This is a genomic window from Gluconobacter sp. Dm-62, from assembly GCF_018256155.1.
GTDB lineage: Bacteria > Pseudomonadota > Alphaproteobacteria > Acetobacterales > Acetobacteraceae > Gluconobacter.
In genome coordinates this window covers 402,443-517,785 of the sequence record NZ_JAERLY010000002.1, presented here as the reverse complement: position 1 = coordinate 517,785, position 115,343 = coordinate 402,443, and the positions used below count along the sequence as shown (strand labels likewise).

107 protein-coding genes and 2 tRNA genes (2 of these 109 running past the window's edge) are annotated in these 115,343 nt (G+C 58.1%); 41 read left to right on the top strand and 68 right to left on the bottom strand.

Annotated features, from left to right (window positions below):
- From rpoB to JK202_RS04115, 14 genes are all read right to left on the bottom strand, one after another.
- Positions 1–1,629, bottom strand: the start of a protein-coding gene (gene rpoB / locus JK202_RS04180) for a DNA-directed RNA polymerase subunit beta (RefSeq protein WP_211558510.1). 2,544 nt of this gene lie to the left of the window's left edge; the window shows 1,629 of its 4,173 coding nt (coding positions 1–1,629); the start codon lies at positions 1,627–1,629; its stop codon lies off the left edge, out of view.
- A gap of 240 nt (positions 1,630–1,869) precedes the next feature.
- Positions 1,870–2,241: a 50S ribosomal protein L7/L12 gene (gene rplL / locus JK202_RS04175; RefSeq protein WP_211558508.1), complete on the bottom strand. Its 372-nt coding sequence runs from the start codon at positions 2,239–2,241 to the stop codon at positions 1,870–1,872.
- Between the two features lie 67 nt (positions 2,242–2,308).
- Positions 2,309–2,833 carry a 50S ribosomal protein L10 gene (gene rplJ, locus JK202_RS04170; protein WP_211558506.1) on the bottom strand — a complete coding sequence of 175 codons (525 nt, stop codon included), beginning with the start codon at positions 2,831–2,833 and terminating at the stop codon, positions 2,309–2,311.
- A gap of 305 nt (positions 2,834–3,138) precedes the next feature.
- A complete protein-coding gene (rplA, locus tag JK202_RS04165) occupies positions 3,139–3,831 on the bottom strand; it encodes a 50S ribosomal protein L1 (RefSeq protein WP_211558504.1) in 693 nt (230 codons plus the stop codon).
- A 4-nt stretch (positions 3,832–3,835) separates the two neighbouring features.
- A complete protein-coding gene (rplK, locus tag JK202_RS04160; protein ID WP_211558502.1) occupies positions 3,836–4,270 on the bottom strand; it encodes a 50S ribosomal protein L11 in 435 nt (144 codons plus the stop codon).
- Between the two features lie 100 nt (positions 4,271–4,370).
- Positions 4,371–5,990 carry an efflux transporter outer membrane subunit gene (locus JK202_RS04155; RefSeq protein WP_211558500.1) on the bottom strand — a complete coding sequence of 540 codons (1,620 nt, stop codon included), beginning with the start codon at positions 5,988–5,990 and terminating at the stop codon, positions 4,371–4,373.
- A gap of 50 nt (positions 5,991–6,040) precedes the next feature.
- A complete protein-coding gene (locus JK202_RS04150; protein ID WP_408872139.1) occupies positions 6,041–7,222 on the bottom strand; it encodes an efflux RND transporter periplasmic adaptor subunit in 1,182 nt (393 codons plus the stop codon).
- 77 nt (positions 7,223–7,299) lie between these two features.
- Positions 7,300–10,467: an efflux RND transporter permease subunit gene (locus JK202_RS04145; RefSeq protein WP_211558496.1), complete on the bottom strand. Its 3,168-nt coding sequence runs from the start codon at positions 10,465–10,467 to the stop codon at positions 7,300–7,302.
- A 170-nt stretch (positions 10,468–10,637) separates the two neighbouring features.
- Positions 10,638–12,038: a HAMP domain-containing sensor histidine kinase gene (locus JK202_RS04140; protein WP_211558727.1), complete on the bottom strand. Its 1,401-nt coding sequence runs from the start codon at positions 12,036–12,038 to the stop codon at positions 10,638–10,640.
- Between the two features lie 16 nt (positions 12,039–12,054).
- On the bottom strand, positions 12,055–12,780 hold the full coding sequence (locus JK202_RS04135; protein WP_211558494.1) for a response regulator transcription factor: 726 nt from the start codon (positions 12,778–12,780) through the stop codon (positions 12,055–12,057).
- Between the two features lie 65 nt (positions 12,781–12,845).
- A complete protein-coding gene (locus tag JK202_RS04130; protein ID WP_211558492.1) occupies positions 12,846–14,078 on the bottom strand; it encodes a DNA recombination protein RmuC in 1,233 nt (410 codons plus the stop codon).
- 46 nt (positions 14,079–14,124) lie between these two features.
- Positions 14,125–14,370, bottom strand: a complete 246-nt coding sequence (locus JK202_RS04125; RefSeq protein ID WP_211558490.1) for a hypothetical protein — start codon at positions 14,368–14,370, stop codon at positions 14,125–14,127.
- Between the two features lie 148 nt (positions 14,371–14,518).
- Complete coding sequence (locus JK202_RS04120) at positions 14,519–15,694, bottom strand: aminoacetone oxidase family FAD-binding enzyme (RefSeq protein WP_211558725.1); 1,176 nt, start codon at positions 15,692–15,694, stop codon at positions 14,519–14,521.
- Positions 15,695–15,705: 11 nt separating this feature from the next.
- Positions 15,706–16,374 carry a glutathione S-transferase family protein gene (locus JK202_RS04115; protein WP_194254972.1) on the bottom strand — a complete coding sequence of 223 codons (669 nt, stop codon included), beginning with the start codon at positions 16,372–16,374 and terminating at the stop codon, positions 15,706–15,708.
- Between the two features lie 77 nt (positions 16,375–16,451).
- Here JK202_RS04115 and minC point away from each other — a divergent pair, with 77 nt between their 5' ends.
- The 4 genes from minC (at position 16,452) to JK202_RS04095 (ending at position 18,849) form a co-directional block, all read left to right on the top strand.
- Complete coding sequence (gene minC, locus JK202_RS04110; RefSeq protein WP_211558488.1) at positions 16,452–17,180, top strand: septum site-determining protein MinC; 729 nt, start codon at positions 16,452–16,454, stop codon at positions 17,178–17,180.
- A 148-nt stretch (positions 17,181–17,328) separates the two neighbouring features.
- Complete coding sequence (minD, locus tag JK202_RS04105) at positions 17,329–18,141, top strand: septum site-determining protein MinD (protein WP_211558486.1); 813 nt, start codon at positions 17,329–17,331, stop codon at positions 18,139–18,141.
- A gap of 4 nt (positions 18,142–18,145) precedes the next feature.
- Positions 18,146–18,427: a cell division topological specificity factor MinE gene (gene minE, locus JK202_RS04100; RefSeq protein WP_211558484.1), complete on the top strand. Its 282-nt coding sequence runs from the start codon at positions 18,146–18,148 to the stop codon at positions 18,425–18,427.
- Between the two features lie 62 nt (positions 18,428–18,489).
- Positions 18,490–18,849 (top strand): YidB family protein, encoded by a 360-nt coding sequence (locus tag JK202_RS04095; protein WP_211558482.1) that lies wholly within the window; start codon positions 18,490–18,492, stop codon positions 18,847–18,849.
- 73 nt (positions 18,850–18,922) lie between these two features.
- Here JK202_RS04095 and JK202_RS04090 read toward each other — a convergent pair whose 3' ends face one another.
- Positions 18,923–20,119 (bottom strand): SMP-30/gluconolactonase/LRE family protein, encoded by a 1,197-nt coding sequence (locus JK202_RS04090; protein ID WP_211558480.1) that lies wholly within the window; start codon positions 20,117–20,119, stop codon positions 18,923–18,925.
- Between the two features lie 258 nt (positions 20,120–20,377).
- On the opposite strand from JK202_RS04090, the gene JK202_RS04085 reads away from it, so the two are divergent.
- Complete coding sequence (locus JK202_RS04085) at positions 20,378–22,801, top strand: TonB-dependent receptor plug domain-containing protein (RefSeq protein ID WP_408872138.1); 2,424 nt, start codon at positions 20,378–20,380, stop codon at positions 22,799–22,801.
- Between the two features lie 58 nt (positions 22,802–22,859).
- Here the strand turns inward: JK202_RS04085 and JK202_RS04080 are convergent, their stop codons facing one another.
- The 6 genes from JK202_RS04080 to JK202_RS04055 all read right to left on the bottom strand — a co-directional run bounded on the left by JK202_RS04080 (position 22,860) and on the right by JK202_RS04055 (position 31,082).
- Positions 22,860–23,876 (bottom strand): SDR family oxidoreductase, encoded by a 1,017-nt coding sequence (locus JK202_RS04080; RefSeq protein WP_283091771.1) that lies wholly within the window; start codon positions 23,874–23,876, stop codon positions 22,860–22,862.
- A 153-nt stretch (positions 23,877–24,029) separates the two neighbouring features.
- Positions 24,030–25,031: a DNA polymerase III subunit delta gene (gene holA / locus JK202_RS04075; protein WP_211558478.1), complete on the bottom strand. Its 1,002-nt coding sequence runs from the start codon at positions 25,029–25,031 to the stop codon at positions 24,030–24,032.
- Positions 25,032–25,034: 3 nt separating this feature from the next.
- The gene (locus JK202_RS04070; RefSeq protein ID WP_211558476.1) at positions 25,035–25,706 is read right to left on the bottom strand and encodes a hypothetical protein; all 672 of its coding nucleotides are present in this window, start codon (positions 25,704–25,706) and stop codon (positions 25,035–25,037) included.
- Positions 25,706–28,303, bottom strand: coding sequence for a leucine--tRNA ligase (gene leuS, locus JK202_RS04065; RefSeq protein ID WP_211558474.1), 2,598 nt, complete (start codon positions 28,301–28,303; stop codon positions 25,706–25,708). Before leuS ends, JK202_RS04070 begins: the two co-directional genes overlap by 1 nt.
- Before the next feature lie 7 nt (positions 28,304–28,310).
- A complete protein-coding gene (locus tag JK202_RS04060) occupies positions 28,311–28,766 on the bottom strand; it encodes a DUF3576 domain-containing protein (protein ID WP_249199650.1) in 456 nt (151 codons plus the stop codon).
- Positions 28,767–28,964: 198 nt separating this feature from the next.
- The gene (locus tag JK202_RS04055) at positions 28,965–31,082 is read right to left on the bottom strand and encodes a hypothetical protein (RefSeq protein WP_349291818.1); all 2,118 of its coding nucleotides are present in this window, start codon (positions 31,080–31,082) and stop codon (positions 28,965–28,967) included.
- An 884-nt stretch (positions 31,083–31,966) separates the two neighbouring features.
- Here JK202_RS04055 and acs point away from each other — a divergent pair.
- Entirely contained in the window at positions 31,967–33,874 is a 1,908-nt protein-coding gene (gene acs / locus JK202_RS04050; RefSeq protein ID WP_211558469.1) for an acetate--CoA ligase, read from the top strand.
- A gap of 20 nt (positions 33,875–33,894) precedes the next feature.
- On the opposite strand, the gene JK202_RS04045 is transcribed toward acs, so the two are convergent.
- Positions 33,895–34,206: a hypothetical protein gene (locus tag JK202_RS04045; RefSeq protein WP_211558718.1), complete on the bottom strand. Its 312-nt coding sequence runs from the start codon at positions 34,204–34,206 to the stop codon at positions 33,895–33,897.
- A 162-nt stretch (positions 34,207–34,368) separates the two neighbouring features.
- Here JK202_RS04045 and JK202_RS04040 point away from each other — a divergent pair, with 162 nt between their 5' ends.
- The 3 genes from JK202_RS04040 to JK202_RS04030 are packed head-to-tail and all read left to right on the top strand — an operon-like array spanning position 34,369 to position 36,781.
- Positions 34,369–35,349, top strand: a complete 981-nt coding sequence (locus JK202_RS04040; protein WP_211558467.1) for an AEC family transporter — start codon at positions 34,369–34,371, stop codon at positions 35,347–35,349.
- Positions 35,346–35,819 carry a low molecular weight protein-tyrosine-phosphatase gene (locus JK202_RS04035; protein ID WP_211558459.1) on the top strand — a complete coding sequence of 158 codons (474 nt, stop codon included), beginning with the start codon at positions 35,346–35,348 and terminating at the stop codon, positions 35,817–35,819. The genes JK202_RS04040 and JK202_RS04035 overlap by 4 nt, the downstream gene beginning before the upstream one ends.
- Positions 35,820–35,848: 29 nt before the next feature.
- On the top strand, positions 35,849–36,781 hold the full coding sequence (locus tag JK202_RS04030; RefSeq protein WP_211558457.1) for a 2-hydroxyacid dehydrogenase: 933 nt from the start codon (positions 35,849–35,851) through the stop codon (positions 36,779–36,781).
- Positions 36,782–36,784: 3 nt separating this feature from the next.
- Here JK202_RS04030 and JK202_RS04025 read toward each other — a convergent pair whose 3' ends face one another.
- From JK202_RS04025 to edd, 12 genes are all read right to left on the bottom strand, one after another.
- On the bottom strand, positions 36,785–37,543 hold the full coding sequence (locus tag JK202_RS04025; protein WP_211558455.1) for an NAD kinase: 759 nt from the start codon (positions 37,541–37,543) through the stop codon (positions 36,785–36,787).
- Positions 37,544–38,077: 534 nt separating this feature from the next.
- Positions 38,078–40,177, bottom strand: a complete 2,100-nt coding sequence (gene flhA / locus JK202_RS04020; protein WP_408872137.1) for a flagellar biosynthesis protein FlhA — start codon at positions 40,175–40,177, stop codon at positions 38,078–38,080.
- A gap of 61 nt (positions 40,178–40,238) precedes the next feature.
- Positions 40,239–40,553, bottom strand: a complete 315-nt coding sequence (fliN, locus tag JK202_RS04015) for a flagellar motor switch protein FliN (protein WP_211558451.1) — start codon at positions 40,551–40,553, stop codon at positions 40,239–40,241.
- Positions 40,554–40,570: 17 nt separating this feature from the next.
- A complete protein-coding gene (locus JK202_RS04010) occupies positions 40,571–41,203 on the bottom strand; it encodes a hypothetical protein (protein ID WP_211558449.1) in 633 nt (210 codons plus the stop codon).
- Complete coding sequence (locus tag JK202_RS04005) at positions 41,203–42,207, bottom strand: flagellar motor switch protein FliG (protein ID WP_211558447.1); 1,005 nt, start codon at positions 42,205–42,207, stop codon at positions 41,203–41,205. Before JK202_RS04005 ends, JK202_RS04010 begins: the two co-directional genes overlap by 1 nt.
- A complete protein-coding gene (gene fliF / locus JK202_RS04000) occupies positions 42,207–43,886 on the bottom strand; it encodes a flagellar basal-body MS-ring/collar protein FliF (RefSeq protein ID WP_211558445.1) in 1,680 nt (559 codons plus the stop codon). Before fliF ends, JK202_RS04005 begins: the two co-directional genes overlap by 1 nt.
- A 176-nt stretch (positions 43,887–44,062) precedes the next feature.
- A complete protein-coding gene (locus tag JK202_RS03995; protein WP_211558443.1) occupies positions 44,063–44,803 on the bottom strand; it encodes a flagellar hook assembly protein FlgD in 741 nt (246 codons plus the stop codon).
- Positions 44,804–44,819: 16 nt separating this feature from the next.
- Positions 44,820–46,112: a flagellar hook-length control protein FliK gene (locus JK202_RS03990; protein WP_211558441.1), complete on the bottom strand. Its 1,293-nt coding sequence runs from the start codon at positions 46,110–46,112 to the stop codon at positions 44,820–44,822.
- 503 nt (positions 46,113–46,615) lie between these two features.
- Positions 46,616–48,193, bottom strand: a complete 1,578-nt coding sequence (gene purH, locus JK202_RS03985) for a bifunctional phosphoribosylaminoimidazolecarboxamide formyltransferase/IMP cyclohydrolase (protein ID WP_211558439.1) — start codon at positions 48,191–48,193, stop codon at positions 46,616–46,618.
- Positions 48,190–48,753 carry a metal-dependent hydrolase gene (locus tag JK202_RS03980; RefSeq protein WP_211558437.1) on the bottom strand — a complete coding sequence of 188 codons (564 nt, stop codon included), beginning with the start codon at positions 48,751–48,753 and terminating at the stop codon, positions 48,190–48,192. Before JK202_RS03980 ends, purH begins: the two co-directional genes overlap by 4 nt.
- Before the next feature lie 107 nt (positions 48,754–48,860).
- Complete coding sequence (gene eda / locus JK202_RS03975) at positions 48,861–49,484, bottom strand: bifunctional 4-hydroxy-2-oxoglutarate aldolase/2-dehydro-3-deoxy-phosphogluconate aldolase (RefSeq protein WP_211558435.1); 624 nt, start codon at positions 49,482–49,484, stop codon at positions 48,861–48,863.
- Between the two features lie 12 nt (positions 49,485–49,496).
- Entirely contained in the window at positions 49,497–51,344 is a 1,848-nt protein-coding gene (edd, locus tag JK202_RS03970; RefSeq protein ID WP_211558433.1) for a phosphogluconate dehydratase, read from the bottom strand.
- Between the two features lie 411 nt (positions 51,345–51,755).
- On the opposite strand from edd, the gene JK202_RS03965 reads away from it, so the two are divergent.
- A complete protein-coding gene (locus JK202_RS03965) occupies positions 51,756–52,451 on the top strand; it encodes a YfdX family protein (protein WP_211558431.1) in 696 nt (231 codons plus the stop codon).
- Between the two features lie 84 nt (positions 52,452–52,535).
- Here JK202_RS03965 and JK202_RS03960 read toward each other — a convergent pair whose 3' ends face one another.
- Genes JK202_RS03960 through aroQ form a run of 4 tightly spaced genes read right to left on the bottom strand, consistent with a single transcriptional unit; the run spans position 52,536 to position 55,373 of the window.
- Complete coding sequence (locus tag JK202_RS03960; RefSeq protein ID WP_211558429.1) at positions 52,536–53,105, bottom strand: NIPSNAP family protein; 570 nt, start codon at positions 53,103–53,105, stop codon at positions 52,536–52,538.
- Positions 53,106–53,119: 14 nt separating this feature from the next.
- A complete protein-coding gene (gene accC, locus JK202_RS03955; RefSeq protein WP_211558426.1) occupies positions 53,120–54,472 on the bottom strand; it encodes an acetyl-CoA carboxylase biotin carboxylase subunit in 1,353 nt (450 codons plus the stop codon).
- The gene (locus tag JK202_RS03950; protein WP_211558424.1) at positions 54,472–54,927 is read right to left on the bottom strand and encodes an acetyl-CoA carboxylase biotin carboxyl carrier protein subunit; all 456 of its coding nucleotides are present in this window, start codon (positions 54,925–54,927) and stop codon (positions 54,472–54,474) included. Before JK202_RS03950 ends, accC begins: the two co-directional genes overlap by 1 nt.
- Positions 54,924–55,373, bottom strand: coding sequence for a type II 3-dehydroquinate dehydratase (aroQ, locus tag JK202_RS03945; RefSeq protein ID WP_041112562.1), 450 nt, complete (start codon positions 55,371–55,373; stop codon positions 54,924–54,926). The genes JK202_RS03950 and aroQ overlap by 4 nt, the downstream gene beginning before the upstream one ends.
- A 210-nt stretch (positions 55,374–55,583) precedes the next feature.
- On the opposite strand from aroQ, the gene JK202_RS03940 reads away from it, so the two are divergent.
- A complete protein-coding gene (locus JK202_RS03940) occupies positions 55,584–56,168 on the top strand; it encodes a septal ring lytic transglycosylase RlpA family protein (protein WP_249199586.1) in 585 nt (194 codons plus the stop codon).
- Between the two features lie 22 nt (positions 56,169–56,190).
- Here JK202_RS03940 and JK202_RS03935 read toward each other — a convergent pair whose 3' ends face one another.
- Positions 56,191–57,192, bottom strand: a complete 1,002-nt coding sequence (locus JK202_RS03935; RefSeq protein WP_408872136.1) for a YihY/virulence factor BrkB family protein — start codon at positions 57,190–57,192, stop codon at positions 56,191–56,193.
- 457 nt (positions 57,193–57,649) lie between these two features.
- Here JK202_RS03935 and JK202_RS03930 point away from each other — a divergent pair, with 457 nt between their 5' ends.
- Together JK202_RS03930 and JK202_RS03925 are read left to right on the top strand one after the other, a co-directional pair.
- Entirely contained in the window at positions 57,650–58,789 is a 1,140-nt protein-coding gene (locus JK202_RS03930; protein ID WP_283091770.1) for a type III PLP-dependent enzyme, read from the top strand.
- Between the two features lie 131 nt (positions 58,790–58,920).
- Positions 58,921–59,127 carry a molybdopterin-binding protein gene (locus JK202_RS03925; protein WP_041112564.1) on the top strand — a complete coding sequence of 69 codons (207 nt, stop codon included), beginning with the start codon at positions 58,921–58,923 and terminating at the stop codon, positions 59,125–59,127.
- 30 nt (positions 59,128–59,157) lie between these two features.
- Here the strand turns inward: JK202_RS03925 and JK202_RS03920 are convergent, their stop codons facing one another.
- The 7 genes from JK202_RS03920 to JK202_RS03890 form a co-directional block, all read right to left on the bottom strand.
- Positions 59,158–59,373, bottom strand: a complete 216-nt coding sequence (locus JK202_RS03920; protein WP_211558417.1) for a hypothetical protein — start codon at positions 59,371–59,373, stop codon at positions 59,158–59,160.
- Positions 59,373–59,948, bottom strand: coding sequence for a hypothetical protein (locus tag JK202_RS03915; RefSeq protein ID WP_249199581.1), 576 nt, complete (start codon positions 59,946–59,948; stop codon positions 59,373–59,375). The genes JK202_RS03920 and JK202_RS03915 overlap by 1 nt, the downstream gene beginning before the upstream one ends.
- 112 nt (positions 59,949–60,060) lie before the next feature.
- Positions 60,061–60,567 (bottom strand): molybdenum cofactor biosynthesis protein MoaE, encoded by a 507-nt coding sequence (locus JK202_RS03910; RefSeq protein ID WP_211558407.1) that lies wholly within the window; start codon positions 60,565–60,567, stop codon positions 60,061–60,063.
- Positions 60,564–61,403, bottom strand: a complete 840-nt coding sequence (locus JK202_RS03905) for an NTP transferase domain-containing protein (protein WP_211558405.1) — start codon at positions 61,401–61,403, stop codon at positions 60,564–60,566. The genes JK202_RS03910 and JK202_RS03905 overlap by 4 nt, the downstream gene beginning before the upstream one ends.
- Complete coding sequence (moaC, locus tag JK202_RS03900; protein WP_211558398.1) at positions 61,400–61,882, bottom strand: cyclic pyranopterin monophosphate synthase MoaC; 483 nt, start codon at positions 61,880–61,882, stop codon at positions 61,400–61,402. Before moaC ends, JK202_RS03905 begins: the two co-directional genes overlap by 4 nt.
- An 18-nt stretch (positions 61,883–61,900) precedes the next feature.
- A complete protein-coding gene (moaA, locus tag JK202_RS03895) occupies positions 61,901–62,935 on the bottom strand; it encodes a GTP 3',8-cyclase MoaA (RefSeq protein ID WP_211558396.1) in 1,035 nt (344 codons plus the stop codon).
- Positions 62,925–64,121, bottom strand: a complete 1,197-nt coding sequence (locus tag JK202_RS03890; RefSeq protein WP_211558394.1) for a molybdopterin molybdotransferase MoeA — start codon at positions 64,119–64,121, stop codon at positions 62,925–62,927. The genes moaA and JK202_RS03890 overlap by 11 nt, the downstream gene beginning before the upstream one ends.
- A gap of 169 nt (positions 64,122–64,290) precedes the next feature.
- On the opposite strand from JK202_RS03890, the gene JK202_RS03885 reads away from it, so the two are divergent.
- Both JK202_RS03885 and JK202_RS03880 read left to right on the top strand, forming a co-directional pair.
- The gene (locus tag JK202_RS03885) at positions 64,291–65,262 is read left to right on the top strand and encodes an XdhC family protein (RefSeq protein ID WP_211558392.1); all 972 of its coding nucleotides are present in this window, start codon (positions 64,291–64,293) and stop codon (positions 65,260–65,262) included.
- On the top strand, positions 65,259–65,855 hold the full coding sequence (locus JK202_RS03880; protein WP_211558390.1) for an NTP transferase domain-containing protein: 597 nt from the start codon (positions 65,259–65,261) through the stop codon (positions 65,853–65,855). The genes JK202_RS03885 and JK202_RS03880 overlap by 4 nt, the downstream gene beginning before the upstream one ends.
- Positions 65,856–65,890: 35 nt before the next feature.
- Here the strand turns inward: JK202_RS03880 and JK202_RS03875 are convergent, their stop codons facing one another.
- From JK202_RS03875 to rplM, 3 genes are all read right to left on the bottom strand, one after another.
- The gene (locus tag JK202_RS03875) at positions 65,891–66,970 is read right to left on the bottom strand and encodes a branched-chain amino acid aminotransferase (RefSeq protein ID WP_211558388.1); all 1,080 of its coding nucleotides are present in this window, start codon (positions 66,968–66,970) and stop codon (positions 65,891–65,893) included.
- A gap of 245 nt (positions 66,971–67,215) precedes the next feature.
- Complete coding sequence (gene rpsI, locus JK202_RS03870; protein ID WP_062028979.1) at positions 67,216–67,707, bottom strand: 30S ribosomal protein S9; 492 nt, start codon at positions 67,705–67,707, stop codon at positions 67,216–67,218.
- 10 nt (positions 67,708–67,717) lie between these two features.
- Entirely contained in the window at positions 67,718–68,191 is a 474-nt protein-coding gene (gene rplM / locus JK202_RS03865; RefSeq protein WP_211558385.1) for a 50S ribosomal protein L13, read from the bottom strand.
- A gap of 327 nt (positions 68,192–68,518) precedes the next feature.
- On the opposite strand from rplM, the gene JK202_RS03860 reads away from it, so the two are divergent.
- Together JK202_RS03860 and JK202_RS03855 are read left to right on the top strand one after the other, a co-directional pair.
- A complete protein-coding gene (locus tag JK202_RS03860; protein WP_211558372.1) occupies positions 68,519–69,925 on the top strand; it encodes a hypothetical protein in 1,407 nt (468 codons plus the stop codon).
- Entirely contained in the window at positions 69,922–70,845 is a 924-nt protein-coding gene (locus JK202_RS03855) for an SDR family oxidoreductase (RefSeq protein ID WP_211558371.1), read from the top strand. Before JK202_RS03860 ends, JK202_RS03855 begins: the two co-directional genes overlap by 4 nt.
- A 30-nt stretch (positions 70,846–70,875) precedes the next feature.
- Here the strand turns inward: JK202_RS03855 and JK202_RS03850 are convergent, their stop codons facing one another.
- Positions 70,876–72,297: a mannose-1-phosphate guanylyltransferase/mannose-6-phosphate isomerase gene (locus JK202_RS03850; protein ID WP_211558369.1), complete on the bottom strand. Its 1,422-nt coding sequence runs from the start codon at positions 72,295–72,297 to the stop codon at positions 70,876–70,878.
- A gap of 238 nt (positions 72,298–72,535) precedes the next feature.
- Between JK202_RS03850 and JK202_RS03845 the strand changes: the two genes are divergently transcribed.
- Positions 72,536–73,468: a DMT family transporter gene (locus tag JK202_RS03845; protein ID WP_211558367.1), complete on the top strand. Its 933-nt coding sequence runs from the start codon at positions 72,536–72,538 to the stop codon at positions 73,466–73,468.
- Between the two features lie 27 nt (positions 73,469–73,495).
- Here the strand turns inward: JK202_RS03845 and JK202_RS03840 are convergent.
- Both JK202_RS03840 and JK202_RS03835 read right to left on the bottom strand, forming a co-directional pair.
- Positions 73,496–73,571: transfer RNA gene (locus JK202_RS03840), tRNA-His, on the bottom strand.
- 100 nt (positions 73,572–73,671) lie between these two features.
- Positions 73,672–74,535, bottom strand: coding sequence for an SDR family oxidoreductase (locus JK202_RS03835; protein WP_211558365.1), 864 nt, complete (start codon positions 74,533–74,535; stop codon positions 73,672–73,674).
- Between the two features lie 231 nt (positions 74,536–74,766).
- Between JK202_RS03835 and JK202_RS03830 the strand changes: the two genes are divergently transcribed.
- From JK202_RS03830 to JK202_RS03820, 3 genes are all read left to right on the top strand, one after another.
- A complete protein-coding gene (locus JK202_RS03830; RefSeq protein ID WP_211558363.1) occupies positions 74,767–76,221 on the top strand; it encodes a SulP family inorganic anion transporter in 1,455 nt (484 codons plus the stop codon).
- Between the two features lie 91 nt (positions 76,222–76,312).
- Positions 76,313–76,948, top strand: coding sequence for a hypothetical protein (locus JK202_RS03825; RefSeq protein WP_211558716.1), 636 nt, complete (start codon positions 76,313–76,315; stop codon positions 76,946–76,948).
- A gap of 74 nt (positions 76,949–77,022) precedes the next feature.
- Positions 77,023–78,180 carry an OpgC family protein gene (locus JK202_RS03820; protein WP_211558361.1) on the top strand — a complete coding sequence of 386 codons (1,158 nt, stop codon included), beginning with the start codon at positions 77,023–77,025 and terminating at the stop codon, positions 78,178–78,180.
- A 10-nt stretch (positions 78,181–78,190) separates the two neighbouring features.
- Here the strand turns inward: JK202_RS03820 and hflX are convergent, their stop codons facing one another.
- Genes hflX through dusB form a run of 6 tightly spaced genes read right to left on the bottom strand, consistent with a single transcriptional unit; the run spans position 78,191 to position 85,485 of the window.
- Entirely contained in the window at positions 78,191–79,504 is a 1,314-nt protein-coding gene (hflX, locus tag JK202_RS03815) for a GTPase HflX (protein ID WP_211558354.1), read from the bottom strand.
- Complete coding sequence (hfq, locus tag JK202_RS03810) at positions 79,501–79,755, bottom strand: RNA chaperone Hfq (RefSeq protein ID WP_211558346.1); 255 nt, start codon at positions 79,753–79,755, stop codon at positions 79,501–79,503. Before hfq ends, hflX begins: the two co-directional genes overlap by 4 nt.
- Positions 79,756–79,803: 48 nt before the next feature.
- Positions 79,804–81,210, bottom strand: coding sequence for a sigma-54 dependent transcriptional regulator (locus JK202_RS03805; RefSeq protein ID WP_211558344.1), 1,407 nt, complete (start codon positions 81,208–81,210; stop codon positions 79,804–79,806).
- Positions 81,200–83,587: a PAS domain-containing sensor histidine kinase gene (locus tag JK202_RS03800; protein WP_211558342.1), complete on the bottom strand. Its 2,388-nt coding sequence runs from the start codon at positions 83,585–83,587 to the stop codon at positions 81,200–81,202. Before JK202_RS03800 ends, JK202_RS03805 begins: the two co-directional genes overlap by 11 nt.
- The gene (locus JK202_RS03795; protein ID WP_211558340.1) at positions 83,584–84,315 is read right to left on the bottom strand and encodes a helix-turn-helix domain-containing protein; all 732 of its coding nucleotides are present in this window, start codon (positions 84,313–84,315) and stop codon (positions 83,584–83,586) included. The genes JK202_RS03800 and JK202_RS03795 overlap by 4 nt, the downstream gene beginning before the upstream one ends.
- A 54-nt stretch (positions 84,316–84,369) precedes the next feature.
- Positions 84,370–85,485: a tRNA dihydrouridine synthase DusB gene (gene dusB, locus JK202_RS03790; RefSeq protein WP_211558331.1), complete on the bottom strand. Its 1,116-nt coding sequence runs from the start codon at positions 85,483–85,485 to the stop codon at positions 84,370–84,372.
- A gap of 130 nt (positions 85,486–85,615) precedes the next feature.
- On the opposite strand from dusB, the gene JK202_RS03785 reads away from it, so the two are divergent.
- Together JK202_RS03785 and JK202_RS03780 are read left to right on the top strand one after the other, a co-directional pair.
- A complete protein-coding gene (locus tag JK202_RS03785; protein ID WP_211558323.1) occupies positions 85,616–86,425 on the top strand; it encodes an alpha/beta fold hydrolase in 810 nt (269 codons plus the stop codon).
- 4 nt (positions 86,426–86,429) lie between these two features.
- Positions 86,430–87,281: a sugar phosphate isomerase/epimerase gene (locus tag JK202_RS03780; protein ID WP_211558321.1), complete on the top strand. Its 852-nt coding sequence runs from the start codon at positions 86,430–86,432 to the stop codon at positions 87,279–87,281.
- 3 nt (positions 87,282–87,284) lie between these two features.
- On the opposite strand, the gene JK202_RS03775 is transcribed toward JK202_RS03780, so the two are convergent.
- The gene (locus JK202_RS03775; RefSeq protein ID WP_211558319.1) at positions 87,285–87,524 is read right to left on the bottom strand and encodes a hypothetical protein; all 240 of its coding nucleotides are present in this window, start codon (positions 87,522–87,524) and stop codon (positions 87,285–87,287) included.
- 127 nt (positions 87,525–87,651) lie between these two features.
- On the opposite strand from JK202_RS03775, the gene JK202_RS03770 reads away from it, so the two are divergent.
- The 3 genes from JK202_RS03770 to JK202_RS03760 all read left to right on the top strand — a co-directional run bounded on the left by JK202_RS03770 (position 87,652) and on the right by JK202_RS03760 (position 91,884).
- The gene (locus JK202_RS03770) at positions 87,652–88,725 is read left to right on the top strand and encodes a quinone-dependent dihydroorotate dehydrogenase (RefSeq protein WP_211558317.1); all 1,074 of its coding nucleotides are present in this window, start codon (positions 87,652–87,654) and stop codon (positions 88,723–88,725) included.
- A 153-nt stretch (positions 88,726–88,878) separates the two neighbouring features.
- The gene (locus JK202_RS03765) at positions 88,879–91,305 is read left to right on the top strand and encodes a DUF3772 domain-containing protein (protein WP_211558315.1); all 2,427 of its coding nucleotides are present in this window, start codon (positions 88,879–88,881) and stop codon (positions 91,303–91,305) included.
- A gap of 93 nt (positions 91,306–91,398) precedes the next feature.
- A complete protein-coding gene (locus tag JK202_RS03760; protein WP_211558308.1) occupies positions 91,399–91,884 on the top strand; it encodes a hypothetical protein in 486 nt (161 codons plus the stop codon).
- Positions 91,885–91,918: 34 nt separating this feature from the next.
- On the opposite strand, the gene JK202_RS03755 is transcribed toward JK202_RS03760, so the two are convergent.
- Genes JK202_RS03755 through JK202_RS03745 form a run of 3 tightly spaced genes read right to left on the bottom strand, consistent with a single transcriptional unit; the run spans position 91,919 to position 94,764 of the window.
- Positions 91,919–92,932, bottom strand: a complete 1,014-nt coding sequence (locus JK202_RS03755) for a zinc-binding alcohol dehydrogenase family protein (RefSeq protein ID WP_211558306.1) — start codon at positions 92,930–92,932, stop codon at positions 91,919–91,921.
- A 40-nt stretch (positions 92,933–92,972) separates the two neighbouring features.
- Positions 92,973–94,157: a 5-demethoxyubiquinol-8 5-hydroxylase UbiM gene (gene ubiM / locus JK202_RS03750; RefSeq protein WP_211558305.1), complete on the bottom strand. Its 1,185-nt coding sequence runs from the start codon at positions 94,155–94,157 to the stop codon at positions 92,973–92,975.
- A gap of 4 nt (positions 94,158–94,161) precedes the next feature.
- Positions 94,162–94,764: a nitroreductase gene (locus tag JK202_RS03745; protein WP_211558297.1), complete on the bottom strand. Its 603-nt coding sequence runs from the start codon at positions 94,762–94,764 to the stop codon at positions 94,162–94,164.
- 211 nt (positions 94,765–94,975) lie between these two features.
- On the opposite strand from JK202_RS03745, the gene hisB reads away from it, so the two are divergent.
- The 11 genes from hisB to JK202_RS03690 all read left to right on the top strand — a co-directional run bounded on the left by hisB (position 94,976) and on the right by JK202_RS03690 (position 103,215).
- On the top strand, positions 94,976–95,572 hold the full coding sequence (gene hisB / locus JK202_RS03740) for an imidazoleglycerol-phosphate dehydratase HisB (protein WP_211558295.1): 597 nt from the start codon (positions 94,976–94,978) through the stop codon (positions 95,570–95,572).
- Complete coding sequence (locus JK202_RS03735; protein ID WP_211558293.1) at positions 95,569–95,973, top strand: hypothetical protein; 405 nt, start codon at positions 95,569–95,571, stop codon at positions 95,971–95,973. The genes hisB and JK202_RS03735 overlap by 4 nt, the downstream gene beginning before the upstream one ends.
- Complete coding sequence (hisH, locus tag JK202_RS03730; RefSeq protein WP_211558291.1) at positions 95,958–96,596, top strand: imidazole glycerol phosphate synthase subunit HisH; 639 nt, start codon at positions 95,958–95,960, stop codon at positions 96,594–96,596. The genes JK202_RS03735 and hisH overlap by 16 nt, the downstream gene beginning before the upstream one ends.
- Entirely contained in the window at positions 96,593–97,951 is a 1,359-nt protein-coding gene (gene hisA / locus JK202_RS03725; RefSeq protein WP_211558290.1) for a 1-(5-phosphoribosyl)-5-[(5-phosphoribosylamino)methylideneamino]imidazole-4-carboxamide isomerase, read from the top strand. Before hisH ends, hisA begins: the two co-directional genes overlap by 4 nt.
- Positions 97,945–98,706 (top strand): imidazole glycerol phosphate synthase subunit HisF, encoded by a 762-nt coding sequence (gene hisF / locus JK202_RS03720; RefSeq protein ID WP_211558288.1) that lies wholly within the window; start codon positions 97,945–97,947, stop codon positions 98,704–98,706. Before hisA ends, hisF begins: the two co-directional genes overlap by 7 nt.
- 4 nt (positions 98,707–98,710) lie before the next feature.
- A complete protein-coding gene (locus tag JK202_RS03715) occupies positions 98,711–99,112 on the top strand; it encodes a phosphoribosyl-ATP diphosphatase (RefSeq protein WP_211558279.1) in 402 nt (133 codons plus the stop codon).
- 14 nt (positions 99,113–99,126) lie between these two features.
- The gene (locus JK202_RS03710; RefSeq protein WP_211558277.1) at positions 99,127–99,495 is read left to right on the top strand and encodes a histidine triad nucleotide-binding protein; all 369 of its coding nucleotides are present in this window, start codon (positions 99,127–99,129) and stop codon (positions 99,493–99,495) included.
- Between the two features lie 48 nt (positions 99,496–99,543).
- Positions 99,544–99,619 (top strand) — tRNA-Glu (locus JK202_RS03705).
- Positions 99,620–99,699: 80 nt separating this feature from the next.
- Positions 99,700–100,917 carry a site-specific integrase gene (locus JK202_RS03700; RefSeq protein ID WP_211558271.1) on the top strand — a complete coding sequence of 406 codons (1,218 nt, stop codon included), beginning with the start codon at positions 99,700–99,702 and terminating at the stop codon, positions 100,915–100,917.
- Positions 100,918–101,140: 223 nt separating this feature from the next.
- Positions 101,141–101,539: a helix-turn-helix domain-containing protein gene (locus tag JK202_RS03695; protein WP_349291816.1), complete on the top strand. Its 399-nt coding sequence runs from the start codon at positions 101,141–101,143 to the stop codon at positions 101,537–101,539.
- Between the two features lie 38 nt (positions 101,540–101,577).
- The gene (locus JK202_RS03690; RefSeq protein WP_211558269.1) at positions 101,578–103,215 is read left to right on the top strand and encodes a hypothetical protein; all 1,638 of its coding nucleotides are present in this window, start codon (positions 101,578–101,580) and stop codon (positions 103,213–103,215) included.
- Positions 103,216–103,473: 258 nt separating this feature from the next.
- Here the strand turns inward: JK202_RS03690 and JK202_RS03685 are convergent, their stop codons facing one another.
- From JK202_RS03685 to JK202_RS03670, 4 genes are all read right to left on the bottom strand, one after another.
- Positions 103,474–106,650, bottom strand: a complete 3,177-nt coding sequence (locus JK202_RS03685) for an error-prone DNA polymerase (RefSeq protein WP_211558267.1) — start codon at positions 106,648–106,650, stop codon at positions 103,474–103,476.
- Positions 106,647–108,200 (bottom strand): DNA polymerase Y family protein, encoded by a 1,554-nt coding sequence (locus tag JK202_RS03680; protein ID WP_249199578.1) that lies wholly within the window; start codon positions 108,198–108,200, stop codon positions 106,647–106,649. Before JK202_RS03680 ends, JK202_RS03685 begins: the two co-directional genes overlap by 4 nt.
- On the bottom strand, positions 108,085–108,879 hold the full coding sequence (locus JK202_RS03675) for an ImuA family protein (protein ID WP_211558265.1): 795 nt from the start codon (positions 108,877–108,879) through the stop codon (positions 108,085–108,087). Before JK202_RS03675 ends, JK202_RS03680 begins: the two co-directional genes overlap by 116 nt.
- Before the next feature lie 440 nt (positions 108,880–109,319).
- Positions 109,320–110,216: a LysR family transcriptional regulator gene (locus JK202_RS03670; RefSeq protein ID WP_211558263.1), complete on the bottom strand. Its 897-nt coding sequence runs from the start codon at positions 110,214–110,216 to the stop codon at positions 109,320–109,322.
- A 275-nt stretch (positions 110,217–110,491) separates the two neighbouring features.
- Between JK202_RS03670 and JK202_RS03665 the strand changes: the two genes are divergently transcribed.
- Complete coding sequence (locus JK202_RS03665; RefSeq protein WP_211558261.1) at positions 110,492–111,226, top strand: SDR family NAD(P)-dependent oxidoreductase; 735 nt, start codon at positions 110,492–110,494, stop codon at positions 111,224–111,226.
- Between the two features lie 88 nt (positions 111,227–111,314).
- The gene (locus tag JK202_RS03660; protein WP_211558259.1) at positions 111,315–111,914 is read left to right on the top strand and encodes an NADPH-dependent F420 reductase; all 600 of its coding nucleotides are present in this window, start codon (positions 111,315–111,317) and stop codon (positions 111,912–111,914) included.
- 235 nt (positions 111,915–112,149) lie between these two features.
- Here JK202_RS03660 and JK202_RS03655 read toward each other — a convergent pair whose 3' ends face one another.
- On the bottom strand, positions 112,150–113,082 hold the full coding sequence (locus JK202_RS03655) for an SDR family oxidoreductase (protein WP_211558257.1): 933 nt from the start codon (positions 113,080–113,082) through the stop codon (positions 112,150–112,152).
- Between the two features lie 146 nt (positions 113,083–113,228).
- Between JK202_RS03655 and JK202_RS03650 the strand changes: the two genes are divergently transcribed.
- Complete coding sequence (locus tag JK202_RS03650; RefSeq protein WP_211558255.1) at positions 113,229–113,921, top strand: type 1 glutamine amidotransferase domain-containing protein; 693 nt, start codon at positions 113,229–113,231, stop codon at positions 113,919–113,921.
- Here the strand turns inward: JK202_RS03650 and JK202_RS03645 are convergent.
- Positions 113,918–114,427, bottom strand: a complete 510-nt coding sequence (locus tag JK202_RS03645; RefSeq protein WP_211558253.1) for a MerR family transcriptional regulator — start codon at positions 114,425–114,427, stop codon at positions 113,918–113,920. The two genes, JK202_RS03650 and JK202_RS03645, sit on opposite strands and share 4 nt — an antisense overlap.
- 95 nt (positions 114,428–114,522) lie before the next feature.
- Here JK202_RS03645 and JK202_RS03640 point away from each other — a divergent pair, with 95 nt between their 5' ends.
- Positions 114,523–115,343: the 5' portion of an alpha/beta fold hydrolase gene (locus JK202_RS03640; protein WP_211558251.1), read on the top strand. Its footprint extends 16 nt past the window's final position; only the first 821 of its 837 coding nucleotides appear in the window; it begins with the start codon at positions 114,523–114,525; its stop codon lies beyond the right edge, outside the window.

Genomic DNA, 115,343 nt, shown 5'->3' with positions numbered 1-115,343 from the left:
CGAGGAGCCGAAGAACTCACGCACCGCAGCAGCAGCAGGCTTCGCATTGATCAGGTCATGCGGCATGACCGTATCGATGTCGACAGACCCCATACGCTCGCGGATGGCGCGCTCCATACGGAGGAGGCCAACGCGATACTGGTTTTCCATCAGTTCGCCGACGGAGCGGACACGACGGTTACCGAGGTTATCGATATCGTCGATCTGGCCGCGGCCGTCTTTCAGCTCGCACATGATCTTGATGGTGCGCAGGATATCTTCCTTGCGCAGAACGCGCAGGGTATCCGGCGCATCGACATCAAGACGCATGTTCATCTTCACACGGCCAACCGCGGAAAGATCATAGCGGCCCTGGTCAAAGAACAGACCATGGAACATGGCTTCTGCCGTTTCCTTGGTCGGCGGCTCGCCGGGACGCATAATGCGATAGATGTCGATCAGGGCCTCATCACGGCAACTGTTCTTGTCGGCAGCCAGCGTGTTGCGGATCCAGGGACCATGCGAGCCGTCCACGGACAGCAGCGGAAGCTCCGTGATGCCCATTTCTTCAAGCGCAGCCAGACGGTCTTCGGTCAGCTCTTCGCCTGCTTCACCGTAGATCTCGCCGGTGTTCTCGTTCACGAGATCATAGGCAAGGAAGCGGCCAAGGATATCGAGACGACCGACCTGCACGACGCGGGTCTTTTCCGCGATCTTGCGAACCATACGGGCGGTCAGCTTGGCATCAGCCTCAGCAACCACTTCGCCGGTGTCGGCATCAACCAGTGGGCTGAGCAGCTTCAGGCCACGGAATGCGTCGGGATCGAACGGACGGGCCCACTCGCCACCCAGACGGGTGAATGGCACAGTCTGGTAGAAGTAGGATAGGATTTCATCCTGATCCATTCCACGAACATCGAGACCCTCAACGTCGCCACCATCAATGATCTTCTGATCACGCTGCGCGAGGTAGCTCGAACCTTCAAGCGCATACAGAAGTGTCGTGACAGGAAGCTTGCGCTTGCGATCGATACGGACATAAATCAGATCCTTGGCATCGAACTCGAAATCGAGCCAGGAACCGCGATACGGAATGACGCGGGCAGCGAAAAGATACTTACCCGAAGAATGCGTCTTGCCCTTGTCGTGATCGAAGAACACGCCCGGACTACGATGCATCTGCGAGACAATGACACGCTCGGTGCCATTGATGATGAAGGTGCCGTTATCGGTCATGAGCGGCATGTCGCCCATGTAAACCGGCTGTTCCTTCATATCGTGGATCGAGCGCGAGCCCGTATCCTCGTCGATATCCCATGTCGTCAGACGAAGAATGACCTTCAGCGGCGCTGCATAGGTCAGACCACGCTGAATGCATTCTTCGACGTCATATTTCGGATCTTCGAATTCGTAGGACATGAAGTCCAGACGGCCGCGACCCGCAAAATCGTTGATCGGAAAAACCGAACGGAAAACTTCCTGAAGGCCGGCATCCTGCCGGCTGTCAGGGCTTACGTTCATCTGCAGGAATGCCTCATAGGAGGCGCGCTGCACGTCGATCAAATTGGGCATCGGCGCAATTTCGGGAATGCGCCCGAAACTTTTGCGGATCCTTTTGCGTCCCGTGAACGATTTGGTGATCGCGTTCATCTATTCTGCCCTCTGCACCAGACCTTCGAGTCGCCCGTAAACTGTGCCGGAGAACTGGCCCCTGCATGGCGGACGACCGGAACGACCGGCCATTATGAAATTTTCCGTACGTGGCGAGCCGCGCACTATACGCCCATTCTGCTCCAACGGCAAATCGGGCGGGAACCGCATGCGATCCCCGCCCTCTCTGTCTGCCAGGCAGAGGCTGCCCCGCGAACGGGACAGCCTGAAGTCAGTGAATTACTTGACTTCGACCTTGGCGCCTGCGTCTTCCAGGGACTTCTTGATCTTGGCAGCTTCGTCCTTGGACGCGCCTTCCTTGACGGTCTTCGGTGCGCCTTCGACCAGGTCCTTGGCTTCCTTCAGGCCCAGACCCGTGATCGCACGGACTTCCTTAATCACGTTGATCTTCTTGTCGCCGGCGTCAGCCAGAACAACCGTGAATTCGGTCTGCTCTTCAGCAGGAGCAGCAGCAGCACCAGCAGCAGCAGCAACTGCAACCGGAGCAGCAGCGGAAACGCCCCACTTCTCTTCGAGCATCTTGGAAAGTTCTGCAGCTTCCAGAACGGTCAGAGCGGACAGCTCTTCAACAATCTTTGCCAGATCGGCCATGGTCTTATCCTAAATTGATGTACTGTTGATCAGGTTCAGGCCTACGCCGCAGCGCGGGCCATCATTCTCAGGCGGCTTCTGCTTCGCCGGCCTTGGCATAGGCACCAAAGACGCGAGCAAGCTGGCCAGCCGGCGCCTGGACAACACCTGCGATACGCGTTGCGGGGGTATTGATCATACCCACCAGCTTTGCGCGCAGCTCGTCCAGCGACGGCAGCTCGGCAAGGGCCTTGATTCCGTCGACGCCAAGCGTCTGGGAACCCAGGGCGCCACCAAGCACCACCAGTTTGTCATTCGTCTTGGCGAACTCGACGATCACTTTTGCTACTGATGCAGGATCCTCAGACCACGCAAGCGCGGTCGGTCCCTTGAGCAGCGGCGCGATGCCGTCGAATTGGGTCCCATCCAGAGCACGGCTGGCCAGCCGGTTCTTCGCAACCTTGTATGTCGCTCCTGCCGCACGAATGCGTCGACGCAGTTCCGTCACATCGGCAACCGTCAGACCCTTGTTCTGGGTGACGACAACCATGGACGTGCTGCCAAACACATCGGCGAGGAACTCAACAAAGGCCCGTTTATCCGTACGGTCCAAAACCTGTCTCCTCGTCAGCCCGACTTGCGCCGGACCAGGTTACCCATGGAACCTTCTCTTTCGAGACGGTTCCGCTCGCCTGTCCACAGAAGTGAGCGAACCCAGCACATCGCAGCAGAGCCACTGAATACTGTCGCCCCGTCTGACGCCCGCGATCCCGAAAGATCCTTAAGGCCCCGAAGGTCCACGTGCGGTCTTGGACAGGTTTGGAAGCAGCCTGCAAGCAGGCTACCCCTTAGCCATCACGCCCGAAGGCGCAACGTCATTTCGTGGAGGTCTTTCCCAGAAGGAAGACCTCCTGTCAATCAGGCTTCGAAGCTCGAAACGTCAACGCGAACGCCCGGACCCATCGTGGAAGACAGGGCTGCCTTCTTCAGATACGTACCCTTGGCACCCGTCGGACGAGCCTTCTGAACGGCATCGACCAGAGCGTTGATGTTCTCAACCAGCTTGTCTTCACCGAAGGAAGCCTTGCCGACGCCTGCATGGATGATACCGGCCTTCTCGGCGCGATATTCAACCTGACCGGACTTGGCTGCCGTAATGGCACCCTTGACGTCCATGGTCACCGTGCCGAGACGCGGGTTCGGCATCAGACCACGCGGGCCGAGGATCTTACCCAGACGACCAACGAGAGCCATCATGTCCGGCGTCGCGATGCAGCGGTCGAAATTGATTTCGCCAGCCTGGATCTTTTCAGCCAGATCTTCCGCACCGACAACTTCCGCACCAGCGGCCAGGGCCTCTTCAGCCTTGGGGCCACGGGCGAAAACGCCAACGCGAAGGGTCTTGCCCGTTCCGTTCGGCAGGGAGATCAGACCACGGACCATCTGGTCAGCATGACGCGGGTCAATGCCGAGGTTCAGCGAGATTTCGATCGTCTCGTCGAACTTTGCCTTGGCGTTGCTCTTTACGAGAGCAACAGCCTCGGTCAGGCCGTACGGCTTGTTACGCTCGACAGTTGCCTGTGCGGCGTTCAGACGCTTGTTCTTGGCCATGATATCAGCCCTCCACCACGTTCAGGCCCATCGACTTGGCGGAACCGGCGAGCATGCGCACGGCGCCATCAAGATCGTTGGCGTTCATGTCCTTGAACTTCGTCTCAGCAATCTCGCGAAGCTGAGCCGTCGTCACGGAACCAACCGCAGCGGACTTGCCGACCGTCTGGCTACCCTTGGAAATCTTGGCAGCCTTCAGCAGGAAGTACGTGTTCGGCGGCGTCTTCGTGATGAAGGAGAACGTGCGATCCGCATAGGCGGTGATGACCACCGGGATCGGCATGCCGGGCTCGAGCTGCTGGGTCTTGGCGTTGAACTCCTTGCAGAACTGCATGATGTTCAGGCCGCGCTGACCCAGAGCCGGACCAACCGGCGGAGAAGGATTGGCTTTACCAGCCGGGATCTGAAGCTTGATGTAGCCAACAACTTTTTTGGCCATATCCGGGACTCCCCTGTTTTGTCGTTCCCGAACCGCGGTTCAACGGAGTCGGCCAAGCCGGCTCCTCCCGCGTTCGAATTGAGGCGGACCCCTAGACCAGTTAAGGCTGCCCCGTCAAGCCTTGCGGGACATTCGCCGACAGATGATCTCCGCGCAGATCATTGTCCAGCGGGGACGCATGATTGTCGATGCCATTCACAGACTTCGGAGTACGCAGGCCATTGTACTGCAGCGGTCCAAACGGATCGATCTGCTTGACACCCGGCAGGTCACTGGCACTCCAGCCCCCGCCCAGAGCACGCACCAGACGTACAGAGGACTGAACCTGCGCCGTCTGGACCTCGACCTCCGCCAGACGTGCCTGAAGCGCATCCTGCTGAGCTACAAGCGCATCAAGATAATTCGACAGCCCGCCGGTATAGAGCGCCATGGTCATGCTCTGAGTCCGCAGCGCGGCCTCCACGGCCTTCTGCTGCTGATCCTGGGAAATCTTGAACTGGCGTGTCTGCGTCAGGCCGTCCTCGACGTCCTGAAACGCAGACAGGACGACAGAACGGTAGTTGTCCACCATTCCCCGATACTGCGACCAGGAACGCTGCAGCGCCGCGCGCCGCAAACCACCGGTGAACGCTGGCTCGACCGCCTGAACCGCGATCTTCCAGAAGGCCCGCGAAATACTGGCAAGATCGAACCCCCCGTCTTCGAAACCACCCTCTGCACTGAAGGTGATGTGCGGATAAAACGCAGCGCGCGAGACACCGATCGCACGGGCCGAAGCCGCCATCTGTCGCTCGGCAATTGCGATGTCAGGACGGCGCTCCAGCAGGGACGCGGGCAGGCCGGCATTGATCTTCACGACCCCGAAATGCATTTTCACGTCCTGAACGGGCGCAATATGAAAACCGGCCGGAGCAGTATTCAGCAGAACCGCGATGGCATGTTCCATGACATTACGCCGGGCAATCAGATTGCTCTTGGCCGCCTGCGCCGAATAAAGCTGCGTTTCTGCACGTGAGACATCCAGTCCGGCGCCAATCGAACCTGCCTGACGCAGCTCCGTGATTTCAACTGCTGCATGGAAGTAGCGAATTGAATCATCATACACCGCATTCTGGGCATCAAGTCCGCGCAGGGCGATGTAGTCGGACGCGAGCTCGGCTTCCAGGCTCAGCCGCGCCAGCGCATACTGACCTGCTGACGCCTGCGCGAGGTTCTTCTGCATCCGCGTGGTGTTACGGATGGAATCCCAGAAATCCGGCTCCCAGGTCGCAGCACCGCTATAGGCCTGATTGGACTCATAGACGAGACTGCTGCTCGTGGCCGGGTTGTTATACAACCGGCCAAGAGATCCCTTGTTGTCGCTCATGTGAGCCGCACCAGTGACCTGGGGATAAAGACGGCTTTCCGTCTCACGGGCCACATCACGCGCCTGCGTAAAGGCTTCCGCCTGCGCCTGCAGATCAGGATTAACCGCCAGCATGCGCTTTTCGAGCCCATCAAGAATGGGATCGTTGAACATGGTCCACCAATCGCTGCGGACAGCCCCATCCGAGGGCTGCGCGTTGACCATCAGCCCCTTCCCTTCCCATCCTTCGGGATAGAGAAATTTCTGGGGATGATATTCGGGCGCCAGATCACATGAGGTCAGCCCAATCGAAAGCACGCCAGCCAGGGCCGTTGTGATTCGCCATCCTGAGCAGTTACGTCTGGAAGAAGCCATGGCGGATGGAGATGACGGGCGCGGGGATGACTGGGAACATTCCGGTTTCATCAGCGAGATCCGGCCTCCTCAGGGTTTGCATCATGCTGCGCCTTGCTCGGCGTATTGTATCCCGGTGTCGTCGGGACGATCTTGACTTCATCCCCTTCCAGCAGATCAGCCGTAGGGTTGGCAACCACACGGTCGTCTTTTGTAATACCGCTAAGGATCTGGACTGTCGTCCCGAAGTTGATGCCAACGGTCACATTGACCAGATGGGCATGGTTATTGATGACCTTGGCGACCTGCGACCCTTCAGCCCGAAAAATGATCGAGCCTTCCGGCAGAATCAGGATGTTCGGATTGCCCGGAGCCGAAATATGAGCCGTCGCATAGGAATTCGGCCACAGCAGATTGTCTGAGTTATCCAGCGTCAACTCGGTTGTAACCGTGCGGGTCGCAGCATTGAATGCATTTGCCGTCGCGAGGAACGTCGCCCGGAAGCGGCTTCCAGGATACTGCGGCACCGTCAACTCAGCTTCGATCTTTGGTGAAATAACGCTGGCGAAATCCTGTGGCACGGAGACAAACACACGCATCCGGTGAACATCAGCGACGGAGAAGAGCTCGGAAGCCGTACCCCGTGAATTGACGTTGCCACCGCCTGCATTCACGTAATCGCCTACGTTCACCAGTCGCGATGTCACGATCCCGTCGAAAGGCGCTACAATCTTCTTGAAGTCTTCAAGAGCCTGGAAGCGGTCCACATCGTGACGCGCTGCCTCAAGTTCGGCTTTCTGCGCTGCAGCGTTGGCAGCCTGCACGTCCACTTCCTGACGGGACACGGCCTGCGTTCCCTTCAACGCCGTCCAGCGCTGGGTCGTGATCACGGCCAGATTGTAACGCGCCAGAATGACATTGTAATGCGCTTTGGCAGCTTCGAACTGGGCATCAATGCTTGGCGTACTGATTTCCGCAAGAACATCGCCACGTTTCACATGCGCGCCGTAATCCTTGTACCACATCTTCACATAGCCCGAGACCTGCGCGTAGATCGGCGCCTCATACCAGGCAGCAAGATTGGCCGGCAGATCGACCTGCCGGGTCTTGGGACCCGGCTGCGGCGCAATAAGCGTCACAGGCGGAATGGCGGCTTCGTCAGTAGCGCCCGTCAGGGAATGATAATGCGCTCCCCGTTGCACAATCCCCCAGGCCGCCAACGCGATCGCCAGCAGGATCACCACCAGCAGGATGAGCTTGCCACGCGTTCCTGAACCCGTGCGTGCCGGATGGTTTGTCGGAGGCACCTGCCCCTGATCCGTAGAATGGCTCACGCGCGGTCTCCTTCAGGCCCAGCAGGCCGCTTGTAATGAATAAGGGCAAAAACGCAGGGAACAAACAGCAGGGTGGCAATCGTCGCCACCAGAAGTCCACCAATCACAGCTTTGCCCAGCGGGGCATTGTCAGAATTGCTGATGGACATCGGAATCATACCGATCATCATCGCAAGCGCCGTCATGAGGACCGGACGGATACGTTCGTAACCGGCCTCAAGCGCTGCAAGGATGGCATCGCCATGATGATCCATCCGTTCACGGGCAAAGGACACCACAAGGATGGCATTTGCCGTCGCCGTTCCCATGCACATGATCGCGCCCGTCAGTGCGGGGACGGACATGGAGGTGTGCGTCAGGAACAGGCTCCACGAGATGCCACCCAAAGCTCCCGGGAGCGCCGTGATAATGACGAACGGATCAAGCCAGGATTGAAAGTTCACAACGATAATCAGGTAGACCAGCACGATCGAGAGCGCGAGGCCGCCAATCAGCTGGATATACGCATCATTCATCGTCACGGCCTGTCCACGGACGACCATAGACGAACCGTGCGGCAGCAGTTTGCGCTCCCCATCCACAATCCGGTTTACAGCTCGCGAAACCGTTCCCAGATCCATGTCTTCCGGCGCGGCGTAGATGTCGAAGACCGGCATGATGTTGTAATGCGCGACTTCAGCCGGTGTCCCGGTTTGAACCAGTGCACTCAAGCCACCCAGAAGCTGCGGTGTCTGGTTGGTCGGATTGCCATCTCCCTTGTCGATCGGAAGGATTTCCAGATCATTCATGGTCTGGAGATAGTTTGCGGGCGTCTGCACATCGATCAGCTGTGACGTTCCCTGCGCATTCAGGTAATAGGTCTGACCGACCTGTCCACTACCAGACAGCGTGACAAGGGCGTTCAGCGCCACGTCCCGCTCCGTAATGCCCGTTCCTAGCGCAAAGCTGCGACGGTTATTAACCATGATGGTCGGCTGCGTCATCGGCTCCTGAATTGAGACATCAGAAATACCCGGGATATGACGCAGCTTCTTGGCAAGCCGCGTCGCGAACTTGAAATTCTCACTCAGATCACGACCGACAACCTGCACATCAATCGGCGATGGCAGACCGAAATTCAGGATCTTGGCCGTCAGATCGCCCGGCTGGAACGTGAAGATGGTGCCAGGAAAATCATTCGTCAGTCCCTTGCGCAGGGTCCGGCGATATTCGGGGATCGGACTTTCAGAGTCACGGAGCTGAATGGTGATGTCGCAGTCCTGCGATCCGACAGTCGGAGACGGTATCATCGCCTGATTCAACTGACTGAAGGGCAGGCCGCAGTTGTTGACGACGTTGGTCACCTGCCCCGGCAACAGGCTCCGGATCCGACGCTCAGCCAGTCCGGCAATCTTGCCTGTCTCTTCAAGACGACTACCGATCGGAGCGCGCATATGCATCTGCAGCGTTCCGGATTTGATTTCCGGGAAGAAATCCTGACCGATGAACAGCAGCAGCGCCATAGAAGAAACGGCTGCCAGCAGGAACAATGTCACGAAGCGACCGCGGATCGAGATCAGGGTCTCGAGGATCGTCTTGTAGTGCTCACGAAAACTGGTAAAGCGCGCCTCGAAGCCTTCCTGGAAACGGCCGAAAATGCCGCGCTTGCGATTGTGCCATTCAGGATCGCGATGCATCCGCACCTGAGCTGCGAGCATCCAGTTCGCCATTGTCGGCACCAGCGTCCGCGACAGGATGAAGGATGCGATCATGGCGAAAATAATCGCCTCGGCCATCGGCATGAACAGCCAGCCGGAAATCCCCGTCAGCTCAAACAGCGGCAGCCACACGATACAGATACAGGTCGTCGACACGAAAGTCGGAATAACGATCTGGTTTGCCGCATCAATGATGGCGTTTTCCAGATCCTTTCCAGTCTCCAGATGCGTGTCGATGTTCTCGATCATGACGGTCGCATCATCGACGAGAATACCAACAGCCAGCGCCAGGCCACCCAGCGTCATCACATTAATGGACTGCCCGGCAATACTCAGCCCGATGATCGAACACAGCATCGCCAGCGGAATGGAGGTCGCCACGATAATGGTCGACCGCCAGGACCCAAGGAAAAGCAGGACTGTCAGACTGGTCAGGATCGCGGCCGTGATCATCTCACGCACCACGTCCACCACCGATTCCTTCACGAAACTCGACGCGTCCGTCAGGACATTCATCGTCGTCCCTGCCGGCAGAGTGGCTTCGACCTGCGGCAGAAGCTTCTTGATTCCGCTTACGACAGACAACGTCGAGGCATCGCCGCTTTTTAGGATGACGATCAGGACTGCCTGCTGCCCTTTTACAAGGACGGCATTGATCTGCGGCGGCCCTCCTCGATGAACCCAGGCGACATCACGCAGGTAGATCACAGAATTGCCGACCTGTTTGACCGGCATTTTGTTAAACACATCCAGATCAAGGGGCGTGGAATTCGTCTTCACCATCCAGTCCAGCTGACCGATACGCTGGTCACCCGCCGGAAGAACGATGTTCTGCAGGTTGAGCGCTGTGGCCACGTCTTCAGGTGACAACCTGTGCGCCAGCAGCTTGATCGGATCAATATCCACCATGATGTCCGGAGCCAGACCACCATACGGATTGGGAATGGCGGCCCCGGGCACGGAAATCAGTTCCGGCCGGATCAGGTTGGACGCCATGTTGTAGATTTCCGACCCGGACATGGTCGGATTGTTGACCTGCAGCGTCAGGACAGGAACGGACGAAGCGTCCATTGCCAGAATGAGAGGTGGGGTCGAACCGTTTGGTAGCTGCTTGATGACGGTCTGGGACACGGACGTAATCTGCGTCTGCGCAACAGCCGTATTGGTCCCCGGCTGGAAGAACACCTTCACGATGCCACGCCCGTAATAGGACGAGCTCTCGATATGCTCGATGTTACTGACCGTGGCTGTCAAAGAACGTTCGTAATAGTAAACGATACGCCCCGACATGTCCTCAGGCATCAGTCCCGTATAGGACCAGATAACCGCTACGATCGGAATTTTGATCGACGGGAAAACGTCCGTTGGCGTGGACACAATGGCCCTGACCCCGAAGATCAGGATCATGATCGACAGAACCACGAAGGTATAAGGCCGCTTCAGCGCGGTAACGACAATGGCATTCATGCGGTCAGACAACCCCTAGGGGCTCTTCCTGGTCCGGTCATTCTCAACGGGTGTCCCCTTGCAAATTGATCCGAGTCATATCCATCGGGACTCAGACGACAAGGAAAATTCTGTTTAAATATCAAGACACCCGGTAAATATTGACACACTAAGACACATTTCGATGCATCTCAGGCAGATGTCGGGTGGGCAAAATGCACGGTGAAAACCGCGCCGGGCAGCGCCTCTCCTGGCTGGGCAGAAACGATATCAACCGACGCGCCGTGCAGTCGGAGAATTGCCGACACCAGGCTAAGCCCCAGCCCACTCCCCGGAACATGACGGCTTTTATCCGAACGATAGAAACGCCCCATGACTGCCTTGCGTTCGTCCTCGGCAATACCAATTCCAGTATCGGCAACGCGCAGCCACCCTCCCCCATTCGGGTCCAGCCCTGCACTCAACCGAACCGTTCCCGACGCAGGAGTAAATTTGATCGCATTGTCTACAAGGTTGGCAAGAACCTCATTCAACAGGTCCCTGTCCCCGAAAAGTGGTACCGGCTCGTTCGAGTCCATCACTTCAAGCACAACGCCCTCGGTCTCGGCGATGGGTTCATACAGATCCACCACCCCCGCGAGCAGTTCGCGCAGATCCATCGCGACAAACCCGGCCCGGCGTCGGCCGTTTTCAATCTCGCCAATCCGCAGAAGAGCGGTGATGACAGAGAAGCACTGTTCCAGATCCAAGGCGGCACGTTCAATCGCGCCCTGAAGAGCCACTGGATCATTTGTAATGGCCGAAACACGCTCCAGCCGTGCCTTGACACGGGCCAAGGGCGTCCGAAGGTCGTGAGCAATGTCGTTACCCACATCCCGGATCTCGTCGAGCAGATGCTCCAGCCGGTCCAGCATCCGGTTAACAGAAACTGCCAAACGCTCGATATCATCGCGTTCGCGGCCGGTCGGCAATCGCTCGTGCAGATCGCCGTCCATAATGCGGTCGATCGCCTCATGCATGTCCTTGATCCGGCCCAGCGCACGATGACTCAGGAAAATCCCCGCCATCAGCGCAAATGCCACAACCGGCACAACAGACATCAGTGCAGCGCGCTTGGTGATATAGCGCAACTCGTTCGCCATATGCAGCGAGCGGGCCAGGACAAGGATGCGGTCCCGGTTTCCCTGCGTCCCCTCCACTTCAACAGCAAGATAACGCATTTCATACGGCGTATCACCCGGAGGCGCGTCCCACAGGCGCTGGGTCCGGGGGGAAACTTCAAGTCCGACAGGCCATTTCTTGATGTCACCAGCAATCCGGTTGCGGCTCATGTCAAACAGCGCCGCCCCATTGAGGATGACACGCAGATCGGTCTTGCTGCGCTCACGAACTTCATATTCGAGCTCTGCTGGAGTCTCGTGCACCAGCAGAGCGGCCTCGCGTTGCAGCAGATCCGTAGACCGCTGCTGTTCGTATCCGCTCATCTGCCCGTAAACGAGCCCGAACTGAAGCGCCATCCCGGCAATAATGGCCACGACAAACGCCAGTGTCAGCCGGAAAGTAGCCGTGCGGAAAAGATCAGCCCGGAACAGTTCGGAAAAGCGCAGTTCAGCCCGGGACACGCAGACTGAACCCGGCACCGCGAATGCTGTGAATAAGCGGGGGCTCGCCAGGCAGATCGATCTTGCGACGTAGCTTTCCGATATGGACGTCAACCAGATTTGTCTGTGGAACGAAACGGTAGTTCCAGACGTCCTCAAGCAACATGGTACGCGTCAGCACAGTATCTGGGCGACGCATCATGTATTCCAGCAGTCGGAATTCCCGTGGCAGCAGTTCGATCTCCTGTCCATTACGGAAAATCCTGCGTTCGATCAGATCCATTTCAAGCGGGCCAACCCGAAGCATCGTCACGCGACTGTCCGTCGGACGGCGCAGCAGTGCTTCCAGACGGGCGGCCAGTTCTTCCATGGCGAAGGGCTTGGTCAAATAGTCGTCGCCTCCTGCCTTGAGGCCACTCACCCGGTCATCCACCGCCGACAGTGCGGACAGCACCAGAACCGGTATGTTGATTCTCTGGGCACGGACGCTTTCGATAACTGTCAGTCCGTCCAGTTCCGGCAGCATGCGATCCACGATCATCAGATCGAACTGCCCGGTACAGGCGTGATCCAGCCCTTCAACGCCCGTTGCGGCCCTCGTCACTTCATAGCCGCGGGTCGTCAGTTCCTCTGCGACCTCAGCCGCAATGCTGTCGTCATCCTCGATCAGCAGAAGCCGGGGAGAGGGTTCGGGAAGGCGCTCAGGCGCCCCGGATTCATGTGCGGACGTCATGGTCATGATCTTCACATGGGGCAGCCTCCCATGTCATCCAATTAAAATCGCTCTTAGTAGGACGCTCAGGGCACAGTCGGCTCGTCCAGCGCCTCTTCCATTTCGTCCGCCGTCCCGTCGAGCGCCCGCAGACGTCGGCCGAGAACACGGGTCCGACGCCGGGCTTCCTCGATCGTGTTGCCCATGGTCCCGGCATTGCGATGCAGCCTTTCCAGAACCTGGTCCATCCGCAGCATTTCCTGCCGCGTGGCTCCCAGCAATCCGGCAATCGCCTCTGTCCGCTCCTCGAGCGTCAGCGTGACATACCCCAGATGCACGGTCCGCAGCATTGCCGGCAGAAGCGAGGGCCCCATCACCATCACCCGATGCAGGCGGCCAATCTCATCAATCACGCCGGGCATCCGGGCGATTTCGGCATAGAGCCCGTCCGTCGGCAGATAGAGCACGGCAAATTCGACTGTCACGGGAGGAAGAATATATTTCGAGGCAATCTTCTTGGCTTCGAACCGGATCACATTTTCCAGTTCCCGCCGAGCCTGACGCTCGGCCAGTGCATCCCCTGCTTCCGCCGCATTCAGCAACCGCTCATAGGCCTCGGTCGGAAACTTGCTGTCGATCGCAAGGCGCGGCGGCGTCTCCGTCCCCCGCACCGGCATTTTCACCGCGAATTCGACATTCTCCCCCGCCGTACCCAGCCGGAAGTTCATGTCGTAGCTGCCTGCGGGGAGAATATCGTCCAGAATGGCCCGGCACTGCGCCTCGCCCCAGCCCCCGCGCGTCTTCACATTCGAGAACAGCCGTTTCAGATCCCCGATCTGCGCCGTGACACTCGTCACCTCGCCCAGCGCCTTCTGCATGGCGCTGAACTGCTCCACCACGCGCTGAAAACTGGTCTGCATCTGCTTTTCAACCGCGCCGTGGAGCTGTTCATTCACAGTGGCGCGGATCCGCTCGATCTGTTCGTTCTGGCTCTGCGACATCTCGCGCAGTGCATCCGACAGCAGAAGCCGCCCTTCTGCCTGATCCTGCCCAAGATTTCGAGCCAACGTACTCAACCGCTCGCTGGTCTCCAGCCGGAACTGGTCCAACCGCCCGGACAGCACACGCTCGACTTCCGACAGATGCGCCCGATGATATTCGACGTCCTGTGAGCGTTCCTGCGCCTCACGTTCGAGCAGACGCTCGAACCGGCCACCGCCGTTACTCCCCCGCAGAACGGCTAGAAGCGCGACCAGCAGCGCTACGGCCACCACGATCCAGGGAAGAAACTGCGCCATTCCGGAAATATTCTCCTGCATGGCGCAGTCCTACCCGCTCATCGCAATACGGCCAATGCCGTAAGGCTTACGGCTGATGGATATTGCCGTAAGATGCAGCCCCGAGGCCCGGGCAGGAGCAGGGCGCACCAAGCGGAACCTGCGTCGGCATCTTGCAGGTGTAGATCCCGGCCTTGCAGGTATAGCCATAACCCGCGATCGGCGTTCCCGGTGCGACAGGACCAGAAGCCGCGGTGCCAACACAGGCGCCAAGTCCCAGAAAGGACAGACCGGCAGCAGCACTCAGAACATGACGGAAAACGGAACGAGACATGGTGGATGTGTCCTTGATCGGCCAGTTTCAGAAAACCGGAATTGGAAAAGCGAAAAACGGATCGCCGCCCCATCGGTTGCCGCGTGATCGGATGTCAGCATGGCAATCCTGTGGCAAGGGGCGGCTGACGCCCCAGACTGGTGAGCGACTAACGGTGCCCGGCAGCGGCCTGCCCTGCCGCAACACCACTCGCCCAGGCCCACTGGAAATTGTGACCACCCAGCCAGCCTGTCACGTCCACGGCCTCACCAATCGCGTAAAGCCCCGGAACATCCCGGGATTCGAGTGTCTGGGACGACAGGTCCCGCGTATCGATCCCACCGCGCATGACTTCCGCCTTGGCGTAGCCCTCCGTCCCGGCAGGACGAAGCTGCCAGTTCGAAACCCGCTCCGCCAGCGCCTTGATCGCACGATCCGGCTGGTTCGCCAGCATCGTATCCCCCAGCCCGACAGCCATCGCGCGCGCCAGCCGCAGCGGCAGCGCTTCCAGCAAGCTGGGCGGCAGGGCTTTCGGACGGTCTTTCTTGACCTTCAGCAGCACGTTCAGCGCATTCTGCCCCGGCAGCAGATCGATCTGCGCCGCATCGCCGGTCTCAAGATAGGACGAAATCTGCAGGATCGCCGGGCCTGAAACGCCTCGATGCGTGAAGACCATTCCGTCCTCGAACCGCGGCCCTTTCTTACCCACGCGCGCCACGATCGGTAGCGACACGCCTGCAAGCTCCGGATCGGCATCCGCAAGAACCAGCGGCACGAGTGCAGGCGCCGTCGGCACAACCCGCAAACCGAATTTCCGCGCCAGCCGCAGTGACAGATCCGACGCCCCAAGCTTGGGGATGGACAGACCACCTGTGGCAAGGATCACCGACCCAGTCCGGATTTCGCCGCCGTCTGTTGAGACAATGAAGCCGTGCTCTGCCTGCCGCACATCGAGAATGCGCGTTTGCATCCGAAGCTCACACCCGGCGGTGCGGCACTCCGAGATCAGCATGTCCACGATCTGCCCGGCCGAGCCATCACAGAACAGTTGCCCTCGCGCCTTCTCATGCCAGGCGATGCCGTAGCGGTTCACCAGCTTGACGAAATCCTGCGGCGTGTATCGGGCCAGAGCAGAACGCGCGAAATGACGGTTTTGCGAAATGAAGCAGTTGGGACCGGTCTCAAGATGCGTGAAATTACACCGGCCACCGCCCGAGATCAGGATCTTGCGTCCCGGCTCCGGCCCGTGATCCAGAATCAGGACACGCGCCCCATTCTGTCCGGCCGTCGCCGCAGCCATCAGCCCCGCTGCGCCGGCTCCGAGCACAATCACATCGGGGTTCATCATGGGCAGCCTCAGAAATCCAGATTGGCGTAATGCGCCGGCGGCGTGATGCCACTGACCTTGTCGGACAGAAGACCCCGGAAGCAGGGCCGGGATTTCACCCGGGCATACCAGTCTTTCGCGGCAGGCGCCTTGGACCAGTTCACGTCCCCGATGAAATCCAGCGCGGACAGATGCGCCGCAGCCGCGAAATCGGCGAGCGACAGAGCAGGCCCCGCCAGCCAGGACCGCGTCTCTGCCAGCCAGCCGATATAATCGAGATGAAAGCGCATGTTCGCATAACCGGCCCGCAGCGCATTGCCGTCCGGGTGACCGCGTCCGAACTGGCGCTTGTCCACCTTTTCGCCCAGCAGGTTCCGGGTGACTTCCTGTGCGAAGCGGGTGTCGAACCAGTCCACCAAACGCCGCGTCTCGACGCGCTCGGCGAATGTACGCCCCAGAAGCGGCGTATCGGGATAGGCATCTTCCAGATATTCGCAGATGACTCGCCCGCCCGGTACGGCCAGACCATTTTCCTCAACCAGCACAGGAACTTCGCCCGCGGGATTGAGATGCAGGAATTCCTCGCGCTGCTCCCAGACCCGTTCAATGACAGGTTCGAACGGGAGTCGCTTCTCTGTGAGGGCGAGCCTCACGAGACGGCATTGCGGAGAAAGTGGAAGGTGATGCAGGATACGCATTGCCACTTTCTAAGTCAGCCGATACCCGCTCACAAGAGCCTCACCGACTGCCCGACACAGGTCCGACGATTTTCACGATGCCCGATCCCGTTTCTGCACCCTCTTCGAACGCCCCCATGCGCATCCGTGCACGCGGCCGCTCCTTCCTTGCACTCGTGCTGTCTCCCGAAGGTCCCCTTTCCTCGTGGCTGGAAGGTCTCGACTACCAGATCGCCCGCTCGGGTGGCCTCTTCACCGGAAAGCCGGTCATTCTGGACCTCGGCCTCCTCAACGAAACCACGCCGGGCCTGTCGACATTGCTGGGCGATATCCGAAGCCGCGGCGTTCGGATCATCGGTATCGAGGGGGGAAGCCGCCACTGGCCCGCGGTTGCGCACTGGGACTGGCCCGAAACCCTTGATGGTGGCCGTCCAGCCGGTGAAGTCGAGATTCCGGAAGATCCCTCCGCAAGTGCGGCAGGCCCGGTTTCCGGCGGTGGGACGCTGATCATCGACCAGACCGTACGCTCAGGTCAGAGTATCCAGCACATGCAGGGGGACGTGATCATTCTCGGGTCCGTATCATCAGGCGCTGAAATCGTGGCCGCGGGCTCCATCCATGTTTACGGAACCCTGCGCGGGCGGGCGATTGCCGGCGTGGGTGGACAGTCGCAGAGCCGTATTTTCGCAAGCCGCATGCTGGCCGAACTTCTGGCTCTCGACGGCTATTATGCCGTCACGGAAGACATTGATCCCTCCATTCTGGGTCAGGCCGCGCAGGCCGCCCTGGACGAAGACCGGGTCCGGGTCCTGCCGCTACCTGCATAAGCCGAACTGTGAATTGATTGGGCCTGCCTTGAAAGCACCCCTATTCGCAGGTTGCCGCAGGGCGTAAAACTTTCATAGAATGCGAAACCGGTTGCGGTACCCCGTCACAGGCAACCGCATACCGCAAAGACGTTTTTTTGGAGTATTCATGGCCAAGGTTCTGGTTGTCACTTCCGGCAAGGGTGGCGTCGGCAAGACGACATCGACCGCCGCGCTCGGCGCCGCTCTCGCTCAGAGCGGGCAGAATGTCGTGGTGGTTGATTTCGATGTCGGGCTGCGGAACCTTGACCTGGTCATGGGCGCAGAGCGTCGGGTCGTTTTCGATCTCATCAATGTCGTACAGGGTGACGCGCGCCTGTCGCAGGCTCTGATCCGTGACAAGCGCTGCGAAACACTGTCCATCCTTCCCGCGTCCCAGACCCGTGATAAAGACGCGCTGACGTCAGAGGGCGTTGCCCGCGTGATGGATGAACTTCGCGAGAAGTTTGACTGGGTCATCTGCGACAGCCCGGCCGGGATCGAGCGTGGCGCCCAGCTTGCCATGTATCACGCCGACACGGCCGTGATCGTCACGAATCCGGAAGTCAGCTCCGTCCGTGACTCCGACCGGATCATCGGCCTGCTCGACAGCAAGACCAAGAAGGCCGAACAGGGCGAGAAGGTCGACAAGCACCTGCTTCTGACCCGCTACGACCCGGCCCGCGCCGCGCGCAAGGAAATGCTGAGCGTCGAAGACGTGCTCGAAATCCTGTCCATCCCGCTGCTCGGCATTGTTCCGGAAAGTGAAGATGTGCTGAAGTCGTCCAACGTCGGTGCTCCCGTTACGCTGGCGGCACCCACGAGCCTTCCTGCCCGCGCCTATTTCGAAGCTGCCCGTCGCCTGAACGGCGAGAAGCTCGAAGTCTCGGTTCCAGTCGAGAAGCGCGGTTTCCTTGACTGGCTTTTCAAGAGGGACGCATGAGTTCATGAGTTTTCTCGCAAATATTTTCGCCCGGCGTCAGCAATCCAGCAGCGTCGCCAAGGACCGCCTGCAGATCCTGCTTGCCCATGAACGTGGTGCAGGTGGTGAAACGGGCGAGTCCGATCTGATCCGGCAACTCCACAAGGAGATCATGGAAGTCATCGCGCGCCATGTCGCCGTTGATCAGGACAAGGTCCAGATCAAGGTGGACCGCGGAAGCGGCTGCTCCATGCTCGAAATTGACGTCGAAGTTCCTCAGGAACTCAGCGGCAAACGGGCCTCCTAAACCTCACCTCAGGACCCCCACTGCGGCCGAAGCGCCGCGTCTGAAAGAACGGAACATTACGGATGAGCGGCTTTCTCGGAAATCTCATGAACCAGGCAGCAGGCGCAATCGGCGGCCAGCTTGGCGATAAATTTGGCGGCAGCATCGGTGACTTCCTCAAGGGAGACGGCCTGAACATGCTCATCAGTCAGGCGCAGAGCGCTGGACTGACCGACAAGATCCACTCCTGGATCGGAAACGGCGAGAACCTGCCCATCACCACGGACGAGCTGCGTAACCTTCTAACGGACCAGCAGATTCAGACGATCGTGTCCAAGACGGGTCTGCCCGCCGGAACGATCCTGCCGGCTCTGGCACAACTGCTTCCCGCCGCGGTGGACAAGCACACGTCGGAAGATCAGACACCGTCCACGACGGCCTGAATTAAAGCTTCGACGCACAAGCGGTCAAACGCCCCGGTGGAGATGATCCACCGGGGCGTTTTCATATCCGCAGTCAAGTCTTCTGACCTTGCGGCAGGGCATTGTAGGGCTGCGTCTGTTCAATCGGAAAGCGGATCAGAAGATAGGGCGTGACTCTGCGGTCAGTCCCCTCGTTGAACGAAGCAAGACGGTTCCACTGCCCGAACGTGCAATAGACATAATCCGCGGTCGCAAAGATTCCGTCCGGGGAAAGGGCGCGGGGATCACGGAGCATCATCTTGAACGTTCCATCCGGATCGCGCCGCAGAATACAATCATGCTCGTAGTTGGTTGTATAAAGCCGATCCTGGGCATCCAGTGCCAGACCGTCCGCCACCCCCTTCTCGCCCTCATCGCGGATCGCAGGAGCCAGAACCGCATCGTCCGAAGCAGGATCGGCCAGAAGATCCACCGGCAGGCTGTAGAGCCGCCGACTGGTCAGGGGAGAGAAATAGAGGCGCTTCTCGTCCTTCGTCAGGGCAATACCATCAACGCCACCGGATACAAGTTGTGGATGACCGGGGATGTAGCGTCGGGGCTCCCCTTCCACAATCGCCAGAAATCCCGTCTCGGGCAAAATAGCTGGATGCGTCGTCAGAACCCGGCGAGCCTGCTGTGTCGCAACATCGACAATCACAAGCCCGGGCTTTGTCCCGAAGGATGAATCCGTCACGAAAACCGTTCCCTGCGCGCCGCGGGAGAGCGATACACGCAGGTCATTCATATGACTGTCCGGCAGGAGAACAGGCGCTTTCAGAATGATCTTGTGGGCCACACGGTTCGTTGCCGGATCAATGCAGACGATCTTCGCTGCGCCCGGCTGCAGGGGATGTCCGGCACGCTTGCCGTCATCAATCACCCAGAGGCGACCCTGACGATCCATCGTCATACCATGAACGGACACAAGGCATTCTGCCGGAACATTTCCGGGAAGGCTCATTGCCGCACTGGGATAAGGCATGACCTTCCCATCCACCAGTTCGCCAAGCGTTGCGCCCTTGTGATCCACGGCGTGACGGGGAAAGCCTACAAAGGTCCTGCCGTTTGGAAGAACCACGATCCCCGACGGACCAGGGCCATCAAATTCGGCAACAATATCGAGCTCCCCGTAAGGACCTGTACCGTTATCCTCGTTTCCAGCGGCACGCGCCTGAGAGCCTGGCAGAGCCGCCGAAACCGCAAGTGACGCTGGGGCTGCCGAAGCGGCCCGCAGAAAATGACGTCGCTTCATGCACATCCTCCCGAAATCCATTTACAAGACAAACCGTTTCCATAACGCCCGATCCGTGGGAAGAACGCCACAGGTCCTACAAAATGTGATCAGAATATTTTCGGAAGCGGAAAATTATGTTGACCTTCCGCAAATACGAAACGATTTTGTATTTCGTATATATTACTAACAAATTGCGTGGTAAAAGTGCTGACCCAGCTTTCCCTTCGTCATATGACCCTTCTGGGGACTTCCCTTCTCGGCTCTGCGTTCGTTCTCATGATGGACGAAAGCCGGGCTGCAACAACGCAGTCCGTCCCGGTTCAGCACAAACAGGCCCATACGACCCCGGCGGCTCAGAAAGCCAAACCCCGACAGATACCGAAACCCGCTCCGGAGGTTTCAGGGGGAAGCGAAGCCATCGTCGTGACGGGGACGCGTGAAGTCGGCAAAAAGGCTCGGGATTCCATAGCTCCCGTTGATATCGTCACAAATCGTCAGCTGACGGGAACCGGCCAGCCGACCCTGCGCGACTCTCTGGCGCTTCTGCTCCCGTCCCTCACCGTACCGACAGGCGGTTTCGATGCCGGCGCGCTGACCGATACGATTGCGCTTCGCGGCCTCAACCCCAACGAAACGCTCATTCTGGTCGATGGCAAGCGGCGACACACCACGGCCAATATGTATGCCGACGGTGGCCCCGCACAGGGCTCCACACCGGTCGATATCGACATGATCCCCATGTCCATGATCGATCATATCGAAGTCCTGCGTGACGGTGCGTCCGCCCAGTATGGTTCGGACGCCATTGCAGGTGTGGTCAACATCATCCTCAAGAAGCAGAACCATGGTCTGACCATGCGCTCGAACACGGGAATTACGAGCGAAGGCGATGGCTTTCAGCAAGGTGTGTTCATCGATGGCGGGTTAAATCTGAACAATCGCGGTTTTGTTCATATCGGCGGCGATTTTGTGCATCAGGACCACACAGTCCGGTCCGGTGCCGACAATCGGACCAATACCTATGTCAATCAGCTCCTTGGCCAGCCCGAGCAGACCCGTGAGAGCGTTGCCCTCAATGCGGGCTACGACATTACTGACAACGTACAGGCCTATGCCAGCGCAACCTATGCGCATCGGCACGCGGAATCGTACCAGAACTACCGGCTACCCTCCACGCTCGCTAAATACCCTGGCTATGCCGCGATTTACCCTTATGGCTATGCGCCCGTCGAAGCCCTGAACGAAGATGACTACGAACTGACGGCAGGCTTCAAGGGGACGCTGGCAGGCTGGCACTGGGACGTATCCTCGGTTTTCGGACGGGACTACGACGCTTTCGACACCCAGAGCTCGACCAATGTGGGTCTCTATACCGCCACGGGCCAGACCCCGACATCCTTCGCCGCACAGTCCTATAATGACACCCAGTGGACGAACAGCGTCGATCTCAGCCGCAAATTCCACACATCTCTCTGGCCGTACGCCATCAACGTGGCTGGCGGCGCATCATACCGCTATGAAGCGTATGCAATCGGCACCGGCTCTCCGGCCAGTTACAGCTATTCCAGCTCGGATGGTTTTCCTGGCACCAATCCGGCCAATGCCGGCAAGTGGTCCCGTGACGTTGCCGCAGGCTATCTCGACATTTCCACCAACCTCATGAAGCACTGGCAGGTCGATCTGGCGGGGCGTGTCGAGCACTACACGGATGTCGGCAACACCAAGACCGGCAAGATCTCGACCCGGTACGACTTCAGCCCGCGCTTTGCGATCCGCGGCACCTTCAGCAATGGCTTCCATGCCCCGACACTGGCGCAGGAGCATTACTCCGCACTGTCCGTTTCTCCCACTGCCGCCAGCGGCATTATCGCTGCGAACTCTGCTGGCGCCCTTTCCAACGGGGCATCGGCGCTGAAGCCTGAGTCCTCCACGAGTGCCGAAGGTGGCATCATCGTCGAGCCGATCAAAAAGCTGCACGTCACCGTTGACGTGTATCAGATCGACCTGCGGGACCGCATCATGCCGGGTGGAACAATCTATGGATCAGATGCTTACAATGCACTTAAGGCTGATAATTTCAATCTGCCACCAGGATCCGAAACCTGGACGGGCAGTCAGCTCGCCACACACTGGTTCGCCAACGTCGCTAATACCCGGACGCAGGGCCTCGACCTGACAGCGACCTACCCCACCGATTTTGGACGATATGGTCATGCGGACTGGGATGTCGCGATCAACCTGAACCGGACGCGCCTGCGCCATCAGGCCACCAGCACGACCGGGGCAGCGCTTCTGAACGCCCAGTATATCGCCTATCTCACCACGGCGTACCCGCGCAGCAAGATCATCTTCGGTGGCACCTGGCGTTCCGCCCAGAACAAATGGGCTGTCTCCGTTCATGAGATCCGTTACGGCGAAACGACGTCCCAGCTCACGTACTACACGGGGCCCTATACCTACTCCACGAGCCACTTCCTGGAGTTCCCGAATGTGCCAAAATGGACGACAAATGCCTCTGTCACATACAATATCACTCCCAAATGGAGTGCTACGATCGGTGGGAACAATATTTTCGCCAAGTTCCCGTCTGTTGTGCCTGAGGGAAATCGCTATCTGGGGGTGCCCAAATATTACATGAGCACGTCCCAGCTTGGCATGAATGGTGGTTATTACTATCTGGATGTCTCGGCACGCTTCTGAGCAGCCACAAAAAAAGCGGAAGGTACTCCCTTCCGCTTTTTCCTCACCTGTCCGGTTTTTAGCCGGGAACGCCGGTTCCGCCCGTGGCGCCAAAGATCTGGCCGGTCAGATAACTGCCATCCGTACTGGCAAGCTGAACATAGAGCGGAGCAATTTCCGCAGGCTGTCCGGGCCGTTTGAGCGGAACGGTGGACCCGAACTTTTCAACTGCAGACATCGGCTGCCCTCCACTGACCTGCAACGCGGTCCAGAACGGTCCGGGTGCGACCGCATTGACGCGGATCCCTTTTGGTACAAGCTGTTTGGCAAGGCTCTTTGTCAGATCGGCAATCCCGGCTTTCGTGATGCTATAATCCACCAGAATTTCTGAAGGGTCATAGGCATTGGTCGAGCTCGTGTTCACGATGGAGCTTCCCGGCGGCATATGCGGAATAGCTGCCTTGATGATCCAGAACAGCGCATAAAGATTGGTCTTGAGTGTCCAGTCGAAATCCTCGGTCGTCAGATCGAGAATGCTCTCATGATAGTGCTGTCGGCCGGCGCAGTTGATCAGACAGTCCAGACCACCCAGTTCCCGGGCTGCATTGGCAACCAGCTTCTGACAGAATTTTTCCGATCGTATGTCACCGGGAAGTGCCACGGCCTTGCGTCCGGCATTGCGGATGAGCTCGACCACTTCCTTCGCATCTTCCTCTTCAGCCGGAAGATAGGAAATGGCGACATCAGCGCCTTCCCGAGCAATGGCAATCGCCGCCGCGCGGCCCAGCCCGGAATCCCCTCCCGTGACAAGCGCCTTGCGTCCCGCCATGCGGCCCGAACCGCGATAAGACGTCTCACCATGATCCGGGCGCGGCGTCATTCTCGAAGCAAGACCTGGCCAGGGCTGCGGCTGAGCCTGAAAGGGGCCGTCCGTATAGCGCTTGGCCGGATCAGAGAGCGGCGGAGCACCGTTTTCTGCTGACATGGAAGGATCGGCCGCTTTGGCCCTTCCGCCCGCTGCCGCGGCGGCGGCAAGCCCCAGAGCCGCGCCTTTCAGAACCTTGCGACGAGAATCATCGGAATTCCGTTCAGTCATGAACCTGTCCTTATCCAGTCTCCACAGGCCATCCCGTAAAGGGCGACACTGCAGATCATTAATGTCTGACGGATACAAAACAGGTTCGTTGAGCAGGAAGTTTCCCTAAAAAATCGGTTCAGAACGCCCTGCCCAACTGACAGACCTCTGAAATCAGGTTTTCCTGACCGTACAAAGCGACGCAATGTGTCGTCTGCACAGAGCCATATCAGGGGATGCACTTTGCTTGCAGGCCAGCTCAAAAGCTTGCGTTTCCCGCGCTGCCAGTGCCAGGGCCGGCAGAGACCAGCGGTCAAGTGCCTGACCAAAGGCGGCCGTGCGTTTGAAGAATACAGGAGGTTTGAGGGCTTTCATGGCTTCGGCGCGCCCCTGGCCGTCCTGCACACCCTGCGCAACTTTCTGAAGCCGCACGAGAACACCCAGAACCGTTCGTGCAACTGCAACCGGATTAGCACCATCGGCCAATGCACGCTCGAGCGCCTGATCTGCCATCATGCGATTTCCACACAAGGCTGAAAAAGCTGCGTCCTCCAGTGAATTGCCGCCAGCGTCGCCGACACAATCCTGAACGGCCTGAAGATCCAGACGACCGTTCGCACCTGCGTACAAAACAAGTTTTTCGATCTCACCTCGTACGCCGCTGCGGTCAGCCCCGAGAACACCTAGAAGCCACACCATGGCATCGCGGTCGATCGTAACACCATCCTGCCCTAGAGCTTCGCTTACGGTCTGGGAGAGAGCCCGCCCCTCCTCAGGGTAGCAGGCAATAGACGCAACTTTTTTATGTGCTTCCGCCAGAGCGCGCAGTTTTGAACGCGCTGTGATGCCCGAAGCCTCAATAACGAGCAGAGCATCCGTTTCGGTATCCAGGACGCGTTTGAACATGGGCGCCAGACTGTCCTGTCCGTCCCGCACCCAAACCACGCGCCGCCCACCGATCAGGGAAAGTGCTGTGGCCTCTTCTTCGAGACGATCCTGGGTTTCCCGATCCAGCTGGGCAACCTGGAACGGGTCATCAATCGTCCCTGCCACCAACCGGACTGCCTGAGCGGCCCGTTCACGGATAAGGCCGGTATCCTCCCCGTGAAGCACTATGGCCCGCCAGGAACCAGCATCGGCCAGTGTCCGCCCGATACTCCGCGCGTCAATCTTCACCACTTACTGAGGAGACGTACTGGTCGTGCTTCGTGACAGACGGCCCGTTGCGGAAGCCGGGAAGCCATCCACGCCAGTCCGGTCAGTCGCAGAGTTCCCGTTATCGTCCGGCATGCGATCGGTATTCAGATAACGCGGCAATTCATCAGGCGCTGCCTTTTCAGGCATGTTGTGGTTTCGGAACCAGATCGCAATCTGCTGGGTCACAGTCTGCGCAAGGGTATCCGAAACGCGCGCCTGAAGCGTTTCATCATTCAGCGTCTGCGCGAAATACTGCTCGAAACTGGTGTTGAAACCGTCCAGCGTCGTCGCATCCCCCTGCGCCAGCAGACGGGGATTCTGCTCCACGGTAATGAGGACCCAATGCGCGGCACCAGTGCTTCGCGTCCGGCCGGATGTATTGTCCTGATGGATGTCAATCGCTTCCTCATTCATGCCGGAATAGACTTTCAGCATGTATTTATGAGGATCTTCCGGCCCGGCACCCGCCAAATTCTTCTGTAGGGCGAGACGCAGTTCCTGACCGTACCGCCCCGGAATGTTGTCCACATAAATCTGTGCCAACTCTTCCGACATATCGGATTTCGGGGTCAGCTTCCCATAGAGGGGTGAAAAGCCACACCCCCCCAACAAAAGAAAAGCCGTAAGCAGAAAGGCGCCGCGTCGTTCAGACATCAGCCTGCCACCACGAAGTTGACGATCCGGTTGGGAACATGGATTTCCTTCACCAGTCGCTTTCCTTCAAGCAGACGGGCCACATTTGGCTCATTTTTCGCTGCTGCGAGCACCTCGTCCTTCGGCGTGTTGGGGGGGACTTCAATGGTCCCGCGCAGCTTGCCAAGAATCTGTACGCCTATCGTGACACTCTGCACGGCCAGCCATTTCTCTTCGGCTTCCGGCCAGGAACGTTCCACAACCAGCGCACTGCCGGGCTCCAGAACGGCCATCATGTCCTCTGCGAGGTGAGGCATCATGGGCGCGACAAGAAGGCAAAGAACCTGCGCCGCCTCACGACGGGCCGCTGCGATGCCGGCCCCTTCGACACGTTCCGCATCAGCCAGCGCGGAGGTCAGCTCATGCAGACGGGCCACGGCGACATTGGGCGTAAAGGCTTCGAGGGCTTCAGCCACCGCGGCAATGGCCCTGTGCGTGACACGACGCAGGTCATCTCCGGCCGCCCCATGCACGCTGTCCGCTGCATCACGGGCAGCCACAGCCGACACGAGGCGATGCAGCCTCTGACCAAAGCGGGCAGCAGCGGCAACGCCTGACGCCGTCCACTCCATGTCCCTTTCGGGCGGGCTGTCGGAGAGGACGAACCACCGCGCTGTATCCGCGCCATAACGCTCGATGATGTCGACCGGAGACACCGTGTTGCGCTTGGACTTGGACATTTTCTCCGAGCGACCGACCTGAACCGGTGTTCCCGTCTCACGACGCACGACCTGATCACCCTGACGCTCGACCTCTTCAGGATACAGCCAGCCACTGTCGTCCCGATAGCTCTCATGCGTCACCATGCCCTGGGTGAAGAGACCGGCAAATGGCTCGTCCACATCCAGATGCCCGGTTTCATGCATCGCCCGCGTGAAGAAACGGGCATAGAGCAGATGCAGGATCGCATGCTCGATGCCACCGATATACTGATCGACCGGCAGCCAGCCATTGGCAGCCGCCGGAACCGTTGGCGTTTCGGCATGCGGACTGGTGAAGCGGGCGAAATACCACGAGCTGTCAACGAAGGTATCGAATGTATCGGTCTCGCGGACAGCAGGCTTGCCGCAATGCGGGCAATCCACGTGCTTCCAGGTCGGATGGTGATCGAGGGGATTTCCGGGACGATCAAACGTCACATCTTCCGGCAGGATCACGGGAAGCTGCTCGTCAGGCACCGGAACCGGACCACAGGTGTCGCAGTGGATGACGGGAATGGGGCAGCCCCAGTAGCGCTGCCGGGAAATACCCCAATCGCGGAGACGCCAGTTCACAACGCCCTGGCCAGCTCCCAGACCTTCAAGTCGCTCAATAACTTTCGTCCGGGCCGCAACAGGATCCAACCCGTCAAGGAACCCTGAATTGAAAAGTGTCGCATCGCCTGAAACCGCTTTTTTGCCCAACACAAAGGTTTCGGCATCCTGTCCAGCAGGGAGCAGAACCTGCGGAACCGGCAGGTCGTATTTGCGTGCGAAATCGAGATCGCGCTGATCGCCACACGGGCATCCAAATACGGCGCCCGTGCCGTAATCCATCAGGACAAAATTAGCGATCCAGACAGGCGCCGTCTTTTCGGGATCAAGCGGATTGGCCACACGCAGGCCTGTGTCGAATCCGCGCTTTTCGGCAGCTTCAATTACTTCTTCGGACGTTCCGAGACGGCGGCATTCCTCAATGAAGGCTGCTGCCTGTGGATTGGTCTCGGCAACTTTGCGGGCCAGAGGATGTTCCGCCGAAATCCCGACGAAGCTCAGACCGAACAGGGTATCAGGACGCGTTGTGAAAACTTCGACGCTGTCGAGATCCTCGTCATACCCTGCAGGTGGCTGATGCAGGGCAAAGCGGACCCGTGCGCCTTCCGAACGACCGATCCAGCGCTCCTGCATCGTCCGCACGCGTTCGGGCCAGCGATCGAGCGTCTTCAGATCATCGAGCAGGGGCTGGGCGAACTTCGTGATCTTCAGGAACCACTGGGAGAGCTTTTTTTTCTCGATCAGCGCTCCGGAGCGCCAGCCGCGTCCATCCACGACCTGCTCGTTCGCGAGAACCGTCTCATCGACGGGATCCCAGTTGACCAGAGAATCACGCCGCTCGACCAGTCCAGCTGCCAGCATGTCGGTGAACAGCTTCTGCTGCTTGCCATAATATTCCGGCAGGCAGGTCGCAATTTCCCGCTCCCAGTCCAGCGAGAACCCGAGGCGCTGGAGCGTGCCGCGCATGGTGGCGATGTTGTCCATCGTCCACTTGCCCGGATGGACGTTCCGCTCACGCGCTGCATTTTCCGCCGGAAGACCGAAAGCATCCCATCCCATGGGATGCATGACGGCAAAACCACGGGCGCGCTTGTAGCGCGCGACCACATCCCCAAGCGTATAGTTCCGGACATGTCCGACATGGAGCTGCCCCGAAGGATACGGGAACATTTCCAAAACGTAGTATTTCGGGCGGTCAGCAGGAGGAACATCCGGAACCGCAAAGGCATTCTGCCGCTTCCACTCTTCCTGCCAGAACGGCTCGCGGCTCTGGAAATCGAATGCGGGGGCTGTGGTATCGCTCATGTCTGGCTCAGTTATCCCGCTCACCGTTTTCGGCACGCAGTTGGCGCGCCCGTGTCAGGATACGGGTGGTGATATCAGAAGTCGTGGTTGCGGAAACAGGAGTATCTTCCCATTGCCCGTCCTGAAGTACCTGTCGGAACACAGAGACCCGCAGGGCATCAGAGCGCAATCGGCGATCCAGCACATAAGCGGCAATCTTGAACCGCTCGTTCTGGCTCGCAGAGGGCTGATACCAATCCGTCAGAATGACGCCACCAACCGCATCGGCCGATGCCAGAGGCATGAAGGACAGGGTATCGATTGCACCACGCCACAGATAGGCGTTCACACCCCCCCGCAGTTCGTCAGCGCCACCTTCAGCACCGCGATCTACCCCGAGAAGATGATTGCGAGGCGCGGTCAGGGTGCTGGGATCGCGTCCGCCGCCACAGGCAGCCAGAGCGCCAAGAGCCAGAAAGCCCATAGCAAGACGAGGGATCGGTCGATGAAGAGGTCGAAGAACGGTCAACTGGATGCGAGACATCATGTGTGGTCCTGCGGGCCGCGCCAGGGCCGGTCACAAGCAAGGATGCAGACTGGCGAGGCCTGCAGCCGGCAACTTCTGTTTGAGTGTTCATATCGCGCCGGCGGCACAAGGCCAAGCACCAGAAGGAAGATGATCTTATTCTCCGGCAATCCCCGCCTTGAACAGCGCTTCAGTCAGCCTCGTTCGTTGAGCTGTTTCAACAAAAGGAAACCGGCTGACAACCTTGGAAACTGTCAGATCTGGCGCCAGACGAAGCAGATGACGGCGGACCTGCTGCGCCTCTTCTGGAAAATCATTCACTTCAATCAACGAAACAAGGTAATAAACCAAAGAACTGGGGCAGGACGGATAAAGTCCAGAGGCCAGCCTTCCCATTGAAATTACTTTCTGATAGTCTTCACCCAATAAAAGGATCATCATGAAAACTGGACGCAGAAGCTCCAGAAGCTGAGAACGATATCCATTCTCTAACAGCTTCTTCACATTGCCCGCAGCCGACTTCATCTCTCCGCAAAGAAGATTCAGGACAATCTCTACCATCCGAAGGTCTGGAGAATTTTTGTGATGGCTATCGTTACTCGAGATATCCTCTGCAGCAGACCGAGCCACTGATACAGCGGCTTCATGGCTACCGGGCTCGTACATCAGATACGCCGCCAAAAGAACTTCAACAGCATGCAGATCAGGCATCAGCGAAACAGCAACACGAACGCTCTTCAGTCCACGAGCGAAGACAGATTCCGCTTGAATTCCCCATTCATTTAAAAAACGAATATAGCAATATAGCGCATCAATAAGCGCAATCGCCCCATCGTCTTTTCCAAGATCAACAGCGCGCTCCAGCAGAAATCCAATCCTGTCAAAAAGCGTACAGTCATGCCGCAAAAGTAGCATGAAGGCTCTCAGGGCCATTCCAAGCGCTGAAAGCTCAGCATCCGACCTTGCAGCGATCCGGCGTGCTTCTGCGACGAAGATACTCCACTGCATCGCCTGCATCGGCGCCACAATGCTATTTGTAGCTTCATCAGGGCCTGACGAAGGGAAATCGAAATGCGTTCCCCAAATTATGACCCCTCCACGCCGGGCATCCAGAACACGAAGGATAAGACGGTTATCGGCCCCGTCCTCCTGCCCGGCCCGCAAACTTCCCGAAATGACGTAGTCCGCGCCCAGGCTCTGATAAATCGACGGAGCATTGACGGAGTCAGGAGATGATATATCCGCAATTGAAAGAATATCGAAGGTTCCCATGTTAACAAACATGAGCTCCAGCTGATCGCGCAGACTTTGTCGATACCCTAAAAGGGTCTCATCAGTACAAGATGGCGCCAGAAAAACCAGTGCAATTTTCTGGGGCTCCATTGATGACGAGTGTTGCGCAGCATAATGGAGCGGCAGAGCCAACATTGGATCTGGGCGTCTTACAGAAACCAGTGATGTAACCTCAGAGTTGCTCCCCGACAGCGCCGGCTGGACGGCGTCTTGCACTGGCTCACCGGCGGTATGCTCATCAGGGATGCTTGCGAGCAGCTTTTGTGTCGCAGGCGACAGAACGTGCCCCTCAACATCCTCAACAACACGCGCCATCTGATCGGAGAGCGACACTGCGCGGCCATAGTCTCCTCGATGGAGGGCCAACTGAATTCTGGCACGCCAGGCAATCTCGTTCAGTCCGTCAAATTTCAGCAGACGCTCAGCCGTAGCCTCGACCCGATCTGAGTCAGTCAGCTCCTGGACGGCACTTTCACAAACATTCTGAAGATGGGCTGACAGGCGTCTTCTCTGCTGAACAAGCCAGTCGTCCAGAGCTGGATCCACCCCTGCCAACTCTCCAAGCAACGGTTCCTCCGGAAATGCCACAGCGTCAATTGTGCGGACACTGACTGTCAGCAACTTTTCGGCATCCACAGATGTCAGCGCTGACTTCAGGGCCAGTGAGTGCCGCTGCACATCGATGACCTCCACACCTATCGGGCTCAGCGCATCAAGAAGGCGATGGATTTCCTGCCGAAGGGAAGCGCGCGCCAGATCCTCTGGCCGCTTGCTCCACAGCAATTCGGCGAGACGGGATCGCAGGACAGGCTTCCGGTCTGAAAGAGCGAGGATAGCCAGCAGAGCCCGCGTCTTGCTCCCCACCGGCAGAACGCTTTCACCCGTAAGGGTTTTTGCTTCCATCTGCCCGAACAGCTTCAGGCGCAGGAGCGTGGGGTCTGTCTCGCGGACATGATGACTGACACTGTCCACTATCTTCACCTCCACGGTCAGCGCCCCGCACCAGAAAGGACGAAAGCCTCACGCCGTTTCAGTATGTCGTCACAAACAATGCAGATCATGGCAATTCTCAACCCAGTCAAACCTGCAAAACCCCATTCAAGGAGCATTGTGTAGGATGCCAGACGCGAATGCGATCTACCCTACTCAGGATTTGGTACTACCAAAAATACAGACCACCTTTTTGATGGAAAAAAGGGGCTGCGCAAGGCCACAGCAAAGGCCGCACCCGAAAGAATAAGCAGAAAAAGTTTAAATAGCATAAACGTCACCTGCCAATCACAGTCCTTCGGATATCCGTTCTGCGTGGTAAATTTTCAGCTTTGCACAGGCATCAAGACAGGCACGGTTGCAGAGACACTTCAACCAGAGTACGGTTTGGCTGTGTGTCCGCGTAGCTCAGCAGGATAGAGCACAGGATTCCTAAGGTTTCGAATTGGGCGCCATGATGGGAAACCGCATGGTGGATTCGCTCAAATTCGGGGAACGCTCTGATCATCTCGATCGTGCCAATCCCGAGCCAAGCGTTTCGGTGCGCTGGAACGAAGGTGTAGAGACTGTACGGGCGACACCTTGGCTTCGTTTTCGTAGCTGTGGTGAAGAGACAGTCCAGACCACAAACATGCTTCAGTGCATGGCGGTGAAAACCGAAGTGGTAAGAATCCTGGGGCCGGAGGTTCGAATCCTCTCGCGGACACCATATCATTCCAGATGCCTGCGTTTTTTAACTCATACTGAAGTGTTGAGACGCTTCGCGTTTTCGGATTCTACAGGAAAAATTCTCCCTATTTCCGATCTTCCAAGCCGAATATAACGACACATTCGCTATATGGCGTTCGTCTTTCGTGCGTAAGGTTTTCAGGTCTATGCCCCTCTCGTCTCACCCTCATACATTCCGTCTTTCTCCGGCGGACTATACGGCGCGGGTGGAACGTGCCGCTGCCGAGCCCGGGCTTTACTGGAAGAATGAGAGCAGAAGACTGACGTGGACTGCAAACCCAAGTCGGATTCTGTGTGAAGAGCATGGCTGGTTTCCTGACGGGATACTGAATGCGAGCGTCAACTGCCTGGATCGGCACCTGGCGACACGCGGCGATCAGAACGCCCTTGTGTGGCAGGCTGAAGAAGCTGGTCGGGTTCTGACATTCACTTACCGAACGCTCCATGAGCGTGTTTGCCGTCTCGCAAATGTTCTGCGGGAACAGGGTGTTCGGACAGGTGATCGGGTGGCCATCCATCTGCCTTCCGTTCCCGAAGGCCTCATCGCAATGCTCGCCTGCGCACGGATCGGAGCGATCCATGTAGTTCTTTTTGGCGGCTTCTCTCCTGAAGCCATTGCCGACAGGCTTGCTGACAGTGGGGCAATTCTGGTCATTACCGCCAATGTCGGTCGACGCGGCGCCAAACGGATTCCCTTCAAGACCACCCTTGATAGCGCACTTGATCTCCGCCCGGAAACGCTTGCTGTCAGCCACGTTCTGGTCGTGAGCGTGACGGAAGATGACGTCAGCATGACGACGGGACGGGACAGGTGGCTTTCCCCTCTCGTGGACAAAGCTGCTCCTGACTGCATACCGCAAGACATGGCCGCCTCTGCGCCGCTTTTCCTGCTTTACACTTCGGGCAGTACCGGAAAGCCCAAAGGAATCGTACATGGTACCGGAGGGTATCTGGTCTGGGCGTCCTATACGCATGAGCTGGTTTTCGACCATCAGGAAGGAGACATCTTCTGGTGTACAGCCGATATCGGCTGGATTACCGGCCATACCTATGCCGTTTACGGTCCCTTGCTGAATGGAGGGACAATCCTTCTGTTTGAAGGCATGCCCTCCTATCCAGCCCCAGGTCGCTGGTGGAATGTGATCCAGGATCACAAGGTCACGACATTCTACACGTCCCCTACCGCCATCCGCGCCCTCATGCGTGAAGGTAACGACGTTGTGCAGCGCCACGACCTTTCTTCATTGCGGGTTCTGGGAACTGTCGGCGAACCTATTAGCCAAGAAGCCTGGTCCTGGTTCAACGACCATGTCGGTGGCGGCCGCTGTGCCTTCGTTGATACTTGGTGGCAGACGGAAAGCGGCGGGATCATGATTTCGCCTGTCCCGGGTGCCGTACAGGAAAAACCAGCATCTGCCACGCTTCCCCTCCCCGGCGTCCATCCTGTTCTTCTGGACGAACGTGGCGCTCCTAAGGCAGGTGCCACGGAGGGCGTACTTTGCCTGCAGGGATCCTGGCCCGGCCGCGCCCTTACCATCTGGAACGATGACGCGCTTTTCGAGCGCACCTATCTTCAACCTTACTCCGGATATTACTTCACAGGGGACGGCGCCCGACGCGACGAGGACGGTTATTACTGGATTACCGGGCGTGTGGACGATGTCATCAATGTCTCTGGACACCGGATCGGATCTGCCGAAATCGAAGACGCATTAGCGGCTGATCTGGCAATCGCAGAGAGCGCTGCGATTGGCATTCCCCATGACCTCAAGGGACAGGGAATTGTCGTTTATGTTGTACCGCGCGCAGATGCCCCGGAAGACCTGCACCTCCGGGCGGCAAAGGCCATCACATCAAAGGTGGGACGCTATGCCGCCCCCGAACGTATTCATGTCGTGCCCGATCTTCCCAAGACACGTTCTGGAAAAAGCGTTCGGCGCCTGCTCCGCAAGATCGCCTGTGGAGAAACAGAAGGATTTGGTGATCTGTCGACTCTCGCAGATCCGGAAATCGTAGCAACCCTGATCAGCATCATCCAGACACCGAAGAGTTAAACTGTCAGACCAGAGAAGGTTCAGACATCGGTTGTCGCACCCGATGTCTGAACCGGAATGAGCGCATCGCTCAGAAACCCGAAAACAACATGCATGAAGTAGACAGAAAACGCAGCGACCAGCAGGACCGCAAAGAGCCGTCCAAAAATCTTGAACGATGCCACAATCAATCCACCCAGAAGCAGGAACAGGAGAACTGTCTGTGGATTCCCCTGTATCCCTAAACTGGCGAGTACAGAACGGGCCATGACCTCGATAATCGCAACACCAGCCACGATTACGCCCAGCAGACCGAGGATCAGACCCCACAACGTATCGAGTATGGATTGCATCACGTAATCTGGCACCGATCGAAAGAGGACAAGATCACTCCACAAAGCCATTCTCCGCAGCTTTGGTCAACTGTGATGTGACGCAGGGATAGACGAATGTGGGGGTGACCGTTACGAAAGGTGATCTTTTCCCGAACGGACTTCCTTTTTCATGGGTCACCTATGACGAATTCGCCTGCCCTGCTGCTGACGATCGTTCAGTCCATTCTCCCGATTCTCGTGACGCTGGGACTTGGATATTTTGCGGCGTATCGAAAAGATTTTGATGCCCAGCAGGCTGGTGTCCTGACGCGTCTGGTCATGTTATACGCGCTCCCCTTGGAATTGCTGGCGTCCATCCTCAGCACACCAAGAGGCCAGGTTCTGGCTGCGGGACCGGTGGCCGCTCTGATCCTGCTGGCTATGGTTGGGGGCTATGGCGTGATTTTTGCCATCCTGCGCGGCGTTTTCAAACGCCGCCTGGGTGAAGCCGCCCTGATTGCCATGACCATCACAGGACCGTCCGTTCCCTTCATTGGCATCCCTGTTCTCGGACAGATTTTCGGCCCCGCCAGCTCAGTACCGATCTCAATAGCGTCCTTGGCTATGAATCTGATCCAGTTGCCCATCACTTTGATCCTGATGGGACATGACCGCGGCACACGCCATCGCGTCGAAACAGAAGGCGAAGCGCGGAATGAACTTCGGGAGCTTTTCGGACACCTGATCCATTCCTGCCGGGAACCGGTTGTCTGGGTGCCCATGCTGGCACTCATTCTGGTCAGTGCCGGCGCTTTTCTTCCGCAGTTTCTCAAAGGCTCCCTCCAACTGCTTGGTCGTACAACCGGCGGTGCAGCTCTATTTGCTTCAGGCGTGGTGCTTTTCACCCGTCAGGTGAAATTCAGTCCTTTGGTCGGCGTCATTGTCAGCGTCCGGAACGTCGTTATCCCAGGTATCATCTACGGCCTCGCCAAAATATGGCACCTTCCCCTGCCGGCGCTTCAGGCAAGTGTGCTCACCATGGCCATCCCCAGCGCCTCCATCAATGTCATCCTTGCCATGCGGTATCATGTTCTGGAACGCGAAATTGCATCCGTTCTGTTCTTTGGAACGTTAAGTTCAATCCTCACTATGGCGTTTTTCATTTGGCTGACAGGTGCATGACCAGTTTCCTCTTTGTGTGTACAGGCAACATATGCCGCTCCCCGCTGGCTGAGCTGGCAATGCGCCGAGAAGCCAAACGACGTGGCCTGACGCTTGATATCGACTCTGCAGCAACTGGCAGCTGGAATTTAGGCGAAGCCCCTGATCCGAGAACATGCAGGGTGGCGTCTGACCAAGGCCTGGACGCCTCTATGTTGAGAGCCCGCCTCGTCACCAAAGATGATTTCAACCGATTTGATCATATTATCGCGCTCGACCGCTCTCATCTTGCCATCCTCACACGAATGAAACCAAGCCAATCCAAAACGCATGTTTCGCTTATGCTGGACCATATTCCAAACCGTACCGGACAGGATGTTATTGACCCCTATTACGGATCAGACGCAGGGTTCATGACGACGTGGCAGGATGTTGAAGCGGCTTGCGCCGCACTTGCTCAAACTACACTTGGCCCTAGGCCCCAAAACTAATTGTCTTGGGGGACAGAATGGAGAAACTCATGTCATCCAGTCCCGACCTTCTCGCAATCGATCCTCTTTCCGAAAATATGACAGAAAGGCTGGAGAAATCCTTTACAGTCCACTCCTTCACTTCCCTCCACGCCCTTGAAACTTACGCTACTAAAATTCGCGGCATTATAACCGGTGGAGGTTCTGGCGTTCCTGCCGAGGTTATGAATGTCCTGCCTAACCTTGAGGTCATATCCGTAAACGGCGTAGGGACCGACCGCATCGACCTAGAGGAAGCTAAACGCCGAAATATCCGGGTCGCTACGACGCAGAATACTCTGACAGACGATGTTGCTGACATGGCCATTGTCCTGATGATGACCCTGATGCGGGGTGTAGTAACAAATGATCAGTTTGTCAGGGCAGGAAAATGGCACTCTGCAACGGCCCCCTTGGGCTACAGTCTGACAGAGAAACGGGTAGGCATTGTCGGCTTCGGTCATATCGGCCAGGCAATTGCCAAACGTCTTTCCGTGTTTGGCATGGAAGTAGCTTATTTCAATTCACACGCGCGGACAGAAAGCCCCTGTCGGTTTGAACCTGATCTAAAGGCGTTGGCAACTTGGTGTGACGTGCTCATCTTGGCAGTCTCTGGAGGACCGCGTTCTGCAAACATGATTAATGCGGATATTCTTGATACTCTTGGGAAGGATGGTTTTTTAATCAATATAGCTCGTGGCACTGTGGTGGATGAAAGCGCGCTTTTAAATGCATTGCACGAGAAACGGATCGCTGGCGCCGGCCTGGATGTTTTTCAAAACGAACCAGACATAAATCCGGCATTCCTTACACTGAAAAATACTGTGCTGCAGCCTCACCAGGCTTCCGCGACCGTAGAAACCAGAGCGGCAATGGCCAAACTGGTTGTAGACAATCTGATTGCTTATTTTACGGATAAAACACTTCTGACCCCAGTGATCTGAAACCTATGCAACGAATTGCTCCGCAATAATCCGTTCAGAGAGACCATGATCAGGGTCGAACAGGATAGTAGCCTGCCGTCCCCGGTCTTCTCGAACAATAACCTCTGAAACATCACGGATTTCCGTAAAATCCGCTACGGCGGCCGTAGCTCTTTTGTCAGTATCCAAAAGTGTCAGCTTCACAACAGCAGATGATGGTAGAAGAGCTCCACGCCAACGGCGGGGACGAAAAGCAGAAATCGGCGTAAGAGGAAGAATATTGGCGCTTAATGGCACAATAGGTCCATGAGCAGACAAATTGTATGCTGTCGATCCCGCAGGTGTGGAAACAATTATTCCATCACAGATAAGCTCTTCGAGCCGCGTCCGACCATCTATCTCAATTTTTATGCGGGATGTCTGGCGTGTCTGCCGGAAGAGAAATACGTCGTTAAAGGCAAGTGCACTCCTGATCTCACCTTTAGTTGTTGTGGCAGTCATGTGTAATGGATGAAGAACCGAAGGCTGCGCCTTTTCAAGGCGTGATAGCAGATCGCCTTCATTAGCGGCATTCATCAAAAATCCGACCGTCCCATAGTTCATTCCGTAAATAGCAATACTTCTGTCCAGCACTTTATGCAGCGCTTCGAGCATGAAGCCATCCCCGCCCAAGCAGACTACGACCTCTGCATCGTGAAGCCGAACATTTCCGTACTTCTGTGAGAGCCGGGCTAGAGCCGTTTGAGCGGGCTCAGTATAGGAGGCGACAAAGTGAATTTTCATAGCGGAACTATATCAGCACAAGATCAGAAGAAAGTCTTTTCAGTAGCAGAAAATTTCATAGCAGAATGCTTTCGGGGACACGTCGATATTCCGAACAAACCGAGCCATGATGTTCAGAGTATAATATGTGCTCATCTAAAGAAATAACGCATTCCCAATGAGAAACTGAGTACGTCATTGGAAATGGAGCAACACTAAAAAGAACCGTATCTCCCCTCAATCGGAGGAAATTTCCTAACAGCTTTTCACAATGTTGAGGCCATTGATCAAATGAAAATTTATACTATAATATTCGAATATTTTTAGATATGGAGATATTTTTTACTTATAAAGCGGTAAAACTAATTTCATAAGATGACGCAAAGCGATTTAATAACGCCCTACGCTTCGAAACAGAATATGAGTTTATTTTCATAGCACGCAAAAGGCTTATAATCTGACGGAATGTAGCGATAAGGCTCAAAAATTCTTCCTGACCATTTAAAAAATATAGCAGAGCTCTATAAATATATTTATTAACTTACATTTTATGCATCAAATTGATCCCACTGTACGAATTTTTACTCGCGGAAAAATTTCTTCTTGTGCCACGACAGCTATAGATGGCTGTATCCGTTCCATTATTCTTCTAATAGGAATACGAATAACTCTTGGAACGAGGAGAATAGGTGTCTCTCCTTGCCTTACAGCGTTATCAAGAGCAAATTTCACTCTCGATACAAATTCATTCATTTTTGATGGTGGAAAATTAATTTGTTTTTCGTCTACTGAACTCGATAAATGATCAAAAATAAATACTTCCCATTCCGGACTTAACGATAAAATTGGGATGTAACCATGCGGACCGGTAGCTGAAGCACTAATTTGGCGAGCCAGCCGGGTCCGAACGTGAGCGACTAAAGCTGATACTGTCTTCAAGCCAAGACTGCACCCCTCTTGCAAGGCCTCCAAGATAGTCGTCAGGTCACGAATCGATACCCTTTCGTCAAGTAAGGATTGAAGCGTTCTTTGAACGGTACTGATAGATATCTGAGATGGAATTAAGTCCACTACTAGTTTCTGTTGCTCACGCGGCATCTCATCTATTAACTTTTGTGTTTCAGCATAAGAAAGAAGGTCAGCCATATTTTCTTTAACCAACTCGGTTAAATGGGTAATAATTACACTAGCCGGGTCAACAACAGTATATCCCTGGATAATAGCATTTTCACGCAAGTTTTGGTCGATCCACAAAGCAGGCAAACCAAATGCGGGTTCCCTTGTCTTTTCACCTTCGATATTAGGCTCTCCACCGCGAGGGTCCATGGCCAAAAGCTTGTTTAGCTTAACTTCTCCATCACCAACTTTTATCTCTTTAATAGAAACCGAATAACAATCCGGAGCCAAGCCGAGGTTATCTTGGATACGGACTGGAGGCAAAACAAACCCCATGTCACTTGCAATGGTTCTGCGAAGTATTTTAATTTTTTCTGTTAGCCGGGCACCTTCTCCACTGGCGATTGCCAGCAAATTAAATCCCAACTCAAGTCGAAGTAAATCCACTTTAAGGCTTTCTGATATCGGCGCCTCTGCGGGGGCAGTATTTTCAGGAAGCACAACCGTATCTTCCCCATTATTTTTATCATTAACCGGCATACGGTACCTCATCCATGACGCAGCGGCGGTCAAAACTGCTAGAAACAGAAAGGGAAATGTCGGCAAACCCGGCATCAAAGCCAAGACAGCAGCAGATCCAGACGCCAAAGCAAGTGGCTTAGGATTTCCCCCCAATTGCCTCACCAAGGCCACATCGGCTCCCCCTTCGGTTCCACCTTTAGTTACAACTATACCGGAAGCCGTGGAAACCAAGAGAGCTGGTATTTGTGAGACCAGACCATCGCCGATTGTTAAGGTCGTAAATGCTGTGGCCGCATCGGATATCAACATCCCGTGCCGAATGACGCCTATTGTTAGTCCTCCAACAATATTAATCGCCGTTATAATCAAACTGGCAATCGCATCACCACGTACAAACTTAGCTGCACCGTCCATTGCGCCATAAAAACCGCTTTCTTCTTCCAGCTCTTTACGCTTGTGGCGTGCTTTGGAATCCGTAATCGCACCTGAAGCCAGTTCAGCATCAATTGCCATCTGCTTCCCTGGCATAGAATCAAGAGAAAATCGGGCTGCCACTTCTGCGATACGTCCCGAACCCTTGGTAATAACCATGAAGTTAACAACCAAAAGTATCGAAAATAGGATGGCTCCGATAACAACATCTCCGCCCATCAAAAAGCCGCCGAAAGCCGCAACAACATGCCCCGCGGCATACGTTCCTTCGTACCCATGGCTTAAAATAAGACGAGTAGTTGCCACCTCTAAAGAAAGCCGTAACAGTGTCGTTAACAGCAACAATGTTGGAAACGACGTAAAATCCAATGGTCTATTCAAAAACAATGCCACCATCAACACTAGAATTGAAAGCGTGATTGATAGTGATAACCCCACATCCAATACCAATGTCGGCAATGGAAGAACAAGTATAGATAGTAATGCAGATACTGAAAGCGCTAATCCGATATCAGATCCCGGGAGCCACTTCCTCAAAGAGGATAAGCCGGTAGGCATAGCAATCGAAGAAAATAACCTATCCATTCCGGAAGAAAAATTCCTCTCAGAGTTTTGCATTTTATTTCTTCCAGAATAAAGTTTTATTTTAGTTTTCAGATTTTATTATTTCAGTCATAGTCACACCAAGACGAGAATCATCAACCATAACAACTTCTCCTCTCGCTATTAGCCTATTATTTACAAGTATATCTATCGGATCGCCAATTTTTCGATCCAACTCTACAACGGCTCCTCTACCCAATCTAAGCAGTTGATTAATCGGCATCGTTGCGCGCCCCAAAACTGCGCTAACAGTAACTGGGATATCGTAAATAGCTTGTAAATCATTAGAAAATGTATCTGCTACCTTATCAGGAGCGGCAAATTCTTCCTTTTCTATGTCTTGGTTTTCCTTTGGCATGTTCACTCCTATTTATACTAGGTTAGAAGAAAAATTTCCGATATTATTTTTTCAATATCTTTACTTGCACTTCGAAATAAGTGGCCAGAATCCCAAAAAATTTTGAAATCTCCATCTTTGATTGAGTCATCAACAAGAAAATCTAGTTTTTTATCTAGAATTCCTGGCAAGTTCATTTTTACAGTATCCATAAAACCTTTAGAACACATTAATTTCGCGCCATATTTAGATCTAATAATTGGAATAATTTTTTCAAACATTTTTTGAGATTCTTTAAATCCATAAGATTCAATAATATTAGGGAATAAATTTACAAAAATATTCATTAGCAAAAACGATACATTTTTAGAAATATCATTTTTACTCTCTTCTATAATTCTTTGTATTTCTAAAATATTATTTGATATTTCTTTGAAAGAATCATGTATTAATTCTTTTTTTTCATTTTCAGATATTTCTTTCTCTGTTTTCTGCCCTTCCCGAAAACCCTTCTTATAAGATTCCTCTAATTCCTGTTCGGAGAATTTTTTCTTATCTGATATTTCGATGATTTCCTGTACCTGTTCTAGGTTTTTCTCTTCCTGAAATGGCACGTGATCAAAATCTTCGTAGTATAGAATATCTGATGTATTATTTTTTAATTTATCCATTACGAAATCATCTCATTACCTGGCTGTTCTTGATCAATTAAATCAATTTCTCCCCGATCTACGAGATCTTTTGCAACCACGAGAATTTCATTTTGAGCCGCTTCAACATCTTTTACTCGTACTGGGCCCAAATCCTCAATTTCTTCCGAGAGAATACGTCCTGCACGCTCAGACATTGAGGCCAAGAATGCGTGTCTCAGTTTGTCACTTGCACCTTTAAGCGCCAAAGGCAGATTTTCACGCGGAATCTGGTTTAATAATACTATAAGACTCTCACTCGAAAGATTTACGAGCTCCTCGAAGGTGAACATGAGACTCTTAATTTGTTCTGCATCGTTCTGACTGCGCTCCTCTAACGCCGTCATAAATCGACCTTCAATACGTCTGTCGAAATTATTAAATATGTCTGCTAGAACTTCATGACTATTACGGTTAATTCCTCTCGGAATATTTGAAACGAATTCAGATCTAAGAGTTTTCTCTACACTTTGAAGAACATTTTTTTGTATCGTCTCAGTTTTTAGCATTCTCATCATAATATCTAATGAGAATTCTTCAGGGAAAAGAGCTAAAACCTTAGCTGCATGTGCAGATTTAATCCTGCTTAAAATAACCGCAACTGTTTGCGGATATTCATTTTTTAAATAATTGGCTAATACTGCTTCCGATACATTACCAAGTTTATCCCACATCGTACGTCCTGCAGGACCTCGAATTTCTTCCATAATTGCCGAAGCACGGTTAGCGGGAAGAGCATTCTTTAGCAATTTTTCGGTGGTATCCAGATCCCCAATCACTCCTTCAGCAGAACCAAGCCCCTGGCTGAATTCGTGACATACTTTCTCTACGATGTCTGACGAGACAATGCCAAGTTGGGCCATTGATGAGGAAATTTCTCTGATCTCTTCTTCATGCATCTGCTCGAACAAACGGGAGCAATTTTCTTCTCCAAGCGCCATCATCAAGATAGCTGCTTTTTGCACTCCTGAGATATTTTTTTCCATTATCGACCTACTCCCTCATGAGAAGGCATCAACCATCCTCGAACCAAAGCTATACTTTCTGAAGGGTGTGTTTCCACAAGGTCCACAACTTTTTGCACTGATGAAGCCCTAATTTTTCCCTGTACTCCGTTAACAGAGACAGTTTCTTCGTCGATTGGTTCAGCACTCACATATGAGGATCCGAGCATTGGTGCTATTTGCCGCTCCAGTTGGTTATCTCCTGAATATGTATTTGCCTGCACCGCAATGGCATTCGATTGGAGCCTTGAATCTGGAGCTTGGAGATTAAATGGCTTTCGATCACCCGCATCTCCTAATGGCCTAAGCAGCGGTCGAACCACAAAAAATAATACCATTGCTAAACAAAGAACAAAAAGACCGAACCTGACTGCTTCCATCTGGTTAGAGCGGCTCAAAAATTTATACCAAACAGGGGCAGACGGCCGCATCTCCGTCTCCATATCCGTAAATTTCATGGACATTACCGTTACGACGTCCCCACGCGCCGGATCAAAGCCAACCGCACTTTTGGTGAGGGCTGTTAGGCGGCTCAGCTCTTCTTGATTTCGGGCCTGCCATGATAAATGGCCTTTTCCGTCCGATTGATTAATACCGTCTACCATTACAGCCATACTAATACGCGCAATCCGCGGCTGGTCCTGAATCAGGGTCCGCACTGTTTTACTTATCTCATAATTATTTGTCTGTTCTTGACGGCTACTTTGGCTGCCATTCTGTTGTTGTCCAGCATTGGCATTCGGGAGGTTATTGGAGACCGTCGTATTATTTGAACCCTGTGTATTAATATTTTTTTCTGTTTTGGTTTGTTGCGAGCGCAAAACCTGCTGATCAGGATCATAGTTTTCCTGTGTCTCGCGGACATGATCATTATTCATTGTCACGTTCGCCTCGACACGGACATGTCCAGGACCTAGCGACGATCCCAAAAGGTCTTCGACTTCACGCGCAATACGCTGTTCAGTCAATTGTCGCTGCTCTTCCAGAGACTGACTGCCGGTCGCACTTCCTTCGCCCTGCTTAAGTAGAACATGACCTCGGTTATCGATCAGTGAGATATTATGCGCATCGAGCCCAGGAACCGCAGCTGACACCAAGTTGACGACAGCAGTAACGCTCTCCTCGTCAAGGCGGCGCCCCCCGTCCATTGAAAGAAGGACACTTGCCTGTGCATTTTGCTCATCGGTTGAAAACAGCTCACGATGACGCAGCACCAAGTGTACTCTCGCATTCCTGACCCCATGGATCAGACGAATTGAGCGTTCCAATTCTCCTTCAAGAGCACGGGTTTCATTAATGGTCTGCTCGAATTGAGTAGCCGTAAAGCTATTGCCCTTGTCAAAAATCTCATACCCAACCGAGCCTCCAGATGGCAGACCACTTTGAGCCAGAAGCAGTCGCGCACGTGCAACATCGTCGTCAGGCACCATGATTGTACTGCCCTGGTCCTCAAGGCGATATTTGATATGAGCTTTTGAAAGCTGATCTACGATCTCACCAGCTTCATGCGGCTCCAGATCGCGGTACAAGAGACCATTAGTGGCATTGATCCCGTGGAGTACAAGAACACCAAGCAGGATCAGCATAGCGACGCCGACGCCCCCGAGAGCTGCCAGGCGTGGAAGTCCCAGCTGCTTGAGGTTTGCTAGAAGCGCTTTCACCGGCGGCTCTCTTTCCGGCTCTTCTGGAAATCGTGATCGCAGCGATTTCCTTTAGAAAAACCTCCCTGCACTGCCCACATGCGCACCTACCCCTAAAAACCCAACTTTTGATGATGTGTATTGTGGAGCACAAAGGTTAACGTACGCCTAACAAAGTACATTCTTGCCGACTGGAATCAGGTGCTTGAAAAGCCCGTAAGATCGCTCATGTCGATTGCAGCACCGCCCATATCGACATTAACTCCGGTCGAACTCTTTGAAACACCTGTTACAGTTCCAGTAATGGTTGTGGGCAGAGCAACACTGGTGCCGTCTGTGGAGCTTCCCTCTACTGCAACCGTATAGGCTCCGTCGCTCAGCTGCGTACCGCTGTTGTTTTTGCCGTCCCAAGTCCAGGTGTTTGAGCCTACTGACGCATCTACTGTTTCAGACTTCACAACGGTCCCCGTGCTGTCAGTAACGGCAATCGCAACATCGCCTGCCTGAGGTGCCGTAAAGGACATCGCGGCTGATCCGCTCTGCAGTGGCAAACTGGAGCTACTGGCAGTTGTTGTTTTGCCAATCAAACTCACCGCTGAAGCCATCTGATTGTCCTGCGTTGCGGAGATCAGGCTGGTCAGGTTTGTATTGGTTTCGACCTGCTGCTGTACACCCGCAAACTGCGCAAGCTCCGCAGTAAACGAATCAGTACTCGTTGGATTACTGGGATCCTGATGTTGCAACTGTGTCGTAAGAAGCGTGAGAAACTGATTGAAATTTCCACCCAGGGAAGACAGAGAGCTACTTGAACTGCTTGCACTCGTTGATGCGCTGGAAGATGCCGACGCCGAATTTGCAACAGCGTTACTTTTAGCCGCTGCGATAGCCTGGCTTAAAAGAGATGTACTGCTCGTCGTTGTGCCAACTGAAGAAACCATAATTTCGAATCCTATCCTAGACAGTGAGATCGACAACGCCGCGCAAAAACCGGCGCTCAGCTACAGTTCTAGCGTTCGTGGATGTAGTACTATGTGAGTTACCAGACGACTGTTTATTTTCCTGTTCCCGTTCAGAACGAGATGACATGTTGGAGAATGATGGTAATGAAAGACTAATCTGGATATCAGCAGGAATTATGGATTGCGCACCAGGCACAGGAATTGAACTTCCCGCCAATGTTGTAAGTAAGGTGCTGCGATCGTCGTTGAGAGAGCGGTAGATTTCCGGATTATCTGTATCGATGCGAATTCGATGTTCTTCTGTAGAATTTTTACCAATCTCTACATGTACCTTTTCGTTGGAGCCGATATTCATTTCGATATGAGTGGTCGTATTCCCATCACTGTTTTTCTGGTAAAGTAAAGGCTGCTCAGAATTTCGGTGGTAAATCTGCTCTTCATCATCTTTCGTTTCCGGCGCAACTTCTGTTTCAGCCGCCTGAGACGATTCATCTAGTGTTTCAGAGGATGTTTTTTCGGTATGAGCCGAGTCTACATGAAAAGACGTGCTACTCTCTTTTGAGACGGATATTTCCGATACAGCGGTGTCCTTAATTTCTGTAACGTCATCCGAAACCGCCGTAAGTGACTTCTCACTCTTGTTGGCGGTAGATACGTCTTCGGAAAACGACACATCATCTTTTTGGTTCGTATCGGCGGCAAGAGGTCTGGCTGTATCGGCATCAGGCGTTTTTACTTCTGTAGATGCCTGCCCGGCTGAGACGTTTTCCGTTGCGTCAGCTTCGCCAACCTCCACTGAAAAATTTTTCTCCTGATTCTTTTCATCAATAACTGCACTTTTATCGTCGGAATTTTCTATTTTTGCCTGCGCTGCCCCTTGCTGGGTAGCCTTTCCCAGTTTTTGTTGCTGCTCTCTATTGGGTGATACTGCGCTTTTCTGGACTGCATTCTGTAATATACTTTTAGACGCAATAGCCGTCTGCTTCCCAGAGCCGACACTATGCCCAAAATCAGATGCCCCGTCTTTGCGCGCAACCGTTTGCACTACGGGCTTAGTGTCTGGCAGGTGACTTTGAGCTTTCTGATCCCCTGCAGACACAACCGTTTTCGTCGAGGGCTGCTTAGCTAAGGAGTTTTTCTGATTGCTTGCAGCATGTGCCGGGGTTTCCGGATGCACATAGCTTTCCAAAAAGTCGCGGAAACGCTCATTTGAAGCCAGTTGCGTCTCGGGGCCGATGTGCCCCAACCCAGTTGTCGATACAACCGCGGATGTCGTGACCTGTGACAAGAGTTTGTGCCTCCGGATCCGCTAACAATGGGAAACCCGGAGATTTTTGGCACAAAAACCGTAAAGAAAGTGTTTAACCCATTCGAGGGAATACCCCTTAGAAAAAACCTTCCATCAGTTTTTCCTAAGGGAATCCGGGATTTTGGGCGCCACCTCTCAGGGGCGGATCGCGTCGTATGCAGGCGAACCCGCGAACGGTCCACGTGGAACTTTTGGTGCGTTTGGGCACACCGGGGGAGTACCGTCGAGTGCCAATGCCTGGACTGTATGCGTTGTCGTCGAAACGAGCCCTCTGACCGCGAGTTTCTGGTTCAGACGAACGCTTGCCAGGAACTCTTCCGGGAGAATGACAGTCGTGCCATTGCGCAATTGAACACCAGTAGGTGTGATACCGGATACGATTCCCTGCGTCACAGGCAGCGGTGTCATGTCATAGACGCAGGGGGCCGCCTCGGCTGCGGAAATGGACACAGCCAGGGCCAGGCTGGCGAAAGCGAGCTTTTTCAATGTCGGAAATGCCTCATGCCGGTGAATACCATGGCGATCCCGGCTGCATCTGCCGCATCGATCACCTCCTGGTCACGGATGGAGCCACCTGGCTGAATGACAGCCACGGCACCGGCCGCAACGACGCTCTCAAGACCATCCGCAAAGGGGAAGAAAGCATCTGAGGCAGCCACTGAACCGATCGTCGGCTGTGCCTGTTCCCCAGCTTCCTTGGCCGCATCTTCACTCTTGCGCGCTGCGATACGCGCGCTGTCTACCCGCGACATCTGCCCCGCGCCGATCCCGACGGTGGCACCATTGCGAACATAGATGACAGCGTTTGACTTCACGTGCTTTGCAACACGGAACGCAAACAGCAGATCCGCCATTTCCTGATCTGTTGGCGCGCGCTTGGTCACAACCTTCAGGTCCGCCTTCGTTACCCGGCCCGCATCGCGGGTCTGGGCCAGAAAACCACCGGCGACGGAGCGGAATGACAGACCCTCGGCTTCCGGATCCGGCACACCTTGTGTCAGCAGCAGACGCAGGTTCTTCTTGCGGGAGAGAACCTCGACAGCCTCGGCATCGGCGTCCGGTGCCACGATCACTTCGGTGAAGATCTTGCTGATCCGCTGGGCCGTGGCCCCGTTCAGCGTACGGTTCACAGCAACGATGCCGCCGAACGCCGAGACCGGATCACAGCGCAGGGCTGCAATCCAGGCCTGCTCCAGCGTTGCGGCAGAGGCCACACCACACGGATTGGCATGTTTGACGATCACGACGGTCGGTTCATCGAACTCGGCGACAGCTTCGAACGCCGCATCAGTGTCGTTGATGTTGTTGTAGCTCAGAGCCTTGCCCTGCAGCTGCCGGGCGCTCGCCACACCGGGGCGCTGACTTCCATCGCGATAGAAAGCCGCTTTCTGATGCGGGTTTTCACCATAGCGCAGCAGGTCATCACGCGTTCCGCTCAGGGTCAGGACAGGCGGCAGGATTTCTCCGGCCTGTTTTGCAAACCAGCGAGAGATCATGCTGTCATAGGCAGACGTGTGGGCATAGGCGGACGCAGCATAGTCCCGGCGCTCCGCCAGAACCGTTCCACCATTTTCAAGCGACGTCAGGACTGCGGCATATTGCTGCGGGTCGGTCAGGATCGTCACGTGATCGAAGTTCTTGGCGGCCGCGCGGATCATAGCCGGACCACCGATATCGATATTCTCGATACAGTCTTCGTCACCAGCGCCCGATGCGACGGTTGCCGCAAACGGATAGAGGTTCACACAGACGAGGTCGATCGGGGCGATACCGTGTTCCGCCATCTGCGCAACATGGGCCGGAAGATCGCGGCGTCCGAGAATGCCACCATGCACCTGCGGAACGAGGGTCTTGACCCGGCCGTCCAGAATTTCAGGAAAGCCGGTATGCTCGGAGACGTCCTTGACTGTCAGACCCGCCTCGCGAAGGGCCTTTGCTGAGCCCCCCGTCGAGAGCAGTTCCGCACCGTGGGCGGCAAGTGCACGCCCCAGTTCGATCAGTCCCGTCTTGTCAGAAACGGAGAGAAGGGCGCGGCGGACGGGGAGTCGGGTCTCAGTCATGATGAGAATGAAATATCCTTCAAAACATGTCCGCGCAACCGGGAGGGATGCGCAGGGGGAGGAACATGACCCGCAACCGGGCCTTTTCCAGAGAATCCTGCCCAACCCAGAAGGCAGAGAATGGGCACAAGAAGCATGATTTCCCCGATGCCGCCAGTCCGGACGTAAGGCCAGAGCGAAAGTCTCGAACGGCTGAGGGGCGCGAGGAACTGGCATCCGCCGGTTGGAAGATCAGCGGCGATATGCGTCGCCGCGCCCAGCAGGAGAGCGCCCCAGGGGCCGCGCAGGCTCTCGGGGCCCATCAGACCCTGCGATATGGCCGCAATCACGAGCAGCATCAGGCCGGAATGCGTCAGACCGCGATGACCAAAGGCCTTTGCCAGAAAACGCGAGAGGAATTTCACCCGGCAGCCAAGCATGGAGCGCTCGGTATCGATATCGGGCAGGAGACTGCCCAGCAGGCCTGTACAGACAGAAAATGGTTCAGGCGAGAGGATATGCCAGCGCATGGCACAGAGCACGGCAAAGCCGCCGATCAACAGATGGGAACGTCCAGTCACGCGCCCTTATGATCTGCTTCCCGCCGTCCCGCAAACCATTTGTTCATAAAACGTTCACGGGGCCCACACCATGATGCGAGCCCCGTGAAGCCTCTGTGACCGCGCGTTCAGACTTTCAGAAGTGCTGCTGCTGTTGCGCGCTGACGGACCTTGTCCGCATCAAACGCCCCGGCTGTCACCCACGAGCCGCCAACACAGGAAACGGTCGGAAGGGCCAGCCACTCCGGAGCGCTTTCTTCGGTAATGCCACCCGTTGGGCAGAAACGGACATTGCTGCCGAAAACGCTCGCAAGGCTCTTGAGAGCGGGAATGCCGCCATTCGTCACGGCCGGGAAGAACTTGAAGCGCGACAGACCCAGATCGAGACCGCGCATGATGTCGCCCGCATTGGCAACACCCGGCAGGAACGGAACGTCATGCTCGACGGAGGCCTTTGTGAGCGCCTCGGTCAGGCCCGGGCTCACGATGAAGCGGGCACCCGCCTTGACGGCACGATCCATATCGGACGGGTTCAGAACCGTACCGGCACCGACGAGCGCGCCAGGCACTTTCGACATTTCCTCAATGACTTCCAGGGCGCAGGGTGTGCGCAGGGTAACTTCCAGCGTGGACAGTCCGCCAGCCACCAGAGCCTCGGCCATCGGACGGGCCAGCGCCACATCATTGACAACCAGCACCGGCATGACCGGACAACGGCTCATGACGGCGTCGAGTTTGGCAGTATCGATCATGGGAACTCTTCCTTAGTGAATGTCGTCGCCGACGGCTTCGATCACGCGGTCCATCTGGGCCAGCATGGCAGACCCTCCCGCTTCGGCCGGATCATGCACCGAACGCATCAGGGCGAACAGCTCGCGGCCTGTTCCCAATGCCGGGAGCGGCGGGGCGACCGGCGTACGGCTGTCCCATTCGGCGGCATCCACCAGCACCTCAATCTGTCCGGTCACAGCGCAGACGCGGATCATGTCGCCGTCGCGCACACGGGCGATCGGGCCGCCAACCTGCGCTTCGGGGCCGACATGAATGGCCGCCGGCACCTTTCCGCTCGCGCCCGACATACGGCCGTCCGTCAGCAGGGCCACTTTGAAGCCGCGATCCTGAAGTACGCCCAGCGTCGGGGTCAGCTTGTGCAGTTCCGGCATGCCGTTGGCTTCCGGCCCCTGAAAGCGCACGACCACGACAACATCGCGCTCCAGCTCACCGTTCTGATAGGCCGTGATGACGTCATGCTGGTCCTGAAACACCCGTGCAGGCGCTTCGACCGTCAGGTGCTCCGCCGCAATGGCGCTGCTCTTGTAAATCGCACGCCCCAGATTGCCCGTCATCAGGCGCATGCCGCCATCCGGACGGAACGGCATTGCCACATCACGCAGGATATCGGTGTCAGTGGAAGACTTTGCGCGGCTGTAAACCAGTTCGTCGCCTTCAAGGGAGGCGCGGCGCGCATAATCGGAGAAGCCGCCGCGCGAGACCGTGAGAATGTCCTTGTGCAGCATTCCGGCGCTCGACAGTTCGGCGATGACCGTTGGCATACCACCCACGCGATTAAACGCATTCACGTCTTCAGAGCCGCTCGGATAGACACGGGTGATCAGGGGAACAGCCGAAGACAGGCGGCTGATGTCTTCCCAGTCAATCAGAATACCGGCAGCGCGGGCGATGGCAGGAAGGTGAATCGCGTGATTGGTCGAACCACCCGTGGCCAGCAGTCCGACGGCAGCGTTCACGATCGCCTTTTCATCCACGCAATGCGCGAGCGGGCGGGCATCCTCACCATTCAGCCCGATCTCCGCCAGACGGTGAATGCCCGAGCGCGTCATGGCCTGACGCAGCTTCGTGTTGGGATTGATGAACGCCGAATCCGGCATCATCAGACCCATGATCTCGACCATCATCTGGTTCGTGTTGGCCGTACCATAGAACGTGCAGGTTCCTGCGCTGTGATAGGAGGCGTTTTCCGCTTCCATCAGCTCGGCCTGCCCAACCTTGCCCTGAACGTAGAGCTGGCGGATGCGCTGCTTTTCCTTGTTCGGTAGACCGGACGGCATCGGACCAGCCGGGATCAGCATAGTCGGCAGATGGCCGAACCGCAGCGCGCCCATCAGAAGCCCCGGCACGATCTTGTCACAGATCCCGAGCAGCGCCACGCTTTCGAACATGCCGTGGCTCAGCCCGACCGCAGTGGACATGGCAATCACATCACGGGAGAACAGGGACAGTTCCATCCCCTCCTGCCCCTGCGTCACACCGTCACACATGGCCGGCGCACCACCTGCGACCTGAGCCGTCGCACCGACTTCACGGGCGAACAGCTTGATCTGCTCCGGGTAGCGGCCATAAGGCTGATGCGCCGAAAGCATGTCGTTATAGGTGGTGATGACCCCAATATTGGTCCCGGTCGGGCGCATCAGCTCCGGCTTGTCGGGGCTTGAAGCCGCGATGGCGTGGGCAATATTTCCGCAGGCCAGTCTGGGCCGGAGCACGCCCTTGGCCCGGTTGCGCTCCATGAGCGCGAGATACCGCCGGCGGGAGATTTTCGAACGCTCGATGATACGGGCAGTCACGCTCTCGACGACGGGATTCAGAGACATCTGGAAATACTCGCTACTCGGCTGATGCCTGCAATGCGCTCCGGAAAGGCCGACTTTCCGGCGCAAGGCACGGTATCGTGATTGAGGCCTCGTACATACGGAAAGCCCTCCTTCAGAGCAAGCCGTGCTCCAAATGAAAACCTCAATATTCTCATTTTTGTTTCAAGACATCATGCAATCACGGCTCTAAGTTCCAAAAATCACACCGTTGACGTAATATTTTGAATTACATGCGTTACTAACAATTTTCGAAAACCCGCTTTCTTCCATCTCACCACCGCGCCCGGCTCTGGAATGCCCTGAGAAAGCATCGAAATGGACGTACAGTCACTAAATGATCGGTAATTTGCCCGATCTGCCCTCATGAAATATCCATAGGTGTCAGAACCGAATATTCACGGAGACAATATCATGAAATTCATTTCCGCCATGACCGCGATTTCAGCCCTTCTTTGTGCGACACCTCTCGCCGGAGCCGCTTCACTTCATACGCACTGGGATAATTTCAAGGCACACCGGGCATTTCATCATTTATCCGCAGATGGACAGCGCGCTTTTCAAGATATCCTGAATGCGCGCGACATCCTTCAGACTGGCGGCAAGACCGAAGCTGCCATCCCCGCACTCTATGATGCCCAGAAGCGGCTGGCGGCGGCCGATAAAGCCGACAAGAAGTTTCAGGCTGCCGAAAATGATCTTCACCCTGCCCCGCAGCATCCCGTTACGGCCAGCCACCAGCCTGTCATGGGACAGACCGACTGGCTCCCGGTTGGCGGTGAGTTCATTGTGAACGAGACTTTGGCGCCAGAGAAAAAGACAGCTGTTGCCTCGGCAAATGCACAACTGAAATCCGGAAACACGGATCAGGCCGCCGAGACCATGAAGGTCGTGGGCGAAGATGCGGATTTCATTCTGGCCCTCGCTCCCATCACCCCGGTTCAGGGGGCGGTCTATCGTGCGACGGTATTTACGGAAGGCCATCATCCGCAGGAAGCGGTGGACGCACTGAACCAGGCTCTGGATTCCGTGATCTTCGTTTCCGAAAATGCTGTGGAATCGCAGACCCCGGTACCAGCAGCCCCTGCCCCGGCACCAGCCGCAAAATAACCCTTCGAACATCGGTCGGACGCAAAGAAAAGGCGGTGCAGGCTATGCCTCACCGCCTTTTCTTTATTCATATGTTGGCCAACCCTAGTGCCAGGCAGAGCCCTGCGCCGGGAGCAGAACCGTATTCTCCATAGCCACCAGGTTACTGCCGATTTTCGGAGGCCACACACCGCTGGTCACAGCCTGTATCCGGATATCGAGACGGACATTCATATCCGCATAAGGCCAGATATGTGCCAGTCGTGGTGTACCCTCAATCGAAATCATTCCGCACAGCAGCGGTGAGAGCCCCAGACGCCCTGGTACGGACGCGGCAAAAGCCTCTTCAACCTCCCCCGCCTGCCCCAGCTTCAATTCGTAGCAGCGCCACTCGTAAATGCCGCCATGCTTACCCGCGGGGAGCAGAGGCGAAATAACGCGCCAGCTTGTCACATCGACACTCTGGACAGGCTCTTTCGGAATCAAAGCCAGAAGCGCTGGCCGCCCATCCAAAAGAGATTCATAGGTTGTAGCTGTCCGAAACAGGACAACCCGGTTCAGGACACCGATTTCGCTTACCCAGACAGCGAGCCCGTCACGCCCCGTGAGGGCAGAAACCACCTGCGGCATTTGTCCGATGCGGACATCAAGAACGACGGTTTCTGCGTAACTCATGGGCTAACTCCGGGTTATTTCCCTGCCTGCTGGGCAGCAACAAAATTTTCCAGCCAGTGGATCGTATAATCCCCCTTCTGGAAAGACGGGTCCGCCAGAATTTTCTGATGCAGCGGGATAACCGTCTTCACGCCGTCCACCACACATTCATCCAGAGCACGCTGCATGCGGGCAATGGCTTCAGCGCGGGTCGGGGCATGCACGATCAGCTTGGCGATCATGCTGTCGTAGTAAGGCGGGATGCGATAGCCAGCGTAAATGGCGCTGTCCATACGAACGCCCAGCCCACCCGGAGCATGGAACACCTTGATCGTGCCCGGGCTCGGCATGAAGGTTTCCGGATCTTCCGCATTGATGCGGCACTCGATCGCATGCCCGGACATCTTGATGTCCGACTGCGTGTAACCAAGCGGCTCACCCGATGCGATGCGGATCTGTTCGCGGACGAGATCCACACTGCAGACCATCTCCGTCACCGGATGCTCAACCTGAAGACGCGTATTCATCTCGATGAAGCAGAACTGACCGTCCTGATACAGGAACTCGAGCGTGCCGGCGTTGCGATAGCCCATGCGTGACAGGGCCTCAGTCGCGGTGCGGCCGATTTCTTCACGCTCGGCATCCGTCAGGGCCGGTGACCCGGCTTCTTCCAGAAGCTTCTGGTGACGGCGCTGGAGAGAGCAGTCACGCTCACCGAAATGCACGACATTGCCATGCGCATCGCCGAGGATCTGAAGCTCGATGTGACGCGGGCGGTTGAGGTACTTCTCGAGATAGACCTCGTCATTACCAAAAGCCGCACGGGCTTCGGCACGGGCTACTGACCAGGCTTCCTCGATGTCGTCTGCGGTCATCGCGACCTTCATCCCGCGCCCACCGCCACCGGCGGCAGCCTTGATCAGGACCGGATAGCCGACCTGTTCAGCGACTTCGCGGGCTGCCTGCAAGTCCGCCAGACCTCCGTCAGATCCTGGCACCAGCGGCACGCCAAGCGCGCGCATGGTCGTCTTGGCAGCGATCTTATCGCCCATCGTGCGGATATGCTCGGCTGTCGGGCCGATGAATGCCAGACCGTGCTCTTCAACGGTCTCAGCAAACTCGGCATTTTCCGACAGAAAGCCATAGCCCGGATGAATGGCGTCAGCACCCGTGATCGTCGCAGCCGAAAGAATGGCGGCAACGTTCAGGTAGGAGTCGCGCGCACTCGGCGGACCAATGCAGACAGCTTCATCGGCAAGACGCACATGCATCGCATCGGCGTCCGCCGTCGAATGCACGGCAACGGTTTTGATGCCCATCTCGCGGCAGGCGCGCTGGATCCGCAGCGCGATCTCACCCCGGTTGGCAATAAGGACTTTGGAAATCATTACTCGATGATCGCCAGGGCTTCGCCGAACTCGACCGGCTGGCCGGATTCGACAAGGAACTTCGTCAGTGTGCCGGCGCGGGGCGCCTTGATCTGGTTGAAGGTCTTCATGGCTTCGATGAGCATGATCGTCTGACCGGCGGTGACCGGCTGGCCTTCCGTGGCGAACTGCGGGGAAGCCGGATCAGGGGTCAGATAGGCCACGCCAACCATCGGGCTCGGGACCATGCCGGGATGCTTGGCCGGGTCGGCCGGAGCGGCGACGGGTGCCGGAGCAGCAGCGGCGACCGGAGCGGCGGCGGCAGGTGCCAGAGCAGCAGCCTGGACCACACTGACATTGCGGGCCACGCGGATGCGGCTGTCAGCTTCGGAAATCTCGATTTCGGTCAGGCCTGTTTCCGTCAGAATATCGGCCAATGCCCGAATGGCATCCTTGTCCACGAGCATACGGCTCATCCTTCGTCTTCGATCATGTCGGTTATTGCCTGAAGCGCGTGCGCATATCCCCTGACGCCGAGGCCGCAGATCACGCCGATGGCGGCCTGCGAGACGTAGGTGTGATGACGGAACGGCTCCCTGCGATGGATATTGGAAATATGAACCTCAACCACGGGCAGCTCGACCGCCAGAAGCGCATCGAGCAGGGCAATCGAGGTATGCCCGTAAGCAGCAGGATTGATGACGATTCCGTCTGCACGGCCGCGACATTCCTGCACCCAGGACACAAGTTCACCCTCTCCGTTCGTCTGGCGGAAATCAATGGCAACATCAAGCCGTTCGGCAGCCTGAATGCACACCTGCTCGACATCATCGAGCGTGGCGTGACCATAGATTCCGGGCTGGCGAAGACCCAGCATGTTGAGGTTCGGACCGTTGAGAACGGTGATCAGAGGGCGTTTCATCTGGCCGCGCGATAGCACTTTCGGAGCTGTCATGAAAGCGTCATTGCCCTATTGCTGCCCTCTTCCGGGTGTCCAAAGGGCGACAGGGACTCATTTTTGTGCTATCCGGCAGGGTCTGAGCCCGTTCCGTCCACTGGAGAAGAACCTGATATAGTGCGCTTTGAACTGTCTGTCCTTCGCAATCCTCTCCGTTTCCTCCCGCTGCGCAGTATGACATTTGCTGTCGCTCTGGCGGGTCTGGCCAGCCATCACGCCGCACATGCGGGTGACGACTCTGCCTCAGAAGGAACACCAGGGACGAGTTGGGCAGAGTCCGTTCGAACCGCACTTGCCAACAGGGCACATCAGGCCGTTCACGCATGGTCCCAGCATGGTGTCGCCAGCTGGTACGGACGGCATTTCCACGGACGGCGCACGGCAAGCGGGACGGTTTTCAACACCAATGACCTGACCGCCGCACACCCTTCCCTGCCAATTGGCACAAAGCTTCTCGTCACGTCACAGGATACGGGCCGCTCGGTGGTCGTAACGGTCAATGACCGCGGTCCTTTCAACAGCCGCATCATTGATCTGTCTCACGCAGCCGCTGCAAAAATCGGCATGCTGGGCGCAGGTACAGCGCATGTCACAATCGCCAAAATGACGCCGTCCGTGGGCCCTGATGCCGAGCCTGAAGTGGCTGAGGCAGACCCGTCAGACACAAGCGCACAGGCCATTCAGGCTGCCGGAACCGACACAACCCCTGTTTCCAGACAGGGCAGCAGCACACAGCGTATTCCACACCATCACCGCTGACCTGCACAATTTGTTCTGAGTTTCAGGCTGCCCCGGCCTCCTGAGGTACAGCCTGACTTTGACCAGCCCGTGCCTCAAGGCTGGCATTCAGCTCTGCCCCAAACAGCACGACATAGGCACTCACGAAAAACCACATCATAATGGCAGCCACCGCACCAAGCGGTCCATACGTTGCGCCGTAGCTTGCAAAATGCGCAACATACCAAGAGAAGCCCAGAGACGTTGCGACCCACAAAATGGTCGCAAGGGCAGAACCCGGAAAAATCCAGCGCCACTGTGTATGCACCCGGCAGGGCGCAAAACGATAGAGCAGCGTCACGGCGATAAAAACGAACAGCAGCATCAGAATCGGTGCAAGCGTATGCACCACCATCGGCGCACCGTAGGACAGCAACAGGTCAATCGGGAACGGCGGGTCACTCAGAAAACTGACATGTCGCGGCAGGTAGTCGACGAGTGCCGGGGCTGCCACCATCAGAGCCAGGGTCAGCGCGGCCCCCAGAACAGCCGTCAGCGTGGTTGACAGGGCAATAGCCTGAAATTTCAAGAAACTTCGGGTTTCCTGCGCATTATAGGCCATATTGAGCGCGGACAGGATCGACTTCGTACTCGCCGAGGCCGACCAAAGGGCGACCGCCAGCGAAAAGATCAGCCCGATTGTCAGAGAGGAATGCGGCTGGGAAATCAGCTCGTGGATCCGGTCCCCGATCAGGTCATAAGCCGATGGCGGCAGAAGATGACGCAGAACTTCGAGCTGGGGTTCAACGGTCTGAAGATCGAACGCCAGACCATAGAGCGAGATCAAGCTGGAAATGGCCGGAAAAAGCGAAAGCGTGGCGTAAAAAGCGCATCCTGCCGCAGACAGGGAGGTCTGGCTCGAGCCGACTTCCGCAAAAAGATGCTTGGCGACAACGCGCCAGGCCGCATGATGCAGCTTGTCGGGAGATAATGGGGTCGCCAGATCATTTGTGCCTGCCGCAGCAGGTGATTGTCCGGATTCCGAAGGTACGGCTTGTCCCGGCACGGCTGTGGAGCCGGAAAGGGTCGCAGATTCGGGTGTTAAACTCACGCAGGGTGTCCTCGGCAGTTTCCTGTTGGGGGCAGCAGTCTCGGTCTCATTTCGTTCGGGACCGGACGTCTGCAAAGACCATCCTGCATTGAACGATACGAGCAAGTACCTACGCAGAAGACGCCTTTAGCGTTCCGAATTTGCCCTGATTCAGTTCACCAATATTGGCAAAACCATCACAATGCAAAATTAGCAGTTGCACGACGGGGGATTTGGTCCCATATGCCCCCCTCACGCAGCAACGCACGTGCCACTGGCCCACTCGAGGTTACGCAACGACGTCAAGCGTTCTGGCCTTCAGGAATCCACCTACTACGGATTCCCGCTATTCGCCGGTCCGTTCGACCGTTTCGCAACATACTCGCAGGGCGATATCGTTCCCTGACGAGTCCGGTTCTGGGAATTGAGTGTCATGACTCCCAAAATCACCCGCTTCCTTGCCGAGCAGCAGCCGGCAACCCCTTGCCTCGTCGTCGATCTCGACGTCGTCGAAGCGCATTACCGTGCCCTGCACGATGCGCTTGGGGAAGCGAAAATCTATTACGCCATCAAGGCCAATCCGGCCCCGGCCATCCTCGACCGTCTCGTCGGCCTGGGCTCCTCCTTCGATGCCGCATCCATTGCGGAAATCCGGATGTGCCTGGATGCTGGCGCAACGCCTGACCGGATTTCTTACGGCAATACGCTGAAGAAGCCCGAATGGATCCGCGAAGCGCACGATCTGGGCATCAGCCTATTCGTCTTCGACAGCATCGAAGAGCTGGAAAAGCTTGGAGAGCACGCCCCCGGCGCCCGCGTCTTCTGCCGCCTGGCCGTTGAAAACGAAGGTGCGGACTGGCCCCTGTCGCGCAAGTTCGGCACCACGCTGAACCATGCCCGCACGCTCATGCTGCGCGCGCGCGAACTGGGTCTGAAGCCTCACGGCCTGTCCTTCCATGTCGGCAGCCAGCAGACGGGCGTCGCCGCCTATGATCATGCGATCACCAAGGCGGCTGGCCTGTATCACGATCTGCGCGCGCAGGGTGTGGACCTCCAGATGCTCAATCTGGGCGGTGGCTTCCCGACGCATTACCGTGAAAATGTCCCGTCCGTTCAGGATTTCGCCGACACCATCCACGCGTCCCTCAAGACGCATTTCCCAGATGGTGCACCCGAAATCCTGCTCGAGCCGGGCCGCTACATGGTCGGACAGTCCGGTGTGGTGTCGAGCGAGGTCATCCTCGTCAGCCGCCGCGGCGGTGCCGAGACCGATCCGCGCTGGGTCTATCTCGACATCGGACGCTTCGGTGGTCTGGCCGAGACCGAGGGTGAAGCCATCCGCTATACCTTCCGGACCTCCCGCGATGCAGAAGACGCTTCGCGCTCCCCCTGTGTGGTCGCTGGCCCAAGCTGCGACGGTGTGGACATCATGTATGAGAAGAACCGTATTCCCATGCCGGATTCTCTCGAATGTGGGGACCGCATCGAGATCCTCGCCACAGGCGCCTATGTCTCGACCTACGCCTCCGTGGGCTTCAACGGCTTCCCGCCGCTGACCGAGTACTACATCTGAAAAGCACATCTCCGGCCCATTCACGGTCCGGAGGCATTTTCCAGCCCCCGTCTCTCTGGACGCAGGCCTGAAGCCTTCCGATATGGAACAGACAGGCATTCCTGTCTGCCATCCTTCCGGAAGGTTTTTTCATGAAACTCAGCGCACGCAACCAGCTCAAAGGCCGGATCACGAACATCCTCAAGGGCGCGACAACGTCTCACATCACCATTGACGTCAACGGTACGGTCATCACCAGCGCCATCACCAATGAAGCCGTTGCGGATCTGGGCCTCGAAGTCGGCAAAGAAGCTTATGCCGTCATCAAGGCCTCCAGCGTCATGGTCGGCGTGGACTGACCATCCGTTGCGGAAGCGCCTTCGGGAGCTTCAGCTCCTGAAAGACGCTTCCAGCCCGGACTGATATCCCAGTGCGGAGAGAAGATCGTCCACGGAAATTTCAAGATTCAGGCATGCCAGCCAGCAGAATCCGACGACTCCGACAGACAGTAGAAGCAGACAGACCGTCATGTGTTCCAGCTCCTCAAGTCCCGGCCGCTGCGGGGGTGCCCCGGTCCGAGCGGGGCGTCCGCTCAGCGACATCATCAGTGCATCACCCGGCTGGCATTCTGAAGCGGTCCGCTATCCTGCGGCCACAGGACCCGCATCTTTGACGGGCTGACCGAGCGCCAGCGATTGATCGAGGACAGCGCGCCGCCACCCGAAATCGTGGTCTCATCCTTGAGCAGTTTCTTCGGCAGCCAGTGCCCTGCCCCCGCGAGGCAGTCCGCCAGCAGCGTCAGCGCCGTCGCAAGACAGCCCTGAACGAATCTGTCCGGAAAGACTTCCGCCAGAAGCACGAAAACCTCGCGCTGGCCCTCATTCTGGGCCGCGATGATCCCGCGCAGGAAGCGCTCTTCCAGTGCCGTGAGGGACTGCATGCCCGGCGCGTTCACCGCAAGATGCGGCTGATCCGCTGCCTTCAGAAGATGGGTCGCATCCGCAAATGCCCCTTCCGCAGCATCAAGTGCCGGGCGGAAACAGGCGGGGAACAGGCCATCGGTCGTTTTCGTCTCGGGACAGCTTGGCAAGCGGTAATGGCTGATGAGGCAGCGGATGCTCCACAGCGCGAGCCGTTCACAGCAGCAGAGGTCGGACAGGGAAAGCGACAGCCGTGTCATGGGAAAACTCCGAATCAGCAGAACCGGAGTCATCCTAATTGAGAATGATTTGCAATTACAACTTAAAAACGCTCCGCAGGCCATAAAGATACGGCCCTGCGGAAACGGTCAGTCAGTGATGATGGTGGCCGCAGCTTCCATGATCGTGGCCATGGTCATGATCGTGCGTTCCGGCATCCGACGCGCGGGGCGCGGTCTGGCAGTGATGGCAGGCCACCCATTCGGCATCCCCGTCCAGATAATGCTCCTTCTTCCAGACAGGCACCCTGTGCTTGATCTCGTCGATGATATAGCGACAGGCCCGGAACGCAGCATCCCGATGGGGCGCCGAAACACCGATCCAGACAGCAACATCCCCGACCTTCAGGCTCCCGGTGCGGTGCATCGCCACGGCCTGACTGATCTCGAAACGCTCCAGCGCCTCGGCCACGATCCGCTCGCCTTCGAGTTGCGCCAGCGCCTCGTAGGATTCATATTCCAGACCATCCACCGGACGGCCCTCGTTCCTGTTACGGACCCAGCCCTCGAAGGTGCAGAACCCGCCTGCCTCGGCCAGATGCAGATCCTCACGCAACACGTTCAGATCCACAGGCGCGGATGCCATGCGAAAGCGGCTCATCCGCCCGTCACCGGCGGGATGAACACGATGTGGTCCCCGTCCTTCAATGCCTGTGTCCAGGGAGCGAAATCGCCGTTGATCGCCACGCGAAGCTTCGAGGCTTCGAACGGAAAAGCGTATTTCTCACGCAGTTCCTCATAAAGCGGCCCCACGGTGCCAAACGCAGTTTCCAGCGACTGTTCCCGCGTCCCGGCCAGTTCCCGAAGCTGTGCGAAATATTCCAGTGTCAGGCGAATCATCGGCCCTCCCGGCAGATCTTTCAGGCGCCGGGCCGCATCCTCGCGTTCCTCCGGCGTGTTGATGTTGTCGAGCGCACCACGCATATGCGGCTCCAGCAGTTTCGTCGGGCTGTTAATCAGCAGCTTGCGCGGACAGATCCGGCCACCTTCAACCTGCTTTTCCAGTCGATCGAGCGCTTCCGGCTCCCAGATGGCACAGAGCGGTTCCGGCAGACCGTCATGTTCGCTGCGATAGGACACTGCGACATACTCCCCCTCCCGCGCGGCCATCAGGGTATCGAGCGTGCCGCGATCCAGCATCGGCAGATCACAGGCCAGAACCAGCCAGGCCACATCCGGATAAGCCCGATGAGCCGAGAGCAGACCCGCTGCTGGTCCATCGACGTCCACGGTATCGACGACCTGCGGAAAGCTGGACCGCAGCGGATCGGACGTCTGACCCGGTCTTACGGAGACGAAACACCGCTCCACAACAGGGGCCAGAGCCTCGAACGCCGCCTGAAGCTGTGGCTTGCCGTGGTAGTCGAGCGCAGCTTTGTCCGTCCCCATGCGTCGGCTGGCACCACCCGCAAGGATCAGGCCGTAAACCGGTGTCATGACTCGATCCGCTGGAAGTCGCGCTTGCCGCCGGCCTTGCCCATCAGCCGCACCTCGCGGATGATCATGTCATGGGACATGGCCTTGCACATGTCGTAGATCGTGAGCGCAGCAACGGAAGCCCCGGTCAGCGCCTCCATTTCCACGCCCGTGCGCCCCTTGCACGAGACCCGACAGTCGATCACCGCTTCATCGCCCTCGATCGTGATGTCCACCCGGCAGCCACTGAGCGAGAGCGGATGACACAGCGGAATGAGCTGCGATGTCGATTTCACACCCATCACGCCCGCGATCTGCGCGACGGTCAGCACCGCACCCTTGGCTGTCATAAACCCGGCTTCAGACAGCGTCCGCGCCATCTCGGACGGGAACACCAGACGAGCCTGCGCATGGGCGCTGCGTTCGGTCACATCCTTGCCGCTGATATCGACCATGCGCGGATCCTCGCCGCGCTCGTTGACATGGGTGAGCGTCTTCATCGTCTTCGATCTCCCGGTCTAGCCGCCGATATAGTTCATCTCAATGCGGCGGCGTGCTGGCGCATCCGAAGAGGCAGCCCGCTCCTCACTATACCTGTCCGTCCGCTGGCGCCACACCCCGGCCAGAAGCTCCCGCAGGGCCGTATCGTCGCTATCATCACGCAGGAGCGTTCGCAGATCCGTCCCTTCCGAGGCGAACAGGCAGGTATAAAGCTGCCCTTCCGAGGACAGTCGCGCACGCGAGCAGTCCCCGCAGAACGGCGCGGTGACGGAAGAAATGAACCCGACCTCCCCGCCCCCGTCGCCATAGCGATATCGCTGCGCCACTTCCCCGCGATAATGGGCATCGACCGGCTCCAGCGGCCAGCGGGCATCAATGCGTTCGCGCAGTTCCCGCGACGGCACGACCTCCGCGCGCTCCCAGTGATTGCGCGTCCCGACATCCATGTATTCGATAAACCGCAAGACGACTCCACTATGCCGAAAGCGCTCTGCCAGCGCCTCGACACCCGCGTCGTTCAGTCCACGCTGGATAACGGTATTGAGCTTCACGCCTCCGGAAAACCCCATCCGCGCGGCACTGTCGATCGCGTCCAGAACCGGCTCAAGCTGCGCCCGGCCGCCGCTCATCCGGGCGAACACCGCCGGGTCCAGACTGTCGAGACTGACCGTCACGCGGTTCAGGCCGGCCTCTTTCAGATCACGAACATGACGCTCCAGCAGAACGCCGTTCGTGGTCAGCGCAACATCCTCCACACCTTCGATGGCTGCAAGACGCGCCACAAGGTCGGGGAGCTTCGGCCGCAGCAATGGCTCCCCACCGGTCAGGCGCAGTTTACGCACACCGAGCGAGACCGCCACACGCGCCACACGCTCGATCTCGTCAAAGCTCAGGCGCTCTTTGGGCTCCAGAAAGCGGAAATGCTCGTGGTAGGTCGCTTCCGGCATGCAGTACGGGCAGCGAAAATTGCACCGATCCATGACGGAAATCCGCAGATCATGCAGCGGCCGGCTGTAACGATCGGTCAGGGCTGGCGTCTGGTTACCAGCCATGGAACATCGCGGCTGTTCCGCGGGGCGCCACGCCATCACCGAGCGGCAGCTCCACAAACCCGTCCGTTGATGCCAGAAAACTGAAATCTCCGGACGTCGGCATCGGGCACGGCGTTGCGAGCGCCTGACCCGCGGCATCGTGACGGAGCTTTACCGGCAAGAAGCGCGTCAGCGTCGGGATCAGTTCGGCATCTGCATCCAGCATGACGGCATAAGGTTCAGGACGGCTTAGCCCCTGCCCTGCCAAAAGCATCGGCATGACATAACGCACCCCGCAGGTCGTGGCGGAAACCGGATTGCCCGGCAGCCCGAAAACGCGCTGCCCCTCCGGGCCAACCCCGAACCACAACGGCTTGCCTGGACGCTGCGCCACCTTGTGGAACACCCGCTCGACCCCGATTTTCGAAAGCGCTTTGGGAACGTGATCGAAAGCCCCCATCGAAACGCCCCCGCTCAGGATCAGAACATCATGCCGCGAGAGCTGTTCGCGCAGCGCCACAATCGTCTCCGCAAGATCGTCCGGGACGACAGAGCGTTCGATGCAGTTAAAACCGCGCGACAGCAACGCACCCGTCAGGGCAAATTCGTTGGAGCGCCGGATTTCCCAGTCCCGCACGGGAGCCGCCACATCCACAAGCTCGTCGCCCGTCGCCACGATCCCGATGGACGGAATCCGTGACACACAGACCTGCGCATGCCCATTGCCCGCCAGAACCGCCAGCGCAGGACCGTCCAGACGACGCCCCGGCACCAGAAGCTCCGTCCCAGCCGCACAATCAGAGCCTCGCCGATGAATGAACTGCCCTTTGCGCGGCTCGTAGCCCTCTTCAAAACGGATCAGCCGCCCTTCGCGAACAAGCCGTTCGACCGGAACGACAGTATCCGCGCCATCCGGCAAAACAGCACCCGTCATGACCTCAAGACAGACATGCCCCTCCGGCAGCATCTGCCCTGGCGCACCGGCACGCTGGATTCCGTGCGATACCAGCGTTTGACCACTGCCATGGCGGTAGGCAATGCCGTCCATCATCACGCGGTCATAAGGGGGGTGGGCACGCTCGGCATGTACCGTCTGCTGAAGCACGCGCCTTGCCGCCATAGCCAGATCGACCGTCTCGGTCCCGAAGCTGCCGGCATAATCCAGCACCAGTTCCATGGCCCGTGTAACGCTCAGGAGTTCATTCATTTCCGCTCCGGTCGCTGGCGCGTCTGTTCCGCTGGCTGAAATGCCGACGCTGCGTTCCCTGCCGATATAGACCTCATGGCCCACGGATCAACAGTCTGAGGCTGAAAGGGTATGTCATAATCGTCTTTGGCGTTACCCTGATGCCCTCAAAGCGCATCAGGGACCCTCCATGACGGACGCGGCACAGTTCTCTCCCCTACCTCAGTGGCCGAGCTATGGCCTGACGGACGATCTGCTCCCTACGCTGGAACGCTGGGTTCTTGATGGAAAACGCGCTGCTCTGGCCACGCTCGTCAGCATCACAGGCTCCTCACCGCGCCGGTTGGGGAGTGAAATGGCGATCTGTGAGGACGGCGAAGTTCAGGGCTATGTCTCCGGTGGCTGCGTGGAAGCGGCCGTCCGCGCCGAAGCTCTGGAATGCCTGAAAGACGGGCAACCACGGATGCTCGATTATGGCGCGGGCAGTCCGGTTCTGGACATCCAGTTGACCTGTGGTGGGCGGATCGGGATTTTTGTGCGCCCGATCTCCGACCTAGATGCTCATGTTGCAGCCCGCAGAAGCGCGCGCGACAGACGCCAGCCCATCACGCTCATCACGGACCTGAATACCGGAGCGATGCGGTTCTGCGAGGGAGAACGCACCACGGCAAATGAAGCAGGACGGTTCTTCCGCCCGTACCTCCCGCCCCTGCGACTGGTTCTGGCAGGCGGGGACCCGGTTACTCTTGCCATCCTGAACCTGTCGAGCCTCATGGGACTCGAAACCATCCTGCTTCGCCCCTACGGACCACCAGAGCCTCCTCCCGGCCTTCTTCCCAAACGCTATCTTCGCGGAAGTCTGGACGCTGCCCTCACTATGCTCACGCTTGACCGATGGACGGCCGTCTACAGCCTGACGCATGATGCTCATTACGATCTGATGCTGGCAGCCCATGCCCTGAAATCCGAGGCTTTCTGCGTCAGTATTCTGGGAAGCCGCCGCAAGATCCCCGGCCGACTTGAAGCCCTTGAGGCCGCAGGTGTTTTGCCCGAAGCCTTCAGCCGCCTGCACCTGCCAGCCGGACTGGATATCGGGGCGCAGACTCCAATGGAAATCGCGCTTTCCATCCTGGCCCAGATGATTGCGAAGCAGCCGCAATGAGCCCCCATTCCGCTCTTCTTCTGGCTGCGGGGGGAAGCACACGCCTCGGACGCCCGAAACAGCTTCTGACCATCAATGGCGAGCCGCTCGTACGGCACGTCGCACAGCTTCTGCTTGCGACAAAACCTGAGCGGCTTGTCATCGTGACGGGAGGCGCGTCCACAGAGATATGTCATGCCCTCGCGGGCCTGGACGTCATTCTGGTTCAGAATAAAGACTGGAAAACCGGCATGGCATCATCGCTCAGATGCGGCCATCGGGCGCTGGGGCAGAACGCCATGCCCCTGCTGATTGCCGGAACGGACCAGCCGTGCCTGACGCTCTCCCATCTCCGTGCCCAGCTGGAACAGGAAGACAGCAACAGGGATATCGTCACGGCTTATGGAGAAGAAGGCCGGGGCATCCCGGTGCTGCTGACGCTGGCGACGCAACTGCGCCTTGACGGATTGCGAGGCGATACCGGCCTGCGCCAGCTCTGGAAAAGCGCAGAAACAGCCCCCGCCTTCGTTCAGGCGCCCGAACTTGGATTCGATATCGACACGCCAGAAGAGCTTGCCACTGCGGTTCGTGCAGGCTGGATCGACCGGGACTGAAAAGCCGGGCCCTTTACGAACCCGGCTGATGCATTTCAGGAAATGCGGTGGATCCAGCCATGGACGTCATTCGTCCGGCCGCCCTGCAGGTCCGTCAGGGATTTCTTGAGCTGCTGTGAAACCGGGCCAGGTGTCGTCCCGTCTCCAAACACAGCCTCACCCGTCGGGCGCACAAATTTCCCGATGGGGGAAAGGACCGCCGCCGTGCCACAGGCGAAGGCTTCCGTGTACTTGCCCGAAGCTGCGCCAGCGAAAAGCTCGTCGATATCGACTGGCTCTTCAATCACTTCGATCCCCTGATCGGCCGCAATCTGGATCAGGCTGTTGCGGGTAATGCCCCGCAGGATGGTGCCACCCAGCGGAGGCGTGACGATCTTGCCGTCCTTGCGGACGAACATCACGTTCATGCCGCCCATTTCCTCAACGAAGCGACGCTCGCGCGCATCAAGGAACAGGACCTGATCGCAGCCCTTGTCCTTGGCTTCGGCCTGGGCAATCAGGCTGCCCGCATAGTTGCCGCCGCACTTGGCTTCACCCGTGCCACCGATCGCAGCGCGCGTGTAATGCTCGGAGACCCAAACGGACACACAGCCGGAACTGAAATACGCGCCGACCGGGCACGCAATGACGATGAACAGGTATTCCGTGGCCGGCTTCACGCCGAGGAAGACTTCGTTGGAAATCATGAACGGACGCAGATACAGGCTTTGCCCATCTGCGGACGGCACCCAATCCTGATCCACGCGCACCAGTTCATCAACGGCCTGCACGAACAGATCTTCCGGCAGTTCAGCCATGCCCATGCGACGGGCAGAGGCGGCAAAACGCGATGCATTGGCTTCGGGGCGGAAGGTTGCGACATGGCCGTCCTTCTCACGATAGGCCTTCATGCCCTCAAAAATCTCCTGCCCGTAATGCAGGACCGTCGAAGCCGGATCGATGCTCAGGGGACGGCGCGGCGTGATTTTCGCATCGTGCCAACCCTTATCGACGGAATAGCGGATGATGGCCATGTGGTCGGTAAAGACACGCCCAAAGGACGGATTGGCCAGCAGTTCCGTCCGCTTCACTGGATCGGTCGGGGTTTCGGTCTTTTCAATGATGAAGGGCGTCATGGGAAAACACTTCCGAAGATTCTGGTCTTTAAAACAGCGGAGGCACTCTGCCATACATGTTTCGCGCTGGCGATATGGAAAGGTTGTTTCTTTTTGAATTTCTTTAACGAAATTAAGATGCGTTTGTGTTTGTTTTTAAGTTCTTTTGTTAAAATAAGACACAGATCCCCGCACCCCGAAACCAGACACAAAAAAACCCGGCCATTTCTGGCCGGGTTTTTCGTCGTTCGAAAAGGCTGAAGAAATCAACGCTTCGAGAACTGGAAGGAACGACGTGCCTTCGCACGGCCGTACTTCTTACGCTCGACAATACGGCTGTCACGCGTCAGGAAGCCGGCGGCCTTCAGGATGCCACGCAGGCTCGGCTCGTAATACGTCAGTGCACGGGAGATACCGTGACGGACGGCGCCAGCCTGACCGGACAGACCGCCACCAGCAACCGTGCAATACACGTCGAACTGGTTGTAGCGATCGGAAATCAGGAACGGCTGCGTGAGGAGCATGCGCAGAACCGGACGGGCAAAATACGTCGTGACCGGACGGCCGTTGACGATGATGTCACCCTTGCCAGGCTTGATCCATACGCGGGCCACGGCGTCCTTACGACGGCCGGTTGCGTAGGAACGGCCCTGGGCATCACGCTTGACTTCGTGAACCGGGGCGGCGTTGGAGGTAACGGCAGGTGCAACGCTCGCAAGGTCCTGCAGCGTGCCGGTGCGCTCTTGGGTCTCGGACATGATACAGGCCTTACGACTCGTGGGTTACGGTGTTTTTGCGGTTCATCGCAGCAACGTCCAGCTTGACAGGCTGCTGGCCGTCATGCGGGTGCTCGGAACCGGCATAGACATACAGGTGCTTCATCTGGGCGCGCTGCAGAGGACCACGGGTGATCATGCGCTCAACGGCCTTTTCCACAACTTCTTCCGGGTGTTTGCCCGTGAGACGCTGCGTGATGGTGCGCTCCTTGATACCGCCCGGATAACCCGTGTGGTAGTGGAACAGCTTCTGGCCGACCTTGTTGCCCGTCAGAACCACCTTCTCGGCGTTGATGACGACGATGTTGTCGCCGCAATCAACGTGCGGGGTGAACTGCGGCTTGTGCTTTCCGCGCAGGCGGGTGGCGATGATGGTGGCGAGACGGCCGAGAACGAGCCCTTCGGCGTCGATCAGCACCCAGTTCTTCGTCACCTCCGCTGGCTTCAGCGAACGTGTGGTCTTCATTAGTGACATTCCAGCTTGGGGTGCGACCCAAAGGCCGCACCGTGGATGGCGCTTGCAGTAGAAAAGGTGCCTGAAAGCACCCTCTCTCCCGACGAAGCGGATCAGGTGGGGCCTTATTGCCGTCCCCGAGGCGCGCGTCAAGCCCCGTTCACACATTGAATTATGTGATTCGCAGGAGTTTTCCGCCGTTTTTGACCATATGGTATCCTGTTACCGTAACAAAAACCACGTCTGCATTGCCCCATATCGCGACAATGGTATCCTGCCACCACGCAGACCGTTCGCGCCCGACGCCTGTGCGGGGCCGTTTCAGACAGGAACATCAACGTGAAAAGACCCTGGCTCACGGCGAGCCTGATTTCGGTAACGGCCGTGATCGGCATGGCTGGCGTTCACCACGAAGCCCATATGGAGCTGGTTCGTGGCCTCTCCAGCTTCCGGGCGGCTCTTCCCCCGGGCACGACATTCACATACGGGAGCGCCCATCCGGCTATTCTTTCCCTGGGCGCTACCCTGACCGACATTACCCTGCGGGACGGATCACTGACCCTGCGGGCCTCCCGGATGCGGCTCGGCCATCCCCGCCCGACACCGGATGGTGGGCTTTCCATTCGTGCGGTCGAAGTTCGGGAACCGTTCCTTCAGACGCCGACACAGATCATCCATGGCAGCACACTCAGTCTGCGCCAGCTGATCCTGCCGCCGTCGCGTCCTGCAACGGAAGGCCATTCACGAATCGATCCGGCGCATATCGCGCTGGCCCACGGCCAGATCGAGCAGCTTTCGGTCCAGAACCTCGTCCCGTCGCCCTCTCCCGGCCCGATCAATGTTCACAGCCTGTTTGCCGGTCGCCTCACGCTGGACAACTACGGCCCCAGCCTCATCACCGCCCTGCGCACCGACGGCGCGACTGTCGCCTATGAGCGCACCGTACACACACCTGGTCATGACCCGCAGCTTGTCAGCGGGCAAGCCAGTCTGGAACGGCTGGATCTGAAGCAGAAGGATCTCGCTGCGCAGGTTGCCGCCCTGTGGGACCATCACCCTCTGCCGCCGCATATGCCCCCGCCACAGAGCTTTGCCGCCCGTAATTTCAGGCTGAGCATGACATCGGGCACAATGCGACTGGATGAGTTGCGTGGGACCGGGACGCTGGAAAACCAGACTGCGACCATGACACAGGATCTGAAAGGCTTTCATTTCCAGAGCGACGAAAAACTGCCGTTTCCGATCAACGGTGCAGGCGCGACAGCCCATTCTGTCCAGATTTCGAATCTAGGTGATCATACGTCCCGGACCGATGCATCCCTCACGGTTCCCGGTTTCATGACCCTGACGGCCAGCGCCAGAACCGTTCAGACAGACTTCGCTGAGGGGCATTCTTCTCCGCAACAGATGCTCCAGTCGACCGCCCTGCAGAACGTAACTTTCTCGCTGAAAGGAGACAGGTTTCTCGATACCGGTTTCGTCCTGTCCGCCCGACAGGCCGGAAATGGAGCAACGGCGGAACAACTGCGCCAACAGGCTGCTCAGGTCCTGCAGATGGCGCTCTCCGTTAATCCGAGGCTGAGCGCCATACCCGATTATGTTGCCCGTCCCGCAGGCCGCACCCTGACCGTAACCTATACCTCCGGGACGCCCGTTTCCCTTCGCGTTCTCAATGATGCCTTCTCTTCCCCGGCATCAATGCTGGCATTTCTCGCCTCCCCCGACCTGAAGGCTTCCGCGCAATGACGACCGGAAACATCCCAGTCCCGTCAGCCCCTGCCAACGGCCCGGTTAGCATCATCGGCGCCAGCGGCCGCTCTGGAGCGGCGCTTTGTCGCGCACTTCTGGCTGAGAGTCAGAAAATCATCGCCGTCGTGCGCAGCCAGGGCAATCTCGCGCCCGATATCGCAGCAGCCTGCTGGGCCGTACGGGTCGCCGATCTTACAGACAGCACCACGCTTGCCCTGGCATTCGAAGATGCGGCGATTGTCGTCAACACCGCCCATGCGCGTCACCTGCCAGCCATTCTGGCCGCCACAAAAGCGCCTGTCGTAGCGCTGGGCAGCACACGCAAATTCACGCACTGGCCGGATAATCACGGAGGGGGCGTTCTCGCAGGTGAGGCAGCCCTCAAAGCCGATGGCCGCCCTTCAATCATCCTGCATCCGACCATGATCTATGGCGCTCAGGGCGAAGACAATGTGCAGCGGTTGGCAAAGCTTCTGGAACGCCTGCCTGTTATCCCTCTTCCCGGAGGTGGACGCGCACTCGTTCAGCCCATCGACCAGCGGGACGTCACGCGCTGTCTGGTCTCGGCCATTCACCTGATCCAGAGCGGAGACGTCACGGGACCGGAAAGCATCGTGATCGCTGGTCCGACTGCGGTGGCTTACCGAACCTTCGTGCGCATGGTGCTGTATTTTGCGGGACTTGGCGGCCGTCCCATCATTTCCCTGCCGGGGTGGATGCTCATGGCTCTGTCCCATGTGACGCGGCATATCCGCAAACTGCCACAGATCGCGCCGGAAGAAATCCGCCGGCTTCTGGAAGACAAGAATTTCGATATCGGCATGATGGAGCAGCGTCTGGGCGTAATACCCGTCCCGCTCGCGAACGGCCTGCACAACCTGTTCGGAGCGCGATCCCATCACAAGCAGAAACCCTGATCCACTCGGGATCAGGGTTTTCGTCGAGTATCAGTTACGGGAATAAACGTCCTCGATACGGACGATATCGTCTTCGCCAAGATAAGGCCCGGACTGCACCTCAATCAGTGTCAGCGGAATCCGGCCCGGATTTTCGAGCCGGTGCACACAGCCCAGCGGCAGATACACGCTCTCGTTTTCCCGGACCATGATCTGGTCTGTATCGCGGGTCACGACGGCCGTGCCGCCCACGACCACCCAATGCTCGGCACGGTGGAAGTGCTTCTGCAGAGACAGCTTCTGACCCGGCTCGACCACGATCCGCTTCACCTGGAAACGGTCGGCCTGGATCAGGCTCTCATAGAAGCCCCACGGGCGATACATGCGGTTATGGGCAACCGCTTCCTTGCGGCCAGCCTTTTTCAGACGGCTGACCATGTGCTTGACGTCCTGCGCACGATCACGATGTGAGACCATGACGGCGTCCTGCGTCACAACAACGATCAGGTCCTCGACCCCGGCAACCGTGGCAACGATTCCATCCGAACGGACGTAGCAGTTTCGTGCGCCATCAAGAAAAACATCTCCGAACGTGGCATTGCCCGCCTCGTCCTTGGGAGACAGGTCCCACAGCGCGTCCCAGCTTCCGATATCCGACCAGCCAAATGTCCCCGGCACCACGGCCGCGCGCTTCGTCCGTTCAGCCACAGCATAATCGACCGAAATGTCCGGCGCCTGGCGGAAGCTCGCATCGTCCAGTCGGTCGAAATCGAGATCGCTTTGGCGTGTCTGAACAGCCTTCTCCACATGCTCGTAAATCGCAGGCTCGAAGGTCTGGATTTCCGACAGAAAAACACTGGCCTGTGTGACGAACATGCCGGAATTCCACAGATATCGGCCATCGCGGAAAAATTCTTCCGCCGTGGCAACATCAGGCTTTTCGACAAACCGCGAGACCCCGAAAACGCCGTCCAGCCCTGCGATTGGTGCGCCACTCTCTATGTAGCCATAGCCCGTCTCAACGCGCGTTGGCTTCATTCCGAACGTCACGATCCGCCCTTGGCCCGCGGCAGCAACAGCATGCTCAAGAGAGGCATAAAGCGCGGCTTCGTCAGTGATCGCTGCATCTGCAGCCATAATCCACAGGATGGCATCCGGATCGGTCTCGGCTACGAGAAACGCTGCTGCCGCAATAGCCGGTGCGGAATTGCGGCCCACAGGCTCCAGAACAATCCGGGCGTTTTCGACACCGACGTCACGCAGCTGCTCTGCCACAATGAACCGGTGCTCGGCATTGCAGATCACGATCGGAGCGGACAGGCCTGCCCGCGCACCACGCAGAGCCGTTTCCTGTATCAGCGTCCGCTCCGTCAGAAGAGGCCAGAACTGCTTGGGATAGCTGCTGCGCGAAACCGGCCAGAGGCGACTGCCTGACCCGCCGGAGAGAATGACTGGAACAATCTTCTGGGACATAGGGGAATTATGCTTTTTCACTCACGAGATGGAAGCCATACAGCCTCCCGAATGGCTGGCACCATACATCAAGGCTACAGCCATTTCCAACTTCACCCCCGCGCACTTTTTCCAACATCAATAATTAAGCGAGATATCCGAAAAGACAGCCCCGGAAATCTGAAACATTGACTGTCAGCACCGGCGGGCTTTCTTATCCCGGAACGGAAATCAGTTTTGCCTGTGGAGAAACGGAACCATGAAACAGAATATTTTCTCCTCAGGTATTCTACTGGCACTTCTGGGCTATGCCGCATTTTCCATCAGCGATGCCTGCTCAAAGGGACTGGCAGGGCATCTCGACCCTTTTGAAGTTGCATTCTCAGGCGGCGTTTTTGGCTTCCTTCTTCTACCCTTCATCCGGCGTCCGGACGAACCCTACTCCGACATCTTTGCGACGACGCGTCCGGGCATGTGGGTTCTCCGGGCTGTTTCGACATTCGTCTCCACGGCAGCCAGTGTCATGGCTTTCATGCTGCTTCCCATGCCCGAAGCCCTGTCGCTGATGTTCCTGATGCCCTTCTTCGTCACCATCATTTCCGTGACGATCCTCAAGGAAAAGGTCTCATTCTGGACGTGGCTTTCGGTAGCCGTTGGATTTCTGGGCGTGTTGATCGTCTTGCGGCCCGGCGCACGGACATTTCACTTGGGCCATGTGTGCGCGATCATCGCCGCTCTCGCCAATGCGAGCAGCGTGGTGGCCTACCGCCTTACCGGAGATGGAAGCGCACGGCTTTCACTGTTCGGATCAAGCCTGTTTGGACCTCTGATTGGCGACGGGCTTCTCATGATCACCCATGCCTCCTGGCCACATGGCCTGAAGATATGGGCCATTCTGTTCGGATACGGCTTTCTCGCGGCTCTGGGGCAGCTTTTCATGATGATGGCTACGGCCGTCGCACCTGCGAACCGGGTGGCACTTCCGCAATACAGCCAGATGGTCTGGGCGGTGGCATTCAGCTACCTGCTGTTCAACCAGCCTCTGGACAACTGGACTTTCGTCGGAATCGTCGTCGTCACGCTCTCGGGCATGCTGAACTGGATCCGCCAGAAACTGCGTTTCGAACGCATGGCTCTCGAAGAGCACTGGGAACACAGGCATCACCATCAGGTCGATGCTGCAAAGACCTGAGGCAGGTATTCAAATTTCAGGAAATGCTGGGGCGAATGACGGGGATCGAACCCGCGACAACCGGTACCACAAACCGGCGCTCTACCGACTGAGCTACATCCGCCACACAGCGACGCATTCTCTAGAGGAAGGTTGGGGCAGTCGTCCAGTCCTTTGAAGCATTTTTTTTCATGCTTCCGGTTTTTCGACTGCCTCGGCCGACCTCAGATCACCGGAGTTCCTCCCGTAACCGCAATCGTAGCACCTGAGACATAGCTCGCTTCGTCGCTTGCCAGAAACACATAGACACCAGCCAGTTCGGCGGGCTGCCCCGGGCGCTTCATCGGTGTATCCGCACCAAAACGTTCCACATGCTCGGCATCCATGGTCGCTGGGATCAGGGGCGTCCATATCGGTCCCGGCGCCACCACATTGGAGCGAATGCCTTTTTCACCCAGAATCTGCGCCAGGCCGCCGCTGAAATTCTGAATGGCGCTTTTGGTCGCGGAATAGGCCAGCAGCTTGGGCTTTGGCTGATCTGCATTAACCGAGACCGTGTGGATCAACGCGCCACCACGCGGCATATGCGGCACAGCCAGCCGCGACAGACGGAACGTTGACCCGGCATTGATGTCGAACGTCTTGTCCCATTCCTCGTCGCTGACATCCGCCAGAGAGGACCGTTCGATCTGAAACGCCGCGTTGTTCACGAGAATATCGATCTGTCCGAACTCCGCGACCGTCCGGTCCACGATTTCAGCACAGAGATCCCGATCTCGCAGGTCTCCCGGAACCAGAAGGGCCCGTCGCCCCGCTTTACGGACCCAGGATTCAGTTTCACGGGCATCTTCCATTTCCTCAGGTAGAAAGGACAGGACGACATCAGCACCTTCGCGCGCAAAAGCAATCGCAATGGCCCGGCCGATCCCCGAATCGCCACCCGTGATAATCGCGATTTTCCCGCGCAGACGATCATGACCCACATAGCTTTGTTCGCCATGATCAGGCTTGGGCGTCATGAGAGATGTCTGTCCCGGAATATGATCCTGATGCGGCGTATTGAACGGCGGGGACGGATAGTTGGCCATAATGATCTCCGAATGAAGGATGTCAGTTTCGTGCCAACGCAATGATGCGCCTGGATGTTCAATTCGGGGCGATAACGTCCTGGCAAAAGACCAATAAACAGCGCGCTCGCACGCCCTGCTCATTCCGCATCTTCAATCCTGAGCTCAGTCCGGTTACACTGGACGCACCATTGCCGCGCCGGGCCTGAATACGTCGCACCCTGTTCACGCCCTGCCCGCAAGGATCTTTTCATGTCTCCCGCTCTCTATCGTCGCCAGTGGGCACAGAACCCGCTGCGCGAAGTGCTGGCCGGAATGGTCGGTACTTTTGCCCTCATTCCCGAGGTCATCGCCTTCTCCTATATCGCGGGCGTCTCCCCGGCGGTCTCGCTGTTCGCGTCCTTTGTCATTTCCGTCTCGATCGCCATTTTCGGCGGACGGCCGGGCATGATTTCCGGCGCGGCCGGCTCCGTAGCTCTGGTCGCGGCACCTCTGGTTCATGCTCATGGCGTGCAGGCGATGCTGCTCGCCACACTCGTCGCCGGCGCGTTTCAGGTCGTGTTCGGGCTGCTGCGTCTTCAGGCCGTCATGCGCTTTGTGCCCGCCGAAGTCCGGACGGGTTTCGTCAATGCGTTGGCCATCATGATCTTTTCCGCACAGGTTCCGCAGATGCTAGGCGTGAGCTGGCACACCTATGCGCTGATCGCGCTGGGCCTGGTCATCATCTATCTGCTGCCCCGCCTGTCGAACGCGATCCCCTCGCCACTGATCTGTATCGTGGTCCTCACCGCCATCACGATGCTCCATCCGATGCCCGTTCATACAGTCTCGGACCTCGGCGACCTCCCGACCGGCCTGCCCAGTCTGACCTTCCCGCATATTGCCCTGAACTGGGCCACATGGTCCGTCGTATTGCCCTATGCGCTGGCCATGGCGGCTGTAGGCCTGCTGGAATCCATGATGACGGCCTCCGTCGTCGATGACATCACCGATACCCATGGCGACCAGCGCATGGAGTGCACGGGGCTCGGTATTTCCAACATTCTCGTCGGCGCATTCGGCGGCATTGCAGGCTGCGGCATGATTGGGCAGACCGTCGGCAACCTGCGCTATGGTGGACGCGGACGCCTCTCGACCTTCACGGCCGGGGCCTTCCTGCTGGCCCTCATGGTTCTGCTCCATCGCTGGGTCGGACAGGTACCGATGGCAGCCCTCGTCGCCATCATGATCATGGTCTCAGCCAGCACGTTCTCATGGGGCAGCCTGCGCGACCTGACTCGCCATCCACGCCTGTCCAGCCTGACCATGCTCGTCACCGTTGCCGTCGTCGTCATCACCCACGATCTGGCCGCAGGCGTTGCGGTCGGGGTCATGCTCTCGGGCGTGTTTTTCGCCTGGCATGCCGCAAAACTCCTGCGTGTCACGGAAGAGCGTTCAGGCGAGACGCTGACCTACAGGGCATCCGGTCAGGTCTTTTTCGCGTCCTCAGACAGCCTGTCCGATGCCATTGACTACCACACCGATGCCAAAACCGTTGTTCTCGACCTGAGCCACGCCCGTTTCTGGGACATCACCTCGGTTCAGGTGCTGGAAAAGATCATCGGCAAGCTGCAATCCCATGGCCACACCGTGGAAGTCACGGGCCTGCATCCCGAACAGCATGGAATCATTGCATCCCAGTCGAACGAAAGCCTGCTCGCACTGTAAGGCCCGTCAGGGGCTGAAATCATAAAACCGTACGGATGCCCGGCTGTTATAGCCGCATCCCCGACCGCTCCGGAGAGACGCGTTGCGCAGCATGATTGATTTCAGTTCCTGGCACAGCCTGCTCGCCACTCTGATCGGGCTGGCCCTCTTCACGCTGATCGGCGTCGGCATCCGCCTGCTGACGATGCTGACCATCCAGCAGCGGCGGGAGCGCATGAACCGCCAGATCAACGAACGCCTGCGCGTCCTGATGGCCGCCTATCGCACACTGGGCGGCTCATTCACCGGCGATCTGGTCGTGGATCCGGCGCACAAGCGGGACCTGAGTGCCGACCAGCTTTCCAGCTCGGACCGCAACCGCCGCATTCGCGATGCCGTTGAAGCCGCGCTGTCTGACATTATCCTGCTCGGGACGGAAGAACAGGTTCGGCTAGCCGGGCGTGCCGCGGCAGAACTTGTAACCGGACGGCCCGTCCCGACCCATGATCTCGTGGTCTCCCTCCGCAATTTCATCCGCAAGGCTCTCAATCTGGAGAGCCTTCCCGCCGATCTCGTGCTTCCTGAACAGGGGCCAACCCGCCCCTCCTCGAATGGCGGCAGTAAGGGAGAAGGCAAAGAGGGCGGAAAAGGCGGCGGAGGTGCTGGGGGCGGTGGAGGCGGCATGGGTATGCAGGGCTCGACGGAGCCCGGTCTGCATCATGCAGACACGGAAAGCCACATACCGTAATTCCGTCCAATCTTTAATCTGACCGTAACCTCTCACCTATACCCCTGCCCCCGCACTGACGATAAGAAGAAGTCATGGAGCCGCCCCAATCGCCCCCATCAGCTTTAGCGCGAAAGAATCCCCGCGATCACCGCGTGGATGCACTGCGTGGCATCGCGTTGCTGATGATGCTTGTGGATCATGTCCCGGACGATCTGCTCAACCGGATCACTATCCGCAATTTCGGATTTGCGGACGCGGCCGAGATTTTCGTCATGCTGGCGGGTTATGCGTCCTATCTGGCTTATGGACGTCTGATCGACCGTCAGGGCTGGAAAACCGGCATCCATCGGATCCTCGCCCGCTGCCTCAGACTGTATCTGTACCAGACCGGTATGACGCTGGTGTTCGTCTGGACCGTGCGGCAGTGGCGGCATTACCAGCCTCTGCCGGAATACACGATCGAGCCCCAGCTCGCGCATGGCTATAGCTGGCTGTGGCGCATCCTGACCTTCGATGCCCTGCCAAGCTACCTGAACATCCTGCCGCTTTATGTCGTACTTCTGGCGCTGTTCCCGGTGATCTACTGGCTCCTGAAGCGCAGTCTGTGGCTGCTGGTCTCTATCAGCGTGGCCATATGGGCCGTCGCCAATCTGGATCCCCATATCACCATTCCCAACTGGCTTGACCCCACTGGATGGTATCTCAATCCGTTCGGCTGGCAATTCCTGTACATTCTGGGAATCCTGGGTGCCGTCTGGGCCTCAAAAAACAATGGCGACCTGCCCTATCGTCCATGGGCCAAAGCCCTGTGTCTGGCCTATCTCGCCGGCGCTTTCGTGCTGTGTTTTCCATACGAGTACTGGCACGTCCCGTTCCTGCGGATTTTCCCGGCCCCACCCAATACGGGTAAATCCACGCTGGCCATCTGGCGGCTGCTGGACATCATGGCGATCTTCTATCTGGTGCAGTCTTCCAAAGCGCTGCGCCGCATTTCCGCCGACCGGATCGGCCAGAGTCTCGCCCTGCTGGGTCGGAACTCACTGGAAGTCTTCGCCTGTAGCACGGTGCTCGACCTGCTGGGACGGCTGATGTTCGCCAGTTTCGGCATCAATCTGTGGGAGCAGCTCGTCATGAACGTGGTCGGGCTCGGCCTGACTTACGCGCTGGCTGTGCCACTGGATCGCGCCCGCCAGCGCGCTAAGGCTGCCCGTATCTCCGCGGGCGCTGCACCCGCGGTACCAGCGCCCTGAGAGAACATTCTCAGGCTTCCGGCTGAACAATCCGCTCCGGGTGAAGCAGTTCGAACCGCTCCAGATCTGCCGAGAAAAGACGGACCTGCACATCCATCCCGTCTTCCCGATCCGTCCGTCCAACCACTTCACCGTGCTGATAAAGCCAGGCCAGTGCAGCCCCATCCGTAATCGGTAGACGCACGTCCACAGACTTCATGGATCGCGTCAGATACTGGTCCAGAATCTCGAACAGATCCGGCAGCCCCTCGCCCGTAATGGCCGAGATCGCCACAGCGTTCTCACGCTTCGGCACGGCCTCGACGCCACCAACCAGATCGGCCTTGTTCAGCACTTCGATCGTGCGGTCCGACCAGTGTGAATCAAGCATCCCATCCCGCACCATGCCGTCCAGCACATTGAGAACATCCGCTCTCTGGGCGGCACTGTCGGGATGCGAGATATCACGGACATGCAGGATCACATCTGCCTGTGCCACTTCTTCAAGCGTCGCACGGAACGCCGCAATCAGCTCTGTCGGCAGTTCGCTGATGAACCCCACCGTGTCGGACAGGATCACATTGCGGCCAGAAGGCAGACGCAGGCCGCGCATGGTCGGATCCAGCGTGGCGAAAAGCTGGTCCTGAGCATGGACGGATGCGCCCGTCAGTGCATTGAAGAGCGTGGACTTGCCCGCGTTGGTATAGCCCACGAGCGCCACGACCGGGAACGGAACACGCTTGCGGGACTCACGGTGCAGGCCGCGGGTCCGGCGCACCTGCTCCAGCTCTTTCTTGATCTTGCCGATACGCTCGGCCAGCATCCGGCGATCCGCTTCCATCTGCGTTTCACCCGGGCCGCCAAGGAAGCCAAAACCGCCGCGCTGACGCTCAAGATGGGTCCATAGACGCACGAGCCGGGAACGCTGATATTCCAGATGCGCCAGTTCGACCTGCAACACACCTTCACGGGTGGCAGCACGCGCGCCGAAAATATCCAGAATCAGCCCTGTCCGGTCCACAACCTTGCAGCCCAACGCCTTTTCAAGATTGCGCTGCTGGCCCGGCGACAGACGCGCATCAATAACGACCACATCCACATCGTCGAGCTTGACGGCCTCGGCAAGCTGCTCGACCTGACCGCTTCCCAGCAGGGTTGCCGGGCGGCGCGCACGCAGCAGAATAGCAGCCTGACGCACAACAACCAGCCCGATCGAAGCTGTCAGCCCGACCGCTTCCTCAAGCCGGGCATCGGCCGCGCGAATTTCTTCATGCGGCCCTGACTTCTCCCAGGGCAGGATGACGGCCGCACGGGTTGCAGGTCTTTTGGTCTCGAAACCGCTCAAAGTTCTTCTTCCACAAAATGGGACATCGCCGCGACCGGCATGATCGTGCTGACTGCGTGTTTGTAAACAAGCTGCACATGACCATCACGGCGGAGCAGCAGGGTCTGGGCATCCGACTGCGCCACGATGCCCTGCAGCTTCACCCCATTGACCAGAAAGACGGTCACGGAGGCTTCGGTCCTGCGCAGATGGTCGAGGAAAATCTCCTGCACGGCACGGGGACCGGCAGAAGAGGAAGGTTCTGAAGTCACGCTGTTATCAGTCGACAGAGGAAAAAGGAGAAAAGCCGGTCCGCCATCTCAGCCACTCACCGGCGACGTCGTGGAACGCTCTTCGTTCGTCGTCACCCCAAGCTGCTTGAGCTTGCGATGGAGCGCACTGCGCTCCATGCAGACGAAGCTGGCTGTGCGGCTGATATTACCGCCAAACCGCATGAGCTGCACCTGAAGGTACTGCGTCTCGAACAGATCGCGCGCCTCACGCAGTGGCAGGCTCATCACATCCGCCCCGGAGTTCAGCCGCGTCATGGAGGGTGCGCCCTGACTGATGGTGGCCGGCAGCATGTCCGCCCGAATCGGGTCATTGCCCGTCCCCGGCATCATGATCAGCAGCCGCTCCATCAGGTTGCGCAACTCGCGCACATTGCCGGGCCATTCATAGGATTGCAGCGCCGCAAGCGCGTCCACGGAAAGCTCCCGCACCGGAAGCCCCGAAGACTGCGCACAGCGCTCAAGGAAGTGCCGCGCCAGACCCGGAATATCCTCGCGACGTTCGCGCAGGGACGGCACCCGCAACGGCACAACTGCCAGACGGTAATAAAGATCCTCGCGAAAGCGGTGTGCCGCGATCTCGGACTGAAGATCCCGGTTGGTCGTGGCAATAACGCGGATGTCCACCTTCACCCGCGTATTGCCGCCCAGGCGTTCGAATGTCTGATCCTGAAGCGCACGGACGATCTTGCCCTGCGTCTCAGGAGGCATATCCGCGACTTCATCGAGCAGCAACGTCCCGCGATGAGCGCGCTCCAGCACGCCGCGACGCATGGGCTGACCGTCCTCGCCCTCCAGACCAAAAAGCTCTTCCTCAAAGCGGTTGGGTGCCAGAGTCGCACAGTTCAGAGCAATGAACGGCCCCTCCGCCCGGCGTGAGCGCGCATGGATCATGCGGGCCGCGACTTCCTTGCCCGAACCGGCCGGGCCGCTGATCAACACACGCGAATTGGTGGGGGCCACACGCTCGATCTGGGCACGCAGGGCCGAAATAACGGCGCCATCCCCCGAGAGCGTCGTTTCCGGACCCGCCCTCAGACGCAGCTCCGCATTTTCCCGTCGCAGACGCGCGGCTTCGAGCGCACGCCGCACCACCACCAGAAGCCTGTCCGACTGGAAAGGCTTCTCGATGAAGTCATAGGCGCCCAGCTTGAGACTGGACACGGCCGTCTCGATCGTGCCGTGCCCCGAGATCATCAGGGTCGGCAGCCCTGGCTCTTCGGTCTGGAAAATCTTGAGCAGTTCGATCCCGTCCAGCCGGGACCCCTGAAGCCAGATATCCAGAATCGCCAGTGACGGACAATGTGCTCGGAAAAGCTCCAGCGCCTGATCCGAATTGGCCGCCGTCCGGGTCTTGTAGCCTTCGTCGTTCAGAATACCTTCGATGAGAAACCGGATATCCGGTTCGTCATCGACGATCAGGATCTCATGTTCCATCTGCTGTCCTCATGGTCTGGAGGTCTGTTCCACCCGGGACATGGCTCTCCTGCTCCCATAACGGCAGGGACAGGGTGACTCGCGTTCCCCGCTGCCCGGATGTCGGGCCACGGGAAAGGTCTGGTTCCCGATCAGTGAGCTGAAGCATCCCGGAATGGTCCTCCATGATCTTCTTGACGATCGCAAGGCCGAGGCCGGTGCCTTTCGCCTTGTGGGTTACATAAGGCTCGGTCAGCCGGTGGCGTTCCACCGTCGGCAGGCCGATCCCGTCATCTTCGATGTCTAGCAGGACATGCCCGCCGCGAATGTGCAAGCCCACCACAATGTGTCCAATTGGCTGCACTGGCTGGCCAGGCGCGTTTTCTCCCGGTTTTCCGCGACCTGCCATGCTAACGGCATCGGCTGCATTCTGTAGCAGGTTTGTGAGCGCCTGACCGATGAGTCGCCGATCGCAGCGCACGATCGGTCCCGATGGCGGCAATCCCGTCGTCTCGAACACGATTTCGGGATGAGCATTCCGCTGGAGCACCAGTGCCTCACGACACAGCCGCGAGAAGTCCTCCGGCTGCATGACAGGCTGCGGCATCCGCGCGAAAGCGGAGAACTCGTCAACCATGCGCCCGATATCGCCCACCTGTCGCACAATCGTGTCCACAAGCTGCGTGTAAGTCTCAGGATCAGACTGAATTTCCTTGAGGAAGCGCCGTTTCAGACGTTCCGCTGCAAGCTGAATCGGGGTCAGCGGATTCTTGATTTCGTGGGCCACGCGCCGCGCCACATCAGCCCAAGCGGCCTTGCGTTGAGCGGACTGAAGGTCGGTGATGTCGTCGAAGGTCACGACGTAACCCGCAACGTCCTGTCCCCGGAGCTCAGCCACGATCCGCACGAGAAGTGTCCGCCCCGCACCCGCACCCGCGCCTTCGCCCGGGCCACCCGGACGCTGCGCACCTTCGGTGTCCACCTGAATCTCGGCCGTATGAACGCGTTCGGGCGCCAAACGCGCCGCCTCCAGAAGAGTCGAGAACTCCGGCACCCGATCCGCAAGCTTCATGCCGATGGCGGGCTGGAGATCACGCTGAAGCACACTGGAAGCCGCACGGTTCGGCAGTTCGATGACCTGCATCCGGTCCAGCCCGATCACACCCGCCGACACACCCGCCAGCACGGTCTCGGTAAAACGGCGGCGCTCGTTGATCTGGTCATAGGCCTGCATCAGCTCGGAACGCTGGCTCTCAAGCTGGTCCGTCATGCTGTTGAAAGCCCGGGACAGGCCCGTCACCTCATCGTCCTTGTCCTGACCCGCATCGTCGGGCACCGGAACACGGACCCCCAGATCGCCTTTGGAAATCCGCTGGGCCGCCAGAATGAGCAACCCAAGCGGATTGGCGATACGGTTGGCCAGCGCCAGCCCCGTCAGCATCCCGACCGCCAGAACAAGCAACCCCATCAGGGCAAAAATGACCGCGAACAGGACCTGCGTCTTGCCGCGATTGGTGATCAACCTCTGATAATCCGCAACCAGCGTATCCGTCCGGCGCATATGTTCCACCACATCCGGATCAACCGGGCGCGTGATGACAAGCATGAGGCCGGAATTTCCGCCCAGCGCCACCACGGCGCGTACCCTGCGCTGGTCCGGTCGGTCCAGAATAACCGCCTCACCATGCTGCGCCAGTTCCACGACCGACTTCGGTGGAAGCGGAGGAGCCGTCGACATGTCGGCATCGCTACCCAGAAGTCCACCGACTGCCAGAACCTTGTAGGTCAGCGGATCAAACACCTCAGCATCTGTCAGCCCGCGCTCTGTGACCTCATCATCCAGAAATTCCTGAAGACGTGCCGGGTCATGGAAGAGGTCAATTCCACGGGAAAAAAGTTCATCATTCTGAACGGTAATCAGCGTGTTCGCGAGGGCGAACGCTTCGGTCCGGGCGTTGTCGTTGTGCTCGCGCAGATATCCGACCGCAACGGATCGCGCTTCCGTCAGCGCATCGTTCACACGGTTTGAAAACCAGATTTCCACGCCATAATGGAAGAACAGTGTCGCCACCGCGCCGACCACGATGGTCGGGGCCACCGCCACGATGCCGAACAACGTAATCAGCCGCACATGCAAACGCGCACCGGCCAGACCCAGCCTGCGTTCGGCCACCATCCGCCCGATCTGCACCACGGCCGCCGCCGCAATCAGCATGAGCATGATGAAATCGAGCAGGAAGACGATCGCCTGAACCTGCGGGCGATGCGCCAGAGACATCCCCCCCGACAGCACGACGAACGTCGCAAACGCGAGAACCAGCGCCATGACTGTCAGGAGAACCGCCCCGTTGGCGCTCGTCAGCCTCGCAAACAGGCGCCTCAGGGAAGGAAATTTCACTCGTCGATGCCTTTCGGGATCGTGATGTCCAGTTCGCGGATCCGTTTGCGCAGGGTGTTGCGGTTCACACCCAGAATGGCCGCCGCACGAAGCTGGTTGCCACAGGTGCGGCGCAGAACCATCGTGATCAGTGGTCGCTCGACCTCTCCCACCACACAGGCATGCAGATCGCCCGCTCCGTTTTCCAGATCGCCCTCAAGATACTCCGCCAGCGGCCGTTCCATAGCCCGCTCCAATCCACGAGGACGCGCTGTACCTGTGCCCGCCGCCAGACGACAGACCGCGCTGATCCGCTCCGGACCCAGACGCTGCGCCGATGGCAGCGCGGACAGCCACTGATGCAGCCCCGCTGCCAGACCGCCTTGCCGCAGGAGCAGGACCGGATCATGACGGCTGCCAGCAATCACGCGCAGATCCGTCTCAGCCTGCGCCAGCCAATCCATGAACCGGTCCTGCATCAGCGGGCACAGACAGTCGATTTCATCCAGAAGCAAAGTGCCGCCCTGCGCCTGCTGGATCCAGCCGGCCTCTCCATTTCCAAAAAGGGCCGCCTCCCGAAGCGCACGCGGCGTCGTGGTCAGAGCGGCAATGATGAAGGGATTCTGTGCCCGGGGGCTGTGACTGTGAAGCCGCCGGGCAACGTCCTGCCGGTCCAGCCGGGACGCGCCGTACAGAAAAACCGGATGGCAGCCCTGCTCGATCAGACCGGATGTAGGCGATTCCGTCATGAAAGGCCGGACAATGAAACGGTCGGCAGGAAGGCAATCCTGTTCCGCACAGCCTCAGGCAGCCTCACGCGTACCATCACGGCTCAGGCTGCCTGCTGGTCCAGCCTCACGGTTGCGGACGACACCCGCTTCAATATGGCGATCGTAGAACCCTTCAAGCAGTGCGATGGCTTCAGCTGCAGTGTCCACGCCGTTGATGGTTGAGCGGAACGTCGCAGACCCTGGCAGCCCCGCGGAATACCAGGACACATGCTTGCGTGCGAGCCGCAGGCCCGGCCGCTCACCGAAATGGTCGAGCATCATCCGGTAATGCCGCAGGGCGATCTCTTTTTCGGTCGCCAGATCCGGGTCCGGCACATCCTCGCCGGTCCGCAGGGACTGTGCCACCTGCGCCGTAAACCACGGCCGTCCGTAACATCCACGCCCAATCATGACGCCATCGGCCTGAGACTGGTGCAACGCCTCACGCGCATCACGGATGGTGTTGATGTCGCCATTAACGATGACCGGTAGCGAAACCGCGTCCTTCACCGTCTTCACAAAACGCCAGTCTGCCATGCCGTTATAAAACATCTGCCGGGTGCGACCATGAACCGTGACAAGCCGGATTCCGCTCTCTTCCGCAATTTTCGCCAGACGCGGCGCATTGAGCGAATTGTGGTCCCAGCCCATACGCATCTTGAGCGTCACCGGAACATTAACGGCCCGCGCCGTCGCCTCAAGCAGCTTCCCTGCCAGAACCTCGTCCCGCATCAGCGCAGACCCGGCCATCTGCCCGATCGCCACCTTCTTCACCGGGCAGCCGAAATTGATGTCGATGAGGTTCGCGCCCCCATCCACCGAAATCTTTGCGGCCTGCGCCATGGCTTCAGGGTCACATCCGGCAAGCTGAACCGCATTCGGTCCGCGTTCGGCCATCCGCGCCATGCGCATGGTGTTCTCGTTCTCACGGATCATCGCCCAGGACGCGATCATTTCCGACACGACAAGCCCCGCCCCCAGATCGCGGGCAAGCTGGCGGAACGGCAGATCCGTCACGCCCGACAGGGGAGCCAGAATCACCGGATCCTCGATCACCACGCCCTGCCCCAGATCAATGGGTTTCAGAACGCGGTTCGGAGGTGCTGCAGCAGACGGATCGGGGGCGGCGGTAGGAGCGGAAGCAGTCATGGCAGGGTCAATTTAGCGGCCCGTCCCCGCAAGCGCAAACGCTCCTTTGCACGCAACCCCGCCCCCTGTCCGTGCGCTATCCCCACACAGTCTCCACGCATCTGCCCACCATCAGCCCACGGAGAAGACCATGCCGCACATCACGACCAGCGACGGAACGCGTATCCATTACGAGGAACAGGGACATGGCCGCCCGCTTGTCATGCTTCACGGCTGGACGTTTTCGGGACGTTTCTTTCACCGCAATGTCGGGCCGCTTTCGGAACAGGCCCGCGTCATCACCGTGGATCTGCGGGGGCATGGACGCTCTGAAAAGCCGCAGCACGGCTATCGCATCGCCCGGCTGGCCGCCGATCTGCGGGATCTGCTCGTCGCACTGAACCTTCAGGACGTCACGGTTCTGGGCTGGTCAATCGGCTGCCCGATCATCTGGTCGTATCTGGAGCTGTTCGGCTCAGAGCGCATCCGCAACGCCATTTTCGTCCAGCAAACCCCGAAGCAATATTATTCTGCGGACTGGAAGCTCGGCCATGCCGCCTGTTTCGATCAGTCCGGCCTAACAGCCGTGCAGCAGCAGCTCACCCTGACACCGGAAGAGTTTGACAGAACCAATCTGGAAAGCTGCATCTGCCGCCCACTGCCCGAAGACGAGAAAGCGCTGCTGCTGCGGGAAATGGCGCAAAGCCCGGCCTATGCCCGCAGCGCCATGATGGCGGATCACACCACGCAGGACTGGCGCGACGTGCTGCCCCGCTTCACGCTCCCTGCCCTCATGATGATTGCCCGCAAGGACAAGGTTCTGAATCCGGACGGTCCCGCCTGGGTGGCGCAGCACATGCCCAACTGCACGGGCGTGGAGTTCGAGGACAGCGCGCACATGGTTTTTCTCGACGAGACCGAGAAGTTCAACCGCACCGTTCTCGACTTCCTGAAGAGCTGATCCCATGACGACACTCCCCTTCCGCTTCGGCATGAACGAATTCACGACCCAGCCCTGGTCATTCGAGGAAGACGTCGCCCGCTACAGGGAACTTGGCGTGGATGCGATCGAGATCTGCGCGGCCAAACTCGACCCGAACCGCATTGAAGAGCAGATGCGCCTCGTTAAAGAGAGCGGGCTGATCGTCAGCGCGGTCCAACCATCCGTGCGGACGTTTTTCGGAAGCGCAATGGCTCCGGAGCCTGAAGCGCCCGATGCCCGCGTCGCACGCCTGACCCAGAGCCTGAAAACGCTCGCGCCTCATGTGCCCGGCAGTGTCTTCGTCACCAACACCGGAGCCGCCCCTCACGGCAATATGCGTCGGACGATGGACGAGACAGTCCGTTATCTCCAGGAACTCTGCCCCCTTGCGGATGACCTCGGCGTCTCCCTGTCGCTGGAGCCCCTGAACCCAACGTCCATCAATACTGAAAGCACCATCTGGACCATCGAACAGGCCATGGACATCATTGATGGCGTCGGCCACCCCGCCATGGGTCTATGTCTGGATTACTGGAACATCTGGCAGCAGAAGGATGTCTGCGCGGCTATTCGCGCTGCAGGAAGCAAGATCAACGTCCTTCAGGTCAGCGACTGGCGCACGCCATATTCCGCGACCGACCGCCTGATCCCTGGCGATGGCTGCATCCCGCTCCATGAAATGCTGCACGCAACATGGGACGCGGGTTTCCGCGGCGCCTGCACAGTCGAGATCTTTTCTTCAGACGTACCCGACAGCCTCTATGACCGCGACCTGGGCGACGTCATCCGCTTCTGCCGCGAGGGGTTGGATCAGGCCTGGCGTGGCGACGCCTGATTTTCAGTCAATCGGACCAATTTCCTCACGGTGCCGTTTCAGACCGTCCTGCGTGATAACGAAACGCCCGTCATCGCGCAGTTCCGACAGGCCGAGCCGCTCTAACCGCTCAAGACAGGGCTGGTCTTTCAGTCCCGTTGGCCGACCGGTCGAAGCACACAGCAAAAGCCGGTGCAGCGTCGAGCGGCAGCATGTCTCCAGATAAGGTTCATCATAGGATTCAGCGGCGGATACGTCGGACATGAGTTCGCGTCTATCGTGTCCCCGCGCCTCCGCCAAGACAAAACGCCATCAGGCGTGGTCAGACGATCTGGACCTGAAGGCGGGACGCTGATGCGTCACACCACGGATTAGGGTATGGAAACGACTCATGATCGATCTCGGAACGCTCGTCACCCCGCTTCTGCACCGCTTCGACACCGAAACGGCGCATGAACTCGCCATTCACTCCCTCGCCCTCGGCCTCGGCGGTCAGGCCGCGAAGGACGTGCCCGCCCTCTCGACCCGTGCGCTTGGCCTGCGCTTTCCCAATCCGATCGGCCTGGCCGCCGGGTTCGACAAGGACGCCCGCGCCATCCGCCCGCTGGCAAAGCTGGGCTTCGGCCATATCGAGGCCGGGACCGTCACTCCCCGTCCCCAGCCCGGCAATCCGGGTCCGCGCCTGTTCCGGCTGGTTGAAGATGGCGCGATCATCAATCGTATGGGCTTCAATGGCTGCGGCGTGAACCGCTTCTGCCGCCATCTGGCCCGTCTGCATCGCCCGATGCCCAATGGCAGGGCGCGCGGCCCGATTGTGCCGCTGGGCGTGAATATCGGCATCAACAAGACCGGATCAGACCCCCTGCGGGACTATCCGGAACTCGTGGCCCGCGTGCGGCCCTATGCCGACTACATTACGATGAACCTGTCGTCACCCAACACGCCAGGTCTGCGGGATCTTCAGTCGGCAGCGATGCTCAAAGACCTTCTCGCGGCCATCAACACCCGCAATCCCGAGCGGCCGCCGCTTCTGGTGAAGCTTGCGCCGGATCTGGATGACAGCTCCTACGAGCCCATCCTTGAAGCCGCGATCGAAGGCGGCGCGCAGGGCCTGATCCTGACCAACACTACCATCGCCCGCCCGGCCACGCTCCGCGATCCGGCCGCCAGGGAAACCGGCGGCCTGTCCGGCCGGCCGCTCGCCGCACGCTCGCGGGATGTGCTGCGGATCGTTTCCAGCCTGAACAAGGGTCGGCTGGCGCTGATTTCCTGCGGCGGCATCGAAACCGGCGAAGATATTCTTGCCCGTATCCGCATGGGCGCGGACATGGTGCAGATCTATTCGTCTTTCGTGCTTCAGGGCCCGGGCATCCTGACCCGGATGAAAACGGAACTGCTCGAAGCCATGCGCCGCGACGGTTTCGAGTCCATCGCCGATGCCCATGGCGTTGACCGACCGAACTGACTCTGACCTTCCGGTTCGCGATTCAGGGCATCTTTCCTTCCCCGGAAAGGTGCCCTTTTTCATATCCCTCGGTCCTGCAATACAGCGGCAATCGAACCCCTGCCTCTGCAAACCGTTGAAAACCCACCAAGACACTGAATGGAACAACCTCGCATGACCACACGGCCTGCCGCGCGCGGCTCTTCACATCTCCGCAGCCCGCGCCCCGGAACGACTTGTGGACATATGCTGGGCGTTCTGTTTCTCGCGTTCGGACTGCTCTGCGCAGGTGTGACGGCGCCCTCCGGCCCGGCGCTGGCGGCAGCACAGACCACCGCGGCTCCGTCCAAAGATGCACCAAAAGATACGTCAAAAACCCAGCAGTCCGATCCGGCCAACTCCGGGCTCGGCTGGAACGCGGTTTCTGCATCCATCGACCACCAGCTTGATGATAGTGCCACGGTACTGCGGCAGGTGTTCACTACCCTGAACCGCAAGGACAGCAACACGGGCAACAGCGAACTCGACCAGTTGTCGTCGCAGGTCCAGAAGGTGCAGCAGAACACACAGGACGCGGTCACGCAGATCCAGTCCTATGACAACATCACCGAATCTTTTCTGAAAATTCTTGGCCCCAAGGCCGCTGACAACGAGGACGCGTCCGTCACCTCGCAGCGCCAGCGGATGCAGCAGAATTCACAGGCCGTAAAATCGGCGCTGATGCGGGCCAAGCTCTATAATCTTCAGGCCCAGCAGCTCAACACCGCCATCAATGCCCGCCGCACGCGCCTGCAACACGCTGCCCTGTCCGAACGCACGGTGTCGCCCCTCGCCCCGCGCTTCTGGAACACGCTGCTGACCGAGCGCGCCGAAAACCGCTATTCGCTGCATGCGGGCGGTGTTCTGTCAGACTGGCTTTATCTTCTGATCGGCTGTGCGATTACCTTCGTGGCCATCGGTCTCAGCTCCCCGCTGATCCTGCGTCTGCTCAAGCGCTGTGGTGCGCATTTCCGTCCCGCTACCGAAGACAGCGTGAAGGAAGCTCTCTCTGCAAGCATCATCGCCATCACGCTCAATGGCGCGCTGGAAGCCCTGATCGCTACTCTCGTCTGGTTCATCTGGGCTGCTGCGGCCCTTCCAGATGGTGGCGGCCCGATCGCTGCGATCATTGGGGAAACCGTCCCCGTCTGCGGCTTCATTATTGGCGCCGGATTACCTGTCTTCGGGCGCAGCGGCGTGCTGGCTCAGGGCAATCCCGGCGAGCGCAAGGCGCTTCGTGGCGTGGACTGGATCCTTGCGATCAGCATCCTTCTGCTGGACCTGCTTCGTGCGTTTCAGGCTCAGGATGCTTTCGGGCAGACACTTCAGCTCCTGCTGGAAATCGCCTTCTCTATCGCCATTGCTGCCTGCGCCGTGGATACATTCCGCAGGCTCAGCAACCAGAACGACACCCGCGGTTTCGCACCCTCTGCACTGGGCGTCTCCAGCCTGCTTCTGGCCGTCACGGTTATTTCCATCATGCTGGGCTATGTGGCCTTTGCTTTCACGCTCAATGGCTGGCTGCTCTCGCTGGGAACGGGCGTCGCCATCGTGACACTTCTGGGTCTGTGCTGGCGCGATGTGCTGGAGCGACTGTTCTCCGAAGGTGGGTTCTTCAGCCTGCGTCTCGTCCAGCTTGGACTGACGCAGCGCCGCCTGTCACAGATCGGCGTGATCCTCTCCGGACTTGGGAACGTTCTGCTGCTGCTGCTGCTGTTCTCCATCGCCCAGACGGACGGCAGCTTTAGCGTCGCCGACATTACCAACCGGCTCTGGCTGCTGTTTGTTGGCAACACCATCCATGGCGTGAAAATCTCCCTGGATACGGTGGTTCTCGCCATTGTTCTCGTCGTGGTCGCCTATTACGCAATCCGGCAAACGCGCTCCTGGCTGCGGGACCGCTTCTTCCCCACGACACGTCTGGACATCGGCAGCCGCACTTCGATCCTCAGCATCTTCACTTACTGCTCCTGGATTCTCGTGGGACTCGGCATCCTGTCCATCGCCGGTGTGTCCGTCCAGAATCTGACATGGGTCGTCAGTGCGCTCTCGGTTGGTATCGGTTTTGGTCTGCAATCCATTGTGCAGAACTTCGTCTCTGGCGTGATTCTCATGGCGGAACGTCCCGTGCGCGTCGGCGACATGGTCGAGATTGCTGGTACACGTGGCGACGTTAAACGCATCAGTATCCGCGCTACTGATATCGGCCTGAGCGACGGCTCGACCATGATCGTTCCGAACTCCCAGTTCATCACCACCAGCATCAAGAATGCGACGCTGAGCGGCGCAACCGGCGTTCTGACCCTGACATTCAAGATTCCTCTGACGACCGATCCGGACAAGGCGAAGGCCATGCTGCTGGAAGTCGCGGCCCAACGTGACGAAGTCCTCGCAACGCCGTCGCCAAAAGTCCGTGTTAGCGCGATTGCCGGCGACAGTCTGACCATGACCCTGAGCGTCGCACTCATCTCGGCTCGCGACGGGGGCAGTGTTCAGGATTCCATTCTTTTTGACGTCTTCCGCCGTTTCCATGCCGAAGACGTCGCTATCACAACAGCCTGATCGGAAAATACTTCCGGGACTCCGGGAAATACTCGATTTCCCGGCGGACTGGTCTTAAGGTCAGTCTGTCCAGCGAGGCCAGGATCCACACCGATGCCATCCCCGACACATATTTCCGGAGACAAAACGCCCGGTCAGGTCTTTCACCTGCCCGTCCGGTCCAAAACGCTTTCCATGGCGGAAGCTGCTGCTCATCTCGGTTTGCCGGAACGCAGAATGAAACTGCTCTCCCTGCTCGGGACAGGCCCCGCACGCGCCAATACTCCGGACGGCAAAGTGGCCTATCGCCGCGAAGACCTGGAACTCTACCTCACGGCCCTGCACGAAAAAGCCGATATCTCTGGCACAGAAATGATACGCCGCCGCGCTCAGGCAGCCGCAACGCGACAGCGCGCACTGGAACTCGTCCAGATCGGCAGCAAGACCGGCTTTCCCGATCCCGACCCGTTTATGATGCTGGCTACCGGAGCGGATGCCCGCCACCACGCCTGCTTTTTCGTTATCAAGGTTATGGCGCTGTTTGGACTGATCATGCTCTGCATCTCGTCCACCCCGCTGCTACGGGCACATTTCAACTGACGGGCCACTCCTGACCCGTCAGCCCAGTGGCTCATCATTCAAAGCCGCAGAGCACGGCCTTTCCAATACCCTTGCCGCTTTCGAGCATTTCATGCGCCCGACGCAGATTGGCAATGTTAATCGGCCCTAGCACTTCATGCAGGGTCGTCTTCAAAAGACCCGCCTCTACAAGAGAGGAAACCTGTCCCAGAATCCGACCTTGCACCGGCATGTCCGGCGTCTCGAATATGGGGCGGGCAAACATGTATTCCCAATGCACCGAAAGGGATTTGCGCTTGAAGGGCATGATGTCGAATTCGCCCGGATCGTCGATCAGAGCCAGCGCCCCCTGCGGCGCCAGAGAACGCACGATCGCGTCCCGATGCTCGCCCGAGGCCGTCAGACCCGCAACATAACGCACCTGCGGAATCCCAATTCGCGCCAGTTCCTGATCCAGCGGACGGCGATGATCAATGACATGATGCGCGCCCATCGCATGGCACCAGTCCGTTGTCTCCGGACGGGACGCCGTGGCAATAACCGTCAGACCCGTCAGACGGCGCGCAATCTGCGTCAGGATCGATCCCACGCCACCAGCCCCGCCAACAATCATGATTGCATCCGGGTTTTCCATCTCACCCAGCCGCACACCAAGCCGGTCGAACAGCAACTCCCAGGCCGTCAGGGCCGTCAGAGGCAAGGCGGCAGCTTCTGCATCTGACAGGCTCTTCGGAGCCAGCGCGATCAGACGTTCATCAACAGCCTGAAACCGCGCATCACTCCCCTGCCGATTGGCCGTGCCTGCATAAAAGACCCGGTCCCCGGCCCGAAAACCCCGGACCTGGCCACCCGTCGCAACGATGGTGCCCACCGCGTCATAACCCAGAACCCGAGGCTCATCATCCGGCGGATCCATCGACCTCAGCTTGGTATCGACGGGATTGACCGAGACTGCCCGGATTTCCACAACAACGTCCCGCGGCCCCGGAACAGGGGTTGGAATGTCGAGTTCGACCAGCGCATCCGCCTCGTCCATGCGGGTCGCACGTCTGTGCCCGAAAGCTTTCATCGGAATGATCCTTCAATCCAGCGAGCCGAAAGCGAATGCTTCAGCCCTGACGGTCCATCAGCATATTCGTCACCGCGGCCTTGAAGGGCAGAAGCCGGTTAGCAACTGCCAACCCGGCCCGGCGCGCCATCAGGAACGGCGCTTCGTCACGGGTATAAACCGTCGCAATCGCATTGGTTGCTGCAAAGAGCGGCGCCGTTGAAAGGCGGTGCGTGCGCTCGAAACGCGACAGAACAGACGGATCGCCCGCATCCCCCGGACCGTCCGCAATCGCCCGGGCCAGAACTTCCTGCCCCTTCAGCCCCAGATTGAACCCATGCGCCGTAATGGGATGCATCCCCACAGCCGCATCCCCGATCAGGGCAAGGCGCGGTGCTTGGAAACGATGGGCATAAACTGCCTTGAGGGGATAGACACAGCGCGCGCTTTCCAGCGTCATCTGCCCCATCCGACCCTGTGTTCGGGAAGTGATATCCTCGCTGAAAGCCTTGCCATCCAGCGCCTTGAGACGCGCGATTTCATCCGGCTCCAGCGTCAGAACCAGCGATGAGCATGCTCCGGGCCGCCCGTCAGGTGCAACCGGCAGAAGAGCGATCGTCTGCCCTTCGTCAAACCACTGGAGCGCCGTGTTGGCATGGGGCTCCGGATGCCGCAGGCGGCAGACCATGATATTACGCTGGAAATCATGCACGATCGCGCCGATCCCGGCCTCGGTCCGCAGACGCGAGAAGCGCCCGTCCGCCGCAACCAGCAGATCGGCCTCGATCCGCTCCCCACTTGCCAGAACCACACCAGCCGACCGCGTATCATGCCAGGAGCTGGCAATGCTTTCCCCGGCTCTGATGTCCACACCCGGCGTTCGCGATGCGACGCGGTACAGGGCACGACGGATCAGGTGGTTCGCCACCATATGTCCAAGCGCATCAGGACCATCGGTCGGCGCATCGAACAGAAGCGGCGGATTTCCCGTTTTCCCGGTCTCAATCCGGGCCGTATACATCGGGCAGATGCTGTCCGCAGGGATTTCCTCCCACGCACCAACAGCTTTCAGCCATTCCGACGCATGATGCGTCAGCGCGATTTCCCGGCCGTCAAACGGTGGATCGGCCAACACATTCGCTGGCGACCGCTCGACAACACAGACCTTCCGGCCGTCACGCCCAAGCGAAATGGCGCAGGCCAGACCAACAGGCCCCCCACCGGCCACAATAACGTCGTAACGCATCAGATCAGCCGGCATCGGCAGGGAACTTGATAGCGTCTCCCTTCCACACAGCCATGTAGTCGTCGATGTCCGGGCGCTTGCGTTCATCCGAATGCTTGGCTGGCGTTCCTACGAACAGGAACCCGGCCAGACGGTGCGGCTCGGGCAGACCCAGCGATTCCAGAAGCACGCGATCCTCGCAGAACGGACCCGTCACCCACATGCCGCCGAATCCGGCAGCGTGCAGTGCGTTCAGGACGTTCATTGCCCCCGCCGCCACGGCCATCTCCTGCTCGACGACCGGGATCTTCCCCTCCGGCTGCAGATGCATGCCGAGCGCGATGATCATCGGCATGTTGGAAAAGCGGTGATGACGCTTGGTTTTCTTGGCGTCGGGCGCATCAGGCTCCTGCCGTCCCATCGCTTCGACCACGAGATCGGCAAAAGCCTCGCGATGCTTGCCCTTGATGACCGTGTAGCGCCAGGGCCGCATCTTCCCGTGATCCGGAGCCCGGAGCCCGGCGGATAGGATGGTTCGGAGTTCATCCCCCTTCGGCGGAGGCTCGACGAGATGGTCCGTCGAGGCGCGGGAGAGAAGGACGTCGAGGGGGGAATGATGATGTGCCATAGTCAGGAAATATGGCCCGATCTCCCCTCCCCGCCAAGGGCATTTTCCAGACTCCGCCATTCTCAAGGAATAGTGACGCCGCCCCATCCCGGTCGATACGGATCGGCATCTTCTGCGTACAGGATTTTTCTCGCTGTCTGCCCGTGAATTTTGCAGGCATGTTGACCAGACAGCGTGGAAATCCGCGCCGCGCTGGTGTAGCAGGAACGTCATGAACGAAATCCGTCACGCCCGTCTGCATCGCGCAACCAGCGAAACCGACATCACCCTTGCCCTCACTCTTGATGGACAGGGCCGCTCCGACGTGGACAGCGGCATCGGTTTTTTCGACCATATGCTGACGGCACTGGCCAAACATGGCGGTTTCGACCTTGAGCTGAAGGCCAAGGGAGACCTGCATATCGACGGGCACCACACCGTCGAGGATGTTGGCATCGTCTTCGGGCAGGCCTTCCGTCAGGCCATTGGTGACAAGCGTGGCATCGAGCGGTTCGGCCATGCTCTCGTGCCGCTGGACGAAGCCCTGTGCGAAGCCGTCGTGGATATTTCCGGCCGCCCCTACCTCGCTTGGAACGTCGTCTTTCCCCGCGAGAAGATCGGCACGATGGACACGGAGCTGTTCGAAGAATTCTTCCGCGCCTTCGCCATGTCCGCCCATATCGCCCTGCACCTGACCTGCAAGGCGGGCACCAACGCCCACCACATCGCGGAAAGCGGCTTCAAGGCTGTTGCCCGCGCCCTCAAGGTCGCAGTCTCGCATGATCCCCGCTCGGCAGGCGCCATCCCGTCGACCAAAGGCGTGCTGTGAAGCTTTACATTCCCTGCACAAAGCCGGATGCGCTTGGCCCGCAGATGCCCGTCATGGTGCAGGACGGCTTTTCATGGCGCGTCCTGTTCTTCGGCTGGTTTGGCCTTCTGACGTATGGCGCATGGATTTCCGCAATGCTGGCAGCCACGGCAACCATGATCACGCTGCATGTTTTCATGGGTTTCTGGTCCCGGCTCGACCTGATCGTGGCCATCCATGCCGTACTCGCCAGCTTCACGGCTGAGATCCGCCTATGGGAACAGCGCCTGAATGGCCGTATTACCGGCATGCCGATCGCAGCCCCCAACCGGGACATCGCTCTCCTGCGCTGGATGGACCAGCAGCAATACGCCGCCCCTTACGGCAGCACATCTCCGGAGTTCCCATGCGCGTCGTCGTAATTGACTACAATGGCGGGAATCTCGCCTCGGCCGCCCAGGCAACCCGTAAAGCTGCCGCCCGCAAGGGGATCGAAGCCGACGTCCTCATATCGCGCGATATGACTGACATCTTGAGCGCAGACCGCCTGATCCTCCCCGGACAGGGCGCTTTTGCCGACTGTGCCCAGGGCCTGGGCCCCGAGCTGCGTAACATCCTCGAAACCGCAACCGCCAACGGAACCCCGTTCCTCGGCATCTGCGTCGGCATGCAGCTCATGTGCGAATACGGCCTCGAACATGGCCGCACCGAAGGGCTGGGCTGGATTTCCGGCAATATCCGCCGCATGGATGAAGCCGCCAGTGCTGGTCTTCGCCTGCCGCATATGGGCTGGAATACGCTGGACTTCACGCCGGGCGCGCATCTCCTGACGGATGGTCTCACGCCCGGCAATCACGGCTATTTCGTTCATTCCTATGCGCTGCATGATGGCGCGGACAGCGACTTGGTCGCAACCGCGCAGTACGGCACGCAGGTCCCGGCCATCGTCGCACGCGGCAATCGCTGCGGCACGCAGTTCCACGTTGAAAAGAGCCAGGATGTCGGCCTGACCATCCTCGGCAACTTCCTGCGGTGGACCTCATGACGATCACATGCGAACGGGTTGTCTCGTCTTTCTCGCCTGAAGATCTTGATGCCCTGATCGAAGCCACGTCTGCTGGCATTCTGGATGGTGGCGGCTTCGGGTGGCTCCAGCCCCCCGGTCATCAGGCTCTGGCGCGTTATTTCGAAGGCCTGCTGCTCGTGCCGGAGCGCAGCTTCTACGTCGTGCGTGAGAACGGAGTGATCTGCGGTGCGGGCCAGCTCGTCCGGCCCCCGGCAAGTTATGAAGCCCATGCGGCAACCGCCAACCTGACCGGCTTTTTCGTGGCGCCCTATGCCCGGGGCCGCGGTCTGGGTCATGCACTGCTGGAAGGCATGCTCAAGGGCGCAAGAGCCATTGGCTGCAAGGTTGTAAACTGCGACATCCGCGAAACGCATGTCGCCGCTATCGGGCTGTTCCGGGCGTTCGGTTTCGAACACTGGGGCACCCATCCCTATTATGCACGGATCGGAGGGCAGACGGTGCGCGGACTTTTTCTCTCAAAACTTCTGGCAAACGAGAACGAGGCCGCCCGCTGGCAGTCGAGCATCGCTATGCCTGATGCCAGCGCCTCGGTGTCCAGCCATAACGCTGAACCCCAGGCAGCAGCTCCGGCACATGGCCTGACGCTCTACCCGGCTATCGACCTCAAGGACGGCGCCTGCGTCCGCCTGCGCCGCGGCGAAATGGAAGATGCCACCCATTATTCCGACGATCCCGGAGCACAGGCCAAGCTCTTCGCCGAAGCCGGTTGCCGTCATCTGCATGTCGTTGATCTGAACGGTGCCTTCGCGGGTCGTTCCACCAATATCCCGGCCATTGAATCCATCGTGAAGGCCACAAGCCTTCCCGTACAGCTCGGCGGTGGCATCCGGGATATGGCCGCCATTGAACGCTGGCTCGAAGCGGGTGTCTCGCGCGTCATTCTCGGCTCCGTGGCCGTCAAGGACCCCGAACTAGTCCGACAGGCTGCCCGCGCCTTCCCGGGCCGGATCGTGGCTGGCATTGATGCCCGACAGGGCCGCGTCGCCACCGAAGGCTGGGCCGAAGTCTCCGAACTGGAAGCCAACGACCTCGCTTTGCGCATGGAAGATGCCGGTGTCGCCGCCGTGATCTTCACCGAAATCACCCGCGACGGCATGCTGGCCGGGCTGGATCTGGACCAGACCGCCGACATGGCCCGTCGCCTGTCCATCCCCGTCATCGCCAGCGGCGGCGTTGGCAGCCTGGAACACCTCAAGGCCCTGCGCGATGTTGCTCGCGAGGTGCCCGGCATCTCCGGCGCCATCGTCGGTCGTGCCCTGTATGATGGTCGCATCTCGCTCAAAGACGCGCTGGACGTCCTCGGTTCATGCTGAAACTCCGCGTCATTCCATGCCTGGACGTCAAGGATGGTCGCGTCGTCAAAGGCGTAAACTTCGTCTCCCTGCGCGATGCCGGTGACCCCGTCGAACAGGCTAAGCTCTACGATGCTGCTGGCGCCGACGAACTCACGTTCCTCGACATCACGGCAAGCGTCGAAAACCGTGACACCATCCTCGACGTCGTCCGCCGCACGGCTGAGGCCATCTGCCTGCCTCTCACCGTGGGCGGTGGCGTGCGCACCTGCGAAGACATGCGCCGCCTGCTTCTGGCGGGTGCAGACAAATGTGCCGTCAATTCGGCGGCCATTAAAAATCCGGAGCTGATCCGCGAAGCTTCCGAACGCTTTGGCAGCCAGTGCATCGTCGTCGCCATTGACGCACGATCCAATGGACGGGGCGGCTGGGAAGTCTATGCCAAGGGCGGCCGCGAACCCACGGGGCTAGACGTCGTGGAGTGGGCGCGGAAAATGCAGGATCTGGGCGCAGGCGAAATCCTGCTTACCAGCATGGACCGCGACGGCACCCGCGCAGGCTTTGACCTCGACCTTCTGCGCGCGGTCTGCAACGCCGTGACCGTCCCGGTCGTCGCTTCGGGTGGCGTGGGCGAACTACAGCATTTCGTGGAAGGCGCTGAAGTCGGCGCAAGTGGCCTTCTGGCGGCAAGTGTGTTCCACTTCGGTCAGTTCCGCATCGATGAAGTCAAGAACGCGCTGAACAAGGCCGGTCTGCCGGTCAGGCTTGGAGAGTAAGATCATGGGAAAACCCGCCACCAAACCGGCTCCGAAGCCTTCAAAGCAGCAGGACGACAAGAAGTCAGATCTTCTGCAGGAACAGGTTCTTCAGCGCCTTTACGACACGGTACAGTCCCGTCGCGGCACCGACCCGTCCCTCAGCCATTCCGCTCGCCTGATGTCCCGCGGCCGCAACAAGATCGCCCAGAAATTCGGCGAAGAAGCCGTCGAATGCCTGATCGAAGCCGTGAACGGCAACCGCAAGGAACTGATCGGTGAAAGCGCGGACGTCCTGTACCACCTGATCGTTATGTGGGTGGATGCTGGCGTGTCCCCAGAAGACGTCTGGACGGAACTCAAGCGTCGCGAAGGCACGAGCGGCATCGCCGAAAAAGCAGCACGCCCCAAGGAAAAGCTCGGCTGAACAGGAAGCAGACCATGACCTACGATCCCGGCAACATCTTCGCCCGCATCCTGCGCAAGGAAATTCCAGCACGCACGGTCTATGAAGACGACTTCGCCCTTGCCTTCCACGACATCGCCCCTCAGGCCCCGATCCACGTTCTGGTCATTCCCAAGGGCCCATACGTCTCCATCGCCGATTTCGGCGCAACAGCCTCCCCTGGAGAAATCACGGGCTTCTGGCGCGCCGTCTCGAAAATCGCCGAAGAGCAGGGCCTGACCCACGAAGGCTTCCGCCTCATCAGCAATTCCGGCCCGAATTCCGGGCAGGAAGTCCCCCACTTCCACGTCCATATGTTCGGCGGAAAGAGCCTCGGCCCTCTCCTGACGCAGAAAAATTCCTAAATAACACTTGACAAGACCTGAAGGGCCCCCTATTAAGCCCTTCGCCTCGTCCCATTCGTCTAGAGGCCTAGGACACTGCCCTCTCACGGCGGCAACAGGGGTTCGAATCCCCTATGGGACACCAAATTTATTTGGCAATGCTATCAAGCACTTACCGCCAAACTAGGCCCTCCATTACAAAAATTAAGTAGCGATTTTGGACCAATGACGATTCCGTCTCATTTCGGAGTTCGTCTCATGGCCCGTATAAAGTCCGCCGAGAATGCCAAAGATCCTGCAACAGGACGGCCCCTGCCTGATGGCGTGAGTTGCCGAGGGCCCAGGCAATACAGGGCCCGCAAGCTGGTCAACGGCCAGCGGATCATCAGAACATTTGACACCGCCCGTCTTGCCCGTGCGTGGCTCGAGGAAACCTCGGTCAAAGTGCGCGAAGGGCGTCATATCGACGTCCGGGCCTTGGACGGCCTCATGCTCCGAGCCCTGATCGAGCGCTACCGTGACGAATGCATGGCTCACCGCGACGCTGACCGGACAGGCCATATCCCGGCACTGCTTCGCGATACCATCGCAGACCTGAAGCTCTCTCGCCTGACAGTTCCAGCAGTTCGAGGCTTTCGCGACCGTCAGGGCAAGGATCTGGCTGCTGCGACAGTCGTCAAGCGGCTCAATCTCCTAGCCTCCATCCTCAATCATGCCATGAGCGAATGGGATGTCCCGCTCTCGCTGAATCCGGCTTCAGGCCGCATGATCAAGCGGCCGACAGGCGCCGATCGCAAGCGCAATCGACGACTGCAGGAAGACGCCCCGGAGGGCCCAACGCCCCCTACTGCTCCCAACACGACAGAATCCAGCGAATATGACCGCCTGCTTGCCGCAGTGACGTCCGAAAGCCATCCAGACGACGTCTGGTTTGTGAGATGGGCCATTGAGCAGGCCACCCGATTAGGCGAAGCCGCGTCCCTCCGCTGGCGCGATGTTAATCTTATGGCACGAACAATTTCGCTCCGACACACAAAGACCCTGCATCTTGCCGAGGAAAAGGGCCCGGAACTGCGCCCGCTGATGCCCGGGGCGCGAGCACTGCTCTACGACAAGCTGAACACGCTTTCTGCTTCACCTGATCCGGATGACCTGATCTTCCAGATCGGCGATGAACGCGCTTTTTCAGTGCGATACGGTCGTCGTGTTAAAAAAGCAGGGCTTGACGATCTGACGTTTCACGACCTCCGGCATGAAGCCACTAGCCGTCTTGCCAGATTTTTCCCCAATCCCCTGGATCTGTGCAGGGTCACCGGGCATCGCGATCTCAAAAGCCTGGATCGCTACTACCAGCCCGTACTGACAACCCTTGCTGAGGACGCAGAAGAGCGCGCTCGTCTGCTTGGATACATCTACGATCGGGAAGAAAGCGCTATCAAATAGATGCGACACGCCAAACATGCATACGAACACAGGACATCTCTCCGCTTGACATGATTTGTCATATTTATCCATGTGCGGAAAATCTCTCTAGCCAGAAACAGGAAATGCTTTTCGGAAATAGATTTCGTGACGACCTCAAATTTCTCGAGGTCGTTTTCCTGTTTGATTTATAAACACGTCTTCTTACTTTGAGGAATATACAGACCAGCAGTGAGACACGGACGTGGACAGACCAGATTACGACACCTCCCTTGCGGTCATGACTTCGAAGGAGGCCGCAGAATACCTCCGGATATCGTATGATGGTTTCCGGACGATGCGATCGCGCGGTCAGGGACCTGCCGTCTTTATTGCACTCGGCAGACGACTGCGCTTTCGCAAGCAAGACCTTGATGCATTTCTTGCCTCGCGCGTTCAATACGACGACCGCGTTTCAGACCCGGGCCACGGTAAAGGTGTTTCTGCAGGCTCTGATCAAAACGCCGTTTTGGTAAAGCGCAAGAGAGGTCGGCCCCGCTCCACAGGCCAGATCGTCCTCATGCCGGTCTCCTTTTATGCAAAGGCCAGTCTTCTGCTCGCCCTGGCTATTGCCGGATGCATGATCAGTCTTTTGTTTTCCTGAAAAAGTCCTCGTTGTCCCGGAAAGAGTGAGCTTCAATCATGAGCGTCTCCAAAGCTATAAGCAGTGCCAATCCTAATCCTTTGGACGGCCTCCCGCATTGGCACGTGGAGACGCCTCACATTCTGCAGGCCGCTCTTTCAGAAGCTGGAAATTTTGAACTGGCTCAACGCACCATCGCTCAAACGCTGTTGCCTCGCTTTCCGCGCTGGACGGAGACATGTAGCGCCTTAAACGAGCAGGTTAGGCGCGTTCCGCTGCCAGACGCAGTTCATCAGAACTACCTGTGTGCGAATACACGGCAAGCACGTAATGTTCTGACCTGGCTGCTCAAACCGGGCTGGGAGACGCGCTTTGACCTGCTCCCGACCTCTATCCGCCCCTGGATCATCAGAGATGGCGTGACCGAAAAGGTTTTTGCAGTCCTGTGGCTTGAGGATCCAGTCATCCTAGGAAAACGGGCCAGAAGTGCGCCGCAGTGTTATGCGGATCTCGCGGAGAGTCTGATAGGAAAATTCCTGGGAGCCATACCGCAGCCCCCTGAAACACTCATCCCTACGCCTTGGGGGACACATGTTGAGACCACTTCCGGAACCGCACCGGTCGATCTGCACTTTCTCAATTGTGCATTATCGAAGCTTCTCGCAGAGCAGCCCATCCTTAATGAACGTCTCGACGAGGGGTTATCGATTCCTAGGAGAAACAAGCTGCTCTTTAATATCGTGCGTTTCCGGTTTCGGAAAGTCGCGTCGTATAAGACTATTGTACGCTTTGCTTATCAGGAAAACAGACGTTTTACGTCTCCCTTAAAGCGCGCGAATGTCCGGCAGATGTGCGAGCGTATTCATGCATATCGAACACTTCAGGCCGAGAAGGCTGCTCGCGACAGCATCCCGGGCCGGGACCGACAGGCCGCAGCAGGCCCTGAAAGTGCACGACGCGTCTCTGAACAATTTCGCAAACGGGTCCTCGACACCGTCCGCACGTGGCCAGCGAGTGTAAAGCTCACAGCGAAAGCGGTGTCCGAAAAAGCCGGGATGTGCGAGAGTACCGCGCGGAAATACTTGCGGCTTTTGTCAAGGGCGACGACAGCCTCGACCGGTAAGACGCTTCCCCCCTCTGGTAGTCGTCTTAAAAAAGATAAGAATCTTTATAATCCTGCTCAGACTTTTTGCCGCGAGGCCGAGATGACGGATTGCCTGTATTATGAATCGCACCTCACCAGGCAAAACCGGCGGGGTGCGCAGCCGGAAATGCCGCGAACACCGCTCTCAAGCTGGACCAACGCTACGGTTACCTGGGCATATCGGGCATCGGAACTGGCTTATGAAGACGCGTCACGGCGCGCGAAAGCCAGAACTAAGGCCCGCAGCCGGAAAGTGCTGAAGCACGAGTTAGGAATTGCGGGGGTTCAGGAGAATAAGGCGAAGTTAGAGGACGCGATTGCCCTGGCACGAATGAAATTCGAGGATCTACGCCAGATCAGAGAGACTTTGATTTCTCCCTCAGCTTTTTTCAAATACCTCGATTATATCGAATTTCGGTCTATTTACGCACTTCGGCAGGCATACAGGACCGGGGCCATTGCGAGAGCGATGCAACAGAGCAGAATGGCTACAAAGACGTATGGACGAATGCTTCACCTTCGAGTTGAAGCCGCCATTCAGATGAGCCCATGAAGATCAGCCCCCATTTTGAAGGCATCCATTCCAGGTTTTTGCTTATCGCCACCCTGCACTCTCAGCTTGTCAGTAGGGGCCGTTTTTCGGACCCCTCGGTAGTGCTGATGGCCACGGTAACCAGAAGAATAAATGCAACATCAGCTGTCATATAGCGCGTAGAGAGCATCTATTTCCTTAGCTTGGCAACATGCGACATTCATTTCTAACGCGACCCATTGATCAGGTCACCCGGAGATTAGACCATCATTACACAGATCAGTGGAAATTTCGTGATGCCACGACGATCTTCTCGGACTGTGTTTCCTGCCGTTCTCTGCCAACGCTGTGCAGAGAACGGTTCCCGACATCAGCCAAAAGCGCAGAGAAATCGATGATCTCGCGGGCGACGAGATGCACGACCTCGCCTTCCTTCTGAAGACGACCCTTTACGCCCAACATCTGGCTGGACAGCACGACGCGTCGGTATTTCTCGAACATATCCGGCCAGACAATGACATTCAGCGCGGCGGTCTCATCTTCCAGAGTGAGGAACACCACACCTTCGGCCGAGCCCGGACGCTGACGCACCAGCACAAGCCCTGCTGCCGTCAGTCGGCGTCCGTCCTTTGCGTCCAGCGCCTGTCGGCAGGACACAATGCCCTGTTCGGACAAATCGCTGCGCAGGAAGGCCAGTGGATGGTCCCGCAGGGTCAGGCCGGTCCGGTTGTAATCGCGTGTCACTTCGGCCCCGTCCTGCATGGGGCGAAGCAGCACATCGGGTTCCTCTGCCTCGCGTTCCACAATTGCCGCAGCAAACAGTGGCAAGGGCTCGTCACGCAGAGCTTTGATAGCCCAAAGCGCTTCACGTCGTGCGAGACTGAAAGCCGGCCGGAAGGCGTCCGCCTCGGCAAGATGCGTCAACGAGGCTGCTTTCACTCCTGCCCGACGCCACAGATCGTCTACCGATGTGAACGGTTTTGCACCCCGCGCGATAACGATCCGTGCGGCCTCATCATTGGCAAGTCCCTTCACCAGGCGCATGCCCAGCCGGACCGCAAATCTGCCCTCTCCTGTCTCCGGCCCCTCGAGCGTACTGTCCCATCGTGACGCGTTGACGCAGATTGGCCTGATCTCAACGCCATGCGCGCGCGCGTCCCGTACAAGCTGGGCCGGTGCATAAAACCCCATCGGCTGGGAATTGAGCAGGGACGCCAGAAACACATCGGGATGCCTGCATTTCATCCAGGACGAGGAATAGGCAAGGATTGCGAAACTTGCCGCGTGGCTCTCCGGGAAACCGTACGACCCAAAGCCCTCAAGCTGCTGGTAAATCCGTTCGGCAAATTCTTCCGGGTAACCTTTGCGCTTCATGCCTTCGACCAGCCGGGTCTGAAACTGGGAGACAGTGCCCGTATTCTTGAACGTCGCCATGGCACGCCGTAACTGATCCGCCTCGCTGGCCGAAAATCCTGCGCAGACCATCGCGACCTGCATCGCCTGCTCTTGAAACAGCGGGATGCCAAGGGTCTTTTTCAGCACCTTCTCCAGTTCAGGTGTCGGATACTCTTCCGGCTCAAGTCCCTCGCGCCGTCTCAGGTAAGGATGGACCATATCCCCCTGAATGGGCCCAGGCCGCACGATCGCAACTTCAATGACCAGATCATAGAAAACGCGAGGCTTGAGGCGCGGCAGCATGGACATCTGCGCCCGGCTCTCGATCTGAAACACCCCGATCGTATCGGCCTTGCGGATCATTCCATATGTGCGCGGATCCTCAGCCGGAATGGTCGCCAGCGTAAAATGCTGGCCTTTGTGTTCGGCCAGAAGGTCGAGCCCTTTCTTCATGCAGGTCAGCATCCCCAGCGCCAGACAGTCGACCTTCATGAATTTCAGGACGTCGATATCATCCTTGTCCCACTCGATGATCTGCCGGTTCTCCATGGCCGCGGGCTCCACCGGGACCAGTTCATCCAGCCGGTCATGGGTCAGCACGAAGCCGCCGGGATGCTGGGAAAGATGGCGTGGCACGCCCATCAGGCAGCGGGCCAGATCCAGGGTCAGACGGACGCGGCGGTCGGAGAGATCGATGCCGGTGTCCGTCAGCGTGTCTGTTTCCAGCTTTCGCCCCCAACCCCAGATCTGCCCGGAGAGCGTGCGGATCAGATCTTCGGGAAGCCCCATGACCTTGCCGACATCCCTTAACGCACCCTTGGCGCGATAACGCGTTACGACAGCCGTCAGGGCTGCGCGGTCCCGGCCATAGTGACTGTAGACCCACTGGAGCACCTCTTCCCGGCGCGCATGTTCGAAGTCCACGTCGATATCCGGTGGCTCGCGCCTCTCCTCGCTGATGAAGCGCTCGAACAACAGGTTGTTCCGGGCCGGATCGATGGCCGTGACACCCAGCACGTAGCAAACAGCACTATTGGCGGCCGAACCCCGCCCCTGACACAGAATACCCTGTGACCGGGCGTAACGGACGATGCTGTGCACCGTCAGAAAGTAGGGTGCATAATCCATGCGTGCGATCAGGGCGAGTTCATGATGAAGGCTCCTGCGAACCTCGTCAGGGATCCCCTCGGGATAGAAACTGTCCGCTCCTTTCCAGGTCAGAGCTTCAAGGGCCTGCTGCGGCGTCTGGCCCGGAACAGAAACTTCATCCGGATACTGGTAGGCCAGATCATCAAGGCTGAACCTGCAGCGTTTCATGATAGTCACGGATCGCGCAACGGCTTCCGGATACCGGCTGAACAGCCGGGCCATTTCTTCAGGCGGTTTCAGGTAGCGGTCCGCATGGCGTTCGCGGGCAAATCCGGCGTCGTCGATGGTGGTGTTGTGCCGGATACAGGTGACGACATCCTGCAGAATGCGCCGGTCGTAGGTATGAAACAGCACGTCATTGGTTACGACCGTCGGCACTTTTGCCTGATGCGCCAGGTTCGCCAGTTCATAAATCCGCATCTGGTCATTGGGACGTCGGAGCAGCGTCAGCGCCATAAAGGCGCGATCGGTAAAGATGTCTTTCAGTTTGCGCAGATGCAGAGCGCATGCGTCATCAGCCACGTCTGGAATCAGGATGACAAGCAGCCCCTCACCCCAGTGAACCAGATCCTCCCAGACCAGATGGCACTTACCCTTCCCGGCGCGGGCCTTGCCGATGGTCAGCAGGCGGCACAACCGTCCATAAGCAGCGCGGTCGGTCGGATAGGCCAACACAGGCGGGAAATCGGTAAAGTCGAGGCGACAGCCGACAACCAGCCGAATTCCGGCCACTTTCGCTGCAACATGGGCCTGCACCATGCCAGCCAGAGAATTGCGATCACAGATCCCGAGCGCCTCGATTCCAAGGGCTTTCGCCTCCTCAAACAGCTCGATGGGCGACGAGGCTCCGCGCAGGAACGAGAAATACGTCGTGACCTGCAACTCGGCATAAGGCGGTGCCGGGGACGTCATCCAAAGATGCCATGCAGAAACCAGGCCTGCGATCCGGTCTCGCCATGTTCACCATCCCCCGCGCGGTAGAGCCAGAACCGCTCTCCGCTCGTGTCTTCCACCCGGAAATAATCCCGGGCGATGGTCAGTTCGGTGTCATCCTTCCACCACTCCCCGAAAACCCGTTCCGGGCCATCCGCGCATTTCACCTTGCGCCGTACGCCACGCCAGATGAAGAACAACGGCGGCTGGTCGGGGAGTTCTGCCATGGCCTGCACCGGTTCGGGACGCGGCAGCAGCCGGGTGGGACGTGGCCAGTGATCAGGCCAGTCTTTACCCTCTTCCGGGGCGAGAGCCGACACACGGCAGAAAGACCTTTCGGGGAGATCGCTCTCCACCGCGGCAAACCGATAGAGCGCGTGGGTGCCAACCCGATTGGCCAGCGTGTCGATCAGGTCGGAAACATCGCTTTCTTCTTCTTCGATCAGGGAAGAGACCGTCTGGCGCCGGTCCATCGGCTCGGCCAGTGTGGCAATCAGAACCATACGCTCAATGCCGAAACCGGGATCGATGGTCTCGATCTTCTCACACAGCAGCCGGGTCAGACGTTTAATATCCCGCACCGGCGTCGCCGTGGCCACGCGAACAGCTTCGGTACGGCTGTCGACACGGTTCAATAGCAGATCAAGACGCCGTACACCCTGCCCGCGCTCGTCCAGCTTTTTACACAGCACAGGAACCAGCTTGCCGATAGAGCGGGCGATTGTCTCCGCCGCCGCGATCGGCTCGGCAAAGTTTCGCACCACCTGCACCGGGTCAACGGGCCGGATCGGGATGATGGCTTCATTCACGCGACCGAAGGCCTGATCCAGTCTACGGGCTATGTCGGGGCCAAAGCGCAGTGTCAGCGGGGCCCGCGGCATCGCAGCGAGCGGGCCAATCCGCGACACCCCTAGCGCTATCAGCCCTTCGATACTCCTGGGGGGCAGACGCAGGGCTTCAATGGGTAAGTCAGAAAGGACGGAAGCCACGTCCCCCTGCGGCACGATAGTCAGCGACGCTTGGCCATAACGTGCGAGCGCGTGAGCGGCGCCCCACGTTTCGGCTATGGCTACTTTTGCTCTGAAGCCGGAACTGGACAGACGATGGATCATGTCCGTGAGCATGGTGCACTCACCACCATGAAGATGGTCGGCTCCCGTGGTATTCAGAACCAGACCATCCGGCGGATCGGTTGCGACGAGAGGGGAAATCCGGTGCTGGAACCACAAGGCCAGCTTTTCCAGCCCCTGCCGGTCGCCTTCGGGATCGGCATCCATGAGGACCAGATCCGGATAGAGCGCCTGCGCCTTGGCGACCGGTGTGCCAGGACGCAGACCCAGCCTGCGGGCCGCCAGATCAACCGACAGCACAACGCGACGACGCCCCTCCCGCCCTACCAGCGCCAGAGGGAGATCAGGCGCTGGCGCGTCGTGCCCCAGCCGTTTCCTGATCCGGTCTGTTGGCCAGAGCGGCAGGTAAAGCGAGACCACCCGCGAGACAACGACTGTAGGCGAGCCTCCCTTTGGCATCGCAGGCCTCCACTTCAAAATCAGCACATTCGCCCGCACGGGCTCGGATCAGTTCCAGCAACCAGCGGGGTCGGCCCACTCCCGGCACCGGCAACCCAACCGAGGGTAATACGGACACCCGCCAGCGCGTGGCGCTCGCCGTCGGCTGACCAAAATCAGCAGCCTCGGTCTGACGGCGCCAGCGCCGGATCGCGAGGCCAAGCGCACCGGATGTTTCGGCCGCCAGTTGCAGGCGACGGGACGCCGTCATCGACAGACGCGCCACGTCTGCGACCACGGCCCCAAGACCGCCATGCCGCAGCCCTTCCTCGAAACATGACAGAACGTCAGCTTCCGAGGCGGCCTCGACATAGATGACCCTTCGGCCAGACAATCCGGCCTGTTTGAGCGCGGGACCAAACACATCCTGGCGAGTGACGATCCACAACACCTTGCCGCGTGTGCGGGCCGCAATCCCGGCGACGAACTGTCCGGCTGCCGCACCATGCAGCGCATCATTCCCGCCACCGACCACTTCATGGAGAGCCCCCAGCGCGAGCCCTCCCCCTGGCAGACGGCTGTCGATCTCCTTCACGCCAAAAGGCAGAACAGACCGACGCCGGTTTGTATGACCTTCCAGACGGCTGATGGCCGCACGCAACGTCTCCAGCGCTGGTTTCGTGTTGGAAGAAGCACTCATTGCACAGGTCCGCCGCCCCTTGTCTGGCAGAATTTCAAGACTATATGTTCTTATTTTGTTCTCATGTGATTGCGCAAGTCAATGCCAATTTGCACCGGACAGGCAGACTGGTTGTCCACTCGTTGCTCAGGAAAATCCCGGGAGGTGACGTAAAGACCTGAAGGTAGAGGATTCTTCCTCCTCAATTCCCCCCCCCTGTGAAACCCAGGGGAGAATTCACATGCGCACAGCCGACGCTCCCATGACAACATTGGCGTCCTAAGACAAAGGCTTCAGGAGCTGTATCTGAATGGATCTCTGATCTTTTAACCCGCACCAGAAGCAACATGTAATGTCCGCCAAGGGGGGGGAAACGGAATGTCGGGTTCCAGTGAAAAACATTCAGAACTCGCCATTCTGTTGTCTTGCCATGCCGCATTGCTGTTCCTCTTATAGATGCGTCAATTGCTCGATGAGGAAGTGCCCGCGAGAAGCGCAGCATGGACCACAAGCCTCCGGGATATAAACTCGGCAAAGAGCCTCACGCGTTTTGTATTGCGTGTCTCTCCCTGAGTTAAAAGCCACAGCGTTCCGTGGCCATACAACTCGGTGCCCGGAACCCTGACCAGCAGAGGGTCCGCGTCACCCACGAAGCACGGAAGCTTCGTCATCCCGATCCCCTGTTGCACGGCAATAATCTGCGTTTCAGAGTCCGGTGTCCTAAACAGAGCTCCTTTGGTGCGAACTTCTCCGTCATGAGCCCATCCAGGACGTCCATCCGTATTTGTGACGATCCAGCGCATGGAGGCTGGCATCTCCGAGCGCCACGAGGCCAGGAGATCGCGAGACATATAGATGCCACTGGATAAGACAGGGCCGATCAAACCGTGAAGATTGAGAGGCAGCGTGTTACGGTCCAGCACGATGCGGATGGCGATGTCAGCTTCCCGATTAGTCAGGTTGGCGACCGCGCCTGTTGGCACGACATCCATCTCGATATCCGGGTGCAGGCGAGCAAACTCCGCGAGATCCGGCATCAGAAGATGGGTCGCAAAGAACGGTGGCAACGTCACTCGCAAAAGTCCACGTACGCTCTGGTCACGGCCAAGAACGCGTGTCTCCAACTGATGAGAAGACGCTTCCATCTGGGTCGCGAACTCAATGATCTCATCCCCCGCCAAAGTCAGGCGGTAGCCCGAAGGTAGCTTCTCGAACATCTGCGCCCCAAGGCGCTCTTCAAGTTGAGCGATACGACGCAGCACTGTCGAGTGATTGACCTTCAGGAGACTGGCTGCAGCCCTGACCGAACCACCCCGCGCGACTGCTAAAAAATAACGGACGTCATCCCAGTCGATCATGGTGCGTCCTGGCACCGCAAGGCAGGTCTTTTTAAGACCATACTCGACACGTCACACTCCTGAACATCATGCGATCTTAATAAGCAAAGAGAGTATTCTCGTTGTCTTCTAGCCAGTAAGGCCCGAGCATTCGGTCGGCGTCAATTAAAAGACCGGATCGATTCCGCACCACCGATATGCGCGGTTGCGCACTCGTCCTTCGACAAGAGCCACTCCACTTTGAATGATACGGGACATCTCCCGATCAACCACAGACAAACTCAGGAAGAAAACTCATGGGAAAGCTTGAAGGTAAAGTCGCCGTCATTACGGGTGGATCAAGCGGCATGGCACTGGCGAGCGCTAAGCTATTCGTTGAAGAAGGAGCTTATGTTTTCATCACGGGACGGAGACAGGAAACGCTGGACGAGGCCGTTAGACAAATCGGCCGAAACGTAACGGGCGTGCGCGGCGATGCGGCCAGCCTTGATGACCTTGACCGTCTCTTCGAGACGGTCAAACGTGAAAAGGGCAAGATCGACATTCTGTATGCCAGTGCAGGCACAGGCGAAGCCCTCCCCTTGGGTGAGATTACCGAGCAGCACTTCGACACGACCTTCAACCTGAATGTACGTGGTACGCTGTTCACGGTCCAAAAGGCGCTGCCGCTGTTCAACGACGGTGGGTCGATCTTCATGACCGGCTCTGTTGCGGCGATCAAAGGTTTTCCAGGCTACAGCGTATATGCAGCGAGCAAGGCGACACTGCATGCCTTCGCTCGCGGATGGCTCAACGAGCTGAAAACCAGAAATATACGGGTGAACGTGCTGCATCCAGGGCCGATTGCCACACCGATGCAGGATCAGGTTCTGACCCCGGAAGCCAAGCAGATGTTCGAATCCCTTATCCCGCGAGGAACGATGGGCCGCCCTGAGGAAATTGCCACTGCCGCGCTGTTTCTGGCTTCAGAGGCATCGAGCTTCGTGAACGGAATGGAGCTCTGTGTCGATGGGGGCTTCTCGGCCATCTGAGCCCACTACCGAAGAGTGGGACGCGTTCGCTGCTGAACGCTTCCCACTTTCTGCGATATTCCCGTGAACAAAAATTGGAAATACGACAATGAGTTACGCGATCATAGGTTTTGGCAGAATTGGGCAAGCCCTCGCTCATGCCTTCGTCCGTAAAAATATCCCGGTGTCTGTTGCAAATCGTCAGTCCCCTGAAGTCCTGACGCCGCAGGCTCGAGCGATTGGGCCGACGGTCATCGCAACCTCGCTACAGGACGCGGTGCAAGCCGATACCGTCATTCTGGCAGTTCCGTTCGAGCAGCATGGCGAGGTAGCGAAGATCCTCCCGACCTGGCAAGGCAAGACTGTCATCGACGCGATGAATTCGTTGGCGCCTCTTGAAGAGATGGACGGTCTCCTCTCTTCCCCATACGCCGCGAAGGCGTTCACCGGAGCCAATTACGTGAAAGGGTTCAACCACCTGATTGCAGCTACCTTGGCCACTGATGCGATCGTCGAAGGCGGCCATCGGGTCGTCTTTCTGTCGAGCGACAATAATGATGCGATCGCACCTGTCGCGGCCTTGGCCAGAGAACTCGGGTTCGCTCCCGTTAACCTGGGAAAGCTCAGCGAAGGTGGCGCATTGGTCCATGCACGTGGCCGCGTCTGGGGGCCGCTCATCTTCCAGGATGTATTCAAGAAAGAGCAGTAACCGATCTAAGAAGATCAAATATTGTATCGCTGACAACCGAGATGTCCGCTCTGCAGACGCTTTCCATCCTGACAGTAAGTCCGCAATGTAGGCGACTGCCGCCTGTCTGGTTTTATATTATGAGCAGACAGGCAGTTCAGGGGGGGCAAACGGAACGTCCGCTATAGGCATTGAGTAATCAGAAGCAGACACATCATCGATGATTGTTCTGATCTTGAACGCCTAAAGGAAGGCTTCATCGATCTTTCTGCTCCCTCCCGATCAGTTCCAGCCCCTCTTCATATGTCGTCACGGAAAACTCGAGGAAACGGCGTTTGAATTTCGTTGAGGCAAAGAAGTTGTCCTGCTCGTAGCGGGGCAGTAGTTCTCTGATCTCGCGCACCTGTTTTGAAAAAACCCCTGCGAGGATCAGCAGCCACTTGCCGATTACCGAATAGGAAGGCGTTCGACCGAAAATCCCGCTCGCCATGGTGACGAATGTCTTATAGGTCGGCCGATCATCACAGCAGGGCAGATGCCACGTCTGTCCAAAAGCATCCGGCGTATTGCCCAGGGTTGCCAGCGCACGGCTTGCATCCGGCGTCCAGATGAGGGTCCGGCGCGTATCGTCACGGACAGGAACCAGAGGTTTTTTGCCAGCTTTCAGCCTGTTGATAATCAGGGCGTTGGTGAAGCTCTGCGTTTTCCCCGGGCCGTAGAATTCCGGCGCACGGGCGATGAGCACAGGAATCTCTCCCCGGGCCATTTCTTCCAGCACCATCGAGGCCATTGCGGCGCGCACCCGTCCTTTTCGGCCAACCGGGGCGAAGCGTGTTTCCTCCGTCTGGATCTGGCTGTTCTGCGGATACATGTACGTATTGTCGAAATAGGCAAAACTGGCGCCCGCCGTTCGGCATGCCTGTAAGGCGTTCTTCAGCATGACCGGAAACCGCTCTTCCCAAAGCCTGCTATCTGGAGGCAGGCCAGCGGTGAAGTAGACGGTCTGGCTGCCTTTCACCGCTTCGATCGTCTGCCGGGCGTCCATAAGGTCCGCCGCCATAAGGGTGTCATCTTCATTGACCTTGCGGGGATTGCGGCTCACCAGCCGCAGTTCATCCGTATGATGATAACGTAGGCTTCGCGCCAGTTCGGTGGCGATCTGCCCGTTCGCGCCCAGAATTGTTTGCATGTGCTTCGCCTTGTCTGTCGACTGTTGGACATGCAGCCTAACGTTGAAGTCAGATTTAATGTCAAACAGCATCTTGACCTTAAAGTAGGCTCAAACGTTACAGCAGGAAGGGGGGTGAGTACCCTGCCACACGAAAGGGGCTAGTCATGAACCGCCGTATCCTTCACGCTGCCACCAACATCGCTCATTTCGACAGTCCAGTGCATCCTACCGGGTTGTGGCTATCGGAACTTACACATGCCTGGGATGTGTTCGCCGCTGAGGGGTATGAACAACACATTGTCAGTCCCCGGGGCGGGAAGGTTCCACTTGAGCCCAAAGCTTTGAAATGGCCCATGTGCGATCAGTCGGCCAAGGACTGGCTAAACGATCCGGCGAAAATGGCCTTACTGGACTCTACGCGGAGTCCTGATGATGTACGACCCGAGGAGTATGACGCGATCTACTTTACCGGGGGGCACGGTGTGATGTGGGACTTTCCGGACAGTGAAGGTGTTCAGAGCATCACCAGGGCAATCTGGGAAAAGGGCGGCATCGTGTCCGCTGTCTGTCACGGTTACTGCGGGCTTCTGAACACCCGACTTGCAGATAGCTCTTTTCTGGTCTGCGGACGAAAGATCACCGGTTTTTCATGGACCGAGGAGAGACTGGCGGGTGTCGCGCGGGAGGTCCCCTATAATGCGGAAGCGCAGGTGAAGGCACGGAGCGCGATATATGAAAAGGCAATCCTGCCGTTCATGTCTCATGTCGTGACGGATGGACGACTGGTGACGGGACAGAACCCTTTTTCTGCCAGAGCGACAGCAGCGAAAGTCGTAGCTCTTCTGGGACGATCTTAAGGGAGGGCAGCCTTTTTACGTGGGCCTGAATTTACCGACTGGCGGCGGTCTGTCTTGTCCAGAAGGCGTATATCGTCTGAAGTGACGGTCAGGTCTTCGGGAGGCTCTGTAATGATATTTGTCAGGACACGATGGGCATTGGTTGCACAGTCCATGTCAGCAGGCCGTGCCTGAATATCTTCGATCAGGTGAAGCAGATGAATCTTGCTCTGGGCCAGGCGAGCCTGAAGGGCTTCAATATCCGCCACCTTGCGAGTCAGAGCGTCCATCAGTGCGGTATGATCCCAATGTGCCAGATCAGAGGGCAGTAAGACGCGGATTTCGTCCAGCGCAAATCCCGCTCGCTGCGCCGTTGTAATGAGGCCCAGGATCATCACGGCCTGCGGTGGATAGGTCCGGTAGCCATTGGGACGACGATCGACCGTTTTCAACAGTCCGATGCGCTCATAAAACCGGATTTTAGACGTCGCAAGACCGGTTTTCCGGGCTAGATCTCCAATCTTCATCTTCAGTCTTCTATTGTAAATTCATCTTGACGTTGAACTTATGTTCAACGTTAGCGTCTGAGCAATATCAGTTCTAAATGCGCAGGAGAAGTACCATGCCCTTCGTCACGACATCTGATGGCGTAGAGATTTTCTACAAGGACTGGGGGCCAAAGGATGCCCAGCCAATTGTTTTCCATCATGGATGGCCGCTGAGTGCCGATGACTGGGATGCGCAGATGCTGTTCTTTCTGAGCAAGGGGTTTCGCGTCATTGCGCATGACCGCCGCGGTCATGGACGCTCGACACAGGTGAGTGACGGTCATGACATGGACCATTACGCGGCCGATACTTCGGCTGTCGTCGAGCATCTTGATCTGAAAAACGCCATCCATGTTGGGCATTCAACAGGCGGCGGACAGGTGGCCCGCTATGTCGCAAAATATGGGCAGCCTCAGGGACGTGTCGCCAAAGCTGTACTTATCAGTGCAGTTCCACCTCTGATGGTGCAGACAGAGCGCAGCCCTGAAGGCGCCCCGATCGAAGTGCTTGATCGACTGCGCGCCGGACTGGCAGCTAATCGGGCGCAGTTCTTTCTCGATGTCCCCACAGGTCCGTTCTACGGTTTCAACCGCTCTGGCGCCGAGATTTCCGAAGGGACGATCCGCAACTGGTGGCGCCAGGGCATGACGGGAAGTGCCAAGGCTCATTATGAAGGGATTAAAGCGTTCTCCGAAACTGACCAGACGGAAGACCTGAAAGCCATCACCGTACCGACACTTGTGCTGCAGGGCGATGATGATCAGGTCGTGCCTTACAAGAATGCGGCAATTCTTCAGGACAAGCTGCTTCAGAACAGCACGCTGAAGATCTATCCCGGCTACCCGCATGGCATGCACACAACACATGCAGACGTTATCAATGCCGATATCCTGTC

Excerpts from the sequence above, each read along its gene's own strand:
- fliN (WP_211558451.1), bottom strand. The coding sequence starts at position 40,553 with ATGCCAAAGGAAAACCAAGACATAGAAAAGGAAGAATTTGCCGCTCCT.
- JK202_RS03795 (WP_211558340.1), bottom strand. The coding sequence starts at position 84,315 with ATGACGGAATCGCCTACATCCGGTCTGATCGAGCAGGGCTGCCATCCG.
- JK202_RS04125 (WP_211558490.1), bottom strand. The coding sequence starts at position 14,370 with ATGTCTCGTTCCGTTTTCCGTCATGTTCTGAGTGCTGCTGCCGGTCTG.
- JK202_RS04095 (WP_211558482.1), top strand. The coding sequence starts at position 18,490 with ATGAGCGGCTTTCTCGGAAATCTCATGAACCAGGCAGCAGGCGCAATC.
- JK202_RS04035 (WP_211558459.1), top strand. The coding sequence starts at position 35,346 with ATGACCAGTTTCCTCTTTGTGTGTACAGGCAACATATGCCGCTCCCCG.
- dusB (WP_211558331.1), bottom strand. The coding sequence starts at position 85,485 with ATGACTGCTTCCGCTCCTACCGCCGCCCCCGATCCGTCTGCTGCAGCA.
- JK202_RS03770 (WP_211558317.1), top strand. The coding sequence starts at position 87,652 with ATGATCGATCTCGGAACGCTCGTCACCCCGCTTCTGCACCGCTTCGAC.
- JK202_RS03920 (WP_211558417.1), bottom strand. The coding sequence starts at position 59,373 with ATGATGTCGCTGAGCGGACGCCCCGCTCGGACCGGGGCACCCCCGCAG.
- edd (WP_211558433.1), bottom strand. The coding sequence starts at position 51,344 with ATGTCTCTGAATCCCGTCGTCGAGAGCGTGACTGCCCGTATCATCGAG.
- JK202_RS03915 (WP_249199581.1), bottom strand. The coding sequence starts at position 59,948 with ATGACACGGCTGTCGCTTTCCCTGTCCGACCTCTGCTGCTGTGAACGG.
- JK202_RS04155 (WP_211558500.1), bottom strand. The coding sequence starts at position 5,990 with ATGGCTTCTTCCAGACGTAACTGCTCAGGATGGCGAATCACAACGGCC.
- JK202_RS03785 (WP_211558323.1), top strand. The coding sequence starts at position 85,616 with ATGCCGCACATCACGACCAGCGACGGAACGCGTATCCATTACGAGGAA.
- rplK (WP_211558502.1), bottom strand. The coding sequence starts at position 4,270 with ATGGCCAAAAAAGTTGTTGGCTACATCAAGCTTCAGATCCCGGCTGGT.
- JK202_RS03715 (WP_211558279.1), top strand. The coding sequence starts at position 98,711 with ATGGGAAAACCCGCCACCAAACCGGCTCCGAAGCCTTCAAAGCAGCAG.
- JK202_RS03700 (WP_211558271.1), top strand. The coding sequence starts at position 99,700 with ATGACGATTCCGTCTCATTTCGGAGTTCGTCTCATGGCCCGTATAAAG.
- JK202_RS04130 (WP_211558492.1), bottom strand. The coding sequence starts at position 14,078 with ATGCAGGAGAATATTTCCGGAATGGCGCAGTTTCTTCCCTGGATCGTG.
- JK202_RS03845 (WP_211558367.1), top strand. The coding sequence starts at position 72,536 with ATGAAACAGAATATTTTCTCCTCAGGTATTCTACTGGCACTTCTGGGC.
- JK202_RS04070 (WP_211558476.1), bottom strand. The coding sequence starts at position 25,706 with ATGTCTGAACGACGCGGCGCCTTTCTGCTTACGGCTTTTCTTTTGTTG.
- JK202_RS04040 (WP_211558467.1), top strand. The coding sequence starts at position 34,369 with ATGACGAATTCGCCTGCCCTGCTGCTGACGATCGTTCAGTCCATTCTC.
- rplM (WP_211558385.1), bottom strand. The coding sequence starts at position 68,191 with ATGAAGACCACACGTTCGCTGAAGCCAGCGGAGGTGACGAAGAACTGG.
- JK202_RS03745 (WP_211558297.1), bottom strand. The coding sequence starts at position 94,764 with ATGGCACATCATCATTCCCCCCTCGACGTCCTTCTCTCCCGCGCCTCG.
- JK202_RS04145 (WP_211558496.1), bottom strand. The coding sequence starts at position 10,467 with ATGAATGCCATTGTCGTTACCGCGCTGAAGCGGCCTTATACCTTCGTG.
- JK202_RS03940 (WP_249199586.1), top strand. The coding sequence starts at position 55,584 with ATGACATTTGCTGTCGCTCTGGCGGGTCTGGCCAGCCATCACGCCGCA.
- moaC (WP_211558398.1), bottom strand. The coding sequence starts at position 61,882 with ATGAAGACGCTCACCCATGTCAACGAGCGCGGCGAGGATCCGCGCATG.
- JK202_RS03880 (WP_211558390.1), top strand. The coding sequence starts at position 65,259 with ATGAGCCCCCATTCCGCTCTTCTTCTGGCTGCGGGGGGAAGCACACGC.
- hisF (WP_211558288.1), top strand. The coding sequence starts at position 97,945 with ATGCTGAAACTCCGCGTCATTCCATGCCTGGACGTCAAGGATGGTCGC.
- JK202_RS03950 (WP_211558424.1), bottom strand. The coding sequence starts at position 54,927 with ATGAGCCGTATGCTCGTGGACAAGGATGCCATTCGGGCATTGGCCGAT.
- JK202_RS03775 (WP_211558319.1), bottom strand. The coding sequence starts at position 87,524 with ATGTCCGACGTATCCGCCGCTGAATCCTATGATGAACCTTATCTGGAG.
- minC (WP_211558488.1), top strand. The coding sequence starts at position 16,452 with ATGCCCGATCCCGTTTCTGCACCCTCTTCGAACGCCCCCATGCGCATC.
- JK202_RS03760 (WP_211558308.1), top strand. The coding sequence starts at position 91,399 with ATGCCATCCCCGACACATATTTCCGGAGACAAAACGCCCGGTCAGGTC.
- JK202_RS03850 (WP_211558369.1), bottom strand. The coding sequence starts at position 72,297 with ATGTCCCAGAAGATTGTTCCAGTCATTCTCTCCGGCGGGTCAGGCAGT.
- JK202_RS03650 (WP_211558255.1), top strand. The coding sequence starts at position 113,229 with ATGAACCGCCGTATCCTTCACGCTGCCACCAACATCGCTCATTTCGAC.
- JK202_RS03890 (WP_211558394.1), bottom strand. The coding sequence starts at position 64,121 with ATGAATGAACTCCTGAGCGTTACACGGGCCATGGAACTGGTGCTGGAT.
- leuS (WP_211558474.1), bottom strand. The coding sequence starts at position 28,303 with ATGAGCGATACCACAGCCCCCGCATTCGATTTCCAGAGCCGCGAGCCG.
- JK202_RS03875 (WP_211558388.1), bottom strand. The coding sequence starts at position 66,970 with ATGACGCCCTTCATCATTGAAAAGACCGAAACCCCGACCGATCCAGTG.
- JK202_RS04060 (WP_249199650.1), bottom strand. The coding sequence starts at position 28,766 with ATGGGCTTTCTGGCTCTTGGCGCTCTGGCTGCCTGTGGCGGCGGACGC.
- JK202_RS04115 (WP_194254972.1), bottom strand. The coding sequence starts at position 16,374 with ATGCGTATCCTGCATCACCTTCCACTTTCTCCGCAATGCCGTCTCGTG.
- JK202_RS03965 (WP_211558431.1), top strand. The coding sequence starts at position 51,756 with ATGAAATTCATTTCCGCCATGACCGCGATTTCAGCCCTTCTTTGTGCG.
- ubiM (WP_211558305.1), bottom strand. The coding sequence starts at position 94,157 with ATGCGTTACGACGTTATTGTGGCCGGTGGGGGGCCTGTTGGTCTGGCC.
- JK202_RS03885 (WP_211558392.1), top strand. The coding sequence starts at position 64,291 with ATGACGGACGCGGCACAGTTCTCTCCCCTACCTCAGTGGCCGAGCTAT.
- JK202_RS03710 (WP_211558277.1), top strand. The coding sequence starts at position 99,127 with ATGACCTACGATCCCGGCAACATCTTCGCCCGCATCCTGCGCAAGGAA.
- rplL (WP_211558508.1), bottom strand. The coding sequence starts at position 2,241 with ATGGCCGATCTGGCAAAGATTGTTGAAGAGCTGTCCGCTCTGACCGTT.
- minD (WP_211558486.1), top strand. The coding sequence starts at position 17,329 with ATGGCCAAGGTTCTGGTTGTCACTTCCGGCAAGGGTGGCGTCGGCAAG.
- JK202_RS03680 (WP_249199578.1), bottom strand. The coding sequence starts at position 108,200 with ATGCCAAAGGGAGGCTCGCCTACAGTCGTTGTCTCGCGGGTGGTCTCG.
- JK202_RS03910 (WP_211558407.1), bottom strand. The coding sequence starts at position 60,567 with ATGAGCCGCTTTCGCATGGCATCCGCGCCTGTGGATCTGAACGTGTTG.
- JK202_RS04135 (WP_211558494.1), bottom strand. The coding sequence starts at position 12,780 with ATGACGTCCGCACATGAATCCGGGGCGCCTGAGCGCCTTCCCGAACCC.
- JK202_RS03665 (WP_211558261.1), top strand. The coding sequence starts at position 110,492 with ATGGGAAAGCTTGAAGGTAAAGTCGCCGTCATTACGGGTGGATCAAGC.
- JK202_RS03780 (WP_211558321.1), top strand. The coding sequence starts at position 86,430 with ATGACGACACTCCCCTTCCGCTTCGGCATGAACGAATTCACGACCCAG.
- JK202_RS04080 (WP_283091771.1), bottom strand. The coding sequence starts at position 23,876 with ATGACTGAACGGAATTCCGATGATTCTCGTCGCAAGGTTCTGAAAGGC.
- JK202_RS03925 (WP_041112564.1), top strand. The coding sequence starts at position 58,921 with ATGAAACTCAGCGCACGCAACCAGCTCAAAGGCCGGATCACGAACATC.
- JK202_RS04120 (WP_211558725.1), bottom strand. The coding sequence starts at position 15,694 with ATGAACCCCGATGTGATTGTGCTCGGAGCCGGCGCAGCGGGGCTGATG.
- JK202_RS03820 (WP_211558361.1), top strand. The coding sequence starts at position 77,023 with ATGGAGCCGCCCCAATCGCCCCCATCAGCTTTAGCGCGAAAGAATCCC.
- JK202_RS04090 (WP_211558480.1), bottom strand. The coding sequence starts at position 20,119 with ATGAAGCGACGTCATTTTCTGCGGGCCGCTTCGGCAGCCCCAGCGTCA.
- JK202_RS03690 (WP_211558269.1), top strand. The coding sequence starts at position 101,578 with ATGAGCGTCTCCAAAGCTATAAGCAGTGCCAATCCTAATCCTTTGGAC.
- JK202_RS03905 (WP_211558405.1), bottom strand. The coding sequence starts at position 61,403 with ATGACACCGGTTTACGGCCTGATCCTTGCGGGTGGTGCCAGCCGACGC.
- JK202_RS03805 (WP_211558344.1), bottom strand. The coding sequence starts at position 81,210 with ATGGAACATGAGATCCTGATCGTCGATGACGAACCGGATATCCGGTTT.
- JK202_RS03660 (WP_211558259.1), top strand. The coding sequence starts at position 111,315 with ATGAGTTACGCGATCATAGGTTTTGGCAGAATTGGGCAAGCCCTCGCT.
- JK202_RS04005 (WP_211558447.1), bottom strand. The coding sequence starts at position 42,207 with ATGGAAAAAAATATCTCAGGAGTGCAAAAAGCAGCTATCTTGATGATG.
- JK202_RS03830 (WP_211558363.1), top strand. The coding sequence starts at position 74,767 with ATGTCTCCCGCTCTCTATCGTCGCCAGTGGGCACAGAACCCGCTGCGC.
- JK202_RS04025 (WP_211558455.1), bottom strand. The coding sequence starts at position 37,543 with ATGAAAATTCACTTTGTCGCCTCCTATACTGAGCCCGCTCAAACGGCT.
- JK202_RS03670 (WP_211558263.1), bottom strand. The coding sequence starts at position 110,216 with ATGATCGACTGGGATGACGTCCGTTATTTTTTAGCAGTCGCGCGGGGT.
- rpsI (WP_062028979.1), bottom strand. The coding sequence starts at position 67,707 with ATGTCCGAGACCCAAGAGCGCACCGGCACGCTGCAGGACCTTGCGAGC.
- flhA (WP_408872137.1), bottom strand. The coding sequence starts at position 40,177 with ATGGATAGGTTATTTTCTTCGATTGCTATGCCTACCGGCTTATCCTCT.
- moaA (WP_211558396.1), bottom strand. The coding sequence starts at position 62,935 with ATGGCTGGTAACCAGACGCCAGCCCTGACCGATCGTTACAGCCGGCCG.
- JK202_RS03995 (WP_211558443.1), bottom strand. The coding sequence starts at position 44,803 with ATGGTTTCTTCAGTTGGCACAACGACGAGCAGTACATCTCTTTTAAGC.
- purH (WP_211558439.1), bottom strand. The coding sequence starts at position 48,193 with ATGACTGAGACCCGACTCCCCGTCCGCCGCGCCCTTCTCTCCGTTTCT.
- JK202_RS04010 (WP_211558449.1), bottom strand. The coding sequence starts at position 41,203 with ATGGATAAATTAAAAAATAATACATCAGATATTCTATACTACGAAGAT.
- JK202_RS03755 (WP_211558306.1), bottom strand. The coding sequence starts at position 92,932 with ATGAAAGCTTTCGGGCACAGACGTGCGACCCGCATGGACGAGGCGGAT.
- hisA (WP_211558290.1), top strand. The coding sequence starts at position 96,593 with ATGACGATCACATGCGAACGGGTTGTCTCGTCTTTCTCGCCTGAAGAT.
- JK202_RS03825 (WP_211558716.1), top strand. The coding sequence starts at position 76,313 with ATGATTGATTTCAGTTCCTGGCACAGCCTGCTCGCCACTCTGATCGGG.
- JK202_RS03655 (WP_211558257.1), bottom strand. The coding sequence starts at position 113,082 with ATGCAAACAATTCTGGGCGCGAACGGGCAGATCGCCACCGAACTGGCG.
- accC (WP_211558426.1), bottom strand. The coding sequence starts at position 54,472 with ATGATTTCCAAAGTCCTTATTGCCAACCGGGGTGAGATCGCGCTGCGG.
- JK202_RS03960 (WP_211558429.1), bottom strand. The coding sequence starts at position 53,105 with ATGAGTTACGCAGAAACCGTCGTTCTTGATGTCCGCATCGGACAAATG.
- JK202_RS04030 (WP_211558457.1), top strand. The coding sequence starts at position 35,849 with ATGTCATCCAGTCCCGACCTTCTCGCAATCGATCCTCTTTCCGAAAAT.
- acs (WP_211558469.1), top strand. The coding sequence starts at position 31,967 with ATGCCCCTCTCGTCTCACCCTCATACATTCCGTCTTTCTCCGGCGGAC.
- JK202_RS04045 (WP_211558718.1), bottom strand. The coding sequence starts at position 34,206 with ATGCAATCCATACTCGATACGTTGTGGGGTCTGATCCTCGGTCTGCTG.
- JK202_RS04085 (WP_408872138.1), top strand. The coding sequence starts at position 20,378 with ATGATGGACGAAAGCCGGGCTGCAACAACGCAGTCCGTCCCGGTTCAG.
- hisB (WP_211558295.1), top strand. The coding sequence starts at position 94,976 with ATGAACGAAATCCGTCACGCCCGTCTGCATCGCGCAACCAGCGAAACC.
- JK202_RS03930 (WP_283091770.1), top strand. The coding sequence starts at position 57,650 with ATGACTCCCAAAATCACCCGCTTCCTTGCCGAGCAGCAGCCGGCAACC.
- hisH (WP_211558291.1), top strand. The coding sequence starts at position 95,958 with ATGCGCGTCGTCGTAATTGACTACAATGGCGGGAATCTCGCCTCGGCC.
- JK202_RS03645 (WP_211558253.1), bottom strand. The coding sequence starts at position 114,427 with ATGAAGATTGGAGATCTAGCCCGGAAAACCGGTCTTGCGACGTCTAAA.
- minE (WP_211558484.1), top strand. The coding sequence starts at position 18,146 with ATGAGTTTTCTCGCAAATATTTTCGCCCGGCGTCAGCAATCCAGCAGC.
- JK202_RS03675 (WP_211558265.1), bottom strand. The coding sequence starts at position 108,879 with ATGAGTGCTTCTTCCAACACGAAACCAGCGCTGGAGACGTTGCGTGCG.
- JK202_RS03835 (WP_211558365.1), bottom strand. The coding sequence starts at position 74,535 with ATGGCCAACTATCCGTCCCCGCCGTTCAATACGCCGCATCAGGATCAT.
- aroQ (WP_041112562.1), bottom strand. The coding sequence starts at position 55,373 with ATGAAACGCCCTCTGATCACCGTTCTCAACGGTCCGAACCTCAACATG.
- eda (WP_211558435.1), bottom strand. The coding sequence starts at position 49,484 with ATGATCGATACTGCCAAACTCGACGCCGTCATGAGCCGTTGTCCGGTC.
- JK202_RS03685 (WP_211558267.1), bottom strand. The coding sequence starts at position 106,650 with ATGACGTCCCCGGCACCGCCTTATGCCGAGTTGCAGGTCACGACGTAT.
- JK202_RS03855 (WP_211558371.1), top strand. The coding sequence starts at position 69,922 with ATGACGACCGGAAACATCCCAGTCCCGTCAGCCCCTGCCAACGGCCCG.
- rplA (WP_211558504.1), bottom strand. The coding sequence starts at position 3,831 with ATGGCCAAGAACAAGCGTCTGAACGCCGCACAGGCAACTGTCGAGCGT.
- JK202_RS03765 (WP_211558315.1), top strand. The coding sequence starts at position 88,879 with ATGACCACACGGCCTGCCGCGCGCGGCTCTTCACATCTCCGCAGCCCG.